This window comes from Pseudomonas sp. W5-36 (assembly GCF_046540455.1).
GTDB classification, from domain to species: domain Bacteria; phylum Pseudomonadota; class Gammaproteobacteria; order Pseudomonadales; family Pseudomonadaceae; genus Aquipseudomonas; species Aquipseudomonas graminis_B.
This window is the reverse complement of record NZ_JAXCIQ010000008.1, coordinates 57,672-173,014: the sequence shown is the minus strand read 5'-3', so window position 1 is coordinate 173,014 and position 115,343 is coordinate 57,672. Positions and strand designations below refer to the sequence as shown.

Here is a 115,343-nt window from a genome sequence, read left to right as displayed (position 1 = left end):
CGAGCAGGCCGAATACGCCGCGCTGGCCATGGAATCCACCGAACACCTCCTGCGCGTTATCAACGACATTCTGGATTTCTCCCGCTTCGAACGCGATGCGCTGGAGTTGGAAAGCATTCCATTCAACCTCGCCGACCTGATCAGCACCTCGGTTCAGGCGTTTGCCCACAACGCGCAGCAGCGCGGTCTGGCACTGGAACTGGAGTTACCGCCTTCGATGGAGGCGTTGCAGGTGACCGGCGACCCTACGCGCATCCGGCAGATCCTGGTCAACCTGATCGGCAATGCGCTGAAATTCACCGAATGTGGCAGCGTGCGCGTCGAGGCGGGTTTCACCCTCGCCGACCCCCACCACGTTCGGTTTACCTGCGCGGTACGCGACAGCGGCATCGGGATTTCTCCCGACCTGCTGGAATCGATGTTCGACGCGTTTCAGCAAGCGGACAACTCCATCTCCCGACGCTACGGCGGCACTGGCCTGGGCCTGCCCATTGCGCGCAATCTGGCCGAACGAATGGGCGGGTCGCTGCAGGCGCAGAGCAGCGAGGGACTGGGCTCGGTGTTCCAGCTGCAAATCCCGCTGCAGCGGGTTCAACAGCCGGTGATCGAACCCGCATCAGGCGCCGTGGCTGAATTGCCCCAGAGCCGCGATGCCTGCGTGTTGCTGGTCGAGGACAACCCGGTGAACCGCACGGTGGTCGAGGCAATGCTGCGCAGCCTAGGTTTGCAGGTGAGCGTAGCGGCGGATGGCCTTGAAGCGGTGAACATGGCCAGTCGGGAGCGCTTCGCGCTGATCCTGATGGATTGCCGGCTGCCGGTCATGGACGGCTACGAGGCGACGCGCCGAATCCGACTGCTGCCGGGGCTGACGACGCTGCCCATTATTGCCCTGACCGCCAACGCCCAGCACGGCGACCGGGACATTTGTCTGCAAGCCGGAATGAACGATTACCTGGCCAAGCCGTTCAAACGTACTGATTTACAGCAGGTTTTGCAGCGTTGGCTGACCATTAAGCCACCCGCGACTGGCGGTAAATGATAAATTGCGGCAGTCTTGTGTGCCGATTCGACCCACGCCAACGCGCGGACGAAAAATTTCAGTGCACAGGTGTACATTCATTTCACCCGTGCTGTGACTTTCACTACAACGCAATAGTCTATGAGTAGGCTGCCAGCAGAGGGATAACCCGCTGGCCAGATTGGGTACGTAACGCCACACCCTGCCGCACAGGATTATCGAGGAGCTCGCATGACCAAACAAAACGCCTTTACCCGGGAAGACCTGCTGCGCTGCAGTCGCGGCGAGCTGTTCGGCCCAGGTAACGCGCAATTGCCCGCCCCCAACATGCTGATGGTTGATCGCATCACCCACATCAGTGAAGAAGGCGGCAAGTTCGGCAAAGGTGAATTGGTCGCCGAACTCGATATCACCCCGGACCTGTGGTTCTTCGCCTGTCACTTCGAAGGTGACCCGGTGATGCCAGGTTGCCTGGGCCTCGATGCCATGTGGCAACTGGTCGGCTTCTTCCTGGGCTGGCAAGGCCTGCCGGGCCGCGGCCGCGCACTGGGCTCGGGCGAAGTGAAATTCTTCGGCCAGGTTCTTCCGACCGCCAAGAAGGTCACCTACAACATTCACATCAAGCGCGTCCTCAAAGGCAAGCTGAACCTGGCGATCGCCGACGGTTCGGTCAGCGTGGACGGCCGTGAAATCTATACCGCTGAAGGCCTGCGTGTCGGCGTCTTCACTTCCACTGAAAATTTCTAAGGGTATTCGCATGCGCCGCGTCGTTATCACTGGTCTGGGCATTGTTTCCTGCTTGGGCAATGACAAAGACACCGTCTCCGCCAACCTGCGTGCAACTCGCCCTGGCATCCGTTTCAATCCGGAATACGCCGAAATGGGTCTGCGCAGCCAGGTGTCGGGCTCCATCGACCTCAACCTTGAAGAGCTGATCGATCGCAAGATCTTCCGCTTTGTGGGCCACGCCGCTGCCTATGCCTACCTGGCGATGAAAGACGCTGTCACCGACTCCGGCCTGACCGAAGAGCAGGTGTCCAACCCGCGTACCGGTCTGATTGCCGGCTCGGGCGGCGCATCGACGCTGAACCAGATGGAAGCGCTGGATATCCTGCGCGAGAAAGGCGTCAAGCGCGTCGGCCCCTACCGCGTGACCCGCACCATGAGCAGCACGGTATCGGCGTGTCTGGCGACGCCATTCAAGATCAAGGGCCTGAACTACTCCATCGCGTCTGCCTGCGCCACCAGTGCTCACTGCATTGGCACCGCCATGGAACAGATTCAGATGGGCAAGCAGGACATCGTGTTTGCCGGCGGTGGCGAAGAGGAGCACTGGAGCCAGTCGTTCCTGTTCGACGCCATGGGCGCGCTGTCCAGCAAACGCAACGACACCCCGGAACAGGCTTCCCGTGCCTACGATGCTGACCGTGACGGTTTCGTCATCGCCGGCGGCGGCGGCATGGTCGTGGTCGAGGAGCTGGAACACGCTCTCGCCCGTGGCGCGAAGATCTACGCGGAGCTGGTTGGCTACGGCGCCACGTCCGACGGTTACGACATGGTCGCTCCGAGCGGCGAAGGCGCCATCCGCTGCATGCAGCAGGCGCTGTCCACGGTTGATGGCACCATCGACTACCTGAACACTCACGGCACTTCCACTCCGGTCGGCGACGTCAAGGAAATGGAAGGCGTGCGTGAAGTGTTCGGCGACAAGGCCCCGGCGATCAGCTCCACCAAGAGCCTGTCGGGTCACTCCCTGGGCGCCGCCGGCGTTCACGAAGCGATCTATTGCATGCTGATGATGGAAGGCAACTTCATGGCCGGTTCGGCCAACATCGACGAGCTGGACCCAGCCGTTGCCGACATGCCGATCCTGACCAAGACCCGCGAAAACACCGAGCTGAATCTGGTGATGAGCAACAGCTTCGGCTTTGGCGGCACCAACGCCACCCTGGTAATGAAGCGCTGGACTGGCAAGTAATCCAGTCAGTTGCAGACAAAAGGCGCCCCTCGGGGCGCCTTTTTTGTGGCCGGTTAAAATGCATTGGCTCGGACCTGATTTCGCAGGACCGGCTTTGGCCGGGAACACATCGGGCGTCACGCCGCAGGATTGCTAGTGCCCAGACCGGCCCCTTCCCGGCTGAAGCCGGTCCTACAACCGAACCGAAAGAGAGAAAGCCATCATGCTGACCATCATTCCCCGCGCTGAAGACGTAGAAGGCCAACCGATCCTGCGTCCCCTCCCCGCTGCGCGATGCCGGAGCGTGGGGCCTTTCGTTTTTTTCGATCACATGCTGGAGACCACCTACGCCCCCGGCACCGGCATGGACATCCGTCAGCACCCGCACATCGGCCTCTCGACACTGACCTACTTGTTCGAAGGCGAGATCCGACACAAGGACAGCCTCGGCAGTGATCAGCACGTCAGACCCGGCGAGGTCAGCTGGATGACCGCCGGCAGCGCCATCGCCCACATCGAGCGCACGCCCGAAGCGCTGCACGCCAGCGGCTCGCGACTGCATGGCCTGCAAGTCTGGCTGGCGTCGCCCAAGTCCCATGAGCAAGGGGCCGGACATTACAGCCATCACCCCGCCCACACACTGCCGGTCAGCGACGCCATGGGCATTCGTATCCGCCTGATTGCTGGCGAAGGCTTTTGCCTGAAGTCGCCTGTGCCGGTGCTGTCGCCCACCCTTTACGCCGAACTGAACCTGCAGACCGCGACAACGCTGCGAATCCCGGCCGAACACGAGGAGCGCGCCCTGTACGTGATCGAAGGTGAGCTGCTGCTGGACGCCGAGCCGGTGCAGCCGCGCAGCCTGGTGGTGCTGGATGCAGGGAGCGAGCCGACGCTGTGTGCGGAAAGCGAATGCCACGCGGTACTGATCGGCGGCGCGCCACTGGATGGGCCGAGGAGGATGAACTGGAATTTCGTCGCCAGCGATCCGGCGCTGATTGAACAGGCCACGGCGAAATGGGCGGCCGGGGACTGGCCGACCGTGCCGGAGGAAGTAGAGCGGATTGAATTGCCGGTGGGCAGCAGGCCGAAGCGCTGATTGGCCGCGGCCTGCCCGGACTCTGTGGGAGTGACCGGAGGGGCACTCTCACAACAGTTAAAACATCACATTAGCCCGCGAACACTTCGTCCAGCAGGTTGTGCATCGAGGTAAACGCACGCTTCGAGACGATAGGGTTGTACATCTGCACGCCCGGGTTGTTGGCGTGCGGGTCGGTGAAGGAATGGAACGCGCCGCCGTAGCTCAGCAGTTGCCAGTCGACATTGGCAGCGTTCATTTCAGCTTCAAACGCCGGCAGTTGCTCCTTCGGCACCAGAGGGTCGGACGCGCCGTGCATCACCAGCACCTTGCCCTTGATGTTGTTGGCGTCAGCCGGGTTCGGGGTGTCGAGGGTGCCATGGAAGGACACCGCTGCCTTCAACGGTGCACCGGTGCGCGCCAGTTCCAGCGCGCAGCAACCGCCGAAGCAGAAGCCAAACGCCGCCAGCCGGGACGTGTCGACGGTGGCGATGGTCTGTGTGGTCAGTTGATCCAGTGCAGCCTTCATGCGCGTGTTCAACAGCACGCGATCATTTTTCAACGGCATCATGGCAGCCGCCGCTTCATCGCCATTGGACGGGCGCACCTGCTGGCCATACAGGTCCGCCAGCAACACCACATAGCCCTTCGCCGCCACGTCTTTGGCAATCTGCTCGGCATCTGTGCTGACACCCATCCAGTTAGGCGCCATCACCAGACCCGGTAAGGCCTGACCGCCTTCGGCGAAGGCCAGACGACTCTCGTAGCTCACGCCATCGATCTCATACACGATGGACTGCACGGTCACATTGCTCATAGCGAACTCCTGCTGATAAGGATGGAGGGAGATTAAATGACAAAACCCGCCGAAGCGGGTTCTGCCGTGACGCTGATGTTAAACCGAGAGCTCAACCAACAACTTGTTCAGGCGGCGCACGTAGGCCGCCGGATCCTTCAAGCTGTCGCCGGCCGCCAGCGCAGCCTGGTCGAACAGGATGTGCGACAGATCACCGAAGCGGTCTTCATTCTGCTCGTTGTCCAGCTTGCCGATCAGCGGGTGCGACGGGTTGAATTCGAAGATCGGCTTGGAGTCCGGCACCTTCTGACCGCTGGCTTCCAGAATCTGACGCATCTGCAGACCCAGGTCCTGCTCGCCAATCGCCAGAATCGCCGGCGAATCGGTCAGACGGTGGGAAACCCGCACTTCGCTGACGGCTTCACCCAGCGCCGTTTTCAGGCGTTCGATCAGGCCTTCCTTGTCCTTGGCGACTTCTTCCTGGGCCTTCTTGTCCTCTTCGGAATCAAGCTTGCCCAGATCCAGGTCACCGCGTGCCACGTCGACAAAGCCCTTGCCGTCGAAGTCGCTCAGGTAGCTCATCAGCCACTCGTCGATACGGTCGGTCAGCAGCAGCACTTCAATGCCTTTCTTGCGGAAGACTTCGAGGTGCGGGCTGTTCTTGACCTGGGCGTAGCTTTCGCCGGTGAGGAAGTAGATCTTGTCCTGACCTTCCTTGGCGCGCGACAGGTAGTCGGTCAACGACACGCTTTGCTCGCCGCTGTCGTCGGAGGTCGACGCGAAGCGCAACAGGCCGGCGATTTTTTCTTTGTTGGCGAAGTCTTCGGCCGGCCCTTCTTTCAGCACCTGACCGAAGTTTTTCCAGAAGCCTTTGTATTCTTCCGGCTGGTTTTTCGCCAGCTTCTCCAGCATGTCCAGCACACGCTTGGTCAGCGCGGACTTCATCGAATCGATGATCGGGTCTTTCTGCAGGATTTCACGGGACACGTTCAGGGACAGGTCGTTGGAATCGACCACGCCTTTGATGAAGCGCAGGTACAGCGGCAGGAACGATTCCGCCTGGTCCATGACAAATACGCGCTGCACGTACAGCTTCAGGCCGCGCGGTGCTTCGCGCTGGTACAGATCGAACGGCGCGCGGGCCGGCACGTACAACAGCGAGCTGTATTCCAGCTTGCCTTCAACCTTGTTGTGGCTCCAGCTCAGCGGGTTCTCGAAATCGTGGGCGATGTGCTTGTAGAACTCCTGGTATTCCTCGTCCTTGACCTCAGTACGCGGACGGGTCCACAGGGCGCTGGCGCGGTTGACGGTTTCCCACTCTTCAACAGGCTCGGCGTCGCCTTCGACCGGCGCCTGTTCTTTCGGCAGCTGGATCGGCAGGGCGATGTGGTCGGAGTACTTTTTGATGATGTTACGCAGACGGAAGCCGTCAGCGAACTCGTCTTCGGCGCTCTTGAGATGCAGCACGATGCGCGTACCGCGATCGGCTTTCTCGATCGTGGCGACTTCGAACTCGCCCTCGCCTTTCGACGACCAGTGCACACCGTCGCTGGCGGACAGGCCGGCGCGACGGGTGAACACTTCGACTTGATCGGCAACGATGAACGCGGAGTAAAAGCCGACACCGAACTGGCCGATCAGGTGGGAATCTTTCTTCTGATCACCGGACAGGTTCTTCATGAAGTCGGCGGTGCCGGACTTCGCGATGGTGCCCAGATGCGTGATGACATCGTCGCGGCTCATGCCGATGCCGTTGTCTTCCAGGGTAACGGTCTTGGCATCCTTGTCGTAGCTGACTCGGATCTTCAGCTCGGCGCCGCCTTCCAGCAGCTCAGGCTTGGACAGTGCCTCGAAGCGCAGCTTGTCCACCGCGTCGGACGCGTTGGAAATCAGCTCGCGAAGGAAAATTTCCTTGTTCGAGTACAGCGAATGGATCATGAGGTGCAGCAGCTGCTTCACCTCGGTCTGGAAGCCCAGGGTTTCCTTTTGAGTTTCCACACTCATGGTCATCAAACTCCAATCAGTCCACACAAATAGGGGGAGCTGCTCGAAACGCCCAAGGCGGCTCGGAGCAGCGCGTTGTCATCTAGGTGGGGGCTGGGGAGACGATTTCAAGGGACAGGCGTGCGGTCAGTGCAGAATCTTCACCCTCTGAAAATTTTCGGGCCGCCGATCTCATGGCTGAGGACGGCGCACAAACGATCACCGTCTCTCTTCGGCTCAGTGATTACGTCGCCGGGACGCTTATGTATTTATCCCGACGGAACATGGAACTAACCTAATAACCGAGTGCTCGAAGGCACGTTGATGACCAATAAGGAGAAACACCCCATGCGTAAATCTTTAGCTATTGCCCTGATGCTTTCTGCCACTCTGGGCCTCGCCGCCTGTGACAAAAAATCCGAAGATAAACAGCAAGATGCAAACAAGGCTGCCGAGCAGTCGCAAGAATCGATGCAAAAAGCGCAAGACAAAGTGAACGACGCTGCCAAAGAAAGTCAGGAAGCCGCTCAAAAGAACGCTGAAGCCGCTCAAGAGCGCGCTAAAGAAGCGAACCAGGCAGCACCTGCAACTAAGCAGTAAGTTTCCAGAGTTTCAAAAAACAAAGCCCGCATTAAGCGGGCTTTGTTTTGTCTATCAAATGATCAGCTCTGCTTCAGAGTGATCGGCGCATCGCTTTCACGGCGCGCCAACCTCCCCCCCTCAGGCCAGTGCCTCGCTGCGCTTGCCGAGCATGCGGTCCACGACGAACGCGACGAACAGCGTGATCAGCGACGGGATCAGCCATGCCAGGCCTTGCTCGCTCAAGGGCAGATGAGCCAGCGCATCCGGCAGGTACACACCCAGCGCAGAGCCCTTCACCGCATCCACCGCACCGATCAGGAACGCCACCAGCATGACCGGCGCCACGATCCGCCCCTGCTCGTGCCAGAAATCCTTGCAGAAGCTCAACGCCACCAGTGCAATGCACGGCGGGTAGATCGCGGTCAGCACCGGAATCGAGAACTGGATCAGCTTGGTCAGGCCCAGGTTGGACACCAGCAGGGAAAACACTGCCAGCAGAATCACCAGCGTCTTGTAAGAGAGGGGCAGCACGCGGCTGAAGTATTCGGCGCAGGCGCAGGTCAGGCCGACGGCGGTCACCAGACACGCCAGTGAGATCAGCACGGCAAGGAAGCTGCTGCCCAACGTGCCGAAGGTGTGTTGGACGTAGGCATGCAACACAGCGGCGCCATTGGTTGCCCCGGCAGCGATGGCGTGGCTGTCGGAACCCAGACGGAACAGGCTGATGTACACCAGTGCCAGTCCCACACCGGCGATCAGGCCGGCGATGATGGCGTAGCGGGTGATCAGCCGAGGCGACTCGACACCGCGCGAGCGAATCGCGTTGACGATGACGATGCCGAAAACCAGCGCGCCCAAGGTGTCCATGGTCAGGTAGCCGTTGATGAAGCCTTGGGAGAACGGCGCTGCGACGTAGGCAGGTTCGGCAATACCGACGTCACCCGCCGGCAGGACAAACGCGGCGATGCCGAGGATGGCCAAAGCAATGATTTTCAGTGGCGCCAGGAAACGGCCGACGGTGTCGAGCAGACGACCCGGATAAAGCGAGATCCAGAACACCAGCACGAAATAAACCAGGCTGTAGAGAAACAGCGCGAGCGGACTTTCACCGGTTAAGGGCGCCAGGCCGACCTCAAACGACACCGTCGCCGTGCGCGGCGTGGCGAACAATGGACCCACGGACAGGTAGCAGACGGCGGCGAGGATGGTTCCGGCGACCTTGCCGATTGGACTGCTCAAGGCGTCCATGGCGCCGCCGACCTTGGCGAGCGCGATCACGGTGACCACCGGAAGGCCGACCGCCGTGACCAGAAAGCCCAACGCGGCCATCCATACATTGGGGCCGGCCTGGAGGCCTACGATCGGGGGGAAGATGATATTGCCAGCGCCCACGAACAGCGCAAACGTCATGAAACCCAGTGCCAGAATGTCCTGGCCTTTCAACACTTTCATTGAGGAAACCACACTGCTGAATCGGAATTAAGAAGAGGATTTCCCTGAGGGTGGGGGAAATGCTGCCCGCCCTTTTAAGACAGACCCTGAGCGCGCCGCCGCTCCTTGTGGGAGCCGACTGCACAAAACGGCGGCTAGCCTACCCTATTTGGCGCACCGATACAGGGCGGTGCGACCGCTGAACGCACGTTCGTGTCGCATATCAGAAATGTCTTACAGGATCAGGGCCTTCCCGCCGGCGCAAATCGAAACGCCAGAAACACAAAAGCCACCCGAAGGTGGCTTTTGTTGATCAGGCAGTGAGACGAGGGCGATTAAGCCTTCTTCACTTCCCAACCGGTCAGCTCAGCCAGGGCTTTGCCGATGTCTGCCAGCGAACGCACGGTTTTCACGCCTGCGTCTTGCAGCGCAGCGAATTTCTCGTCTGCAGTGCCTTTGCCGCCGGAGATGATCGCGCCCGCATGGCCCATGCGCTTGCCCGGAGGAGCAGTCACACCCGCGATGTAGGAAACGACTGGCTTGGTCACGTGTGCCTTGATGTAGGCAGCCGCTTCTTCTTCAGCCGAACCGCCGATCTCGCCGATCATGACGATCGCTTCGGTCTTCGGGTCTTCCTGGAACAGCTTCAGGATGTCGATGAAGTTCGAACCCGGGATCGGATCACCACCGATGCCGACGCACGTCGACTGACCGAAACCGGCGTCAGTGGTCTGCTTCACAGCTTCGTAAGTCAGGGTGCCGGAACGCGACACGATACCGACTTTGCCTGGCAAGTGAATGTGACCTGGCATGATGCCGATCTTGCACTCGCCCGGGGTGATGACGCCTGGGCAGTTAGGGCCGATCAGGACCACACCCAGTTCGTCGCACTTGACCTTGGCTTCGAGCATGTCGATGGTCGGGATGCCTTCGGTGATGCAGACGATCAGCTTGATGCCGCCGAACGCTGCTTCAAGGATGGAATCCTTGCAGAACGGAGCCGGAACGTAGATGACCGAAGCGGTTGCGCCGGTTTTTTCTACTGCTTCGGACACCGTGTTGAACACTGGCAGGTTCAGGTGCGTGGTGCCGCCCTTGCCTGGGGTCACGCCGCCAACCATTTTGGTGCCGTAGGCAATGGCTTGCTCGGAGTGGAAGGTACCCTGGGAGCCGGTGAAGCCCTGGCAGATAACCTTGGTGTCTTTATTGATCAGGACGCTCATTATTTGCCCTCCGCAGCTTTGACGACTTGTTGAGCAGCGTCGGTCAGGCTGGTAGCTGCGATGATGTTCAAGCCGCTTTCTGCCAGTACTTTAGCGCCCAGCTCAGCGTTGTTGCCTTCAAGGCGAACAACAACCGGGATTTTCACGCCGACTTCTTTCACCGCGCCAATGATGCCTTCGGCAATCATGTCGCAACGGACGATGCCGCCGAAGATGTTGACCAGTACTGCAGCGACGTTGGTGTCGGACAGGATGATCTTGAACGCTTCGGTAACGCGCTCTTTGGTTGCGCCGCCGCCTACGTCGAGGAAGTTGGCTGGCTTGCCGCCGTGCAGGTTGACGATGTCCATGGTACCCATGGCCAGACCGGCACCGTTGACCATGCAGCCGATGTTGCCTTCCAGTGCCACGTAGTTCAGTTCGAACTTGGCAGCGTGGGCTTCACGTGGGTCGTCTTGCGACGGGTCGTGGAAAGCCTTCAGCTTTGGCTGACGGTACATGGCGTTGGCGTCGATGTTGATCTTGGCGTCGAGGCAATGCAGATCGCCGTCAGCCTTGATCACCAGCGGGTTCACTTCCAGCAGGGCCAGGTCGTGGTCCTGGAACAGCTTGGCCAGACCGGTGAAGATCTTGGCGAACTGAGTGACCTGCTTGCCTTCCAGACCCAGCTGGAAGGCCAGATCGCGACCCTGGAATGGCTGAGCGCCAACCAGTGGATCGATGGTCGCTTTGAGAATCTTCTCAGGCGTGTCGTGAGCGATTTTCTCGATGTCCACGCCACCTTCGGTGGACGCCATGAACACGATACGGCGGCTCGAACGATCGACTACAGCGCCCAGGTACAGCTCTTTGGCGATGTCAGTGCACGATTCAACCAGGATCTTGGTGACCGGCTGACCGTTGGCATCAGTCTGGTAAGTGACCAGACGCTTGCCCAACCACTGTTGAGCGAACGCAGCGGCGTCTTCCTTGCTGCGAACCAGCTTGACGCCGCCCGCTTTACCGCGACCGCCTGCGTGAACCTGGGCTTTGACGACCCACTCGGTTCCGCCGATTTTGTCGCACGCTTCTGCTGCTGCTTCCGGGGTGTCTACTGCATAGCCCTTGGATACTGGCAGGCCGTATTCAGCAAACAGCTGCTTACCCTGATACTCGTGAAGATTCATGCTTATTACCGTCTTCGTTAGGTACTGCGCATTCGGTGCTGCTCGTCAAAGCGTGCCGCACCACCTGTGACCGCTTCTCCCGGAGAACGCAGATCAGGCGTGAAGCCTGCCTGCGCTGCCGGGAGTTCGAGTCCAACGATCCTTCCGCGGTAAGCCCTGCGAGCAGGGCCTGCGACGGGCGGATCGTCGTGGTTATTTTCAGCGTTTTTTCTTGTTCTGGATGTGGATGGCGCCGCCATTCACTGCCAGTGCCGCTTCGTGCAGCGCTTCGGACAGCGTCGGGTGGGAGAAGACCATCATGCCGATGTCTTCGGCACTGGTGCCGAACTCCATACCGATCGCGCCCTGCTGTACCAGCTCTGCAGCGCCAGGACCAATGACGTGCACACCCAGTACACGGTCGGTCTTGGCATCAGCGATGACCTTGACGAAACCGCCGGTGTCATTCGCTGCCATTGCACGGCCGCTCGCCGCGAACGGGAACTGACCGACGTTGACTTCCACGCCTTCGGCCTTGAGCGTCTGCTCGGTCTTGCCGACCCACGCGATTTCCGGGTGGGTATAGATAACCGACGGGATCAGGTCGTAGTTCATCTGGGTCTTGTGACCCTTGATGCGCTCGACGACCATGATGCCTTCTTCGGACGCTTTGTGCGCCAGCATCAGACCACGAACCACGTCACCGATGGCGTACACGCCAGGAACGCTGGTCTCGCACTGCTCGTTGACGAAGATGAAACCGCGCTCGTCGATGTCGACGCCGCTGTCGGCAGCCAGCAGCTCGGTGGTCACCGGGCGACGGCCAACGGCCACGATAACGCGGTCGAACGTGATGTTCTGCTCGCCGTCCTTGTCGGTGTAGGTCACGACCACTTCATCGCCATTGACCTTGGAACCGGTGACGCGAGCGCCCAGCTTGATGTCCAGACCCTGCTTGTTGAAGGTCTTCTGCGCTTCCTTGGCAACGGCTTCGTCAGCGGCAGGCAGGAATTTCTCCAGCGCTTCGAGAACCGTCACTTTGGCACCCAGGCGTGCCCAGACCGAACCCAGTTCCAGACCGATCACACCGGCGCCGATGACGCACAGGCGCTCAGGCACTGCCGGGAATTCCAGGGCGCCTGTCGAATCGACGATGGTGACCTGATTGACCGGAGCCGGCGGAATGTCGATCGGACGCGAACCGGACGCCAGAATGATGTTTTCGGCTTCGATGACTTCGGTGGTGCCGTCAGGCTTGGTCAGCTCGACTTTCTTGCCGGCCAGCAGTTTGCCGTGGCCCTGCAGGGAAGTGACGCCGTTGGCCTTGAACAGGCTGGCAACGCCGCCGGTCAGGCCTTTGACGATCTGTGCCTTGCGACCAATCATGGCAGCAATGTCCATCTTCAGGTCGCTGAGCGAGATACCGTGAACACCGAACTGATTCTTGGCTTCGTAGAATTTCCAGGAGCTGTCCAACAGCGCCTTGGAGGGGATGCAGCCCACGTTCAGACAGGTACCGCCGAGGGCCAGCTTGCCCTCTTTATCCTGGTACTTCTCGATGCAGGCAGTCGTGAGACCGAGTTGCGCGGCCTTGATAGCGGCCACATAGCCGCCAGGGCCAGCGCCAATCACTACCACGTCGAATTTCTGGGACATAGAAAAGAGTTCCTCTTTAGCTGCGAGCTTTAAGCCACAAGCTGCAAGCTGATCCGTGATGCTTTACAGACGAGTTGCAGCCTGTTCATTAGGATGTTGCGACGACCCAAGCGTCGGCGCCAGGCTGCTGTAACTTGCAGCTTGACGCTTGCGGCTTGCAGCTGTCCTTGAATCAGATGTCCAGCAACAGACGCGCCGGGTCTTCCAGCAGGTTCTTGATGGTCACCAGGAAGGTCACGGCTTCTTTACCGTCGATCAGGCGGTGATCGTAGGACAGCGCCAGATACATCATCGGACGGATGACGACCTGGCCGTTGATCGCCATAGGACGCTGCAGAATGTTGTGCATGCCCAGAATGGCCGCTTGCGGCGGATTGACGATAGGGGTCGACATCATCGAACCGAAAGTACCACCGTTGGTGATGGTGAAGGTACCGCCAGTCATCTCCTCGATGGACAGTTTGCCGTCACGGGCTTTCTTGCCGAAGGTGGCGATACCGCCTTCGATTTCAGCCAGGCTCATCTGCTCGGCGTTGCGCAGCACCGGAACCACCAGACCACGATCGCTCGACACGGCAACGCCGACGTCGGCATAACCGTGATAAACGATGTCAGTGCCGTCGATCGAGGCGTTGACGGCCGGGTAGCGTTTCAGCGCTTCGGTCGCGGCCTTGACGAAGAACGACATGAAGCCCAGGCGTACGCCGTTATGGGACTTCTCGAACAGGTCCTTGTACTTCGAACGCAGGGCCATGACTTCGGTCATGTCGACTTCGTTGAAGGTGGTCAGCATCGCCATGTTCGACTGAGCTTCAACCAGACGCTCTGCCACCTTGGCGCGCAGACGCGTCATCGGCACGCGCTTCTCGGTGCGGTCGCCCACGGCAGCCACAGGCGCGGCGGCAGCGGCAGCAGGCTTGGCGGCAGGTGCAGCGGCCGGAGCGGATTTCTTCGCTTCGATGGCAGCAACAACGTCTTCCTTGGTCACGCGGCCGTCTTTGCCTGTGCCTTTGACGCTGGACAGGTTGATGCCGTTTTCTTCGGCCAGCTTGCGGGCAGCGGGAGCGCCGATGGCGTCTTCGTCACCGGAAGCGGCGGCAGGTGCAGCGCCAGCCTGGGCAGGCGCAGCAGCCGGAGCCGATGCAGCAGCGGCTGGAGCGGCGGCAGCGGGGGCAGCGGCAGCACCGCCCTCTTCGATCGAGCCCAGTAGCTGGTTCGACAGGACAGTAGCGCCCTCTTCGGCAACGATTGCGCCCAGTACACCGTCAGCTTCGGCCAATACTTCCAGCACGACCTTGTCGGTTTCGATATCGACGATCAGGTCATCACGCTTGACGGCGTCGCCCGGTTTTTTGTGCCAGGTGGCAACGGTGCCGTCGGCAACGGATTCCGGGAAAGAGGGGGCTTTGATCTCAATAGCCATTATCTGTAATTCCTTTAATTCGGTTTCTAGTGCGCGAAGGCGTTAAACGGAGAACGCGTCTTTCAGCAGTTTTTCCTGCTGTTCGGCGTGCATCGAAGCGTATCCACAAGCAGGGGCAGCGGAGGCATCACGGCCGGCATACTCGAGAACGAGGTTGCGGTTGTGATTGCCGATGCTGCGGCGCAAGTGGTGCTGACTGCTGTACCAGGCGCCCTGGTTCATGGGTTCTTCCTGACACCAGACCACGTTGGTCAGGTTGGTATACGACGCGATAGCGTCCATCAGGTCGTCTTCCGGGAACGGATAGAGCTGCTCGAGACGCACGATGGCGATGTCTTCGCGGCCTTCGGCACGGCGCTTTTCCAGCAGGTCGTAGTAGACCTTGCCGCTGCACAGCACCAGACGCGTCACTTTCGCGGCATCGAGGGTGTCGATTTCCGGGATGACCGTCTGGAACGAGCCATGGGCCAGATCTTCCAGGGTCGACACGGCCAGCTTGTGGCGCAGCAACGACTTCGGCGTCAACACGATCAGCGGCTTGCGCAGCGGACGGATCACCTGACGGCGCAGCAGATGGTAGATCTGAGCCGGGGTGGTCGGTACGCAGACCTGGATGTTGTGCTCGGCGCACAATTGCAGGTAACGCTCAAGACGTGCCGATGAGTGCTCCGGGCCCTGCCCTTCGTAGCCATGGGGCAACAGCATGGTCAGGCCGCACAGACGGCCCCATTTGTGCTCGCCGCTGGTGATGAATTGGTCGATCACGACCTGTGCACCGTTGGCAAAGTCACCGAACTGGGCTTCCCAGATCACCAGCGCATTGGGCTGAGTGGTCGAGTAACCGTATTCGAACGCCAGCACAGCTTCTTCCGACAGGAAAGAGTCGTACAGGTCAAAGCGAGGCTGACCGGCGTACAGGTTCTGCAAAGGCACGTAGGTCGCACCGTCTTTCTGGTTGTGCAGCACGGCGTGGCGGTGCGAGAACGTACCGCGACCAACGTCCTGCCCGGTGATGCGAACCTGATGCCCTTCGAACGCCAGCGTGGCGTAGGCCATGGTTTCGGCGTAACCCCAGTTGATCGGAAGGCCACCGACTTGCATCTTCTGGCGGTCTTCGTAGATTTTCTGGACCTGACGCTGAACCACGAAACCTTCCGGCACTTCCATCAGCTTGGCCGACAGTTCCTGCAGGGTCTTGAGGTCGAAACTGGTGTCGTGACGTGCTGTCCACGCGTGACCCAGGTACGGACGCCAATCAACGAACAATTCCTTGTTCGGCTCTTTGACCAGGCTTTTGACAACGTGCATGCCGTTGTCCAGCGCGTTGCGGTACTCGTCGACCTTGGCCTGAGCGGCTTCGGCGTTGAGGATGCCGGCAGTGGCCAGTGCATCGGCATACAGCTCACGGGTGGTGCGCTGTTTGGCGATCTGCTGGTACATCAGCGGCTGGGTGCCACTCGGCTCATCGGCTTCGTTGTGACCGCGACGACGGTAGCAGACCAGATCGATGACCACGTCACGCTTGAACTGCATGCGGTAGTCGATCGCCAGCTGGGTCACGAACAACACGGCTTCCGGATCATCGCCATTCACATGGAGGATCGGCGCCTGAATCATCTTGGCAACGTCGGTCGCGTACTCGGTGGAACGCGAGTCTTCCTGCTTGCTGATGGTGAAGCCGACCTGGTTGTTGATCACGATGTGGATCGTGCCGCCGGTCTTGAAGCCGCGGGTCTGCGACATCTGGAAGGTTTCCAGCACCACACCCTGACCTGCGAACGCCGCGTCACCGTGGATCGAGATCGGCAGCACTTTCTCGCCAGTGGCGTCGTTGCGACGGTCCTGACGGGCACGCACCGAACCTTCAACCACAGGGGAAACGATTTCCAGGTGGGACGGGTTGAACGCCATCGCCAGGTGGACTTCGCCGCCGGTGGTCATCACGTTGGACGAGAAGCCCTGGTGATACTTGACGTCACCGGAGCCCAGCTCGACCTTCTTCTTGCCTTCGAACTCGTCGAACAGGTCGCGCGGGTTCTTGCCGAAGGTGTTGACCAGCACGTTGAGACGGCCACGGTGGGCCATGCCGATGACAACTTCCTTGGTGCCGTAGGAACCGGAGCGCTGAATCAGCTCGTCGAGCATGGGAATCAGGCTTTCGCCGCCTTCCAGACCGAAACGCTTGGTGCCCGGGTATTTGGTGCCCAGGTACTTCTCCAAACCCTCGCCCGCCGTCACACGCTCAAGCAGATGGCTCTTGATGTCGGCGGAATAGGCAGGACGGCCACGCACGCTTTCGAGGCGCTGCATGAACCAGTTGCGCTGGTTGGAATCGACGATGTGCGTGAACTCGGCGCCGATGGTGCGGCAATATGTCTGCTGCAACGCTTCGACGATTTCGCGTAGGCTCGCTTCTTCTTTGCCGATGAACAGGTCGCCGGCACGGAATGTGGTATCGAGGTCAGCGTTGGTCAAACCGTAATGGTTGATCGACAGGTCAGCTGGCGCAGTACGCTTCCACAGACCCAGAGGATCGAGTTGCGCACCCTGATGGCCGCGCATACGGAATGCCTGGATAAGTCGCAGCACTTCAACTTGCTTCTTTTCATGCTCGCTGCTCACGCTGCCGGCAGAGACCGGTTGGGCGCGGCGCTGGTTTTTCCCCAGCAACACAAAATGATCGCGAACCGTAGAGTGCGATACATCGGTGGCAGTGCTGCCGTCAGCCGGCAACGTCTGAAAATAGGTGCGCCACTCTTCTGGCACAGCGTTAGGGTCGTGCAGGTAGAGCTCGTAGAGCTCTTCCACATAGGCAGCGTTACCACCGGAAAGGTGGGCGCTGTTCCACATGCGCTGCATCACGCTTTCTTGCATGCTTGGTCACCCTCGATTAGGGGACACCATCGGCGTCGATGCCAGCGCAAACTTGAAAAGTCCATGTGCAGCGACTTCAAGTCACTAGGGATCACGCAGATAGTCCGGGTACCAGCCCGGATGCCCCTGCTGGTTTCATTTCTTCAAAATAAGAGCTGAAGCCCTGCGACAACTGCTCAGGTTAAAACTACGGCGCCGGTTGAAGCCTGCGCCGCAGCGTTTACGGGTGCTGCAGTAGCGGGTGCTGCGGTGTTACAGATGCGGCAAACTCAGACACCGCTTTTGAGCAGCATGTTGCGCACGTGACCGATAGCCTTGGTTGGGTTCAGGCCTTTCGGGCAAACGTTGACGCAGTTCATGATGCCGCGGCAGCGGAAAACACTGAACGGATCGTCCATCGACGCCAGACGCTCTTGGGTCCGGGTGTCGCGGCTGTCAGCCAGGAAACGATAGGCTTGCAGGATCGCGGCAGGACCGAGGAACTTGTCGGGGTTCCACCAGAAGGACGGGCAGGACGTCGAGCAGCAAGCGCACAGGATGCACTCGTACAGGCCGTCGAGTTTTTCCCGCTCCTCGGGGCTCTGCAGGCGCTCGATGGACGGAGCCGGCGTGTCGTTCTGCAGGAATGGCTTCACCTTCTCGTACTGCTTGTAGAAGATGCTCATGTCGACGGCGAGGTCGCGGATGACCGGCAGGCCAGGCAGTGGGCGAACCACCAGCTTGTTGCCCTTGACCACAGCCGACAGCGGCGTGATGCAGGCCAGGCCGTTCTTGCCGTTGATGTTCATGCCGTCGGAACCGCACACGCCTTCGCGGCACGAGCGACGGTACGAGAAGCCTTCGTCCTGCTCTTTGATCAGAGCCAGCACATCCAGGACCATCAGGTCTTTGCCACCGGTGTCGACCTGGAAATCCTGCATGAACGGCGCGGCGTCCTGATCAGGGTTGTAGCGATAAACACTGACTTGCAACATGGCGGTCACCCTTAATAAGTCCGAATCTTAGGCTCAAAAGTCGGAACAGTTTTTGGCGAGAAGTTCACGGCACGCTTGGCTACGCGCTTGTCACCCGGGAAGTACAGGGTGTGACACAGCCAGTTCTCGTCGTCGCGATCTTCGAAGTCTTCACGGGCGTGAGCACCACGGGACTCCTTGCGATGCTCTGCGGCGATCGCCGTTGCTTCAGCGACTTCCAGCAGGTTCTGCAGCTCCAGCGCTTCGATCCGGGCAGTGTTGAATGCCTGGCTCTTGTCGTTGATCTTGACGTTGGCGATGCGCGTGCGCAGGTCAGCCAGCTGGGCGATACCCTTCTGCATGTATTCGCCGGTACGGAACACACCGAAGTAGTTCTGCATGCAGCTTTGCAGCTCTTTGCGCAGCGTAGCGACGTCTTCGCCATCGGTGCGCGAGTTCAGGCCATTGAGGCGAGCCAGCGCAACGTCGATGTCGGTTTCGGAAGCGCGACGGTAGTCGACGCCTTCGTTGAGTGCCTGCTCCAGGTGCAGACCGGCAGCACGGCCGAACACCACCAGATCGAGCAGCGAGTTGCCGCCCAGACGGTTGGCACCGTGAACCGATACGCATGCCACTTCACCCACCGCGAACAGGCCCGGGATGATGGTGTCGACGCCAGCGGCGTCCTGGGTGATCGCCTGACCATGAATGTTGGTGGCAACGCCGCCCATCATGTAGTGGCAGGTCGGCACGACAGGGATTGGCGCAACGGCCGGATCGACGTGTGCGAAGGTCTTGGACAGTTCCATGATCCCTGGCAGACGGCTGTGCAGCACTTCCTCACCGAGGTGATCGAGTTTGAGCATCACGTGGTCACCGTCGGGACCGCAACCGTTGCCGGCGATGATCTCTTTAACCATCGAGCGAGCCACAACGTCACGACCGGCAAGGTCCTTGGCGTTTGGCGCGTAACGCTCCATGAAACGCTCGCCATGCTTGTTGATCAGGTAACCGCCTTCACCACGGCAGCCTTCGGTGACCAGTACACCTGCGCCAGCGATGCCGGTCGGGTGGAACTGCCACATTTCGATGTCCTGAACCGGTACACCGGCACGCAGCGCCATGCCCACGCCGTCGCCGGTGTTGATCAGGGCGTTGGTGGTGGAGGAGTAGATACGGCCAGCACCGCCAGTGGCCAGTACGGTCGCGTCAGCGCGAATGTAGGAGGTTTCACCGGTTTCGATGCAGATGGCAATGATGCCGACGAACGCGCCGTCCTGGTTCTTCACCAAATCAACGGCGTAGTACTCGTTGAGGAATACAGTGCCGGCCTTCAGGTTGGCCTGATACAGGGTGTGCAGCAGCGCGTGACCGGTACGGTCGGCAGCAGCACAGGTACGTGCAGCCTGACCCCCCTTGCCGAAGTCTTTCGACTGGCCGCCGAACGGACGCTGATAGATGCGGCCCTGCTCGGTACGGGAAAACGGCAGACCCATGTGCTCGAGCTCGAACACGGCTTCCGGGCCCACGGAACACATGTATTCGATAGCGTCCTGGTCACCGATGTAGTCGGAGCCCTTGACGGTATCGTACATGTGCCAGCGCCAGTCATCGTTCGGATCAGCCGAAGCGATGGCGCAGGTGATGCCACCCTGTGCGGAAACGGTGTGGGAGCGAGTCGGGAAAACCTTGGTGACTACAGCGGTCTTGTGGCCGCCCTGAGCCAGCTGCAATGCGGCACGCATGCCCGCACCGCCGCCGCCAATGATAATGGCGTCGAATGAAAGCGTATTAATGTTAGCCATGAATCAGATACCCCAAAGAATCTGCACACCCCAGACGAAGTAAGCGAACATCGCAATGCCGCACACCGCCTGAAAAAGGAAACGCACCACTGTCGCGGAGTTGCCCAGCGCCATCGGCGTCAGGTAATCGGTCGCGATGGTCCACATGCCAACCCAGGCGTGAGCCGCCAGGGCAACAAGGGCCAACAGGCTGAAGATGCGCATTGCGTTATGGGAGAACAGCGCGTGCCACGTGGCGAAATCAAGGCCAGGGTGCGCGATCAGGTACCCGATCAGGAAAATGAAATAAGCCGCGAGTACGACGGCGGAGACGCGTTGCGCCATCCAGTCATACAGGCCCGAACGAGAAAGGTTAGTGACGTTGGTTACCATATCCACACTCCTGCCAGAACGATCACCACCACAGACACGGCGATAACAATTTGAGAGCCCCGCTTGCCGCCTTCCAGCGTCTCGCCGATGCCCGTGTCCATGATCAGATGACGGACGCCCGCCACCAGGTGATAAAGCAGTGCGGACAGAAGAGCCCAGATCACGAACTTGGCCAGCGGACTGGTCAGTCCCGCTTTCACCGACGCGAAGCCTTCCTCGGAGTCGAGCGACAGGTCCAATGCATAAAGCATGATGGCAATGCCGACGAAGAGGATGACACCGGAAATACGGTGAAGGATGGACGTGTAAGCAGTGATAGGGAGTTTGATGGTCCTTAGGTCTAGGTTTACAGGTCGTTGGCTTTTCACGGCTTTTTTTCACACTGAAGAGCCCTAACACTCAGGGCAAGTTGTTGGGAAGTGTACTGGTCAGGTACCCACTACCCAGGAAGTGACCAACCCCGTTGAATCAGGCCTGAAAGCCCCTGGCGGTCGGACGCCGAGTATAGACAGTTAGCCCACTAATGACAACGCGCAGACCCTGTCCCAAGGGTGGATTGCTTTAGCCCGATAATTGGCGTAAATGGCCCGTAATTTCGACGAAAACCATGGCTTAAAGCCCTCTGCTACAAGACTTTTGGCAAATTGACTTTAGAATTTATCTCACTATAGTGATGCGGGCCCTGCGTGGGGGGTCTGTCTGATGATTTGAAGCATAATTAGGAGGCCACATGGCTGATAAAAAAGCGCAGTTGATCATCGAGGGCGCAGCCCCCGTCGAGCTGCCCATTCTGACCGGCACCGTTGGTCCCGATGTTATCGACGTACGCGGCCTGACTGCCACCGGACGCTTCACATTCGACCCAGGCTTCATGTCCACCGCCTCATGCGAATCGAAGATCACCTATATCGATGGTGACAACGGCATTCTGCTGCATCGCGGCTACCCGATCGAACAGCTGGCCGAGCAATCGGACTACCTGGAAACCTGCTACCTGTTGCTTAACGGCGAGCTGCCAACCGCCGAGCAAAAAGCCGAATTCGTCGTCACCGTGAAGAATCACACCATGGTGCACGAGCAACTGAAGACCTTCTTCAACGGTTTCCGCCGCGACGCCCACCCGATGGCCGTCATGTGCGGTGTGGTTGGCGCCCTGTCGGCGTTCTACCACGACTCCCTGGACATCAATAATCCGCAGCACCGGGAAATCTCCGCGATCCGCCTGGTCGCCAAGATGCCGACCCTGGCCGCGATGGTTTACAAGTACTCCATGGGTCAACCCATGATGTACCCGCGCAACGACCTCAGCTACGCGGAAAACTTCCTGCACATGATGTTCAACACGCCGTGCGAGATCAAACCGATCAGCCCGACGCTGGCCAAGGCCATGGACCGGATCTTCATCCTTCACGCCGACCACGAACAGAACGCCTCGACGTCCACCGTGCGCATGGCAGGCTCTTCGGGCGCCAACCCGTTTGCCTGTATCGCAGCCGGTATCGCCGCGCTCTGGGGCCCTGCCCACGGCGGCGCCAACGAAGCTGTGCTGACCATGCTCGATGAGATTGGCGATGTGTCCAACATCGACACCTACATCGCCAAGGCCAAGGACAAGAACGATCCGTTCAAGCTGATGGGCTTTGGCCACCGGGTTTACAAGAACCGCGACCCGCGCGCCACCGTGATGAAGCAGACCTGCGACGAAGTCCTGCGCGAGCTGGGCATCACCAACGACCCGCAGCTCGAACTGGCCATGCGTCTTGAAGAGATCGCCCTGACCGACCCGTACTTCATCGAACGCTCGCTGTACCCGAACGTAGACTTCTACTCGGGCATCATCCTCAAGGCGATCGGCATCCCGACCAGTATGTTCACCGTGATTTTCGCCCTGGCGCGAACCGTCGGCTGGATCTCCCACTGGAAGGAAATGCTGTCGAGCCCTTACAAGATCGGCCGTCCACGCCAGCTGTACACCGGCGAAGTGTCGCGGGACATCGTTCCGCTGGCCGAGCGTAAGTAACTCGGCAGCACCCGCCAAGACGCAAAAAAAGGCTGCCCTCGGGCAGCCTTTTTAGTGTGTTGCGTCAGCGTCGGACGCGAACTGGTCAGTTCTTCTCAGCACGCTCCTTGAGCGCCTTGAGCGTATTGAACGGCGCGTCCACCACGAACTTGTTCGCCAGCCAGGACGGCACGCTGCCGCCCGGCTCGGTGTGCACCTGATAGGTGACCTCGGTCAGATTCTCGCCTTTGGGCACGAACTTCCAGAACCCCTCGACCTGCGCCACCCGCACAAAGCCCTTCTCTTCCGGGATGTACTTGGGGTCGCCTTCCAGCTGACGGGTCATGCTGCCATCGGCGCCCTCCACTGTGGTGACCTTCAACACCGAATCCCGGGGTGTGACCGGCCAGGGCGTGTTGAACTGGGAATAGGTCCAGGTCTTGTCGCCCTCATGCTTGAGTATCTTCTGCAGCTTGCATTCGTGAATCCAGGCACAGGCGCTGACCACGTCTTCCTGCAACGCCCGGAGCTTGCCGATGCTCGCCTTGATGGTGGTCACGCCCTGATAGGCCTTGTACTGCGACCCGGGGAATTCGCTGAGTGAGACCTTGATCCCCTCCTCGTTCTTCGCGACTTTCCACTCCTCAGCCTGCGCCGAAGCCGCCACCCATACAGTCAGTCCCAATCCGAAAGCAATGCGGTACAGCGAACTCATATGTTGTTCCTTATTGTTGAAGTTCAGTCGTGCCTCGGCCGCAATTCACGCCACCGATGTCATCTTTTCCCACCAGCCAATCAGCCTGATCGCATCCTCGGGACCGCTGCCACACACTTCGGGCTCCGCTGCAAACTGGCCACATACCGCCGGCCTTCCCGGCTGCCCGAAGATTGCGCAGAGCATGTCCACCGACAGGTGCAGGCAGCGCATGCCGGCAGGTTTGCCGTTGGGCATTCCAGGGATCGGTGATGTGATGGACGGCGCGATGCAGCACGCGCCGCAGCCTGAACGGCATTCCATGGAGAGAACCTGTGTGGCAGTGAGGACGATGGCAGGATCTTACGCGCTAAAACACACGTTTGAAAATCAGGTCCTGCGACAGCGCCGTGCGCTCATCACTTTTTAAAGGTGAAATCCAAAGCAGCGCCTTCGACGTCCTTGCGTGCCTCATTACGCAACTGCAAATCCATTTCATTGCTCAGCAGACGGCCTTGCATCTGGAAGTCTGGGTCCGCATCCGCATCCGGGAACATTTTAGGCAGCAGCGGCTTGGCCCCAGTTGACTGGGCTTTGGACTTTGACGCCGAGGAGATCACATTCGCCGGAGGGGTCAGTTGCTTAACCATCTCGGGCGGCAGACTCAGGTCGAGGGGCACCTTGTTCAGGCGGGTCTCCTTGACCACTTGAGACGCCGATTTACTCTTGCTGGCCACCGGCGCACGCCGCGCGACTTCGGCATTATCCGCTTTGACCTTGGCAGATTTGGCGTTCGTGCCAGCGGACTTACCGTCCGCAGCCTTGACATCGGTGACCTCCCGCGGCGCTCCAGCCGACGCCTTACCCGACGCGACTACAGGCACGGCAGGAATGTTCGGCGCCAGCGCATGGACCGCTGGCGCATCCGCAGCAGGCTTGTCCGCCAGCGCAGGCGCGGACTCAGGCTCTGACGCTGGCTTCGCTGCTTTAGCAGCTTCGGCCGGCGCAGCGGCACCCGCAGCAGGCGCAGAAGCGGTAGCTTTCGCCGGCGGGGTGGGCGCTTTATCGGCATCACAGGCGCTCAGCAACACCAACAACATCACACTTAAACAACGCAGTGATTTCATAGTCTGAACGGCAGTAAGTAAGACAGGGGCCATATGCTGGCCCGTTGCACGGCGGCTGACAAGTTCCCTGTCAGCCTCCCTCGATAGTATGGAAAGCTGGCGGCCCTACGAGTTCACCAGGATTGCCCGGCGTCCTGGCATAACTGCTTGGCCAACATGCCCACCGTCATCAACGCCCTCTCCGCTTCACGGTTCCACGGCAGCCCGCAATTCAGGCGAATGCAGTGGTTGAACTGCTCGGTATTACTGAAGATCAGGCCCGGCGCGATGCTGATGCCCTGCTCCAGCGCGCGCACGTGCAACTCCTGAGTGTTCACCCGCCCCGGGAGGCTGATCCACAGGATGAACCCGCCCGCAGGCCGGCTGATCTGCGTGCCTTCGGGGAACATTTGCTGCACGGCGAGCTGGAAGGCGCTCAGATTCTTGCGGTGCTCCTGACGGATAAAGCGCAAGTGCCGGTCATACCCGCCGTTTTCGAGGTAGGACGCCACCGCCATCTGCGTCACGCTGCACGCAGAATGGGTGCTGAAGGTCTGCAGGCGCTGGATTTCCGCCTGGTATTTCCCGGCGATCATCCAGCCGATCCGCACGCCCGGCGACAAGGTCTTGGAGAAGCTGGAGCAGTAAATGACGTGGCCCAGCCGGTCGAACGCCTTCAACGCCTTGGTCTTGTTCTGCTCGTACATCAGTTCGCCGTAGATGTCGTCCTCGATGATTTGGATGTCGAAATCCGAGGCCAGGCGCAGCAGGTGTTTCTGCCGCTCTTCCGGCATGGTGCTGCCCAGCGGGTTGCTCAGCCGCGACGTCATCACCAGCGCCTTGATCGACCACTGATTGGCCGCCAGTTGCAGCGCTTCCAGGCTGATCCCGGTGTTGGGGTCGCTGGGGATTTCGATGACTTTCAAGCCAAGCAGATCGGCCAGTTGCAGCAGGCCATAATAGGTTGGGGATTCTGCAGCGATCAGGTCACCGGGGCTGGTCAGCACCCGCAGCGACATCTGCAGCGCATCGACGCAACCGTGGGTGATCACCACTTCCGAGGGGTCGATCACCACGCCGGCGTCGCGCATCCGGATCGCCACTTGCCGGCGCAGCGGCTCGAAGCCAGGGCTGAACATGTAGTTGAATGCGCGGGGGCTTTGAAACCGGGTGACCTTGGCCAATTGCTGATGCAATGCGCGCAACGGCAAGTAATCGATGTGCGGGACAGCAGCGCCAAACGCGAACACCCCTTCACGCCGCGCTTCGACCAGCACCTGCTGAATGATGCTGGCGCGGGTGACCAGGCCGGGACGCTCAACCCGCGCGATATCGGGGGTCGCCGCCGTGAGGGCCGGGGTTTGGTGCACGTAATAGCCGGACTGCGGCCGCGCGCGGATCAAACCCTGATCTTCAAGGTTGGCATAGGCCTGGAGGACGGTGGCATGACTGACGTTGAGCTGGGAGCTCATCTTGCGCACCGAGGGCACGCGCTCGCCTGGCTGATACACGCCCCGGCGAATGTCTTCGGCCAGCTGCTGGGCGATGCGTTGGTACAGCAACAGACTGGTCATTTCGCGTCCCTCGATCCCGTGCCTTGATCATGCGTGCGGTGACCAAAGGAGAAGGATCACCGGAACAGTTCAGAAGTGTACGGTGACAGTTCCTGTTCCGGCTAGAGGGCGCGGTGTTTGAATCACTCGGATTGTGACAGTCCGCTGCTCTTCAACGAGGCGCGCTCAGATGCCCCTTGTCGTCCGAGAAGACGATTTCGACACGGCGGTTCTGGGCGCGGCCGCTTTCAGAGGCGTTCGAGTCCACCGAGTACTGATCGCCGTAGCCTTCGACCTGAATGCGATCTTCCTCGATGCCCAGATCAGACAGCACGTCAGCGACGGCCTGTGCCCGGTCTTTCGAAAGCGCGAGGTTTACCTCACTATCGCCGGTGCTGTCGGTGTAGCCCTCGATGCGCACGACGCGCTTGGGATTGAATTGCAGGAACTGCACGACCTTCAGTACCGTGCGGTTGGCCGAGCTTTTCAGTTCGGCGCGGCCGGTATCGAAGAGCATGTCGCCGAGGGTCATCACCAGTCCGCGCTCGTTCTGCTGCGTCGACAGGCTGATCACCTGATCTTCGGCCCACTTGCCCTGTTGCTGGGCGCCGGCCAGCTTGGCCTCACGCAAAGCCAGTTGCAGGCGCTGACGTTCGAGCTCCAGTCGGGCGAGCTTTTCCTGATTCAGCAGCAGCTTGCTGTGCTCCCGGGCGATCGCGCTGTAACGGCTGCTCAGGTACGCGTAATGACTGACGTCGTCAGCGCTGCCGATGTAGCTCGACAGGCGCTCGGCCCGGCCCAGCAATTCACCGGCACGGATCACGTCCTTCGGCGCGCTGCGCAGGACGTTGGTGTCTTCCCTGACCTTCTGGTAATCGGCAACGGCGCCCTGCAACGCCTGTTCACTGCTCTGGTGGCCGGCACAGCCAGCAAGACCGGCACTGGCCAGCAGAAGGCCGAGACTGAGGCTTCGCGCAACGGCATTCATTGGCCAGCCCCCAGCTGCTTGCGCAGACGCTCGAGGCGGGTGTTGACCTGGGCCACCTGTGCTTCACTCTTCTGCGTCAGCACACGGGCCTCCGCCAGACGGGCGTCCAGCTCGGCCTGCTCAGCCTGCATGCGCGCGTCCTTGTAGGACTTGTCCGCCATGTCGGCGCGGGCCTGGGTCAGCTTGGTCTGCGCTGTTACCAGGTCCGGTTCTTCATCCGTAGCGCCAACCGCGGTGGCCTGGGCGACAGCCTGTTCGGTGAGTTTGAGTTGTTCGGTGGGCGCTGGGTCGTTGGCACAGCCGACGAGAGCGACGAGCACGACAGCGGCGAATACAGGCTGGATTTTCAAAAGAAAGCTCAAAACACATTCCTACTGATGGAGGGCGCTACCGGACTGCTGCAACTGGATTTTCCACAGGTCCAGGTTGCGCGTGACGGCTTCACTGGAGCGACCGGAAGCGGCCAATTCTGTCATTTTTTTCGCCAGCTGTCCGCGCAGCCATGGATCGTTGCAGGCGGAGTTGAACGACAGCGCCAGATAAAAGCCCGGACGATCGAGGGGCATGGGCTGGGTTTGCAGGTCTTTGGCGACGTCCAGCGCCTGAGTCACGGCCATCCCCGCATAGCGGCCGGCCAGGACGAATTCGACCTGCCCCGCAGCCAGTTTCTGAAAGGCCTGGGGAAGACTGGCCTGCCTCTCCAGCGTCAGGTGCGCCTTGATCGCCTCATCGAACCCCGGTGTCACGCGGGTTTTTTCAGACATGGCGCCGGGATGGCTCTGCAGATCGGCCAGCGAATTGAATGGCTGCTCATGGCCGGTGCGGGTCCAGACCATGATCTCGTTCTGGGCGATGGGCGGGTGGATGAAATCCAGGGATTCCAGCTCGGCGCTGTTGAGGGGCGTGTCCGCCAGCATGTCCATGCGCCCGGTGCGCACCTCTTCCAGGGCCTGGCTGCGCTTGCCGCCATACAGCAGCTCGACCTTGACGCCGATCTGTTGCGCGACTTCCTTGAGCAGGTCGGCATTGGCGCCCATCAGGTGCTTGGGGTCCTGCGGGTCGCGCCACAGGTACGGCGGCGCGTCCGGGCTGCCGGTGACAATCAGCCGGTCACACTTGCCCGCAGACCAGGCCAGCGACGGCAGCAACAGCAACCCGCCCAGCAGTGAAGCCAGCGTTTGCTTTGGCGACAACATGACAACGTCCTTTTTGAGCCCATAAAAAAAACCCGCCAGCTCCGACTGCCTGAGCGCTGGTTCATCGAGTGAACGATGACCGGCGCTCAGGCAGCCCGAACGAACGGGTTCTCTTTATAAGTCAGGGAAGTGGATTAAACCAGCTTCTCCAGCTCGGGGATCGCTTCGAACAGGTCCGCCACGAGGCCGTAATCGGCCACCTGGAAGATCGGTGCTTCTTCGTCCTTGTTGATCGCCACGATCACCTTGGAGTCTTTCATGCCGGCCAGATGCTGGATCGCGCCGGAGATGCCGACCGCAATGTACAGCTGCGGCGCGACGATCTTGCCGGTCTGGCCAACCTGCATGTCGTTGGGCACGAAGCCTGCGTCGACGGCCGCGCGGGAAGCGCCAACAGCCGCACCCAGCTTGTCAGCCAAGGTGTACAGGTGTTTGAAGTTGTCGCCGTTCTGCATGCCACGGCCGCCGGAAACGACAATCTTGGCAGCGGTCAGCTCCGGACGATCGGACTTGGCCAGCTCTTCGCTGACAAAGGACGATTTGCCCGCATCATGGGCCGCGCTGACGGCTTCAACCGAAGCAGAACCGCCTTCCGCTGCAACGGCGTCAAAGCCGGTGGCGCGAACGGTGATGACTTTCACGGCTGCCGACGACTGAACGGTCGCAATGGCGTTACCCGCGTAGATCGGGCGCTTGAAGGTGTCAGCGCTTTCGACCGAGATGATCTCGGAGATCTGGTCGACGTCCAGTTGGGCAGCAACACGCGGCAGGATGTTCTTGCCGTTGGAGGTTGCAGCGGCCAGCACGTGGCTGTAGGCCGAAGCCAGCTCGACGACCAGCGGGGCAACGTTTTCCGGCAACTGGTGTTCATACGCTGCGTGGTCAGCCACGAGGACCTTGGACACGCCTGCGATTTTTGCAACTGCTTCGCCGACGGCACCGACATCCAGACCGGCGACCAGAACGTGAATGTCACCACCGATCTTGGTGGCCGCGGCAACGGTATTGAGAGTGGCGGGAGCGATTGCGCCGTTTTCGTGCTCAGCGATAACCAGGGTCGTCATCAGATCACCTTCGCTTCGTTTTTCAGTTTATCAACCAGTTCAGCAACCGACTTGACCTTGATGCCTGCGCTGCGGGCAGCCGGCGCTTCAACCTTCAGGGTCTTGTTGGTGGACGCAATCGAAACGCCCAACGCATCAGGGGTCAGCACTTCGAGGGGCTTTTTCTTGGCTTTCATGATGTTCGGCAGCGACGCGTAGCGCGGCTCGTTCAGACGCAGGTCGGTGGTGACGATGGCCGGCAGCTTGAGGGAAACGGTCTGCGCGCCAGCGTCGATTTCACGGGTGACGTTGACGCTGTCGCCGGACACTTCGACTTTGGACGCGAAGGTGCCCTGGGCATAACCGCTCAGCGCAGCCAGCATCTGGCCAGTCTGGTTGTTGTCGCTGTCGATCGCCTGCTTGCCGAGAATGACCAGCTGCGGTTGTTCTTTGTCGACAACGGCCTTCAATAACTTGGCCACGGCCAGGGAGGTCAGTTCGTCAGCGGATTCCACGAGGATGGCGCGATCGGCACCCAGTGCCAACGCGGTACGCAGTTGCTCCTGAGCGGTGGTAGGGCCGATGGAAACGACGATGATCTCGGTCGCCACGCCTTTCTCTTTCAGGCGCACGGCTTCTTCTACCGCGATCTCGCAGAAGGGGTTCATCGACATTTTTACGTTGGCGAGATCGACGCCGGAGTTATCCGCTTTGACGCGAACCTTGACGTTGTAGTCGACCACTCGTTTGACAGCTACAAGAACCTTCATGGATTCCTCGTTTCTCTCCGGTGAAAAGAAAATCGCCAGGCCTTGCCCGGCGATGGGTACTCGTCAGTGTAAAGAACACCTGTGAAAACAACGTATTCGTGGTTGGTGAATGCTGATATCAGCAAAAGCGGCCACGCTACGGCGGCAATCCAAGCCAGACGTTGCCCGCCCGTGTAAACTGCAGCGCGCCGCAGGCCTGGGGCTGAGGGTTGCGCGGGGGCGATGCTCACGTTGCTTTTAGCGGTGTTCTGCTACCGACAGTTTGCACGCAGCCGACAAGGCCGGCGGCCAACTGTAGCGAGCGCAAAACCGCCCGTATCTTGACCGCAACGCCGGGTCGGGTCAATACGACATAAACGCCAGTCACAAGCCGTCTCACCATGATTTATCAGGGTTTCGGCCGATTCAAACAAACGTTTGTATTGGACCTGCGAGGTGGTGTAGATATAATGCGCGCCTTCAAGACGACACCCGGATAAATGAGCTTCCGGGGGTTGGTTTTAGCCATCTATAAAAAATACGCCTAAAAAATACGCCGTTGAGCCTTGAGTAGGAGATAGCCTGTGGAACGCGAATTTATGGAGTTCGACGTCGTCATCGTCGGAGCCGGGCCCGCCGGGCTTTCTGCCGCTTGCCGCCTGAAACAGAGAGCCGCTGACGCCGGTCAGGAAATCAGCGTCTGCGTGGTGGAAAAAGGCTCCGAGGTCGGTGCTCACATCCTTTCCGGCGCAGTGTTCGAACCCCGCGCCCTCAACGAGCTGTTCCCCGACTGGAAAGCCCTGGGCGCCCCGCTCAATACCCCGGTCAAAAGCGACGACATCTATGTGCTGACCGGTGCGGACGCCAGCCAGAAAGTCCCGGGCGTGTTCGTGCCCAAGACCATGCACAACGAAGGCAACTACATCATCTCCCTGGGCAACCTGTGCCGCTGGTTGGCACAGCAGGCCGAGAACCTCGGCGTCGAAATCTACCCGGGCTTCGCGGCTCAGGAAGCGCTGATCGATGAGACCGGCGTGGTGCGCGGGATTCTCACCGGTGATCTGGGCGTCGACCGTGAAGGCAATCCGAAAGAAGGCCTGTACACCCCCGGTATGGAACTGCGCGGCAAGTACACGCTGTTCGCCGAAGGCTGCCGTGGTCACATCGGCAAGCAACTGATCAATCGCTTCAAGCTGGACAGTGAGGCCGACGCCCAACACTACGGCATCGGCTTGAAGGAAATCTGGGAAGTCGATCCGGGCAAACATCAGCCGGGCCTGGTGGTCCACACCGCCGGCTGGCCGCTGGATATCATGGGCACCGAAAACACCGGCGGCTCGTTCCTTTACCACCTGGAAAACAATCAGGTCGTGGTCGGCCTGATCGTCGACCTCTCCTACGCCAACCCTTACCTGTCGCCGTTCGATGAATTCCAGCGCCTCAAGCACCACCCGGTCCTCAAGCAGTACCTGGAAGGCGGCAAGCGCATCAGCTACGGCGCACGGGCCATCTGCAAGGGCGGGCTGAACTCGCTGCCGAAGATGGTGTTCCCCGGCGGCGCGCTGATCGGTTGCGACCTGGGCACGCTGAACTTCGCCAAGATCAAGGGCAGCCACACGGCCATGAAGTCCGGCATGCTCGCCGCCGAAGCGGTGGCGGATGCGCTGTTTGCCGGCAACGAGGGTGGTGACACGCTGAACGGCTACGTCGAGGGCTTCAAGGCCAGCTGGCTGCACGAAGAACTGTTTGCCAGTCGTAACTTCGGCGCGGCGGTGCACAAGTTCGGCGCGATCTTCGGCGGCGCGTTCAACTTCGTCGACCAGAACCTGTTTGGCGGCAAGATCCCCTTCACCCTGCGTGACACCACGCCGGACTATGCGTGCATGAAGCTGGCGGCCGACTCGAAGAAAATCGACTACCCGAAACCCGACGGCAAGCTGAGCTTCGACAAGCTGAGTTCGGTGTTCATCTCCGGCACCAACCACGAAGAAGAGCAGCCGTGCCACTTGAAGCTGAAGGATCCGAGCATCCCGATCAGCGTCAACCTGCCCAAGTACGACGAGCCTGCCCAGCGTTACTGCCCGGCGGGGGTTTACGAGGTGGTGACCCAGGAAGACGGCGCGAAGCGCTTCCAGATCAACGCGCAGAACTGCGTCCACTGCAAAACCTGCGACATCAAGGATCCGTCGCAGAACATCACGTGGGTAGCACCGGAAGGCGCAGGCGGCCCGACCTATCCCAATATGTAAGAGAAGCGGCAAGCTTCAAGCTTTGAGCTGCAAGCTTCCCGGCTAAAGCCGGGAAGGCGTCAGCGGCCATCGCGCAAAATTGATGGTGCGCACACTGGCCTCTTCCCGGCTGAAGCCGGTCCCACAAAGACACCGCGCAACCTTCGTAGGACCGGCTTTAGCCGGGAAGCTCTTGAGGTTCAGCGTCCCCCCTCACGCTGATATCTTCAGCCGCTCGCCCTCTTCCCCCGGATTGCGTTCGAAGTAGCGTTTGTACTCGCGACTGAATTGCGACGTGCTCTGATACCCGACCTTGTGCGCCACCTGCGCCACGCCCATGCCCTCGCCGATGAGCATCTGCTGAGCCTTGAGCAGCCGCACGCGTTTCAAGTACTGGACGGGTGACAGCAGCGTGCTGCGCTTGAAATGCTCATGGAAGGTCGAGGCGCTCATATTGGCGCATCGGGCCAGATCCTCGACACTCAAGGCCTGATCATAGTGGTCGCGCAGATGCTGCAGCGACGCGGCAATGCGCGCGAAGTGGCCGGTCTGCTCGACCAATGCCCGCAGCACCCCGGCCTGGGGACCGCGCAACGCGGCGTACACCACCTCCCTGACCCGCGCCTGGCCCATCACTTGTGCGTCCAGCGGATCGTGCAGGCAGCGCAATAGCCGCTCGACACTCTCGCGCATCGGCGCATCCAGCTCGGCGGAGGTCATGGATTCCGGCGTCTGCGCCTTGACCTTGACGTTCGGCGCTTCGCCCATGGTATGCACCAGCTCGCCCAGCAGCGCGCGATCGATTGACACGGCGACGCCATACATCGGCGCCTCGGCCGTGGCGAAGGTTTCGCACATGAACGGCACCGACAACGCCTGCACCAGATAATGACCGGCGCCGTATTCCAGCGTTCGCGGGCCCAGGCGCGCGAGCTTGCTGCCCTGGGCAATGATCACCAGACTCGGTTCATAGATCTGCGGGCTGCTGGCGACGTAGTAATCCCAGGACATCGCCTGCACGCCCGGGACGCGGGTGTCGACGAAACCCGGGCGCGACGCCAGCGGTTTGATGAGGGCGACCAACTCGGCGTTGGCATCGGAATGGGAAAGAGGAGACATGGGCAGCCGTACGGAGGATTTGACACCGCCATCATCGCAGATCAGCGGCGTGACGCTCTACTCGACTCCTAAAATCCGGAGGATCAGGCATGACAGGCGGAGGAATGACCATGGCCGGCAATGCCCTGCCTGGGGACAATGCACCGCCTCAACCGTCATCGTTTCTGCGAGGTTCTTCATGTACACAGCCATCGGTTACGCCGCCCAGTCCGCCACCGCCCCCCTCGCCCCCATGACGTTCAGCCGCCGCAGCCCGCGGCCGGACGACGTGGCCATCGAGATTCTGTACTGCGGCGTCTGCCACTCCGATATTCACCAGGCGCGCAACGAGTGGGGCATCGCCGTGTACCCGCTGATGCCGGGCCACGAGATCGTCGGCAAAGTCACCGAAGTCGGCGCCAATGTCAGCAAGCACAAAGTCGGCGATCTGGTCGGCGTCGGTTGCATGGTCGACTCCTGCCGTCAGTGTGAAGCCTGCGCGCAGGACCTTGAGCAGTATTGCCTCGAAGGCCCGACCATGACCTACGCCACCCCCGACCGCGTCGACGGCAGCAACACCATGGGCGGCTACTCCAACAGCATCGTGGTCAGCGAGCACTTCGTCGTGCGTATCCCGGAGAAACTCGACCTGGCCGCCGCGGCGCCCATCCTGTGTGCCGGCATCACCACCTACTCGCCACTCAAGCATTACGGCGTCAAGGCCGGCGACAAAGTGGGCGTACTGGGCATGGGCGGTCTGGGCCACATGGGCATCAAGTTCGCCAAGGCCATGGGCGCGGAAGTGACGCTGTTCACCCGTTCGGCGAGCAAGGCCGAAGAAGGTCGTCGCCAGGGCGCCGATCACGTCATCGTCTCGACCGATGCCGATCAGATGAAAGCCGCTGCCGGTCACTTCGACTTCCTGCTGGACACCATTCCGGTGCAGCACGATTTGAACCCCTATCTGGAAACCCTGAGTTTTGACGGCGTGCACATTCTCGTCGGCCTGATCGAACCCGTCGACCCGGCGCTGCATGCGGCCAACCTGGTGATGAAGCGCCGCGTGCTGGCGGGCTCACTGATTGGCGGCATTGCCGAGACCCAGGAAGTACTGGATTTCTGCGCCGAGTACGGCATCACCTGTGACATCGAGATGCTCGACATCAAGAACATCAACGAAGCGTACAGCCGCATGATCGCGGGCGATGTGAAGTACCGTTTCGTGATTGATATGGCCACGTTGAAGGCCTGATCCACCGGTTCGCCCCGCGCAATGCGGGGCGAAACGCTAGCCGCCCAGTTCCGCCGACAACCGTGCCGCCGCGTCCTTGATCACCGGCACCAGGTCGGCCATCTTTTCCAGCGGCATGTACGGCACGGTGCTGGCGATGCTGATGCCGGCGACAATCTGCTTGCTGGCATCACGCACCGGCGCCGCCACACAGCGGATCGACGGTTCGTTGTCTTCCAGATCGAACGCATAGCCGCCCTGTACGTACTCGTGCATGCGCGCCTGCACCTGCTCCCAGGTCTGTTCTTCGTGGGCCGGCCACAACGGGTTCTTGCCGGCGGTCGGGACACTGATTTCGTACAGCCGTCGCCATTCGCTTACCGGGCTGTCCAGCAGCAATGCCTTGCCAATGCCGGTGCGCGCCAGCGGCATGCGATGACCCACCCGCGATCGCATCTCCGGGCCATTGCGCCCGGGATTTTTATGCAGGTACAAGACCTCGTCGCCATCGCGCATGGCCAGGTGCACGGTGTCCCCGGTGAGTGCCGACAGTTCGTCGAGAAAGGGTCTGGCCAGCACCAGCAGCGGCACTTCTTCCCGGGCCTGAAACCCCAGCTCGATCAATCTCGGCCCGAGCACATACCCCACCTGCGGCAACACCCGCAGGTAGCGCTCCTCCACCAGACAACTGGCGAGCCGGTGGGTGGTGCTGCGGGTGGTGCCGATCAACCGGGCGATTTCCTTGAGGTCGCGAGCGCCGCTGGCGACCGCCTGAATCACGCCCAGGCCGCGAATCAGCGTTTGCGTACCGGTGGGTGCAGGGTCTTTGCCAGTGACGGCGGTGTCGGATGCATCTTGCATGGCGCGCCTTATCGAATCAGAAAACCGGCGCCATTATCGTCGCCAGCCTTGAAGCCTGCCAGCGCTGTGCAGAATTTGCTCGGCGTCGGCGCAGGGTCATACCCACTCGATGCGTTCGACCTTGCCCACCAACAGGATGTAGGACAACGCGCCGTACGCACGCTCGAAGACCACCGCATTCTCCCCAAGATTCACCTTGGTAGCACGCGTCTGAGGGCAGATAATTAAGCCGTTTCGATGACCAAGGATTCCGCAGGCATGAGGCAAAAAGTTCTGAGACTTTCGCAAAATCACCATGGCCGTGACTTTGTCGTTGGTGACATTCACTTCAAAACCACCGACTTGTACAAAGGCCTGCGCAAACTCGGCTTTGACAGCCAGACTGACCGAGTCATCGGCGTCGGCGACCTCATTGATCGCGGCCCGGGCGTGCTCGACGGGCTCAAGCTTTTGGGCGAGCCGTGGTTTTTCACCGTAATGGGTAACCATGAACAGATGCTGATTCGGGCTTACCGTGAAAACCCGGACGCTCGTTATGTCTCTCATGGGGCTGGTTGGTGGGCAACCGTCGCCGATGAGTCGAAAGAGATGATCATCGTCAAGCTTGAGACCCTCCCTACCCTCATCGAGATCGAATCACCCCGTGGGGTCGTGGGCGTTGTACATGGGGATGTACCGAGAGGCTTGTCCTGGCAGGGGTTCGTCAACGATATCGACAACGCGCAAGTCGAAGAAATAGCCCTCTGGGGGCGAGAGCGGATCAAAAAGCATTACCGTCAAGGCGTCGCCGGCGTTTGGCGTGTTTGCACGGGTCACACGTGGATTCCAGAGCCGTTACGCCTCGGGAACGTGCTCGCGCTGGATTGCACCGGAGGCGGTGACGGGCCGTTGGGGATTTACTGCGTGCAGGACGACACCCTCTATGTCGACGGTCTTTCCGTGGCGCTTGACCAAGCTGAAGTTTTCACGGAGTTGCTTAACGATCTAGAGCGCACGCAGGCAGAACTCAACAGCATGTTGAGTGCGAGCACGCTCATCGAATCCCAACGCCTGAGTCGTAAGGCTGAAGATTTGGCGGCTCGGGCGAATACTGTCTGGCTTGCACTGCAGCCTGAGGTCGAAGCGTCTCAGAAGCTCTTGAATGAGCTCCACGGGCTCAGCCTGCTTGGCGGGGAGCGTAGGGTCCTGAAGCTCGAAGAGTTACGGTCTGGATACGAAGGAACCCCCATTGAAGGATTACTGAACAGGCTGTTCTGCTAGACGCGAGAGCTGCTGGCCCATAGATGACGGCCGGTTTAATCATTCAAGGCAGATGCTGCATGCTTACGTCTGACGGGATTGTTGATGTTCACTCGTGCAATCGCTCACTTCTATTCAGGAGCCATGACAGCAACAGCCCTGGAACCAGAAAGCCTAACGAGACCAAAACCCCGTGAAGTATGTGCGAGAGAGGTTCGTCGAGAGTCGCAACAAGCCTCATAGGCGAAGCGACTGGGGATAGCTGCAAGAACAAGACAACCAGCACTGCGCAAGGCCACATCAAGCTCACACCGCGTCGCGCGCTTTGTTGCCATGCATAGCCCGCCAGCACGGCAGAGAAAGCCCCTTCAAGAATCCAGGCAACAGTTCCCAGTCTTCCCCACAGACCATAACCGTAATGTTCAACCGAATGGGGATACAGTGCCAGATCGCTGTTATGCATAGGCCAATCAGCGATGAAGTGAGAGAAAGCTGCCGCTGCTGCCACGATTGCTACGGATCGATGCTTTACGAAAAGCAGCCCCCACACTACGGACCAGACTACAGCGGCAAGCAGCGAGTGATCCCAATCGATAAAGGTCAAATCAAAGAACAGGTAAGGCCCGCTTTTTAAATTGGGGGTGACAGTGTTAAAGCCGAGGATGATGAAGATGCCATCCAGCAGATCCAGGAAGCCAACGCCCATCAGGATGGGCATCGCAGGGATCTTGGGATAGCGGGCCTTGATTGCGAGGCCGATCGCGAAGTGACCTACGTACATTCTGTGTTCCTGATTCTGGTATGCCTGTCCTCTACAGGCTAGATGCTTCCGATACTATCCGAGCCTTCAAAACAAGATTGTCGGGTTTTAGCAATGTCGGAATTATCTGGCCAAGTCACATTTCCATCCTTCCACCTGCCACCGGAGGTGGACGCAATTTTGCTCAAGGCCTCGCGGGTCAGGACGTTGGTGAAATCTGAGGCAGTGTTCCCTCAGGGCTCTGAGCCATTGGGAATGTTTCGCGTGCTTCATGGCACGTTGGGCGTCCATAGCCAGGGCGCTAATGGACGCCAACTCTTTCTTACTCAATTGGTGTCTGGAGATTGGTTTGGCGAAGTACCACTTCTAGATGGCTTGCCGCGAGCGTATGACGTCCGCGCTGCCTCCCAGGCGACTATTGCCGTTCTTCCTGCAAGCGCGTTCTGGCAGATCATCCAGGCTCGACCAGATGTTCTACTGGCCATAACTCGCCTGGTCTGTGGCAGATTTCGAATGGCGCTCGATTGGGCCGGAAGCGCATTCCTCGATCCCCTGCCCGTGAGGTTGGCTAGTCGACTCGCTTCATTGATCAAACGTTCAGATGTCGACGGCGGCCACTGCCTGAAAGTAAGCCAGGAAAAAATTGCGCAACAGCTTGGTGTTTCTCGTCAGAGCATCAACCGCCAGCTGAAAATTTGGGAGGCGCAAGGCTTATTGATTGTTCGATACAGCGCTATCACAATTCTCGATCTACAAAAACTCAAAGAGACAGCAGGCGGCGAGTAAGTATCAGGATCCCAACCACAAGCGGGGGCAGGACTGATGACTTGGAACAGGTGATGGATCATCGATGGCTGACCTTGCACGCCACAACTCGTTAAACATTGTGGCGTGTCCTGTGATTGCTCTGTCAGCAAGACAATGGGGCGCTCCCCGATAATCCAGGGTGTATATGCCATTCGCTTGCGGTGTGTTCGCTGGTTGCATACGAAGTATCATTCGCCGTGACCAGCACTCCTTTAAATTGCGCGAACGTGATCATTGCGCCAGCGGAATCTTTGCCACTCTTGCACTTAAAGACCATTTCTGTAGATACAGAGGTGGCGCGGGGTAAGCCCGAAGTACCTTGAGCCACAAGTCTCCCTTGCGTCGTGGCTAAGTAGTGGCTCAGCTGAAGTTCCCGCCATCTATTACTTGAATACCTTTGTATTAATCATCCCGCGTAGACATGCGACTGCGGAGGTCGCCAAGCCCCTGCGCTGAACCTACTAAAGATGCGTTACTTTCTCTACAGTGAAACTAAAATGCCACCATCCCGGATTGCACCTTAGTTGTGCCCTCTCCGTCTAGATGCCTCATCACAGCGCCTTATCCCTTATTACCCGCGTGGTATCTTGCCAAAGGCTTTGTATCAAATCTGAAACAAATAAGTTGCCATCCCCTGCGCAGCGGACTATTTTCTTACGGCGCTCACTAGGGAGCTAACAAATAAAAAAGGTGTGCAGGGATGCGAAGGTTCAAGCCGTCCAATGCTGTCCGTTATTCCGTTAAACCCGCAACCACTACCGCACTTTGCGCGTTGTCTTTTACCTTTGGCTGCTCGGCTTATGCCGACTATGCAGAACAGGGGAAGTTAGGCGACGCGGCCAGTTGGCGCTCGGAAGAATTCAAGAGCGACTGGGGATTGGGCCGTATCCAGGCGGACCAGGCTTATGCCGCCGGTATCACCGGCGCCGGCGTAAAAATCGGCGCGATGGACTCAGGTTTCGACCCCTCTCATCCCGAAGCCAGCCCATCCCGCTACCATGCGGTAACCGCCAACGGCACCTATGTAGATGGTTCGCCCTTTAGCATCACGGGTGCCATCAACCCCAATAACGACACCCACGGCACGCACGTGACCGGGACCATGGGCGCGGCCCGTGATGGCGTCGGCATGCATGGCGTGGCGTACAACGCGCAAATCTATGTGGCCAACACCAACCAGAGCGACAGCTTCCTGTTTGGCCCGAGCCCGGATCCGCAGTACTTCAAGGCGGCCTATGGCGCGCTGGCCGATGCCGGTGTGCGGGCGATTAACAACAGTTGGGGTAGCCAGCCGCCGGATGTGACCTACGCGACGTTGAAAGGCGTACAGGCTGCCTATGCCCAGCATTACAACCGGGGCACCTGGCTGGATGAAGCGGCTAACGTCTCGCGCAAGGGCGTGATCAACGTCTTCAGTGCTGGCAATACTGGCTATGCCAACGCCAGTGTGCGGTCTGCGCTGCCGTATTTCGAGCCGGACCTGGAAGGCCACTGGCTGGCGGTGTCTGGCCTGGATAGCGCCAATGCCCAGCGCTACAACCAGTGCGGCATTGCCAAATATTGGTGCATCACCACGCCTGGGAGGCTGATCAACAGCACCGTGCCTGGCGGCGGCTATGCGCTCAAGTCCGGTACGTCCATGGCCGCGCCCCATGCCACGGGCGCATTGGCGCTGGTGATGGAGCGCTACCCTTACATGAACAACGAGCAGGCCTTGCAGGTGCTGCTCACCACCGCGACCCAGCTCGATGGTTCGGTCACCCAGGCGCCCAATGGCGCTGTGGGCTGGGGTGTAGCCAACCTGGAGCGGGCCATGCGCGGCCCGGGCCAGTTGCTGGGCACCTTCAATGCCACCCTGGGCGCCGGCCAAACCGATGTCTGGAGTAACAATATTTCTGATCAGGCGTTGATCCAGCGTCAGGCCGAGGACACTGCCGAACAGGCCGCCTGGCAGCAAACTCTGGTGAGCAGAGGTTGGCAGAACGGCGTGGCCAGCACCGCCAGCCAACAGGACCAGACCGATTACGCCGTGGGCACCGCCCGTGCTGCGGCAGCGGCTCAGCGCCAGTACCAAGGCAGCCTGATCAAGTCCGGCGCGGGCCGGTTGATTCTTGAAGGCAACAATACCTATCGCGGCGATACCCAGGTCAACGGGGGTGTGCTGTCGGTCAATGGCTCTCTGGCGTCCGCTGTGCAGGTCAATGCGGGGGGCACCTTGGGCGGCAATGGCCAGGTCGGTAACCTCACCGCGTTGAGCGGCGGGCAGGTTGCGCCCGGTAACTCCATCGGCACCTTGCAGGTGAACGGTGACGTAACCTTCGCACCAGGCTCAACCTACGCGGTAGAGCTTTCGCCCACGGCCAGTGACCGCCTTGTGGCCACCGGCAGTGCCACGGTGTCGGGGGCCAACATGACCCTGGCCCTGGACCCAACGCCGCTGGCCTTGAATGCCACGCCTGGCCAAACCCTGGTTGGCCGCCAGTACAACGTGTTGCAAGCCGCCAACGGTGTGAACGGGCAGTTCGCTGCGGTCACCTCCAATTACGCTTTCCTCGGCGGCCGGCTGGACTACGCCGCTAACGGGGTTGCCCTGAATATCGAGCGCACGGCGGCATTCGACAGCGTGGCGCAAACCCCTAACCAGGCAGCCGTGGCCTCGGCCGCCGAGCAATTGGGGGCGGGCAACGCGGTGTATGAAAACCTGCTGCTCGCGCCAAGTGCCGCCTCGGCCCGGGAGAGTTTCCAGCAGCTGTCGGGCGAGATCTACCCGGCAGTCGCTACCCAGTTGATCAACGACAGCCGCTATGTGCGTGATGCCGTTGGCGAGCGCCTGGGCGCCAGCGTGTTCGGTGCCGATGCCAATACGGCAGCGCAAGACAATGTGTGGTTCAAGGCCTTGGGTGCTTGGGGCAAAACGGATTCCCGTAGCGATACGGCTGGCTATACCTCATCGATTAGCGGCGTGCTGGCGGGTGTCGACGGCGACGTAGGTGACGACACGCGCCTTGGCCTGGTAGGCGGCTACAGCGACAGCTCGGTCAACATGGGCTCGGGCACCCATTCCCGTGCATCGGTAGACAGCTACCATCTGGGCGCCTACCTGGGTCATGAGATCGGCGCCTGGCGCCTGACCCTCGGCGGTGCCTACAGCTGGCACCGGATCGATGGCAAGCGCGATGTACAGGTCGGCGACGCCAGCGGGCGGGAGAAAACCAAGCACGATGCGCAAACCGCACAGGTGTTCACCGAAGCGGCGTACCGTATTCAGTTGCAGCCCGCAGTGCTTGAGCCCTTCGCCAACCTGGCCTATGTGCACCTTGGCACTGATCGCTTCAGCGAGAAGGGAGATGCCGCAGCGCTTACCTCCGGCAGCGACACCCGTGAAGCCGTGCTCGGTACGCTGGGCGTACGGGCGCTTAAAACCGTCGCAATCAATGATCATCAGAAGCTCGACCTCTCCGGCAGCCTGGGCTGGCAGCACAACCTGAGCGATACCGATTCAGAGCAGCACATGGCCTTTGCGGCAGGTGGCAGTCGCTTTGGTATCGAAAGCTCGCCCTTGGTGCGTGATGCGGCCCTGGTGAGTGCCCATGCCCGCATGGCGCTGAGTCGTGAGGCCAGCGTTAGCCTGGACTACAACGGCCAACTGGCCAGCCGTGAAAAAAGCCACGGCATTGGCTTGAGCCTTAACTGGCAGTTCTAAACGCAAAGCGGCAGGGCGAGCCAGGCCTTCGCCCGCCGCTTTCCTGAAGCTGAATGTTTCAACCTACCCATTGTTGGAAAAAGAACGACGCGGATACCAAGACGGCATTCGCGCGGGGTTTTGTGTGCGCTAACTAAGGACAGTTGTATTTATGAAAAAGCCATCCACCACTCGACAGCTTGCTGTCAGCTCCATTCGGCACGCTATTCGGCAAGCCAATCGCGTTTCTTGCGGCGCTCTGGCCTGCTACCTGGCCACCCTCGGTGCAGCCCAGGCTGCGCCTTACGTAGAAGCCGGCCAGGCCGGGAATGTCGCCAGTTGGCGCAGCCCGGAGTTCACGGCCCAATGGGGGCTGGGCGCGATCAACGCCGACCAGGCCTACGCCGCCGGCTACACCGGGAAGGGCGTGAAGCTGGGAATTTTCGATCAGCCGGTGTACGCACCGCACCCGGAATTCGCCAGCCCGGATAAAGTGATCAACCTGGTCACCAGTGGCATTCGCGAGTACACCGACCCCTATATCCCGGTAAAGGCCGGCGACGCCTTTCGTTACGATGGCACCCCTACCCCTGACTCCAACGGCCGGCTGGGTAACCATGGCACCCACGTGGGCGGCATCGCGGGCGGCAACCGAGACGGCGGGCCCATGCACGGCGTGGCGTTCAATGCCCAGATCATCAGCGCCGACAACGGCGACCCTGGCCCGGAAGACGGCATTGTGCTGGGCAACGACGGCGCGGTTTACCAGGCGGGCTGGAATGCATTGGTCAGCAGTGGCGCGCGCATCATCAATAACAGCTGGGGCATTGGCATTACCGACCGCTTTGACCAGGGCGGTCGCGATCCGGCCTTTGCGCACTTTACCGTGCAGGATGCGCAGCTGCAGTTCAATCAGATCCAACAGATCCTCGGTACCCGCCCAGGGGGCGCTTACCAGGGCGCCATCGATGCCGCACGCAGCGGCGTGGTGACCATTTTCGCCGCCGGCAACGACTACAACCTGAACAACCCGGACGCCATGGCCGGGCTCGGGTATTTCGTGCCAGAGATCGCCCCCAACTGGCTGACGGTTGCTGCCTTGCAGCAAAACCCGAACGCCGCGGCCGCCGGCACCACGCCTTACACCTTGAGCACCTTTTCCTCTCGCTGCGGCTACACGGCCAGCTTCTGCGTGTCAGCGCCAGGTACGCGGATCTACAGCTCCGTGCTTAATGGCACCAGCTTGCAAGACCTGACCGTGGGCTGGGCCAACAAAAACGGTACCTCCATGGCCGCGCCCCATGTGGCGGGCAGCATGGCGGTACTGATGGAGCGCTTCCCCTACATGACCGGCGCACAGGTGGCCGACGTGTTGAAAACCACCGCCACCGACCTCGGCGCGCCTGGCGTGGACGCGCTCTATGGCTGGGGCATGATCAATCTGGGCAAGGCCGTCAACGGCCCGAGCATGTTCGTCACCGAGGCGGATATTCCCGCTGAGTTTCGTATCAGCGGCGCCTATGGCGACAGCCAGTTCGTGGCCAACCTGCCGGGGGTAGGCGCGGTGGTCGATGCCGGCAAACCAACCCAGCGCGTCTGCAGCGGGCCGCAATGCGGGCGGGACACGTGGAGCAATGACATAGCCGGGCATGGCGGGTTGACCAAGACAGGTATCGGCACCTTGGTGCTGACCGGCGCCAACACCTACAGCGGCCCAACCCTGGTCAATGAGGGGCGCCTGGCGATCAATGGTTCGCTGGCCTCGGCCGTGACCGTCAACGACACCGGCATACTGGGCGGCAACGGCCGGATCGCGTCACTTGCCGCCAACCGCGGCGGTACGGTAGCGCCGGGCAATTCCGTGGGCACCTTACAGGTGGCGGGGAACCTTAATCTGGCGCCCGGCGCTGTGTATGCGGTGGAGTTGTCGCCCACTGGCAGCGACCGCATCATCGCCGGCGGGCAGGCGACGGTGAGCGGTGCGACCATGGCCCTCTCGCTGGAAAACGGCGCCGGCTTCAGCACAGGCGAGGTCAACAGCCTGATCGGCCGGCAGTTCAACGTGCTGCAAGCGGCTGGCGGCGTGCAGGGCCAGTTCGGGTCGGTGCTGGATAACTACGCCTTTCTGGATGGCAACCTGGCCTACAGCGGCACGGGCGTTGCCCTGGCCCTGGAGCGCAACGCGGACAGCTTCGCCAGCGCCGCGCACACCGCTAATCAGGCCAACGTAGCGGCTGCCGCCGAGCAATTAGGGGCCGGTAATGCGGTGTACGAAGAGCTGCTGTTGAGCCCCGATGCGGCTACCGCTCGGCGTGCCTACACCCAGTTGTCCGGCGAAGTGCATCCGGCCATCGCCACTCAGTTGATCAACGACAGCCGCCAGGTCCGCGATGCCGTCGGTGATCGCCTGCGCGTCGACGGGCTGTATGACCAGCCTGCGGCGGGTGTTGAAGACAACAACCTGTGGGTGAAAGGCCTGGGCGCCTGGGGCAAAAACGCCGGCAGCAGCGACAGCGCCAGCTCAACCTCATCCCTGGGCGGCCTGCTCGCCGGTGTGGACGGCCTGGTGGCTGAGCACACCCGGTTGGGCGCCATGGTCGGTTACAGCGACACCTCGTTAGGCATGGGTGACGACACCCATTCCCGCGCCTCGGCCAATAGCTACCACCTCGGTGCCTACATGGGCCACGAGGAAGGGCCGTTGCGCCTGACCGCGGGTGCATCCCATAGCTGGCACCGCATCGACGTCAAGCGAGACCTGCAACTGGGCACCTCGACCGACCGCCTGAAGGTCAAGCGCGACGCGCAATCGACTCAGGTGTTCACCGAAGCGGCCTATCGCCTGAACCTGCAGCCTCTGGCGCTGGAGCCCTTCGCCAACCTGGCCTATGTGCATTTCGACAGCGACAGCTTTACGGAGAAGGGAGGCGCTACCGCGCTCAAGGGTAATGACGACACCCGCGACACCGTGCTATCCACCCTGGGCATGCGTGCCGGTAGCCGGTTCAACCTCACCGATACTCAGAAGCTGGACGTCTCAGGTACCTTGGGCTGGCAGCATAACCTGAGCGATACCTCGGCCGAGCAGCACCTGGCCTTTGCCAGCGGGGTGAATACCTTTGCCGTGCAAAGCGTGTCCATGGACCGGGACGCGGCCGTCGTAGGCGCCCGCGCCAGCCTTGCCTTGAACCGGGATGCGCGGATCAACCTGGATTACAACGGCCTGCTGGACGCCCGGGATAAAACCCACGGTGTAGGGCTGTCACTGAATTGGGCGTTCTAACCTCAAGCGCTGCCTGAAAGCCCGCGCCAGCTTGGGTGCTCCCGCCCGATACTAAAAACCGTTTGGAGGGTCGATTTTGTCCCTCCAAACGGTTCAGCAGCTATCCAATGGGGCGCCTGAGCACCGGCTCGAAAGGTCGCTCTCGTTGATGCAGACAACCTCTCAAGCCCGGTCATGCCAAGGCATAGCCGGCTTCCACGCCTCTCTCAAGGAAACGTTGGTCACGGCGCAAGTGATTGACGTCCCTCATTCCGTATCGACACGGCCATCACAACTCGATGCGTTCCACCTTGCCCACCAACAGGATGTAGGACAACGCCCCGAGCAACGCGAGAACGGCGATGTAGGTGATCGCCGGCGCAAAGGAATCACCCGACGCCAGGAAACCGATCACGATCGGGGTGGCGATTGCCGCCAGGTTGCCGATCAGGTTGAACGTGCCGCCGGTCAGCCCCAACAGTCGCGCCGGGGCGAGGGTCGAGACCAGCGACCAGGTGATCGACGCCAGGCCGTTGCCGAAAAACGCCAGTGCGAGGAAGGCGATCACCAGCGGGGTCGAGTCGACGTAGTTGGCGCCGATGACCGAGGTGGAGATCAGCAGGCCGGCGATGATCGGCGTTTTGCGCGCGAAGCCCACGGTGTGACCGCGACGGATCAGCCAGTCGGAGAAGAATCCCGAGCAGAGCACGCCGACGAACGCTGCGAGAAACGGCAGCGACGCCAGCAGGCCGGACTTGATGAAGTCCATGCCGCGGTATTTGACCAGGTAGGTCGGGAACCAGGTGAGGAAGAACCACAGCGTCGAGTTCAGGCAGAACTGGCCCAGGTAGATGCCCCACAGCTTGCGCTTGGTCAGCACGATGCCGAGGTCCTGCCAGCTAAAACCGCTTTTGCGTTTCGAGGCATCGGTCTGCATGTCGACCAGACCGCCGCCGTCCTTGATCAGGTCGATCTCACCCTGGTTGATGCCTTTGAAGTCACGCGGTTCGCGATAGACCATGTACCAGATGGCCGCCCAGAGCACGCCGACGCCACCGGTGGCCACGAACACCATGTGCCAGCCGTAGCGGGTCTGCAGCCACGCGAGCACAGGGGTGAGGAATGCCAGGCCGACGAATTGGCCGGAGGTGTAAAAGCCTACGGCGGTGGCGCGTTCTTTCTCCGGGAACCAGGCAGTGACAACCCGGCTGTTGATCGGATAGGCCGGGGCCTCCAGCGCGCCGACGGCCATGCGCAGGACGAACAAGCCGATGAAGCTGCCGACAAAGCCGAGGAAGATGGTCGCGATGGACCACAGCGCCAGCGCGACGGTGTAAAGGATGCGCGGCGGGACGCGATCCACCAGCCAGCCGCCGGGCAGTTGCATGGCGGCGTAGGTCCAGCCGAACGCGGAAAAGATCAGCCCGACGTGCACCGGATCGATGCCCAGCTCGCTGGTCAGTGCGGGCGCGGCGATGGACAGGTTGCTGCGGTCGAGGTAGTTGATCACCACGGTGATGAACAGCAGCACCATGATGAAAAAGCGTTTGCGGGTCGGCGTGGCGGCGGTCGCCCGCGCCTGGGTTGCGGTCTGTGTGCGCAAGGGAAGTGCCTCTTTTTATGGTTATCTGAGGTCTGGAGTTATGTGTTTCGTGTGTGGACGAGTAGCGAAAAGCTTCGCGAGCAAGGTGGAGCGCCACCCCGGTCACTCCCACAGGATGGTCAGCGCCCTCGATATCAGGGACATGCGCAGTTCCTGTGGGCGCGAGCTTAGTCGCGAATGGGTTTGACGCCGAATCGACGTCAAACTCGCAGGTCAATCACCACTCGGCAAAGCTGCCGTCCGCATGGCGCCAGATCGGGTTGCGCCAGCGGTGGCCGATGGCGGCGCGTTCCTTGACGTACTCTTCGTTGATCTCAATGCCCAGGCCCGGCCCGTTCGGGATCTTCACCATGCCCTTGTCGTAGTCGAAGACTTCGGGGTTCTTGATGTAGTCGAGCAGGTCGTTGCTTTCGTTGTAGTGAATCCCCAGGCTCTGCTCCTGAATGAACGCGTTGTAGCAAACGGCGTCCAGTTGCAGGCACGCCGCCAGCGCGATCGGGCCCAGCGGGCAATGCAGCGCCAGCGCCACGTCATAGGCTTCGGCCATGTTGGCGATCTTGCGGGTTTCGGTGATGCCGCCCGCGTGGGAAGCATCCGGCTGGATGATGTCGACATAGCCTTCGCTTAACACGCGCTTGAAATCCCAGCGGGAGAACAAACGCTCGCCCAGGGCAATCGGCGTGCTGGTCAACGGCGCCAGTTCCTTCAGCGCTTCGTAGTTCTCGCTGAGCACCGGCTCTTCGATGAACATCAGCTTGTACGGGTCCAGCTCTTTCATCAGCACCTTGGCCATCGGCTTGTGCACACGACCGTGGAAGTCGACGCCGATGCCGACGTTGGGGCCCACGGCATCGCGCACGGCGGCGACGTTGGCCAGGGCCAGATCAACCTTGTCGAAGGTGTCGAGGAACTGCAGCTCCTCGGTGCCGTTCATTTTCACCGCAGTGAAGCCACGCTCCACCGCTTCTTTTGCCGCGCGTGCGGTGTCCGCCGGACGGTCGCCGCCGATCCACGAATACACCCGAATCTTGTCGCGCACCTGGCCGCCAAGCAGGTCGCTGACCGACACGCCCAGGGCCTTGCCCTTGATGTCCCACAGCGCCTGATCGATGCCCGCCAGCGCGCTCATGTGGATGGCGCCGCCCCGGTAGAAGCCGCCGCGATACAGCACGGTCCAGATGTCTTCGATGTTGCGGGGGTCTCTGCCGATCAAATAGTCGGACAGTTCCTCAACCGCTGCAGCCACGGTGTGGGCGCGGCCCTCGACCACAGGCTCCCCCCAACCGGTGACGCCCTGGTCGGTTTCGACTTTCAGGAAGCACCAGCGCGGCGGAACGATGTACGTCGTGAGTTTGGTGATTTTCATGTCTTGTCTCTCTTATTCAAAAACACATGCTCGATGGCTCAACGAGCGGGTGGGTCACTGGTTGTTTGCTGGCTTGTGCTGGTTCCAGGCGTCCACGTAGGCCTTGGCGCTCTTGGCAACGTCCTCGGCGCTCATGCCCGGCTTGAACAGCCCCGAACCCAGGCCGAAACCGGAAACACCGGCATCGAGGAACACTTTCATGTTGTCCGGGGTGATGCCACCGACCGGAATCAGCGCCGTGCCGGCCGGCAACACCGCCAGCCAGGCCTTGACCACCGCCGGGCCCATTTGCTCGGCAGGGAACATCTTCAGCACGTCGGCGCCTTCGGCCAGCGCGGCGAAGGCTTCGGTCGGCGTCGCCACGCCCGGAGACAGGAACAGGCCTTCGGCTTTTGCCGCGCGCAGCACCTTCGGATCGCTGTGGGGCATGACGATGACCTGGCCGCCGGCTTCCTTGACCTGGCGCACTTGCTCCGGCGTCAGCACCGTGCCCGCCCCGATCAGGCAATCGGCGGGCAGGCTCTGACGCAGCAAGCGGATGCTGTCGTACGGCTGCGGGGAATTGAGCGGCACTTCGATGACGCGGAAACCGGCGGTGTACAGGACATCACCGATGGCCGGCGCTTCTTCGGGGCGCAGGCCGCGCAGAATTGCGACCAGACCGTTTTGCACGAGGGCTTGCTTGAGCATGTCAGTTCTCTACATGAAGGGGCCGGGCAGCGGCCGAAGAGGAGGATTGAATCAGACCGGCCTGCACCGCCACCTGCCAAAGGCCACGCTCGGTGGCCTGCTCGGCCAGGGTCACTTGGGGGAAACCGTTGGCATCGAGGGCGCGCTGATAGCGTGCGATCAGGGCGTCGCTGCCGATCAGGATCACGGCGGGCAAGTGCGCGTCGGTCTGGCGCAGCAGCTGCGCCAGCGCGACGATTTCATGGCCGATCAACAGGCCAGAGAGGTAATCGGATTGAGCGGTGCCGGACAGCACGCCGGTCAAGCCGAGGGTGCGGCAACTGAAGATGGTCGACAGCGGACCTGCCGCACCGTTGGCCGACCGCGACACCGCCACGCCTCGGTCAAACGCTTCGGCGTCGAAGGTGTCGCTGCGCTGCATCGTGCGGCCAAGAATGGTGTGGCTGGACAGCGCGGCGTAGACCTCGCCGGTCATGAAGGTATCGAAATGCTCAATCCGGCCGTCCACCGCCCTCACCCACTTCGAGTGGCTGCCGGGCAGGCCGATCAACAGGGGCTTTGCGGTTTCGCTGGCGGGCAGCGAGTCAAGAATGCCCAGGACCTGGGTCTCTTCGCCGCGCATCACATTGGGCAGCTCGGAGCGCTGCAGGATGCCGGGAATGATGTGAACGTCGACGCCGCGCACGCTGCGCACCGTGACCAACGCAGAGCTAAGCGCTGCGACGCTGGCGGGCGTCTGCTGATAGACCGCCTCGCGCCAGCCCTGAGCACTGCCGACCATCCCGCAGGCGATCACCGGCAGCGTCGGTTCGGCGTCGAGCCAGTCGCCGCAGGCTTCGTCGAAAGCGAGTTCGAATCCGTCGGAAACCTGCTGCCCGCCAATAAAGCGAGGCGTCGATGGCAGCTGCATGATGCCCGCGCTGAGCGAACGTTGTTCCAGTACCCGGCCGTGTTCGCCGAGTCGATACGCGCGAAGGGAGGTCGTCCCCCAATCGAGCGCGATCAATTGCGCCTGCATGGCTTCACCTGATTGTTATTAATGAGTGAATGCGGGGCGGACTATAAACCGGTTGCGCCGCAAATCTCAATATATAACGATCGATCCCACATATAGGGATTCGCCCTGCTTGAGTGGTCAGATCTTGATGAATGCCTGTTCCGAATGAGGTTGCGGTTCGGGCATACTGCTGCCCGCTGGCAAAACTTTCACGAAACCAGTGTTAGCTTCCGCCTCCAGCCTGCAGTGCGCCACCTTCTGTTTTTCACACTGCTTGCGCCACTCATCAGCCCCAGCGCCGAAGGTGGTAACTTTCCTGCTCGCCCAGCCTTACGTTCTCTGCCCTGCACGCCTGCCGGCGCCTGTTCGCGTGCCCGCGCGCTTAACTCATCTGAAACAAGGACCCTCAAGATGAAGCGATTCCTCGTGCTCGACAGCCTGCGCGGTCTCTGCGCCCTGACGCTGATTGTTCATCACTCGCACATCGAGCGAAGCATCACGGAGTTGTCGTTTTTCCGTAACGCCAGTCAGTTCGCCGGCCTGTTCTTCGCCCTGAGCGGGTTTCTGATTTACCGGCGCTACGTCGGCACGCTGAACACCCCGCGGCAGTTGGGCGACTTCATGATTGCCCGCGCCGGGCGGGTCATGCCGCTGCATATCGCGGTGCTGGTGTTCTTTACCGGTTTCGAGTGTTTGAAACTGGTGCTGGAGCGCTATGGGCTGCTGTTGAATTTCCCGGCGTTCAGCGGTGACCGCGCGCCAGGGGAAATTCTTCCAAACCTTTTGCTGATTCAAGCCTGGTGGCCGGGCTTCAATGCGCTGTCGTTCAACTACCCGTCGTGGTGGGTCAGCGTCGCGTTTTACCTGTGGCTGATCTTCGGGTTGGTCTGCTACGCGCTGCCGGGGATGGCGCGGACGATTTTCACGCTGCTGGGGGGGTTGGCGTTTGTCGGGTTGTTCACGGATTCCGACCTGCTGACGCGCTATGTGTTGTGGGGCGCGGCCTGTTTCTTTGCGGGCACGGTGACGTATCGGCTGTACGCGAGGCTGCGGAATTTCGCGCCGGGGGTGGTGCTGGGCAGCGTGCTTGAGGTGGGGGTTTTGGCGACTATCGGCTGGCTGATGGTGGACGGCCAAGCCCCGATGACGATTGAGCTGGCGCTGCTGTTTTGCCTGGCGATTCTGGTGTTCGCCTGGGAGGCTGGTGCGGTGTCGCGGCTGTTGCAGGTGCGGGTGTTTCCGGCGCTGGGCCGGTTGTGGCTGTCGATTTACCTGACCCATGCGGCGGTGATTTTCGTCGCCGCGACGGGATTGACGGTGGCGGCGAAGTTCGGCGGTTATCCGCTGTTGGTGGACAAACCGGGGGAGATTCCGGGGTCGCTGGTGCGGTATCTGAGTACGGGCAGTGCGCTGAACGACAACCTGTTGATGTTGCTGGTGGTGGTGGCGGTTGTGGTGGTTTCGATGTTGGCTCATCGCTTCATCGAGGTGCCGGGTATGCGGTTTGCTACAGTCTTGAGATCAGGATCAAGATCAAGGGCGTCGGCCTAACGGCCTCGGGTTTCGCCTTCGGCGAGTTACTTGGAAAGGCACCCCAAGTAACCAAGGGTGCTTGCTCTCGGTTGGGCCCGACTTCGTGCGGTTCCCTCACTCCGACGACGCTCCGTGGGACCGGAGTGAGGGGATTCCGACGAAGGAGGAACCAAACCAGGAGCAAGCACCCTTGGTTACTTGGGGATGGTGCGACTTTCGACTTTTCCAAGTAACTCGCCGAAGGCGAAACGTCTGCCCTTAGGCAGACGCGCTTGATCCTGGCGTACTAACTCACGCCGCAGATCCGGGGACAGATTAATTTACGGTGAAGCTATGTAAATAAATCAGTCCCCTACGAACAGTGATTACCGTTCCAGCAGAATCCGCAACATCCGACGCAACGGCTCCGCCGCGCCCCACAACAACTGGTCGCCCACGGTGAACGCGCCCAGATACTGCGAACCCATATTCAACTTACGCAAACGCCCCACCGGAATATTCAACGTCCCGGTCACCGACGTCGGGCTCAGCTCCTGAATGCTCGCTTCGCGATTATTCGGCACCAGCTTCACCCAGGGATTGTGCTGACTGATCATCCCCTCGATGTCAGCGATTGGCACATCCTTGTTCAGCTTGATGGTCAGCGCCTGACTGTGGCAACGCATCGCACCGATGCGCACGCAAATACCATCGACCGGAATCGGGCTCTTGAAACGACCCAGAATCTTGTTCGTCTCCGCCTGCCCTTTCCACTCCTCGCGGCTCTGACCGTTCGGCAGCTCCTTGTCGATCCACGGGATCAGACTGCCCGCCAGCGGCACCCCGAAATTCTCGGTCGGGAAACCCTCGCCGCGCATCGCGTCAGCCACTTTGCGATCGATGTCCAGAATCGCGCTGGCAGGGTTCGCCAGCTCATCGACCACCGACGCATTGATCGCACCCATCTGCTTGATCAACTCACGCATGTTCTGCGCACCGGCGCCGGAAGCGGCCTGATACGTCATGACGTTCATCCACTCCACCAGACCGGCCTCGAACAGCCCGCCCAGGCCCATCAGCATCAGGCTGACGGTGCAATTGCCACCGATATAATTCTTGGTGCCGGCATCCAGCTGCTGGTCGATGACTTTGCGGTTGACCGGATCAAGGATGATCACCGCATCGTCCTGCATGCGCAGGGACGACGCCGCGTCGATCCAGTAACCCTGCCAGCCCGCTTCGCGCAGCTTGGGAAAGACTTCGTTGGTGTAGTCGCCGCCCTGGCAGGTCAGCACCACGTCCAGGGTCTTGAGCTCGTCGATGCTGTAGGCATCTTTCAGCGGCGCGACGTCCTTGCCCACCGACGGGCCTTGGCCGCCGACGTTGGAGGTGGTGAAAAAAACCGGCTCAATGAGATCGAAATCCTGCTCTTCCAGCATGCGCTGCATGAGCACGGAACCGACCATCCCGCGCCAACCGACCAGACCTACACGTTTCATCGCAACTACACCTTAATTAAAAGTGGGGCCCCGACCGCAGAGAGCCACTGGGCTCAACCTGACAGTCGTGGGCCCGAGATATTACAGATTGCGCAGCGCGGCGACTACGGCGTCGCCCATTTCCTGCGTACCGATCCGGGCATTGCCTTCGGACCAGATATCGCCGGTGCGCAGGCCCTGATCCAGCACCAGGCTCACGGCTTTCTCGATGGCGTCGGCAGCGGTGTGCTCGTTGAAGCTGTAACGCAGCATCATCGACACCGACAGAATTGTCGCCAGCGGGTTGGCCACGCCTTTGCCGGCGATGTCCGGGGCCGAACCGTGGCAAGGCTCGTACATGCCCTTGTTGTTCGAATCCAGCGACGCCGACGGCAGCATGCCGATGGAACCGGTGAGCATCGACGCTTCGTCGGAGAGGATGTCGCCGAACATGTTGTCGGTGACGATCACGTCGAACTGCTTCGGTGCGCGGACCAGCTGCATGGCAGCGTTGTCGACGTACATGTGGCTGAGTTCGACGTCCGGGTAATCTTTGGCCACCTGTTCGACGATTTCACGCCACAACTGGCTGGACGCAAGCACATTGGCCTTGTCCACCGAGCAGAGCTTCTTGCCGCGCACACGGGCCATGTCGAAGCCGACGCGGGCGATGCGGCGGATCTCGCTTTCGCTGTAGGGCAACGTATCGTAGGACTGACGCTCGCCGTTTTCCAGCTCGCGGGTGCCACGCGGGGCGCCGAAGTAGATACCGCCGGTCAACTCACGGACGATGAGGATGTCCAGGCCGGCGACGATTTCAGGCTTCAGACTGGACGCATCGGCCAGTTGCGGATACAGAATCGCCGGACGCAGGTTGGCGAACAGGCCCAGTTGCGAGCGGATCTTCAGCAGGCCGCGCTCCGGACGGATGTCGCGGTCGATGGCGTCCCATTTCGGGCCGCCCACGGCGCCGAGCAGCACGGCATCAACGGCGCGAGCGCGCTCGAGGGTTTCATCTGCCAGTGGTACGCCGTGTTTGTCGATGGCCGCGCCGCCGATAACGTCGTGGCTCAGTTCGAAACCCAGCTGATATTTCTCGCTGGCCAGTTCCAGCACCTTGACCGCCTCGGCCATGATTTCCGGGCCGATGCCATCACCTGGGAGAATCAGAATCTGCTTGCTCATAAAACCCTCGTTTCAGAATACGTGTCGAGCCGGTGATCGATGCCGACTCGGGAGCGGCAAGCTCCAAGCGGTGAGCTGCAAGAATCAGCATTCACACCGCGGTCAGCTTGAAGCTTGAAGCTAATAACTGCCCCTCAGCGAAACAACCACGGCTGCGAAGCGCGATGCTTGCTCTCGAACGCGGCAATCGCCTCGCCGTCCATCAGGGTCAGGCCGATATCGTCCAGGCCGTTGAGCAGGCAGTGCTTGCGGAAGGCGTCGATTTCAAAGTGGTAGACCTTGCCATCTTCACGGGTCACGGTCTGGGCTTGCAGGTCCACGTTCAACTGGTAGCCCGGCGTCGCCTCGACCACTTTGAACAGCTCATCGACTTCGCTTTCGCTCAAGATGATCGGCAGCAGGCCGTTCTTGAAGCTGTTGTTGAAGAAGATGTCCGCGTAGCTCGGCGCGATGATGCTACGAAAACCGTACTCTTCCAGCGCCCATGGGGCGTGTTCACGGCTCGAGCCGCAGCCAAAGTTTTCCCGGGCCAGCAAGACGCTCGCGCCCTGGTAACGCTCGGCGTTGAGCACGAAATCCGGGTTGAGCGGACGCTTGCTGTTGTCCTGATACGGCTGACCCACGTCAAGGTAGCGCCACTCGTCAAACAGGTTCGGGCCAAAGCCGGTCCGGCGGATCGACTTCAGGAACTGCTTGGGGATGATCTGATCGGTGTCGACGTTGGCGCGATCCAGCGGAGCGACCAGACCGGTGTGTTGGGTAAAAGGCTTCATACGGGGCTCCTTATGCCTGGCTCATGGTGCGAACGTCGACGAAACGGCCGCTGACCGCAGCCGCTGCTGCCATCGCCGGACTGACCAGGTGAGTACGCCCACCGGCGCCCTGACGGCCTTCGAAGTTACGGTTGGAGGTCGACGCGCAGTGCTCGCCGCTCTCCAGGCGGTCCGGGTTCATCGCCAGGCACATCGAGCAGCCCGGCTCACGCCATTCGAAACCGGCTTCGATGAAGACCTTGTCCAGCCCTTCCCGCTCGGCCTGTTCTTTCACCAGACCCGAGCCTGGCACGACGATCGCCTGCTTGATGGTCGACGCCACTTTGCGGCCTTTGGCGATGTCCGCTGCGGCGCGCAGGTCCTCGATCCGCGAGTTGGTGCACGAACCGATGAACACGCGATCCAGCTGAATGTCGGTGATCGCCTGATTGGCTTTCAGGCCCATGTACTTCAAGGCGCGCTCGATCGAGCCACGCTTGACCAGATCGGCTTCCTGCGCCGGATCGGGCACATGCTGATCCACGGCCACGACCATTTCCGGCGACGTACCCCAGCTGACTTGCGGCTTGATTTGGGTCGCGTCGAGCTCAACCACGGTGTCGAACACCGCGTCGTCGTCGGACACCAGGTCTTTCCAGGCCTCGACGGCTGCGTCCCACTGCTCGGCAGTCGGTGCGAAAGGACGACCCTTCACGTAGGCAATGGTCTTGTCATCGGTCGCCACCAGCCCGACACGGGCGCCGGCTTCGATGGACATGTTGCAGATGGTCATGCGGCCTTCGACGGACAGGTCGCGAATGGCGCTGCCGGCGAATTCGATGGCATGGCCGTTGCCGCCGGCGGTGCCGATCTTGCCGATGATGGCCAGGACGATGTCCTTGGCCGTGACGCCGAACGGCAGCTTGCCTTCGACCTTCACTTGCATGTTCTTCATTTTCTTCGCGACCAAACACTGAGTCGCGAGGACGTGCTCGACCTCGGAAGTGCCGATGCCGTGGGCCAGCGCGCCGAATGCGCCGTGGGTGGACGTGTGCGAGTCGCCGCAGACCACGGTCATGCCCGGCAAGGTCGCGCCCTGCTCCGGACCGATCACGTGAACGATGCCCTGACGGATGTCGTTCATCTTGAATTCGGTGATGCCGTACTCGTCGCAGTTGTCATCCAGGGTCTTGACCTGCAAGCGCGACACTTGATCGACGATGGCGTCGACGCCGTCCTTGCGGTCGGGGGTGGTCGGCACGTTATGGTCGACGGTGGCGACGTTGGCGTCGATGCGCCATGGTGAGCGTCCGGCCAGGCGCAAGCCTTCGAAAGCCTGAGGCGACGTCACTTCGTGAATGATGTGACGGTCGATGTAGAGCAGCGCAGAGCCATCGTCGCGCTGCTTGACCAAATGCGAATCCCAGAGCTTGTCGTAGAGCGTTTTGCCGGCCATCAGACGGTTCCTCATCAGCGTATTTCTATGCCCCGGCCGCCGATGTCGAGATGACACCGTAAAGACCCTTGGCTTGTGGGGGTGATGCTATGGAATATGCTTAAATAACTCAAATTCATATTTTTCATGCTTTGCATAACCAACAGGAATCCGAGATGGATCTGGCTAATCTCAATGCCTTCATTGCCATCGCCGAGATGGGCAGCTTCTCGGCCGCTGGCGAGCGCCTGCACCTGACTCAGCCGGCGGTCAGCAAGCGCATCGCCGGTCTGGAGCAGCAACTGGACGTGCGGCTTTTTGATCGGCTGGGCCGTGAGGTCAGCCTGACCGAAGCCGGACGCGCCCTGCTCCCCCGCGCTTATCAGATCCTCAATGTGCTGGACGACACCCGTCGCGCGCTGACCAACCTGACCGGCGAGGTCACCGGGCGTCTGACCCTGGCGACCAGTCACCACATCGGTTTGCACCGGTTGCCTACGCTATTAAGGGCGTTTACCAAGACCTACCCGGACGTCGCGCTGGACATTCAGTTTCTCGATTCGGAAGTGGCCTACGAAGAAATCCTCCACGGCCGTGCGGAGCTGGCGGTGATCACCTTGGCACCCGAGCCCCACGCGCTGGTGAAAGCCGTCAAGGTCTGGGACGACCCGCTGGATTTCGTCGCCGCGCCCGAGCACCCGCTGGCGACCCGGAAAAACGTCAGCCTGGCCGACCTCGCCCGCTACCCGGCGGTGTTTCCGGGCGAGAACACCTTCACCCACCACATCGTCAGCGAGCTCTGTGAGTCGCAGGGGCTGAAGCCGAATATCGCCATGAGCACCAACTATATGGAGACGATCAAGATGATGGTGTCCATCGGACTGGCCTGGAGCGTGCTGCCACGGACCATGCTCGACGAGCAAGTCACCCCCATCCCGTTGCCGGGTGTCCAGTTACGGCGGCAGTTGGGGTATATCGTCCACACCGAACGCACGCTGTCTAACGCGGCGCGGGCGTTCATGGCGCTGCTGGATGCGCAAGCTGCAGGGCTGGAGCAATCGCCCGCGCGCTGAGCGCGCACAAAAAAGGCGCCCCGCAGGGCGCCTTCTCACGCTGACTCTGGATCAGTGAGTCAGGGTTTTCCGGGCATTGATCTGGATGCGTTTTGGCTTGGCCTCTTCAGGCACCAGACGCAGCAGGTCAATGTTCAACAGGCCATTGGCCAAAGCAGCGTTCTTGACCTCAATGTGGTCAGCCAGGCGGAACGACAGCTTGAAGGCACGCTGGGCAATGCCCTGGTGCAGGAAGGTCACGCCTTCCGCCGTATTCTCGCGCTTGTTGCCGGTGACGGTCAGTACGCCCTTCTCGACTTGCAGCTCCAGGTCTTCCTCCTGGAAACCCGCTGCCGCGATGACAATGCGGTATTGGTCATCAGCGTGTTTCTCGACGTTGTAGGGAGGGTAGCTGCTGGCCGACTCGTTGCGCGCCGCCGACTCGAACAGGTCATTGAAGCGGTCAAAGCCAACGGAGTGACGGAACAGTGGAGCCAGGGAAAATGCAGTAGTCATCTGAAAATCTCCTGATAAATCAGCAAGTGGTTATCGCCGCGACCCGACTTCGGCATCGCGTAATCCCAAAATAGGGACGGTCATTTGCGTTTCAAGAGTCGTGCAAAAAAATTTTCAGGCGGCTTCCGGCACGCTCACACCGAGCATCTGGCTGATCCGCTCGCAGTCGGTTTCGCGGCGCAGGGCATCGAACAGGACGGTCGCTTCGGGGTAGCTTTTGGTGAGCAGGACCACCCACTGCTTGAGGCGGCCCGGCGCTTGAACGCGGGTCATCTTGGCCATGGCCTGCAACCAGAAATCCCGCAGCAGGGGCTGCAATTCGGCCCAAGTCATGGGGATGACCTCACGCCCGGCTTGCGCCGCGGCGATCTGCCGGCCCAGGTCCGGACGCGCCACCAGACCGCGACCGATCATGATGTCGCGGGCGCCACAGATCTCCCGGCAGCGGCGCCAGTCGTCGACGGTCCAGATCTCGCCGTTGGCGATGATCGGAATCTTCACCACGTCCTGAATCTTGCTAATCCACTCCCAGTGCGCCGGCGGCTTGTAGCCGTCGACCTTGGTGCGGGCGTGGACGACGATGTGCTCCGCGCCGCCCGCTTCCAGGGCCCGGGCGCAATCCAGCGCCGGTTCGGTGCTGTCGTAGCCCAGGCGCATCTTGGCGGTGACCGGAATGTGCGCAGGCACGGCGCGGCGTACGTGACTGAGGATGGTGTGCAGCAGCTCCGGCTCCTTGAGCAACACCGCCCCGCCTCGGGATTTGTTGACGGTCTTGGCGGGGCAGCCAAAATTCAGGTCGATAACCGGCGCCCCCAGTTCGGCCGCGAAGGCTGCGTTCTCGGCCAGACATACCGGGTCCGACCCCAGTAGCTGCACACGCAAGGGCACGCCGGCGCGGGTCTTCGAGCCCTGCAACAGCTCGGACGCGAGCTTGTGGAAGTAATGCTCCGGCAACACGCGCTCGGTCACCCGGATGAATTCGGTCACGCACCAGTCGATGCCGCCGACTTGCGTCAGCACGTCACGCAGGATGTCGTCGACCAGGCCTTCCATGGGTGCCAGGGCAATTTGCATGGGGTCACACTCGAAAAAAAGTCCGGCAGTTTACGCAGAGGCCGGCGGATTGGATACGGTTTACGCGCGTCGAGCGTCAGGAGACCGCGCTGTGGAGGCCGGCGGCATAACCGTCGATGAACTCGCTCGGCATGCGCTTGGGTTTACCCGACGACAGTTCGATGCAGACGAAGGTGGTCTGCGCGCGCAGCAAGGTCACGCCATCACTGGGCCGCTTGAGCTGGAAGCGCCGGGTCATTTTCAGGCGTTGATCCCAGTCGACGATCCAGGTCGCCAGTTGCAGTTCGTCATCCTGATAGGCGCTGGCCAGGTAGTCGATCTCATGCCGCACCACGGCCATGGCCCGGTCGAGTCGACGGTACTCGCTCAGGTCCAGGCCCAGTTGCTGGGAATGCCGCCATGCGCAGCGTTCGAGCCAGGTGACATACACCGCGTTGTTGGCGTGACCCAGGCCGTCGATATCCTCCTCGCCCACCTGCAGATCGATGACGAACGGCGTTGCCAGATCCCAGACCATTTCTTGATGCCCTATCAAATTCATCACCCGGGCAGTGTAACTAAAAGCATCGGACAAGAAATGGTCCAGCCGGGGACAGATTAATTTACGGTGAAGCGTTGTAAATAAATCAGTCCCCTCAGCCCAAAATTGAGGGTGCCCACGCTGGCCTCTTCCCGGCTGAAGCCAGTCCTACAATGGCATCACAGCACCGCGGACTTCGCCGCCCGGAGCACGCGATCTGACAGTTCACCGGGCCCCAGGGCTCGGGCGAGGGCCAGGCCGCCGACCATCAATGCGATATCGGCCAGGGTCTTGTCGGACTCTTCAGGGCTGGCAGCGAGCTGCGCCACCATCAGTTCGACGTGTTCCGCCAGGGCGTTGCGAAAATCCTCGGACAGACGCGCCATCTCCCCGATCGCTGTCGGCAACGGGCACGCGTGCTCTTCGGCGTCGCGGTGCCTGCGCGACAGGTAGAACGCGGCCAGCAGCGCGCGACGCTCCTCACCCGGCAATTGACCGTCGATGCTGGCGACCATCTCACGGCGCTCGGCCAGCAACTGGCTGAACGCTTCAAGCATCAGCGCTTCCTTGCTGTCGAAATGCGCGTAGAAGCCGCCTACCGTCAGCCCGGCTGCGCCCATGATCTCGTTGACGCTGGGCTCGATCGGGCCCCGCGCGATCAACGCGGTGCTGGCAGCAGTGAGAATGCGTTCGCGGGTCTGTGCTTTTTTATCGTTCATGACCGCCTCCGGGATGATGGCGATAATATTATCCTCATCATGTGCGTTGGCAAGGACGACACCGGTGCTTGGGATGAACGATGGGCAGATGAACGACGAGAGAGGCAAAGAAAGATAGGGTCAGGAACCAAACCCCGGAAAAACAAAAGGGCCATTCAATAATCGAATGACCCTTGGTCTCGCAGAGCGAGAAATCGTGGCGTCCCCTAGGGGACTCGAACCCCTGTTACCGCCGTGAAAGGGCGGTGTCCTAGGCCACTAGACGAAGGGGACGCAAAACCTTCGAGCAGATTCGCCGATGACAACTGACGAACCCTGGCAGAAATTGGTGGAGCTAAGCGGGATCGAACCGCTGACCTCCTGCATGCCATGCAGGCGCTCTCCCAGCTGAGCTATAGCCCCGGATTTACGCCTCTCGGCGGAGATCAGCTCTAAAGCCTCACTCGGTAAAACTGGCGTCCCCTAGGGGACTCGAACCCCTGTTACCGCCGTGAAAGGGCGGTGTCCTAGGCCACTAGACGAAGGGGACGTAACCCTTGCGTACCGCCTCGGTGCTGGTTCCGGAGCGGGACAAACTTCAAGGCAGTAACGCAAACCTTGAAGCTTCTAATTTGGTGGAGCTTAGCGGGATCGAACCGCTGACCTCCTGCATGCCATGCAGGCGCTCTCCCAGCTGAGCTAAAGCCCCACAATACACTTACGTAGAACGCCGCGTTACCGCGTATTTCTGCGTTGCCGTGTGGACGGGGCGCATATTAAGTGCGACCCACAAAGCTGTCAAACTCTTTTTCAAACAATTCCAAAAGAATTTTCCGGGATAACAATCACTTACCGCCTCCCGGAAAACCGGCCCACGCCGGCCAACGGGCCATCGCTCAATGGCCCTGGCTAGTTCAGGTGGTCACTCAGCCGATGGCGCCGAGCAGCTTCTCCCATTCTTTGTTCTCTTTCTTCGACACCCCGCCCAGCATGTCCAGCGCCTGGCGCAGACGGAAACGGGTCAGGTCCGGGCCCAGAATCTCCATGGCGTCGGTGACCGATACCGAATTCGCCTGACCGGTGATGGCGGCGAACATGAGTGGCATGGCGTCCCGCAGCTTCAGTTCCAGGTGCTCGACCACTGCCTGAATGCAACCGGTGATCTTGTCCTTCTCCCACTGACGCAGGGACTCCAGCTTCCACAGGATCAGCTGAATGACCTGACGCACCTGTTCCGGCGACAGCTTCTTGTGTTCGAACAGCTTCGCGTCCGGCGTCACGCCACCGGCGAAGAAGAAACCGCCCAGCGGTGCGATCTGGCTGAACGTCTCGACGCGGCCCTGAACGTGGGGGGCGATCTTCATCATGTAGTCGCTGTTGAACGCCCACTTCTGCACGCGGGTGGCGAACTCTTCCACCGGCAGTTCACGCAGCCATTGGCCGTTGAGCCACGACAGCTTCTCGATGTCGAAAATCGGCCCGCCCAGGGACACGCGGGTCAGATCGAAGTGTTCGACCATTTCGTCCAGCGAGAACTTTTCGCGCTCGTCGGGCATCGACCAGCCCATGCGACCGAGGTAGTTGAGCATCGCTTCCGGCATGAAGCCCATGCGCTCGTAGAACGTCACCGAGGTCGGATTCTTGCGCTTGGAGAGTTTGCTCTTGTCCGGGTTACGCAGCAGCGGCATGTAGCACAGCGCCGGCTTTTCCCAGCCGAAGTACTCGTAGAGCAGGATCAGCTTCGGTGCCGACGGCAGCCACTCTTCGCCGCGCAGCACATGGGTGATGCCCATCAGGTGGTCGTCGACGACGTTGGCGAGGAAGTAGGTCGGCAGGCCGTCGGTCTTCATCAGGACCTGCATGTCCATGCGGTCCCACGGGATTTCGACTTCGCCACGCAGGAGGTCCGGCACTACGCAGACGCCTTCGCTCGGCACCTTCATGCGGATCACATGGGGTTCGCCGGCGGCCAGGCGGCGCTCGACTTCTTCTTTCGACAGCAGCAGCGCGCGGCCGTCGTAGCGCGGGGTTTCGCCCCGGGCGGTCTGCTCGGCGCGCATCTGGTCCAGCTCTTCAGCGGTGCAGAAGCACGGGAAGGCATGACCGGCGTCGACCAGTTCCTGCACGTACTTCTTGTAGATGTCGCCGCGCTCGCTCTGGCGATACGGGCCATGGGGACCGCCGACGTCGGGGCCTTCGCTCCACTCGATGCCGAGCCAGCGCAGGGCGTCGAAAATCTGTTGTTCGGACTCGCGGGTCGAGCGCAGTTGATCGGTGTCTTCAATGCGCAGGATGAATTCGCCGCCATGCTGTTTGGCGAAGCAATAGTTGAACAGCGCGATGTAGGCCGTGCCAACGTGGGGGTCGCCGGTGGGCGATGGCGCGATGCGGGTGCGAACGGTGGTCATGGAAAATCCCGAATAGGTCGAACAAGCCGCGAATGTTAACAGGCGCGGCCTGCGCGGCTCCAGCGCGGACGCTTGATGGAGCGCAGAATCGTGGTAATGGCAGGACAGGCGGCCCCGCCCTCGCCGCACGGCACGCGTCGCCACGGGTGTTGCAACGAATGCCGCGCCATCAGTGGCGGTCATGATCGCGACGATGGCTAGGTGCCAGACCGCCAACCCTGATAAATTTGCGTACATTCCAATAATCCAGAACGCCCATGCCCGCCCAACTCAAGCGCCGCCTGTTCATCTTCTTCGTGGTGGTCCTGCTGATCGCCCTCGCCTTCTTCGCCCAGTGGTACCTGAAAGGACGCTTTCACGAGTCCACCGACAACGCCTATGTACAGGGTGAAATCACCCGGGTGTCCAGCCAGCTCGGCGCGCGGATCAACGAGCTGTTGGTGCAGGACAACCAGCGCGTGGAAAAAGGCCAGTTGCTGGTGCGGCTTGAGCCGGATGATTTCCGCCTGGCCATCGACCGGGCCCAGGCGACCCTGGCAACCCGCGAAGCGGAGCGCCTGCAAGCGCAGAGCCGTTTGACCCAGCAGTCGAGCCTGATCGCCGCCAGTGATGCGCAGGTGCAAGCGAATCAGGCGACCCTGGGGCGCACGCAACTGGACCTGGCGCGACTGCAAAAGCTGCGCACCCCGGGCTTCGTCTCGGAAGCCCAGGTGACCACCATGACCGCCGACAGCAACGTCGCCCGCTCCCAGGTCACCAAGGCCCAGGCCGATGCCCAGAGTCAGCGCCAGCAGGTCAACGCGCTGAACGCCGAGATCAAGCGCCTCGACGCGCAGATCGCCACCGCCCGTGCCGACCTGGCCCAGGCGCAGATCAATGTGCAGCGCACCGAGATCCACTCGCCCCTCAGCGGGCTGGTCGGCCAGCGGGCGGCGCGCAATGGCCAGTTCGTTCAGGCCGGCGCTTATCTGCTGTCGATCGTGCCGGACCAGGACATCTGGGTGCAGGCCAATTTCAAGGAAACCCAGATCGAGCACATGGAGATCGGTCAGGTCGCCCAGCTGACCTTCGACAGCTTTCCCGGCACGCCCATTGAGGGCCGCGTCGACAGCCTGTTTGCCGCCTCCGGTGCGCAGTTCAGCCTGCTGCCGCCGGACAACGCCACCGGCAACTTCACCAAGGTCGTGCAGCGCATCCCGGTCAAGCTGACTTTCGCGCCGGACAACCCGCTGCACGGCAAGATCCGCCCGGGCATGTCGGTGACCGTTTCAGTCGATATCCGGCCGCCGAACGACGCCCGACATGGCCAGTGATGAACTGATCCGCCCGGTCGGCGAACCGACCCGGCGCGACTGGATTGCCGTGATGAGCGTCATGCTTGGCGCGTTCATGGCGGTCCTTGATATCCAGATCACCAACTCGTCGCTCAAGGACATTCAGGGCGCGCTGTCGGCGACACTGGAAGAAGGCTCATGGATTTCCACCTCGTATCTGGTGGCGGAAATCATCATGATCCCGCTGACGGCCTGGTTGGTGCAGTTGCTCTCGGCGCGGCGCCTGGCGGTCTGGGTGTCGGTGGGGTTTCTGCTGTCGTCCCTGCTCTGCTCGATGGCCTGGAGCCTGGAAAGCATGATCGTCTTCCGTGCCCTGCAGGGCTTCACCGGCGGCGCGCTAATCCCGCTGGCGTTCACCCTGACCTTGATCAAACTGCCGGAGCATCACCGGGCCAAAGGTATGGCGCTGTTCGCCATGACCGCCACCTTCGCCCCTTCCATCGGCCCGACCCTGGGCGGCTGGCTGACGGAGAACTTCGGCTGGGAGTACATCTTTTACATCAACATCCCGCCAGGGCTAGTGATGATCGGCGGCCTGCTCTACGGGCTGGAGAAAAAGGCGCCCCACTGGGAATTGCTCAAGAGCACCGACTACGCCGGCATTGTCACCCTGGGGGTCGGGCTGGGCTGCTTGCAGGTGTTTCTTGAAGAGGGGCATCGCAAGGACTGGCTGGAATCGAACCTGATCGTCGGCTTGGGCAGCATTGCACTGGTGAGCCTGATCAGCTTCGTGATCATTCAGTTTTCCAAGGACAAACCGCTGATCAACCTGGGCATTCTCGGCAACCGCAATTTTGGGCTGTCGAGTATTTCCAGCGTGGGCATGGGCGTCGGACTGTATGGCTCGATCTATCTGCTGCCGCTGTACCTGGCGCAGATTCAGGGCTACAACGCCCAGCAGATCGGTGAGGTGATCATGTGGATGGGCGTGCCCCAGCTGTTTCTGATTCCGCTGGTGCCGCAACTGATGAAGGTGATCTCGCCGAAGCTGCTGTGTACGCTGGGGTTTGGCTTGTTCGGGCTGGCGAGCTTTTCGTCCGGCGTGCTCAATCCGGATTTCGCCGGGCCGCAGTTCAATCAGATTCAGCTCGTGCGGGCGCTGGGTCAGCCGCTGATCATGGTGACTATTTCGCTGATCGCCACAGCGTTCATTCAGCCCCAGGACGCGGGGTCGGCGTCGAGCCTGTTCAACATTCTGCGCAACCTGGGCGGCGCCATCGGCATTGCGTTGCTGGCGACGTTGCTGGACGCGCGGACCAAGACCTACTTCGACTATTTGCGCGAGTCGATCTCCCCCGCCAACCCGCAAGTCGCCGAACGCATGGCGATGCTCACCGACCGGTTGGGCAGTGAAACGGCGGCGTTGGGCAAGCTCAGCGAGATCGCCCATCAACAGGCGGCGATCATGGCCTACAACGACGCGTTTCATTTTGTCGGGATTGCGCTGGGGGTGAGCATGCTGGCGGTGCTGTTGACGCGGAAGTTGCCGTCGGGGGTCAAGAGTGGCGCGGCGCATTAAGCCGCCCTGAAACGCCGAGAACGCCTTCGTGAGCAACCTCACTCCCACACGTTCAGCTGCCTGGCCGATATACCAAGTCGAACACAACCCCTGTGGGAACGAGCTTGCTCGCGAAAGCGTCGGCACATCCGCCGCATCTTCATCTGCAATGACAATGCCTTCGTGAGCAAGCTCACTCCCACAAGGTCCAGCGGCGGGGCCGGGATTCCAAGTCAACCCGGATCGTGTGGGAGCGCCACCCCGGTCACTCCCGCGAGCCCTCAAACTGCCAGCAGGCGCTCGCGCAGTTTGCCGATCTCGTCGCGCATCTGCGCTGCCGCCTCGAACTCCAGGTCGCGGGCCAGTTGGTACATCTTCTCTTCCAGCTGACGAATGCGTTTGGTGATTTCGCTCGGCGAGCGCAGTTCGGCCTCGTACTTGGCGTTCTCTTCGGCGGCTTTGGCCATGCCTTTGCGCTTCTTGCTGCGCGAGCCGGGCACGGTGGCGCCTTCCATGATGTCGGCGACGTCCTTGATCACGCTTTTCGGCGTGATGCCGTTGGCCAGGTTGAACGCGATCTGCTTTTCGCGACGGCGATCGGTTTCTTCGATCGCACGCTCCATGGACCCCGTAATGCGATCGGCGTACAGGATCGCGCGGCCGTTGAGGTTACGCGCGGCCCGGCCGATGGTCTGGATCAGCGAGCGCTCGGAACGCAGAAAGCCTTCCTTGTCGGCATCCAGAATCGCCACCAGCGACACCTCCGGCATGTCCAGGCCTTCGCGCAGCAAGTTGATCCCCACCAGCACATCGAAGGTGCCCAGGCGCAGGTCGCGGATGATCTCGACGCGCTCGACGGTGTCGATGTCCGAGTGCAGGTAACGCACGCGCACGCCGTGGTCGGCCAGGTAATCGGTGAGGTCTTCGGACATGCGCTTGGTCAGCGTGGTCACCAGCACCCGCTCCTCGATCGCCACGCGCTTGTGGATCTCCGAGAGCAGGTCGTCGACCTGAGTCAGCGCCGGACGGATCTCGATCTGCGGGTCGACCAGACCGGTCGGCCGCACCACTTGCTCGACGATGCGGCCCGCGTGCTCGGCTTCGTAGTTACCCGGCGTCGCTGAGACGAAAATGGTCTGCGGGCTGACGTTTTCCCACTCATCGAAACGCATCGGCCGGTTGTCCAGCGCCGATGGCAGGCGGAAACCGTATTCCACCAGCGTCTCTTTGCGCGAACGGTCGCCCTTATACATGGCCCCGACCTGGGGCACGCTGACGTGGGATTCGTCGATCACCAGCAGCGCGTCAGCGGGCAGGTAGTCGTAGAGCGTCGGCGGCGGCGCGCCAGACGGACGCCCGGACAGGTAGCGCGAGTAGTTTTCGATGCCGTTGCAGTAACCCAGCTCGAGGATCATCTCCAGGTCGAAACGGGTGCGCTGCTCCAGACGCTGGGCTTCCACCAGCTTGTTGGCGCCGCGCAGGTATTCCAGACGCTCGTTCAGCTCGACCTTGATGCCTTCCATCGCCTCCAGCAGCGTTTCCCGCGGGGTCACGTAGTGGCTCTTCGGGTAGAAGGTGAAGCGCGGCAGTTTGCGAATCACCTCCCCGGTCAGCGGATCGAAGGCAGAAAGGCTCTCGACCTCGTCATCGAACAGCTCGATGCGGATGGCTTCCAGGTCCGATTCCGCCGGGAACACGTCGATCACGTCGCCGCGCACCCGGAAGGTCGCCCGAGCGAAATCCATGTCGTTGCGGGTGTATTGCAGGTCGGCCAGGCGACGCAGCAAAGCGCGCTGGTCGAGCTTGTCGCCGCGATCCACATGCAGAACCATGCGCAGGTAGGTTTCCGGACTGCCCAGACCATAAATGCACGACACCGTGGTGACGATGATCGAGTCTTTGCGCTCCAGCAGCGCTTTGGTCGCGGACAGGCGCATCTGCTCGATGTGGTCGTTGATCGACGCATCCTTCTCGATGAAGGTGTCCGACGACGGCACGTAGGCTTCGGGCTGGTAGTAGTCGTAGTAGGAAACGAAGTACTCGACCGAGTTGTTCGGGAAAAACGCCTTGAACTCGCCGTACAGCTGGGCGGCCAGGGTCTTGTTCGGCGCCAGCACCAGGGTCGGGCGCTGCACTTGCTGAATGACGTTGGCGATGCTGAAGGTCTTGCCCGAACCGGTTACACCGAGCAGGGTCTGGTGCGACAGGCCGGCGTCGATGCCTTCAACCAACTGACGAATCGCCTCCGGTTGATCGCCGGCCGGCTCAAAACGGGTAACGAGCTGAAACTCGGACATAACGTACCTCTGGAGGGGCCACTGCCGGATGAATCCCGCAGCAACGCAATTGAGCACGGACGGCTGATCCCGTCAGGGAAAAGACGTACATAAAAGAAGTGATGGGACTACAAGTGGAGTCGACGGCGCCACCTTTCAAGCCACCCTCCGCAGATTAGTCCGCGGCACGGGACTAACGGTCGAAAAATTTCGCGAAAAACCCTGAAAAACCTGCGCGGGACTGTCGCCCGCACTGGCGCAGGCCTTTATACTTGCTCCCCGTTTGTGCACCGCTCTAGTGCAATCGGCTGGAGCGACGCGACCCATTCACTCCCCATTCAGAGCCCCCGCACAATGAGCCTGTTCTCCGCTGTCGAAATGGCACCACGCGATCCAATCCTGGGCCTCAACGAAGCATTCAACGCCGATACCCGCACGACCAAGGTCAATCTGGGTGTCGGCGTTTACAGCAACGAAGAAGGGAAAATTCCGCTGCTGCGCGCCGTTGTCGAAGCGGAAGAAAACCGGGTGGCCCAACACCTGCCCCGCGGCTACCTGCCCATCGACGGCATCGCTGCCTACGACAAGGCCGTGCAAACCCTGCTGTTCGGCGCTGAGTCGCCGCTGCTGGCTTCGGGCCAAGTGATGACGGTCCAGGCGGTCGGCGGTACGGGCGCTCTGAAAATCGGCGCGGACTTCCTCAAGCAGCTCTCCCCTGACGCCGTTGTGGCGATCAGCGACCCAAGCTGGGAAAACCACCGCGCGCTGTTCGAAACCGCCGGTTTCCCGGTGCAGAACTACCGTTACTACGACGCCGCCACCCATGACGTGAACCGCACGGGCATGCTGGAGGATCTGCAGAACCTGCCGTCCGGCTCGATCGTCGTGCTGCACGCCTGCTGCCATAACCCCACTGGCGTTGACCTGACCCTGGAAGACTGGAAGAAGGTGCTTGAGGTGCTGAAGGCCAAGGGTCATGTGCCGTTTCTGGACATGGCGTATCAGGGCTTCGGTGACGGGATTGACGAGGACGCAGCGGCGGTGCGTTTGTTCGCTGACAGCGGCATGACGTTCTTTGCTTCCAGTTCGTTTTCGAAGTCGTTTTCGCTGTATGGCGAGCGGGTCGGTGCGTTGTCGATCGTGACGGATTCGAAGGAAGAGACGGCGCGGGTGTTGTCTCAGGTGAAGCGTGTGATCCGTACGAACTATTCGAACCCGCCGACCCATGGCGCGTCGATTGTGGCGACGGTGTTGAACAGCCCTGAGTTGCGTGCCAAGTGGGAGGAGGAGCTGGGCGAGATGCGCCTGCGGATTCGCGGGATGCGTGAGGAGATGACGCAGCGTCTGGCGAATAATGCGGCGGGGCAGGATTTCAGTTTTGTCGCGCGGCAGCGGGGGATGTTTTCGTATTCGGGTCTGACGACGGCGCAGGTTCATCGGTTGCGCAATGAGTTCGGGATTTATGCGTTGGATACCGGGCGGATTTGTGTGGCGGCGTTGAATCAGGGGAATATCGGGGCTGTTACCGAGGCGATCCTGGCGGTTATCTAAACCGCCACGATTTTAAGGTCAAGATCAGGAGCGTCTGCCTGGGGGCAGACTGTTTCGCCTTCGGCGAGTTACTTGGAAAAGCACCCCAAGTAACCAAGGGTGCTTGCTCCTGGCTAGGTTCCTCCTTCGTCGGAATACCCTCACTTCGACGACGCTCCGTGGGCCCGCGCCGAACGGACATCCATGTCCTGACGGCGCTCTCGCCGCATCCATGCGGCTCGGCCCACTCCGCGTCGCCTGCGTTCAGCCTGCACCCAAGTCGCGATGGGTGTCGTCTGGACTTTTTGTGTAGGAAGATCAAAAGCAAATCAAAAGCTTCCCGGCTGAAGCCGGTCCTACTGAGTGCACGCGTCGCTTTTTTGTGGGACCGGCTTTAGCCGGGAAGGCGTCAGTGGGCACGCCGGGAACGATCGGGTAAATGAAGCCGCGACATTGCCGGTCAGCACATGGATCGAACCCTTGCGCGCCGTTGCCCTCGATATCTGTAAGTCCTGTGAACGGGATATGACAGAAGAGGTGCATATGGCTACCCAGAACAATGATCAAACCGTCAACCGCAACGACCCGGCGATTAGCCCGGCCGCGCAACCGGAAGCCCTGGACAGCAGCGTGGCGCAGAAGGACACGGTCAAGCCGCAGGGCGAGTCGAAAGACGGCGCGCAGGGTCATGAGAACGCCGGGGTCGATGCGGGGGATAACAGCTTTACCCCGGATTTCGAGCCGGAAGAGCATGAATCGCCGGACACCACCAAAGAGGAGCTGCAGACGGGTGAGCTGGACAAGGACATTGATACCGCCGGGGGTTGAGGGCGGCCTTCGGTCCGGGGCACTTGTGGGAGTGAGCTTGCTCGCGAAGAGGTCGGTAAAGCCGCTGGATCTTCAGGGGGTTGGCTTAAGTCTTCGCGAGCAAGCTCGCTCCCACGGGATTCTCACCGCCGCCTCTGACCTGGTTCGGATCTAACAGCTCCGCCACCCGCTCGGTCTGGCGGATATTTCATTGCATGGCACCCTAACAAAACGGCACCATCACGCCTTGGTCTGCGCCCGCAGACTTGCCTGAAGTTCATCCCCGGAGCGTTGTCGATAATGGTCCAGCCCGCCACTCAGGATGCCCCGCGCGTCGGTAATAAACTCACACCCCGCGAGTTTCGCGGCATGGCGGCGATTCTGATGTCCATCGCCCTCGCCACCCTCGACACCGCCATCGCCAACACTGCCCTCCCCGCCATCGCGGCTGATTTGAACGCCTCACCGGCGGCGTCGGTGTGGATCATCAACGCCTACCAGCTCGCCGCCGTCGCCACGCTGTTGCCGTTCGCGGCGCTGGGCGGCGTGCTTGGCCACCGCAAGGTGTATCTGGGCGGGCTGATTCTGTTCGTGGTGTCGTCGGCGTTGTGTGCGCTGTCCTGGTCACTGCCGACGCTGACCGTCGCCCGCGTGCTGCAGGGCATCGGCGCCAGCGCGATCATGAGTGTCAACGCCGCGCTGATCGGTTCGATCTTCCCCCACGAACGGCTGGGCCGCGGGCTGGGCATGAACGCGCTGGTGGTCGGCACCTCGTTCTCCATCGGCCCGACCGTGGCGTCGCTGGTGTTGTCGGTGGCGAGTTGGCCGTGGCTGTTCGCGATCAACCTGCCCATCGGCCTGTTTGCCCTGATGTTCGCCTGGAATTCGCTGCCCGCGACCCGTCTCGGCACACTGACCTTCGACCGCGTCACCGCCGTGCTCAACGTCATCACCTTCGGCGCGCTGATCTTCGCCCTGAGTCAGGCGGCGCAACTGGGTTCCATGGCCAGCGTGCTGATCGCCCTGGCGGTTTTTCTGGTGGGCGGCGCGCTGATGCTAAAGCGCGAGGTCGGGCACCCTGCGCCGATGTTCCCCCTGGATTTGCTCAAACGGCCGCTGTTTGCGTTGTCGGCGCTGACGGCGTTCTGTTCGTTCGCCACCCAAGGGCTGGCGTTTGTCTCACTGCCGTTCTTTTTTGAAAGCACCCTGGGCCGCGACCCGATCCAGACCGGGTTTCTCATGACCCCATGGTCGGTGGTGGTGGCCATGATCGCGCCGTTCGCCGGGCGCCTGTCAGACCGTTATGCGCCGGGGCTGCTGGGCGGGATCGGGCTGGCGATGCTCTGTATGGGGATGATTTCCCTGGCGACGATGCCGGCCGACGCCAGCGTCATGTCGATCATCGCGCGGATGATGCTGTGCGGAATCGGCTTCGGTTTCTTCCAGGCGCCGAACCAGAAAGCGCTGATGACCAGCGCCCCGAAGGAGCGCTCCAGCGGCGCCAGCGGCACGATTGCGACGGCACGCCTGATCGGTCAGGCCACGGGCGCGGCGTTGGTGGCTTTGAGTTTCGGCATTTCCAGCACCCACGGCCCGGTGTTGGCGTTGAGCATTGGCGCCGGCTTTGCGGCGGTGGGCAGTCTGGCGAGCGGCTTGCGGTTAGTGACGAAGAACACGGCCAATCCGCGGCCTTAAGCGTCGTCAATCCAGCCAGCGCAGAATCAGGCAATCATCGCGCAGGACTGGGTCATCGGTTTGGCGCGCAGGGTTCCTACCATGGGGGACTTCGAGCATCGACCATCGATCAACGGCTTCGGCCCCGAGAGGAAACCCACAATGAGCACATCAAAAACCCTGTTCATCACCGGTGTCAGCAGCGGCTTCGGTCAAGCGCTGGCGCAACAGGCGCTGGCGGCGGGTCATACGGTGATCGGCACCCTGCGCAATGAAGACGCCGTTCAGGCATTCGAAGCCCAGGCACCCGGTCGCGCCCACGGCGTGCTGCTGGACGTCACCGACTTCGACGACATCGACCGCGTGGTCGCCGAGGCCGACACCGCATTCGGGCCCATCGACGTGCTGGTCAACAACGCCGGCTATGGTCACGAAGGCATTCTGGAAGAGTCGCCGCTGGAGGATTTGCGTCGGCAGTTCGACGTCAACGTGTTCGGCGCAGTGGCGATCATCAAGGCCTTCGTGCCACTGTTCCGCCAGCGCCGCAGCGGGCACATCCTCAACGTCACCTCCATGGGCGGCTTCATCACGATGCCGGGGATTTCCTACTACCACGGCAGCAAGTTTGCGCTGGAAGGCATTTCCGAATCCCTGAGCAAGGAGTTGAAGCCCTTCAATGTGTTTGTCACGGCCGTAGCGCCGGGTTCCTTCCGCACGGACTGGGCCGGGCGTTCGATGCAGCGTACTGCGCGGCAGATTGCCGACTACGACGCCAGCTTCGACCCGATCCGCAAGGCCCGCGAAGAACGCAGCGGCAAGCAGCCGGGGGATCCGGTCAAGGCGGCGGACGCGATGCTCAAGCTGATTGATAGCCCCACCCCGCCCGCCCACTTGTTGCTGGGCAGCGATGCGTTGAAGCTGGTGCGGGAAAAGCTCGCGCAGCTGGAAGCCGAGTTTGCGGAATGGGAAGAGGTGTCGCGCTCGACGGATGGGTGAAGTTCGATGAAAGGGCGTCGGCCTAACGGCCACTCCGGTCCCGCTCCGTGGGCCCTGCGTTCAGCCTGCACCCAAGTCGCGTTTGGCGGTGACTGGGCTTTTTGCGTATGAAGGTCAAAAGCAGATCAACATCAACGTCAAAAGCTTCCCGGCTGAAGCCGGTCCTACAGACCTGCTGCGTACCCACCGTAGGACTGGCTTTAGCCGGGAAGAGGCCGGCATGACCACCATCATTTTTTCTGGGAAACGCCCTCCTTGTAGGAGCCGTCAACCGGGAACTCGTGGCGTAACTTAACCTACACCCCGCCCCGGCTGAAGATGCGGATCACTTCATCCAGATGCCCCGCCATCGCCTGCCTCGCAGCTTCTGCATCCCGGTTTTGCAGGGCGTCGAGGATCAGGCGGTGTTCGTGCTCGGAGCGGAACGGCATGTCGTCGGAGGTGTAGTGGGCCTGCAAACGCTGGAACATGCTGCCGTACTGATGCCCGAGCAGGTGCTTGATCATCAGCCCATAGGCCGGATTGCCCGAGGCCTGGGCGATGCGGATGTGGAACAGGCGATCGCCGGGGTGGGTGTGGGAATGCTCGCGGTTGTCCCGGGCGTTGCGTTCGAAGGCCTCGCGGATCGCGTCGAGTTCTTCATCGCTGGCGTTTTGCGCGGCAAGCGCCGCCGCTTCCGGTTCGATCAGCCGACGCGCCTGAAGCAGGGCAAACGGCGGAATCTCCGCGCTGAAATCCACCTCGATGCCCAGCTCCGGGTCGACGTCCTTCCACTGATCGCGGGTGACCTGGGTCATCACCGGTTCATCGGACAGCTTCTGCCCCGGCGGTTCGCAGACCAGCACGCCATTGCCCACCCGCACATCCACCAGCCCGATTACCTCAAGGGCAATCATCGCCTCACGCACCGACGCCCTGCTCACCCCCAGCATCTTCGCCAATTCACGTTCGGCCGGCAGGCGGCTGCCCGGTGGAAACTCGCCGCTGTCGATCAGCGCACGCAGCTGATCGGCGATCTGGCGATAAAGTCTCTGGTTATCAATTACTTGGATTGGCATGGGGAATCGGCTCGGAAATTTTCAGCGCACTGGATCGACAAATGGCCTTGTTGCGGCCCATGACAAGTGCTAAAAACAGGACCAATGGCCTGACCATTGGAGCACTGCAGTGAGCGGAGCATAGCAAAACCCGATGGGGTTAGCGTGCGTCGTCTTCGCTTGAATGCGGCCTCCGTGGCCCGGTCAGCAGACCTGAACCGCTTGATAGCCAGGCAGGTCGTCTCAACAATAAAAACAAGGGATCAACATGGACCTCACCGGTAAGCGAGTGCTCATCACGGCCGCCGCCCAGGGCATCGGTCAAGCCAGCGTCGAGGCCTACCTGAAGGCCGGCGCAGAAGTCTTCGCCATCGACATCAACGGTGCAGCGCTGGACCACCTCCAAGGCGTGCACAAGCGCGTGCTCGACGTCACCGACCACGCCGCCATCGAACGGCTGGCCGCCGAAGTGGGCGCGCTGGACGTACTGTTCAACTGCGCAGGCGTGGTGCACAGCGGCAACATCCTCGAATGCTCCGAAGACGACTGGCGCTTCGCCTTCGACCTCAACGTCACCGCGATGTACAAGATGATCCGCGCGTTTCTGCCGGCAATGCTGGCCAACGGTGGCGGCTCGATCATCAATATGTCGTCGGTCGCCTCGGCCATCAAGGGCGTGCCCAACCGCTTCGCCTACTGTGCGAGCAAGGCCGCCGTGATCGGCATCACCCGTTCGGTCGCTGCTGATTTCGTCGGCCAGAACATCCGCTGCAACTGCATTTGCCCCGGCACCGTGGAATCCCCTTCCCTGCGTCAGCGGGTGGCCGATCAGGCGGCGCGGGAGCATCGTGACGAGTCCGAGGTGTACGCCGCGTTCGAAGCCCGCCAACCCATGGGACGCCTGGGTACGCCCGAAGAAATTGCCCAACTGGCGCTGTACCTCGGGTCGTCCGCCAGCGGCTTTACCACCGGCACTGCGCAAATCATCGACGGCGGCTGGAGCAATTGAGCCCGCCGCCAATCCCGCGTATTCGTTAAACCGATTTCTGATCAATCACCATTTAGAGGACTCCCCATGAAATTGCTGCGTTACGGCGAACCCGGTCAAGAACGCCCTGGCCTGCTGGACAGCAACGGCCGCATTCGCGATCTGACCGATCTCATCGGCGACCTGTCGGGCACCGCCCTGAGCCCGGAAAGCATCGCGCACTTGCAGTCCCAGGACATCAACAGCCTGCCGCTGGTCGAGGGCACTCCGCGCCTCGGTCCGTGCGTGGGCAAGATCGGCAAGTTCATCTGCATCGGCCTCAACTACGCCGACCACGCCGCTGAAACCGGCGCCGACATTCCGAAAGAGCCGATTATTTTCAACAAGTGGACCAGCGCCATCGTCGGCCCCAACGACAACGTGGAAATCCCGCGCAACTCGAAGAAGACCGACTGGGAGGTCGAGCTGGGCGTGGTCATCGGCAAGGGTGGTCGCTACATCGACGAGGCCGATGCGCTGGAACACGTGGCGGGTTATTGCGTGATCAACGACGTGTCCGAGCGTGAATACCAGCTCGAGCGCGGCGGCACCTGGGACAAGGGCAAGGGTTGCGACACCTTCGGCCCGATCGGCCCATGGCTGGTGACCCGCGATGAAATCGCCGACCCCCATCAGCTCAACCTGTGGCTGGAAGTCGACGGCAAGCGCTACCAGAACGGCAATACGCGCACGATGATTTTCCAGATTCCCAAGCTGGTGAGCTACCTGAGCCAGTTCATGAGCCTGCAACCGGGCGACGTGATTTCAACCGGCACACCGCCGGGCGTGGGCCTGGGCATCAAGCCGGAACCGGTGTTCCTGCGCGCCGGCCAGACCATGCGTCTGGGGATTGAAGGGTTGGGTGAGCAGCAGCAGCTGACGGTCGACGCCTGAGGCAGCAAACACCATTCCTGTGGGAGCGAGCTTGCTCGCGAAGAGGCCAGTGCATTCCCTGCCTATTCATCAGGAGTAAAGGCTTCGCGAGCAAGCTCGCTCCCACAGGTTCTGCATGCACTTGAGATCAGTGGTTTCCTCAGTTTTCCCAATACGCCGCGCTGCCCATAACAATGCCAAAGGGACCCGCCATGGCCACCATCACCGCCTTGCGCGTTGAAGACATCCGTTTCCCCACGTCGCAATTGCTCGACGGCTCCGACGCGATGAACCCGGACCCCGATTACTCGGCGGCCTACGTCATTCTCGAAACCGATCACCCCACCCTGCAGGGCCACGGCCTGACCTTCACCATCGGCCGTGGCAACGAGATTTGCTGCACAGCGATCAACGCACTGGCCGGCGTGATGGTCGGCTTGACGCTGGAATGGATCACCGAAGACATGGGCCGTTTCTGGCGCCACGTCACCAGCGACAGCCAGTTGCGCTGGATCGGCCCGGACAAGGGCGCGATTCACCTGGCGACGGGCGCCGTGGTCAACGCCACCTGGGACCTGTGGGCCAAATCCGAGGGCAAGCCGGTGTGGCAACTGGTGGCGGAAATGACCCCGGCGCAACTGGTGCGCTGCATCGATTTTCGCTACATCACCGACTGCCTCACCCCGGACGAAGCCCTGACCCTGCTGACCGAGCGCGCCGAGGGCAAGGCGCAACGGCTGCGAACGCTGCTGGCCGACGGTTACCCCTGCTACACCACGTCGGCGGGCTGGCTGGGCTACCCCGACGACAAGCTGCGCCGGCTGTGTCAGGAAGCGGTCGATGGCGGCTTTTCTCACATCAAGCTGAAAGTGGGCCGCGACCTGCAGGACGACATTCGTCGGGTGCGCATCGCCCGGGAAGTGCTGGGGCCGGATCGCCATCTGATGATCGACGCCAATCAGGTCTGGGAGGTCAAAGAGGCCATCGACTGGGTCCGCGAGCTGGCGTTCGCCAAGCCCTGGTTCATCGAAGAACCGACCAGCCCCGACGACGTCGAGGGCCATCGCACGATTCGTCTTGGCGTCCACCCGGTGAAGGTGGCGACCGGCGAGATGTGCCAGAACCGCATCGTCTTCAAGCAACTGATCATGCGCGGCGCCATCGACGTGGTGCAGATCGACGCCTGCCGGCTCGGCGGGGTCAACGAGGTGCTGGCGGTGATGTTGATGGCCGCCAAATACCAGCTGCCGGTCTGCCCCCATGCCGGTGGCGTCGGGCTGTGCGAGTACGTGCAGCACCTGTCGATGATCGATTTCCTGTGCATCGCCGGGACCCATGAAGGTCGGGTGGTGGAGTATGTCGATCACCTGCATGAGCACTTTGAAGACCCCTGCGTGATTCGTGACGCCGCGTATCTGCCGCCGGCCGCACCGGGGTTTTCGATTCAGATGAAAACCGCTTCGCGGGAGCAGTACGCGTACAAAGGCTGAGGACCCCGCCAGAGCTTTGCCCAGGCATGAAACGGACGGAGTACAACAACAATGTCGTCCCGACACTCAAGCATTCCGGCAGCGCCCTTGCGGGTGGATGCCCATCAGCATTTCTGGACCTACGACGCCCGGGATTACCCCTGGATCGACCAGCGCCATGCTGCGTTGCAACGGGATTTCCTGCCGGGGGATTTGAAACCTCTGCTCGATGAGCACGGTATCGACGGCTGCATCGCGGTGCAGGCGCGGCACAGCGTCAGCGAGACCGACGCGCTGCTCAGCCACGCCGCCACTTACCCGTGGATCTTTGGCGTGGTCGGCTGGGCGGATCTGCGGGCGGATGACCTAGAGGCGCAACTCTCACGCTGGGGCGACTCTCATAAAGGCGCGCAAAAACTGGTCGGCCTCCGTCATCTGATCCAGGACGAACCGGCGCCGTCGCTGTTCCTCCAGGACCCTGCGTTCGCCCGTGGCATTCAGCTGTTGCAACGCCACGGGCTGGCGTACGACGTGCTGATAAAAGACAAAGACCTGCACGCCGCTACCGACTTCTGCCAACGCCACGACCGGCATCACCTGATCCTCGATCACCTCGGCAAACCGGACCTGTCCCGGGAAGACCCCATCGACTGGGCCGACCGCCTCGCCCCGCTGGCCGCCCTGCCCCACGTCGCCTGCAAGCTCTCCGGGCTGATTACCGAGGCCGACTGGCAGCACTGGCGACCGGGGGAGCTGCTGCCTTACTTCTATCTGGCGCTGGAGCTGTTCGGGCCGCAACGGTTGATGTTCGGTTCAGACTGGCCGGTCTGCCAGCTCGCCGGCCGTTACAGCGATGTCCACCAGTTGTTCGAAACCGCCATCAGTAGGCTTTCTGTCGATGAGCAACATGCGCTGCGCGGCGGCACCGCCATTCGCCTTTATGGCCTGCAAGGAAACTGCCCATGAATCTGCACCTGCACGACAAAATCATCATCGTCACCGGCGGCGGCTCGGGGATTGGCGCAGCCATCTCGCTGGGGCTGGCCGAAGAAGGCGCGATCCCGCTGATCTTCGCCAATCAACCGCTGCCCGCCGAACTCGCGGCAGAACTGGACAGACGCCAGCCGCAAACCCTGTTCGTCCAGGTCGAGCTGCGCGATGAGGCCGAATGTGCGGCGGCGGTGAGCCAGGTGCTGGAACGCTTTGGTCACATCGACGGGCTGGTCAACAACGCCGGTGTCAATGACAACGTCGGGCTGGAGGCCGGTCGCAGCGCGTTCATCGAGTCGCTGGAGAAGAACCTCATTCACTACTACGTCATGGCGCATTTGTGCGTTGACGCGCTGAAGGCCAGCAAGGGCGCCATCGTCAACATCGGCTCGAAAACCGCCCTCACCGGCCAGGGCGGCACCAGCGGTTATACCGCCTCGAAAGGCGCGCAACTGTCCCTGACACGGGAATGGGCGGCGTCGTTGCTGAGCGATGGCGTGAGGGTGAACGCGGTGATCCCGGCCGAAGTGATGACGCCGCTGTACGAGCGCTGGATTGCCAGCTTTGACGACCCTGACGGGAAGCTGGCGAAGATCGTCGAGAAAATCCCCTTGGGCCAGCGCATGACCACGCCGACCGAGATCGCCGACAGCGTGCTGTTTCTGCTGTCCCCGCGAGCGTCACACACCACCGGGCAATGGCTGGTGGTGGACGGCGGCTATACGCACCTTGACCGGGCACTGACATGAGCGCGCTGACATGAATACTGGGCTGGTTGCGCAGCGTTTTTGTCTGGCCCTGGACCTTGCCGATGACGAGGCGTTGATTGCCGAGTATGAGCAGTTGCATCGGCGCATCTGGCCGGAAATCGCCGAGCATCTTCGCGGCCAGGGTGTGCTGGACATGCAGATCTGGCGACTGGGCACGCGGCTGTTCATGATCATGGACACAGCGCCGGGCTTCAGTACCGACGCGATGGAGCAGGCGTCGGCGGCCCATCCCAAAGTGCAGGAATGGGAAGCGCTGATGTGGCGGTTTCAGACGCCGACGCCGTGGACCGAGCCGGGGAATAAATGGCAGCCCATGGCGCAGATTTTCAGTCTGGATGAGCAATTGAAAAGACTTCATGAGCCCTGACACCCCTCTGCGCCGGCTGCTGAATGGGTCTCTGGTGGGAGCGAGCTTGCTCGCGAAAGCTGAGTTTCAAACGCTGGAAAACTCGTGGATGTACCGGCCTCTTCGTGAGCAACCTCACTTCCACAGGCACGCTTGAACAACAACAAAAAAGGAGAGCGTTATGTTGACCAAACACAGCAAAGTACAGACTGGGGTGTATCGGCACGCTGAGCCGTCGGTGCGGATGGCGTTGATGCTGGTGACCAGCCTGTTTTTTCTCTGGGGCCTGTCGTATGGCCTGCTTGATGTGCTGAACAAGCATTTTCAGGAAACCCTGCACGTCAGCAAGGCCCAGTCCGGACTGTTACAGGCCGCGTACTTCGGCGCGTATTTCATCATCGCCCTGCCCGCCGGCTTTTTGATGGACCGCTTCGGCTACAAGGCCGGGATCCTGCTGGGTCTGTGCCTGTACGCTGCGGGCGCGTTGCTGTTCATGCCGGCGGCCAATGCGGCGAGCTTCCCGTTCTTCCTGTTCGCGCTGTTCGTCATCGCCCTGGGCCTGGGTTGTCTGGAGACGGCGGCCAATCCCTATGCGACGGTGCTGGGCGATGCGAAAGGTGCTGAACGTCGGCTCAATCTGGCGCAATCGTTCAACGGCCTTGGCCAGTTCGTCGGGCCGCTGCTGGGTGGCGCGCTGTTCTTCGGCGGCAGCAACGCCGGCAGTGACAACAGTTCGCTGCAAACCACCTACGTGGTCATCGCGGTCATCGTCCTGCTGGTGGCGGCGCTGTTCGCCCGCACGCCGATGCCCGATCTGCGCGAACAGGAATCGAGCATCCAGCGTCAGGACAGCAAAACCCTCTGGCAGCACCGCGAATTCGTCGGTGGCGTGGTCACGCAGTTCTTCTACGTGGCGGCGCAAGTCGGCGTCGGCGCGTTCTTCATCAACTACGTCACCGAGCACTGGGCGAGCATGACCAGCCAGAGTGCCGCATACCTGCTGTCGGTGGCGATGATCTGCTTCATGTGCGGACGTTTCTTCAGCACCTGGCTGATGGGGCGTATCCCGGCGCAAAGGCTGCTGATGGTCTACGCGTGGATCAACGTCGCGCTGTGCGCGGTGGTGGTCAGCGGCGTGGAAAGCGTGTCCGTGGTGGCGCTGGTGGCGGTGTTCTTCTTCATGTCGATCATGTTCCCGACCATCTTCGCCATGGGCGTGAAAAACCTCGGCCCCCACACCAAACGCGGCAGCTCCTTCCTGATCATGGCCATCGTGGGCGGCGCGCTGATGCCGTATTTCATGGGGCTGGTGGCGGACCACTTCTCCACGGCGCTGGCGTACCTGCTGCCGCTGGGGTGTTTTGTGGTGGTGGCGTTTTATGGGCGTAGCGGGTTACGCGGGCGGGAGGCGTGATCTCGGTTTTGTGGTGTGAGGACTGACGCCTTCCCGGCTGAAGCCGGTCCTACACATCCGCGTTCCAGCCAGTGATGATCGTGCCCACGCTCTGCGTGGGTATGCATCCCGCGACGCTCCGCGTCGCTTCGCGCAAAAAGCCGGAATGTGCGTTGTTTCATCGACGCAGAGCGTCGGGCTCTGCATTACCACGCGGAGCGTAGGAACGATCAGAAATCGCGGTTTCACCCAGTGCCATTGGCTGCACGCGATGCCTTTGTGGGACCGGCTTTAGCCGGGAAGAGGCCAGTGGTATCACCCTCATGCTTACAGTGTGACGCCTGGTGCTTTCCCGGCTGAAGCCGGTCCTACTGTCAGGTTTCAGCCAGCCCCAATCGGTGTGCGCGGTCAGTCAGGACAGCGGGCAGTTGCTGCAGTAATCGAGGCCTTTAACTCGATAGCGAATGCAGCACACACGGCGTTGTCGGTTGGGTTCGTCGTGGCCGTCGGCCTTGAGATAACGCACCGGCTGGCAAAGCGGGTTGCGGCGTCCGTCTGGCAGGTAGTGGGCGTTGAGCAACTGGTGACCATGGCTGAGATCGGCATGGGGCATTGCGTTTGCCAGCACGCCCAACAGCCACTCGAAATAGTTGCCGGCGTTGCTCCACAGGACCTTGGGGGACAGGCGGACGTGGCCGGCCAAGGCTTGAATGAACGGCCTGAGGTTATGGTCGAGCAACTCATCGAAACGCTCGAAAGCATCGGCCGGACCGGGCGTCCAGCGCTGTCCCGCGTCAGGCAGCTTGAAGGCGACAGGCAGGCAATCATCGTCGAGAATCAGCTGCAGATGATCGAGGTGCAGCGGCAGGCGCTGGTCGAGAATCAGCGAAGCCGCCACCACCGGCGGAATCAGCTTCACGAAGTAGAACTTGCTCCAGATCGACGCCAGCCCGCGCGGGTCGCTCTCGGGATAGGCAGTACCGAATCGCGTCAGGACATCGTTCAGGTAATCGCCGCCGAGAAAGGTGCGTAAAGGCACGCCGACGCGGGGGTCGTCCGGCAGCACGAGGACGTCGCGATAGTGCTCGAAGTCAGCGATAAACAGCGGCGTCAGCGCAGGAATCATGGGGCGATTCGCTGTGCTGGCCGCCTGTTCATCGTGAAGCGGTCAATGGGACTGCTGCCGCGCCAACACCCACAACCCCTGCTCCAGCGCGGGAAACAGGCTGTTGTTGAAGTTGTTCCAGCGCAGTTCGAGGATGGTGTCGTCGGGCGCGATCGGCGTGTCGAGCACGTCGAACACCACTTCACCGGAATCGATACCGGTGTCGACGTAATGGAACGACGCGCCGGTCATGTTCACCACCGGCGTGTCGACCATCTCCCGCGTGGTCCAGTCGACCACTTTCTTGCCCCGGGCGCCGTACAGCGCGTCGAGGGTGGCATAGGCTCCGCGCCGTTCGTACGGTGACTCCAGCCGCGTGATGCCCGGGTGCACGTTGAAGATGCGGCGATGGAAATCAGCGCCTTCGCGCACCAGTTCGTCGAGGATCACCAGCAACCCGTCGAGGACCACGACGTCGGCGCCCAGCGCGTGCAGTCGCTCGCCGAGACGTCGCTCGAAATCCGACTTGCCGGCCGGCCGCGCGCTGTCGTCGAGGGGCAAGGCGCGATAGCTCGACGGCACGTTTTCCAGCAGGTCATCGACCTTGCGCCCCTGCACCGTCAGGCCCGCCGGGTAGAACCAGTGGGCGCCCTGCCCCGGCTTGAACCCGTAGTCCTTGATGCTCTCGCGGTCCCGCGCGGACTCAGGATTCTCGTCGTAGATGATCGCTTCCAGCGAGTAGTGATCGCCGAGGGCGGTGTCGTTGAGCGCCTTGACCAGGTACTCCAGTGGCGAGGTCATGTAACGCTGCTCGCCGTGGTAATCGACGTATTGACCGGCCTTGTCCGCCGCGGCGTTACGCAACGACCAGACGTAAACAAGCTTGGTTTTCTGCATGAATATCGGACTCAGGAAAGGGTGTGCAGGGTGTTGCCGCTGACGCCTTCGGCCATGGCGACCACGACTTTGCGTTCGCCGCTGAACGGCTTGCGCGAGTGCGCCGTGAGCATGTTGTCGAGCATCAGCACGTCGCCGGTCTGCCAGGGGAAGACCACTTCGCATTCGCTCAGCACGCCACGAATTTCCGCCAGGGCGTCGGCCTCCAGCGGGCTGCCGTCGCCGTAGTAGACGTTGCGCGGCAGGCCTTCTTCGCCGACGGTGTCGAGGAGGATCTCCTGCATCTCTTCGTCGAGGTTCGACAGGTGGAACAGGTGCGCCTGGTTGAACCAGACCCAGTCTTTGGTGCGCGGATGCTGGGCGACGCCTTGCACCAACTGCCGGGTGCGCAGGTCGCCGTCCTCGTTCCAGTCGCACTGGATGCCCCGGGGGCGGCAGTAGTCTTCGACGTCGCTGTGGCGCTCGGTGTTGAAGACCTGTTGCCAGGTTAGGTCGAGACCGTTGCCGTAGTTGCGCACGTACATCAGGCGCTTTTCTTCAAAGCGTTTGCGCAGCGCCGGACTGATGCGCTGGAACACCCGGCGGCTGTCGGCAATCGGCGTCTCGCCTCCGCTGACCGCGGCTTTGGCGCAGTAGAAGAAGATGCGCATGGGCCATTCGGTGGTGTAGGCCTGTTCGTTGTGCAGGGGGATCGAGCGGTGGGCCGGGTATTCGGTGGAGGTGTAGACGCCTTTGCCATCGACCTGGCTGCGCGGGGTGGAACCGAATTCGTAGTTGAGCAGCGGGTGGCCGAAGGAGGCGGCGAACTGCTGGAAGCCTTCGACGCCTTCGGGGGTGAAGCCGCTGAAGAGGATGGCGCCGTCGCGCTCAAGCGAGTGGTCAACGACGCTGCGCAGGGCGTCGATTTCGGCGGCCAGGGAGACGCCGGTCTGGCCGGGCTGGACGCGCAGGGGGAAGCCGGCTTCAAGGCGCAGGCGTTCGGGGGTGAGCATGCGCATGTTCATGGGCGGGACGCTCCTGATGTGGCTGAAGGGGGTGGGTTCAGGCCATGGCCTGGCGCAGGCTGAGGGGGCGCATGTCGGTCCAGACGTTTTCGATGTGGTTGAGGCAGGTCTGTTTGTCGCCTTCGACGCCGACGCTTTTCCAGCCGTCCGGGATGGCTTTGTAGTCGGGCCAGATGGAGTACTGTTCTTCGTGGTTGATGACGACCCGGAACTGTGTGTTTTCGCTGTCGAAGCTCATGTGTTATCCCTCGTGGTGTTGGAACGGCGCAGGTAAGCGCGCCTTACCTGAAAGACGAACGAGGGGGCGGGATGGTTAGTGGTTTTTTGCGAAAAACTTGAAAGCAGATCAAGGGCGTCTGCCTGGGGGAAGACTGGTTCGCCTTCGGCGAGTTACTTGGAAAAGCACCCCAAGTAACCAAGGGTGCTTGCTCCTGGTTGGGCCCCTCGTACCTCGGGGTTCCTTCACTCCGACGACGCTCCGTGGGCCCGCGCCGAACGGACATCCATGTCCTGACGGCGCTCTCGCCGCATCCATGCGGCTCGACCCACTGCGCGTCGTCTGCGTTCAGCCTGCACCCAAGTCGCGTTTGGCGGTGACTGGGCTACCGCGTAGAAGATCAACAGCGAGAGCAAAAGCAAAAGCAGATCAAGGGCTTCCCGGCTGAAGCCGGTCCTACTAACAGACCGCGCGCACCCGTAAAGGCTGTGTGAAAACTCCGGGCCTGAATGCACTGCTCAAAAAACGTACTGAAAAATGCGTTCCTACGCGAAATCTGGGTCTGCATACCACGCGGACATTTGCAAAATTCGCGTGAGAGCGCGCAGTTCATTTTTGGCGGAGGGTTTTCACACAGCCTGCGTAGGACCGGCTTTAGCCGGGAAGCCGTTGCCGTTGCCGTCGTGATCGTTCCCACGCTCCGCGTGGTAATGCCGCCTAGGACGCTCCGCGTCCCTTCTTAGGTGGGGTGACGCGGAGCGTCACAGGATGCATACCCACGCGGAGCGTGGGCACGATCGATAAAGGGAGGGGGTGCTATCAGCAAAATTGTTGGGGACTGGGCTGGCCTCTTCCCGGCTGAAGCCGGTCCTACAAAGGGATCGCAGGCGTCCAGTGGAATTGGCGGTGCCTCGACTGTAGGACCGGCTTTAGCCGGGAAGCCGTTGCCGTTGCCGTTGCTTTTGATCTTCATACACATGAAGCTCAGACGACACCCATCGCGACTTGGGTGCAGGCTGAACGGAGGTCTCGCGCAGTGGGCCGAGCCGCATGGATGCGGCGAGAGCTGCCCCCCGCCATGGATGGCGGATGGCAGCGGGCCCACGGAGCGGGACCGGAGTGAAGGAACCCCGAGGAACGAGGGGCCTAGCCAGGAGCAAGCACCCTTGGTTACTTGGGGTGCTTTTCCAAGTAACTCGCCGAAGGCGAAACGTCTGCCCCTAGGCAGACGCTTTTGATCCTGGCGCAATAAGCCGCACCGCGCACCTCGGGGACAGATTAATTTACGATGAAGCACTGTAAATAAATCGGTCCCCTAACGGCGGTCCCCTAACGGATTACCAGCGGAACGCCACAGTCCCCAGGACCGTACGCTCTTCGCCCCAATAACACCGACCCGCGTTATTGCAGCCGCTCACATACTCCTTGTCGAACAGATTCTTCGCATTCACATCCACCGACCAATGCTTATCGATGTCATACCCCACCAACGCATCCACCAGCGTCACATCGCCCGTCTTCAACTTCCCGTACAACGTCGGCCTGGTATACGCGAACGTATTGTCGAAATAACGCACCCCGCCACCCACACGGAAACCGCTCATCGGACCATCCAGGAAGCGATACGTCGCCCACGTACTCGCCTGATTACGCGGTATGCCGGTCAACTGATGATCCTCGTACAACGACCCCGGACTGTCCTTCGTCACCCGCGCATCGGTGTAGGTGTACGACGCCGTCAGGCTCAGGTTCTTGGTCACATCACTGTTGACCTCCAGCTCCACGCCCTTCGACTCGCTCTTGCCGATCTGACGGCTGTATCCGTTCGAACCGGAAATCACATCGTGGGTCTTGGTCAGGTCAAACACCGCCGCGCTGAACGTCGTGTTCCAGCCAGCCGGCTCGTACTTCAGGCCCACCTCGTACTGCTCGCTGAGGATCGGGTCCAGCAACTCGCCGTTCGGTTGCGACGACTGCTGCACCGGCGTGAAGGCCGTCGAGTAACTCACGTACGGCGAAATCCCGTTCTCGAACTGGTACATCAAGCCGGTCTGCCAGCTGAAACGATGGTCCCAGCCGTCCAGGTCTGCGGCGCCACTGGCGGTTCCGGCACGGTTGCGGTACTGGCTGTTGACGAAGTCCTGGCGACCGCCCAACAGATAGATCCAGTTGTTGTACTTGCTCTGCAGCTGGCCGTAAACGCCGTACATCTGCTGGTCCAGCTGCGAGTTCTGCGCTGTAACGAGCATCCGTGGAGTGCCCGACGGAAACACCGGACTAAAGGCGTTGTAGGTACCGCCGTTACCGATCGCCCAGTCTTGGTTGTAAGAGGTGCGGTCGTAGCTCGCGCCCAGCAGCACGGTGTTTTCCAGTGCGCCGGAGGTGAAGTGGCCTTCGAACTGGTTGTCCAGCGAGTAGGTGATCGACTTGTTGTCGCGATCGTAGGCTTGGCTGCTCAGCGTGCTACCGAAGCCAGAATTACTAAGATCACCTGGCCAGGTCTCATGACGGTCCAGACGCGATTCCATGAAGCGCGAGTTCTGGCGGAACTGCCAGGTGTCGTTGAGCTGGTGCTTGAACTCGTAACCCAGGGTCCAGGTTTCGCGCTCGAAGTCGTCCCAGTTCGGGTTGCCGTTGAACTGGTCCTTGCCGATCTTGCCGTTGACGTTGTTCAGCAAGGTGCCCGCTGCGGGGTAGCCGAGCAGCAGCTTGGTGCGGTCGCGCTGGTAGGACGAGAGCAGGGTCAGCGCGGTGTCTTCGTCGAAGTTGAAGGTCATCGACGGCGCGATGTAGATGCGGTCGTCCGGTACCGAATCCACCTGGGTGTCGGCGTTGCGGCCGAGCATGACCACGCGGCCGAGGATGCGGTTGTCGTCGGTCAGCGGACCGGACACGTCGAGGGACAGCTGGCGGCGGTTGTTGCTGCCGTAGGTGAATTTGGCTTCGCCCTGGGGCGTTTCGGTCGGGCGTTTGCTGACCAGGTTGACCAGCCCGCCCGGCGCGTTTTCACCGTAGAGGATCGAGCTCGGGCCGCGGAACACTTCAGTGCGTTCCAGGCCATAGGGTTCGGTGGTGGTGTCGTAACGGTTGCCTTGCAGACGCAGGCCGTCCTTGAGCAGGCCGTAACCGTAGTCGGTGGCGTTGTAGCCGCGAATGGAGAACAGGTCGCCCGCAAGGCCGTCGCCGACGGCGAATGGCGGGGCGAAGATGCCGGGGACGTAACCGAGGATGTCGGTCAGGGATTGCGAGCCCTGATCCTGAATGCGCTGGCGTGTGACCACCGACACCGAGCGCGGGGTTTCCGACAGCGGTGTGCTGGTCTTGGTGCCGGCCGTGCTGTTTTTCACCTGATAGCCTACGGTTTGCTCCCCTTCGGGTGCTTCACCGGTGACCACCGAATTCTGCAGCTCGATGGTGGCGCCCTGCTCGGCCTTGGCCGGGGCATCCGCCGCCCAGGCCGCGCCGTGGCAGCCGACCGTTGCGACCAGTGCGGCCAAGGCATTGACCTTGAATTGACCCTTGTTATTGCTCGCCATCCGAACTCCCCCTCCCTTTGATATCACACGGGGCAAGGCCCCAAAATTGACCACATATGTCAAAAAAGCGTGAAAATGTAACAAAGAACGTTTCTCATTACCATTCTTATCGTAAAAAAAGGGCGAAGGGCCACTGCTGGTCCTACGCCCTGGTTCAACGCTGTTACAACAAGGGTTTAACGCTGTTTGACGGCCGCTGAAACGGCGGCGGCGAAGATGTCGGCGATCTGGTCGATCTGCGCGGCGGTGACGATCAGCGGCGGCAAGAAGCGGATGACCGACGAGTGCCGCCCGCCCACTTCGATGATCAGGCCGCGTTGCAAGCACTCACGCTGAACATTCGAGGCCAGCGCGCCGCTGTGGGGGAAGTGACCGAGGGCGTCGGGGCGGCCGTCGAGATCGACCATTTCCACCCCGAGCATCAAGCCCATGCCGCGTACATCGCCCATCTGCGGGAAGTCCTTCTGCAACGAGCGCAGTTGGCCGGTCAGGCGCTCGCCCATGGCGGCGGCGTGCAGGTCCAGTTGCTGTTCGCGGACGATGCGCAGGGTGGTGGAGCCGGCCACCATCGCCAGTTGATTGCCACGGAAGGTGCCGGCGTGGGAGCCCGGTTTCCACACGTCCAGGGACTTGTTGTAGACGACCACCGCCATCGGCTGGCTGCCGCCGATGGCTTTCGACAGCACCAGCACGTCCGGCACGATACCCGCGTGTTCGAAGGCAAACGGCTTGCCGGTGCGGCCGACGCCACACTGGATTTCGTCGAGAATCAGCGGCACGCCAGCGTCGCGGGTGATGCGGCGGATTTCCCGCAGCCAGTTGGCCGAGGTCGGCACCACGCCGCCCTCCCCCTGCAGGGTTTCCAGAATCATCCCGGCCGGCGGCAGGACGCCGCTTTCCGGGTCGGTCAGCTGGTTCTCGATGTAGTGCAGGCCGATGCGCTCGCCGGCCTCGCCACCGACGCCGAACGGGCAGCGGTAGTCGTAGGGAAACGGCAGGAACTGCGCGCCGCCGGACATGCCGTCCAGATAAGTCTTCGGCCCTAGATTGCCCATCAGCGCAAGCGCGCCCTGGGTCATGCCGTGATAGGCGCCGTGGTAAGCCATGAGATTGCTGCGCCCGGTGGCGGTGCGCACCAGTTTCAGCGCCGCTTCCACCGCATCGGTGCCGGCCGGCCCGCAAAACTGAATGCGCGCGTCCTTGGCGAACTCCGCCGGCAGCAGGGCGAACAGCTCGTTGATGAAGTCGTCCTTGGCTTCGGTCATCAGGTCCAGGGTGTGCAGCGGACGCTGGCCGTCGAGGGTGGCGCGCATCGCCTGGATCACCTCGGGGTGGTTATGCCCCAGCGCCAGGGTGCCGGCGCCGGCCAGGCAATCAATGAACCAGCGCCCTTCGCTGTCCTGCACGTGAATGCCCTGGGCGCGCTTGAGTTCCAGGGGGATGCGCCGCGGGTAGCTGCGCGCATTGGATTCCACGGCGGCCTGCCGCTCCAGTCGCGGGGTTGGCGCAAAGCGGTAGTCGGCGTTGGCCACGGCGGCGTCCGGGCTGCTCGGCAGCGCCTCGCTGTGGCGGGCGGCAATCGGCGTCACGTTGTGTTGGCTATGCATGTTCGTGCTCCTGGGAATCGTAGGAATGAGGGCGTTCGTTGACCTGCGCGAGGGCCTCGGCAAGCTGAGTGATGAACGGCTGATCACGGACGATCGAAAGGTGGTCGGCGTCGATCCAGGCCGAAACCTGCAAGCGAACACCCATGCCCTGCTCCAGAAGAGCCGGTGCGTTATCGTTATTTTCCGGCGAGCGCTCGGCCCACCAGGCGTAGACCGGCACGCTGAGGGCGTGGATCTGGCGGCATTGATTGGCCAACTGGCGCATGTGCCGCTCGACGCCGAGCAACTGTTGCCAGTGCGCGTCAGCTTCAAGGCCCTCGTCATCAGCGTCGAGAACCGGGGTTTCCGGCACGGCAGGACGCGGCTGGCCGGCGCCCGGTACGTAGCCGTCGATCAGGCCGACGAACTCGACGCGCTTGCCGAGTCGGGTCAGCAGTCGCGCCATTTCCAGGACCATGGTCCCGCCCATGGACCAGCCGATCAGCCGGTACATGCCGGACGGCTGCTGTTCGAGCAGCGCCTTGACGTAGTCCCGGGCCATTTGCTCGATAGAACTGTCGCGCCACTGACCGTCCAGCACCTGACGGTTCTGAATGCCCCACACGTCCCACTGCGCAGACAAGCGCCGGGCCAGTGCGTAGTAACCCACCACCGTGCCGCTGACCGGGTGCACGCAGAACACCGGCGGCTTGTCACTGGCGCCGCTGCTCAGGCGGATCAGCGGATTCGGCGCGCCGTCGCGGCTGACCGACAGGCTTTGCGGTGCAGTCGATTGCGGCGCGGCCGGTTGCGCCGACGGCAGGCTTTCCAGCAACGCCACCAGCCCGTCGCGATAGGCGGTTTGCAGGCGTTCGATGGTCTGGCGCTGATAGCGCTGAGCGCTGAAACGGAAAGTCAGCCCCAGTTGCCCGGCGAACACCTGACCGTTGATTTCTAGCTCGCGGTTCAGCGGCGTGGACGGGTCCACCAGCGCGCCAGCCGACACCTTCGACGGCGAGAAGCGGCCATCGCCCAGGTCCTGATCGAACTGACCGAGGTAGTTGAACACCACCTTGGGTTCCGCCAGCGCGGCCAATGACTGACGCGCCGAATCGTTGCCCAGATAGCGCAGCAGGCCGAAGCCGACGCCCTTGTCCGGCAGGCCACGCAGGCTTTCGCGCACGCTGGCGAGGGTCTGGCGGATGTCGTTCGCAGCACGCACCCGCAGCGGGAACAGACTGGTGAACCAGCCCACTGTGCGGCCCACATCCAGGCCGTCGGCGAGGGCTTCGCGGCCATGGCCTTCCAGCGCGATGAGGGTGTCGGGCTGGCCACTCCAGTCCTTGAGCGCTTCGGCGAGCACGGCCAGCAGGATTTCATCGGTGCGCGCCGCCAGTGCCGCCGGGGCTTCGCGCAGCAGACGACGGGTCAGCCCGGCGTCCAGCAGCAGTTCGCACTGTTCGAGGTCCTGTTGCGTCGCGCGGCCTTCCGGGTGGTCCACCGGCCACACCGGCTCGGTGCTGCCGACCTGCTCCCGCCACTGGCCCACTTCGGTTTGACGCTCAGGCGCTTGTGCCGCATCGACCAGATGCCGCGCCCAGCGTTGGAAGCTGCTGGATTTCGGCCCCAGATCGACCGAGCTGCCCGAAGCGACCTGGGCGTAAGCCCGCGCCAGATCCTCCAGCAGCACCCGCCACGACACACCGTCGACCACCAGGTGATGAGCGACCAGCAGCAGTTTTTGCCCTTCAGGCATCTGCGCCAGCACCACGCGCAACAGCGGACCGTCATGCAGGTCAAGGCTGCGCTGGGCCCGTTCGCACAGCGCAGTCATGGCGCGCTCGTCGGCCACGTCACCCAGCCAGAGGCTGTCGGCGGCAGGTGTGGCGCGATACTGCTGCTGCCAGCGACCGTCGGCGTGCTGATGGAAACTCAGGTTCAGCCCGTCGTGATGACTCAGCAGCGCGGCCAACGCCTTGCGCAGCAACGGCGCCTCCAGCGGGCGCTGCACGTCCAGCAACAGCGCCTGATTGAAGTGCGCGCGGTTGCTCATCGGTTGCTCGAAGAAATGCGCCTGAATCGGCGTCAACGGCAGCTCGCCGGTGGGCACGTTTTCAATCAACGGCGCTGCGCCGGCCTCGATGACCGTGAGGCGCAGGGCCAGATCCTTAAGCCGCGGATGGCTGAACACGTCTTTGGGCAGCAGCTTGAAACCGACCTGACGCAGACGGGTGATGACCGCCAACGACTGGATCGAATCGCCGCCCAGCTCGAAGAAGCTGTCCTGACGGCTGATGGTTTCGACGCCCAGCAATTGTTGCCAGACCCTTGCCAGCTCGACTTCGCGCTCACCTTCCGGCGCTTCGACGGCCTGACTGCCGAGCTGCGGATCAGGCAGCGCGTTGCGATCGAGCTTGCCGTTGGGCAACTGCGGCAGACGTTCCATGACCACAATGTGCGCCGGCACCATGTATTCCGGCAGGGTGGTTTTCAGCTGGTCCTTGAGGCTGTCTTCAGACAGTTCATTGCCGCCGACATAGCCGAGCAACTGCTTGCCGTTGCCTTTGTCGCGCACGATCACCAGCGCTTCACGCACGCCCTCGCAGGCCTTGAGCGCCGCTTCGATTTCACCGGCCTCGATGCGGAAGCCACGGATCTTGATCTGGTGGTCGATACGGCCGAGGTATTCCAGCAGCCCTTTGCTGTTGAGGCGCACGCGGTCGCCACTGCGGTAGATGCGTTCGCCAGCCCTGAACGGGTGCGGCAGGAAGCGTTCAGCCGTTGCGCCCGGACGGTCCAGATAACCCCGCGCCACCGCGCCCCCCAGGTACAACTCCCCAGCGATCCCTTGAGGAAGCGGGTTCAAATCCGCGTCCATCACGTAGCCCTGACGATCCCCCACCAGATCACCAATCGGCGCGTAGGCCGTGGTGAAATCAGCGGTCTCGGCAGACGCCAGCCACAAGGTCGGTGTGACCACGGTTTCCGTCGGGCCGTAGCCGTTGATGATCCACAGCGGTTGCAGATTGCGAATGACGTCGTGGAGCATTTCGCGGCTGAAGGCTTCACCGGCGAAGCAGTAGGTCTTCACCCCAGGGCCCTTGCCCTGCACGCCGGCCCAGTCGGACAGCTGACGCAGGTAGCTCGGCGGGAACGAAGCCACGGTGATGCCTTCGCGGATCAGGGTGTCGTAGGTCTGCTCGACGCTCCACAGCTCTTGATCGCGCAGTACAACGCGAGCGCCGTAACACAGCGGCATCATCCAGCCTTCGTGGGCGCCGTCGAAGCTGATCGACAGGAAGTGGAATTTGCGATCTTCCGGGGTAAAGCGGTAGCGCTCGCCGATGGTCTGAATGTGCATCGAGATGTCGGCGTGGGCGATGGCCGCGCCCTTTGGCTTGCCGGTCGAACCCGAGGTGTAGATCAGGTAGGCCAGTTGCTGCGGATGAATCACCACATCCGGCGCCGTCACCGGTTCGGACGAGCAATCCAGCTCATCGATATTTAACAGCGGCACATCACCGACCGGTACACGACCCAGCGCAGCGTCGTGGCTGATCAGCAGCTTCACGCCGCCGTCTTCCAGCATGTAACGCAGGCGCTCTGTCGGGTAATCCGGGTCGAGCGGGATGTACGCGCCCCCGGACTTGAGCACCGCATAAAACGCCAGCCACAAATCAATCCCCCGCTCCATGGCAATCGCCACGCGCACTTCGGTGCCGATGCCCCGGGCGCGCAGCGCATGAGCCAGTTGATTCGCGCGACGGTCAAACTCGGCGAAGGTCAGGCGCTGCTCGCCATGGACCAGCGCGATGGCGTCGGGCCGAATGCGCGCGTGGTCGGCGATCAGCGCGTGAATCGGCCGATCCACGTAAGGCGAAAACGGCGGCGTGTTCCACTGATCCAGCGCGGCCAGGTCCGTCTCGCCGAGCAACGGCAGGTCGCCGATGGCGGCGTCGGGCTGGGCGCAAATCGCCCGCAGCAGCGTGACCAGTTGCTCGAACAAACGCGCCACGGTCGACGCATCGAACAGGTCGGTGGCGTAATCGAGGTAGCCACTGATCGTGCCGTCGCGGTGCTCGAAGGTGCCCAGCACCAGATCGAACTGCGCGCCCTTGATGTCCCACGGGCGGGCTTCGCAGCTCAGGCCGTCGAATTGCAGCAGCGACATATCCGGCTGTTGCTGATGGTTGTAACTGACCTGGAACAGCGGGTTGACGCTCAGGCTGCGCGCCGGTTGCAGCGCTTCCACCAGTTGCTCGAACGGCAGGTCCTGATGGGCATGGGCGCCGAGCAGGTTGTCCTTGACCTGGGCGAGCAGCGCGGTGAAGGGCTGGTCGCCGCTGAGCTGGGCACGCAGCACCAGGGTGTTGACGAAGAAGCCGATCAGGCCCTGGGTCTGCACCTCGGCGCGTCCGGCCACCGGCACGCCGATGCGCAGGTCGCGCTGGCCGCTGAGGCGATACAGCAGCGTGTCGAACGAGGCCAGGAACAGCATGAACAGCGTGGCGTCGTGGGTTTTTGCGGTCTGGCGCAGCGTGTCGGCCAGGTCTTGCGGCAGCACGAAGGCATGGCGCCCGCCTTTGCCGTCGCGTTCGGCCGGACGCGAACGGTCCGCCGGCAGTTCCAGAACCGGCTGCTCGTCACCCAAGGCTTCACGCCACCAGTTCAACTGGCGCTCGCGCTCAGCGCCCCTCAGGTGTTCGCGCTGCCAAGCGGCGTAGTCAGCGTATTGCACGCTGAGCTCTGTAAGCTGCAGCTCAGCCAGTTGCACGTCGCTGCCCTGGGCAAACCGACGATAGAGCGCGGCGAAGTCGTCGAGCATGACCTGCACCGACCAGCCGTCGGAGATGATGTGGTGCATGCACAGCAGCAGGCGCCACTGATCGTCCGCCACCCGCGCCAGGGCCACCCGCCACGGCGCACGCTCGGCGTCGAGGTCGAACGGCTGGTTCATGAACGCCTCGGCCAGCGCGTCGAAGGCGGCTTCCGGCGCCGCGTTGTCGCGCAGATCGTGACGGGCGATGTGCACGCTGCTGACTGGCAGAATCCGTTGCTGCGGCACCGCCTCCCGGTGTTGAGCCGGGGATGGACGGAAGCAAGTGCGCAGGGTTTCGTGACGGGCCGCCAGGGCATCGAAGGTCTGCTGCAGGGCATCAAGTTTCAGCGCGCCGCTGAGGTTGAGCACGCACGGCAGGTTGTACGCGACGCTTTCGGGCTCCAGTTGCGCGAGGAACCACAGGCGCTGCTGGGCAAAGGACTGCGGCGCGAACTCGCGGTCGGCACGGGGCTGCAGAACCGGCATCGCCGTCGCAACGGCCTGTGTGTTCAGGTAGTGAGCGAGGTCAGCCAGCACCGGCGACTCGAACAGCGCACGCAGGGGCAGCTCAAGTTTCAGGTCGCGGCGGATCTGGGCCACCAGTTGAATGCCGAGCAGCGAATGCCCGCCGAGGGCGAAGAAGTTGTCCTGACGACCGATCTGCGCGACGCCGAGCAGGTTCTGCCACAGCTCGGCCAGCTGGGTTTCGACCCCGGCCAGTGGCGGTTCGAAGGCCCGTTGCTGGATGTGTGGGTCGGGCAATGCCTTGCGGTCTAGCTTGCCGTTGGCCGACAGCGGCAGGCTGTCCAGCGTGACGAAGTGGGCCGGGACCATGTAGTCCGGCAGGCGTTGTTTCAGTTGAGTGCGCAGGTGTTCTTCGTCGAAATCGTCGGCGACCAGATAGCCCACCAGCTGCATCCCAGTGCTGAGTTCACGGGCGATAACCACCGCTTCGTTGACGGCGGGGTGATCCAGCAGCGCCGCTTCGATCTCGCCGATTTCCACGCGCAAGCCGCGCAGTTTGATCTGGTGATCGAGACGCCCGAGGTATTCCACCACGCCGTCGGCACGCCAGCGGGCCAGGTCACCGGTGCGATACAGCCGCTCGCCGCTGCCGAACGGGCTGGCAACGAAGCGCTCGGCAGTGAGGGCCGGACGCAGGTGATAACCACGCGCCAGGCCGGCGCCGCCGATGTACAGCTCACCGGGTACGCCGACGGGTTGCGGGTTGAGGCGGCTGTCGAGGATGTGGATCTGCAGATTGGCGATGGGGGCGCCGATGGGCACGGAAACGCCCGGCTCATCAGCGCAAGTCCAGTGAGTCACGTCGATGGCCGCTTCGGTCGGGCCATACAGATTGAACAAGCCAGCATTTGGCAGGCGCTCAAGGGTTTCCCGCGCCAGATCGGCAGGCAAGGCTTCGCCACTGCAGACGATGCGTTTCAGCGAAGCACAGCCGGTGAGATCGTCCTGAGCCATGAAGGCCCCAAGCATCGACGGGACGAAGTGCAGCGTGGTGATGCGCTGTTGTTCGATCAGCGATTTCAACAGCAGCGGATCGCGATGATCCCCCGGTTGAGCGACCACCAGACGGGCACCCACCATCAACGGCCAGAAGAACTCCCAGACCGACACATCGAAACTGAACGGCGTTTTTTGCAGTACCGCGTCCGAGGCGTCGAGAACATAGGCCTCTTGCATCCAGGCCAAACGGTTGAACAGCGCGGCGTGAGTGTTGCCCGCGCCCTTGGGTTTGCCGGTCGAACCGGAGGTGTAAATCATGTAGGCCAGTTGTTCGGGGTGCAGCTCTACAACTGGCGCTGTGACCGGATAATCCGCCAGTGCCAGGTGATCGAGGTTCACCACTCGCAGGCCTTCCACAACCGGGAGGTCATTGATCACGGCATCGTGGCTCAGCAGCAACCCGATCCCGGCGTCTTCGAGCATGTAGCGCAGACGGTCCGCCGGGTACTCCGGATCGAGCGGCACATACGCCCCGCCCGCCTTAAGCACGGCATACAGCGCAACCACCATCTCCACCGAACGCAACGCCGCCACGCCCACCAGCGATTCCCGGTCGACGCCCTGCTCGCGAAGGTAATGGGCCAACTGATTGGCCCGCTGATCCAGCTCGCGATAACTCAGCGTCTCATCGCCGAAGCGCACCGCTTCCCGGTCGGGATGTACCTGCGCCAGCCGCTCAAAATGCCGATGCACAAACGGCTCGGTATCAGACCACTCCCGCGCCGTGTCATTGACCACCGCCAACCGCGCACGGTCTTCAGCATCCAGCCACTCGAACTCGCCAATCGCCGCGTCCGGCTGCTCGATCAACTCGGCAAACAGCTGTTCAAAGCGCCCATGCAAACGCTCGATGCTGCCGTGATCAAACAGATCGGTCGCGTAGTTCCACGACCCACCCAGCCCGCCATCGGCGTCTTCGTGGGTGTTCAGCGCTAGGTCGAACTGGCTGCTGCCATCGTCCAGCGGCAGCACGTCGGCGCGCAGGCCCGGCAGCCCGGCGAGTGATTCGAAGTTCTGCTGCTGATGGTCGTAGGCCACCTGGAACAGCGGGTTGTGGCTCAGGCTGCGCGCAGGTTGCAGCGCTTCGACCAATTGCTCGAACGGCAGGTCCTGATGGGCCTGGGCGCCGAGGGTTCGTGTCTTGGCCTGCTCAAGCACCTGACGATAGCTCAGCTCGGCAGACACCTCGGCGCGCAGCACCTGGGTGCTGACGAAAAAGCCGATCAGCCCTTCGACTTCCAGCCGCGAACGACCGGCAATCGGCACGCCGATGCGCAGGTCGTTCTGCCCGCTCAGGCGGTGCAGCAACACTTGGTACGCCGACAGGATCGCCATGAACGGCGTGACGCCCTGCTGTTTCGCGAACCCGCGCACGCGCTGACTGAACGCGGTATCGAAGGCGAACAGCACCCGGTCACCGCGATAACTCTGCTGGGGCGGGCGGGGCCGGTCGGTCGGCAGTTCCAGCACCGGGTGCTCGTCACCCAGTTGCTCGCGCCAGTGGTTCAGTTGCCGCTCGCCCTCGCCCGCCGCCAGCCATTCGCGCTGCCAGGCGGCAAAGTCGGCGTATTGCACCGGCAATGGCGCGAGTTGCGGCGCGCGGTTTTCCACGGCCGCGCGGTACAGCTCGCAGAATTCCTGCAGCAGCACGCGCACTGACCAGCCGTCCGAGATCATGTGGTGCAGGCACAGCAGCAGACGCTGCTCATCAGGCGCGACACGCACCAGCGCCAGCCGCCAGACCGGGCTGCGCGACAGGTCAAACGGGCGCTTGACGAAGGCCTGGGCCAGGGCGTTGAAAGCGGTGTCGAGATTCGGCTCGGCAGTGATGTCTATCCGCTCAATCTGCACAGACTGGGCAGGCTCGATCTGTTGCATCGGCACGCCATCCACCGCCAGGAACCGTGTGCGCAGTACTTCATGGCGTGCGGTCAGGCCGTCGAAGGCCGCCTGCAACGCGGCCTCGTTCAGTTCGCCGCACAAGCGCACGGCGCCCGGCAGGTTGTAGGCATGGCCGCCGGGTTGCAGCTGATCGAGGAACCACAGGCGCTGCTGGGAAAAGGACTGCACGGCAAGGGCCTGCCGGCGTGGGGTCAGCTCGAGCTGAGGCGAGTCGGAGCCTGTCAGCCCGGTGATGCGCTGGGCGAAATCACTGAGGCGCGGCGCGTCGAACAGCGCCCGCAACGGCACGCTCAGTTGATGCTCATGGCGCAGCCGGGAGATCAGCTGCATCGCCAGCAGCGAGTGGCCGCCAAGCTCGAAGAAGTGATCGTTGCGGCCGACGGCGTCGATGCCCAGCAGTGGCTGCCACAGCGCCGCCAATTGCTGTTCAAGGAGCGTTTGCGGCGCCTGATAATCGCTGGAAATCACCTGCGGGTCAGGCAGCGCGTTGCGGTCCAGTTTGCCATTGGGCAACTGCGGCAGGCGCTCCATGACCACGATGTGCGCCGGCACCATGTATTCCGGCAGGGTGTTTTTCAGCTGCTGCTTGAGGCTGTCCTCCGCCAGACCGTTGCCGCCGACATAACCCAGCAGGACCTTTCCGTTCGCGCTGTCACGGACAACGACCAGGGCCTCACGCACGCCGTCACAGGCTTTCAGCGCCGCTTCGATCTCGCCGGCCTCGATGCGGAAGCCACGGATTTTGATCTGATGGTCGATACGGCCGAGGTATTCCAGCAGCCCCTTGCTGTTCAGGCGCACGCGGTCGCCACTGCGATAGAGGCGCTCACCGGCCTTGAAAGGATGCGGCAAGAAGCGCTCGGCGGTGGCGCCGGGACGGTCCAGATAACCCCGCGCCACGGCGCCACCCAGATAAAGCTCACCGGCGATGCCCTGGGGCAGCGGGTTCAAATCTGCGTCCATCACATAGCCCTGACGATCCCCCACCAGATCACCAATCGGCGCGTAGGCCGTGGTGAAATCAGCGGTCTCGGCAGACGCCAGCCACAGCGTCGGCGTAACCACGGTCTCCGTTGGGCCATAGCCGTTGATGATCCACAGCGGTTGCAGATTGCGGATCACGTCGTGGAGCATTTCGCGGCTGAAAGCTTCGCCGGCGAAGCAGTAAGTCTTCACGCCAGGGCCTTTGCCCTGCACGCCGGCCCAGTCGGACAGCTGACGCAGGTAGCTCGGCGGGAACGAGGCCACGGTAATGCCTTCGCGGATCAGCGTGTCGTAGGTCTGCTCGACGCTCCACAATTCCTGATCGCGCAAGACCACGCGAGCGCCGTAACACAGCGGCATCATCCAGCCTTCATGGGCGCCGTCGAAGCTGATCGAGAGGAAGTGAAACTTGCGATCCTCCGGCGTGAAGCGGTACCGCTCGCCGATGGTCTGGATGTGCATCGAGATGTCGGCGTGGGCAATGGCCGCGCCTTTCGGCTTGCCGGTCGAGCCCGAGGTGTAGATCAGGTACGCCAGTTGCTGCGGATGAATCGCCACATCGGGTGCCGTCACCGGTTCGGACGAGCAATCCAGTTCGTCGAGATTGAGCAACGGCACATCGCCCACCGGCACGCGATCCAGCGCGGCATCGTGGCTGATCAACAGCTTCACGCCACCGTCCTCCAGCATGTAACGCAGGCGCTCGGTCGGGTAATCCGGGTCGAGCGGAATGTACGCCCCTCCGGATTTCAAAACGGCATAAAACGCCAGCCACAGATCAATCCCCCGCTCCATGGCAATCGCCACGCGCACTTCGGTGCCGATGCCCCGGGCGCGCAAGGCGTGAGCCAGTTGGTTGGCGCGGCGGTCGAACTCGGCGAAGGTCAGGCGCTGTTCGCCATGGACCAGCGCGATGGCGTCAGGGCGAATACGCGCGTGGTCGGCAATCAGCTCGTGAATCGGCCGATCCACATACGGCGAAAACGGCGGCGTGTTCCACGCGTGCATCTGCTGGATGTCGCCTTCGGTGAGCATCGACAGCTCGCCGATGCGCGCCTCGGGGAAGCGGCAGAGGCCGTCCAATAGCGCCTGGAAATGCCCGCACAGACGCGTGATCTGTTCGGCGCTGAACACGTTGCTGTGGTAGTTGACGTGAACATGGGCGTGCTCGCCTGCCACCACCGCCAGGCTCAATGGGTAGTGGGTCTTGTCGCTGAGTTCGACGGAACCCAGGTTGACGCCGTTGGCCTGCTTGTCCCGCAGCACCGCGTCCACCGGGTAGTTTTCGAACACCAGCAGGCTGTCGAACAGGTCACGACCGGCATGGCCCGCGTAGCGCTGGGCCTCGAACAGCGGGGTGTGCTCGTGCTCGCGCAGCTCCAAGTTGTGGGCTTGCAGGTCATTGAGCCAGTCGCCGACCTTCTGCTGCGCTTGCGGCGCCTGCACCAGCGGCAGGGTGTTGATGAACAGCCCGAGCATGCGTTCGATGCCCGGCACTTGCGCGGAACGACCGGACACGGTGGCGCCGAACGCCACCCGTTGCTGGCCGGTGTAGCGCTGCAACAGCAACACCCACACCGCCTGAATCAGCGTGTTGACGGTCACGCGCTGGCGGCGGGCGGCGCTGTTCAGCAGTTCGCTGTTCAGATCCATGGACGTGACCCGCACCTGGTTCGGCAACGGCTCGCCCGTGCTGGAGGTCGGTGCGGTCAGCGCTGCTGCCATCATCGTGGGCTGATCGAAACCGGCCAGATGGCTCTGCCAGAAGGCCTTGCTGCGCTCGGCATCCCGGCTCAGCAGCCATTCGACGTAGTCGCCGTAATGCCCGGCGGGCTGCGGGGTGGCGTCGGACATCGCCGCCTGAATCACTTCGCCAAGCACCGCGGCGCTGCTCCAGCCGTCCAGCAAAATGTGGTGGAAGGTCCAGACCAGTTTCCACAGCGTCTCGCTTTGGCGAACCAGCAGCACGCGCATCAGCGGCGCGGCGTGCAGGTCGAACGGGGTTTCGCGCTCGTTCGCCAGTACGTCGGCCAGTGCCTGATCGCTGCCGCCCGGTTCCAGCTTATGCAGATCCAGTTCGCGAACCACTAACGCCGCATCGCGACGAATCAGTTGCACCGGCTGTTCGCTGCCGGAGACGCGCAGGAAGGCCGCACGCAGGATCGGATGACGCTGCACCGCCGCCGCCCACGCCGATTTAAAACGGGCCACCGGCAAGTTTTCGATGTCCAGAGCCACCTGGTTGATGTACAGATCGCGGGCGCTGTCGGGATCGACGACCTCGCTGCCGCTCAGCTCGGTGTGGAACAGCAGGCCTTGCTGCATCGGCGTCAGCGGGTACAGCTGTTCGATGTCCCATGCGGCGACCGGCAGTGCGTCGAGTTGTGCCTGAGTCAGAGCGAGTGCCGGGAAGTCCGACGGGGTGACCGCAGCGTGGCGGCGGCAGTGTTCGATCACCTCGTTCAGCGCTTCGCCGTAGGCGTCTAGCAAGCGTTGGATCGACGCCGATTCATGGCGCTCGCTGCTGAAACTGCAGGTCAGGCTGAACTGGCCGTCACGGATTTGCGCATCGATAGACAGCTCGCCATTGAGCGGCGCATCGGCGGCGCGCTGGGCACCGCTGCCCTCCACGGCCAGGCTGAAAAGCCCGCTGCTGTTTTGCAGCCGCCCCATGTAATTGAACAGCACGCAGCCGTCCAGCGCCGGCAAGGCTTCGCCGCGCAAATGGCGCAGCAGGCCATAACCCAGGCCGCCGTTGGGCACGGCGCGCAGGGTTTCCTTGGTGTGTTTGAGTGCCGCATCGAGGTCGTCGTCGGCGTGCAGGCTGACCGGGTACAGGCTGGTGAACCAGCCGACGGTGCGCGCCGGGTCAACGCCGTCGAACAGGTCTTCGCGGCCGTGGCCTTCCAGGGCGATCATCGCCTGGGACTCGCCGCTCCAGCGCTTCATCGCGCGGACCAGCGCGGTCAGCAGCAGGTCGTTGATCTGCGTGCGATAGGCCGCCGGCGCCTCGCTGATCAGCTTTTCGGTGCGAGCAGCGTCCAGTTGCAAATGCAGCTGGCGCACGTTGTTTTGTCGCGCCTCTCCCTTCGGATTGGCGCAGGGCAACGCAGGTGCTGACGGCAGATTGCGCCAGTATTCGGCTTCGGCCAGCACGGCGTCGCTGTAGGCAAGATCGAGCAGGCGGTTGGCCCAGCGCTGGAACGACGCGGTCTTGTCGCCGAGGTCGATGGTGAGGCCGGCTTGCGCCTGGGTGTAGGCGTTTTGCAGATCCTCCAGGAGGATGCGCCACGACACGCCATCCACCACCAAATGATGCACCACCAGCAACAGACGCTCGCCGCCTTCGGCCAAGGTGAAATGCACGGCGCGCAGCAACGGGCCGTCCCTCAGATCGAGGCTGGCCTGGGCTTCGGCGCAGGTTGTGGTCAGCTCGTTCAGGCTGGTTGTACGCTGCCAGATCAGGCCATCGGCGGTATTTTCGTCCGCGGAGTGCTCTGCCCGATAGCGTTGCTGCCACTGGCCGTTGTCTTGCTGCACAAAGCGCATGCGCAGGGCGTCGTGATGGTTGAGCACGGCGTGAAGGGCTTGGGTCAGCGCCGGGAGGTCCAGCGCTTCGCTCGGGTTCAACAACAGCGACTGGTTCCAGTGGCTGCGGTTGCGCATTGGCTGCTGGAAAAACCAGTGCTGGATCGGCGTCAGCGGGATGTCGCGGTTCAGCTCGATGCGCTCGACCGCAGGCGCATCCTGACTGACCACCTGGGCGACCTGGGCCAGTTCGGCGATGGTCTGGCGTTCGAACATCTGCCGGGGCGACAGCACGATGCCGGCCTTGCGGGCGCGGGAGATGATTTGCAGGCTGAGGATCGAGTCGCCACCGAGGGCAAAGAAGTTGTCCTGGCGACCGATTTGCGCGACGCCGAGCAGGTATTGCCACAACGCCGCCAGCTGGGTTTCGACCCCGGCCAGTGGCGCTTCGAAGGCCCGTTGCTGGATGTGTGGGTCGGGCAGCGCCTTGCGGTCGAGCTTGCCGTTGGCCGACAGCGGCAGGCTGTCCAGCGTGACGAAGTGGGCCGGGACCATGTAATCCGGCAGGCGTTGCTTCAGCTGGCTGCGCAGGTGTTCTTCGTCGAAGTCCTCGGCCACCAGATAGGCCACCAGTTGCATCCCAGTGCTGAGTTCACGGGCGATAACCACCGCTTCGTTGACGGCGGGGTGATCCAGCAGCGCCGCTTCGATCTCGCCGATTTCCACGCGCAAGCCGCGCAGTTTGATCTGGTGATCGAGACGCCCGAGGTATTCCACCACGCCGTCGGCACGCCAGCGGGCCAGGTCACCGGTGCGATACAGCCGCTCGCCGCTGCCGAACGGGCTGGCAACGAAGCGCTCGGCAGTGAGGGCCGGACGCAGGTGATAACCACGCGCCAGGCCGGCGCCGCCGATGTACAGCTCGCCGGGCACGCCGACGGGTTGCGGGTTGAGGCGGCTGTCGAGGATGTGGATCTGCAGGTTGGCGATGGGGGCGCCGATGGGCACGGAAACGCCCGGCTCATCAGCGCAAGTCCAGTGAGTCACGTCGATGGCCGCTTCGGTCGGGCCGTAAAGATTGAAAAGGCCAGCGTTTGGCAGGCGCTGCAGGGTTTCCCGCGCCAGATCGGCAGGCAAGGCTTCGCCGCTGCAGACGATGCGTTTCAGGGACGCACAGCCGGTGAGATCGTCCTGGGCCATGAAGGCGCCGAGCATCGACGGGACGAAGTGCAGCGTGGTGATGTGCTGCTGTTGGATCAACGCTTTCAACAGCAGCGGATCGCGATGATCACCCGGCTGAGCGACCACCAGACGCGCACCCACCATCAACGGCCAGAAGAACTCCCAGACCGACACGTCGAAACTGAACGGCGTTTTTTGCAATACCGCGTCTGATGCGTCGAGTGCGTAAGCCTCTTGCATCCAGGCCAGACGGTTGAACAGTGCGGCATGGGTATTGCCGGCGCCCTTGGGTTTCCCCGTCGAACCGGAGGTGTAAATCATGTAGGCCAGCTGCTCGGGGTGCAGCTCTACAACTGGCGCTGTGACGGGATAATCCGCCAATCCCAGATGATCCAGATTCAGCACCCGCAGGCCTTCCACGACCGGCAAATCAGCGATCACCCCATCGTGGCTCAGCAGCAACCCGATCCCGGCGTCTTCCAGCATGTAGCGCAGACGATCTGCCGGGTACTCAGGGTCCAGTGGCACATACGCAGCACCCGCTTTGAGCACCGCATACAGCGCAACCACCATCTCAACCGATCGCAACGCCGCCACGCCCACCAGCGACTCCCGGCGGACGCCCTGCTCCCGAAGGTAATGGGCCAGTTGATTCGCCCGCTCATTCAGCGCCTGATAACTCAACACTTCATCGCCAAAGCGCAAGGCTTCGCGCTCAGGGTGCAACTGCGCCAGACGCTCAAAATGCCGATGCACAAACGGCTCGGAATCCCAATCCCGCGCCGTGTTATTGACCACCGTAAACTGCGCGCGGTCCTCGGCATCCAGCAATTCAAAATCGCCAATCGCAATGTCCGGCCGCTCCAGCAACTCGGCAAACAGCTGCTCAAAACGCCCATGCAGCCGCTCGATGCTGCCGTGATCAAACAGATCCGTGGCGTAATTCCAGTTCCCCGACAGTTCCCCCGCCGCGTTTTCCCAGGTGTGCAGGGCCAGGTCGAACTGCGCGCTGCCGTTGTCGAGCGGCATCAGCGTGGCGTTGAGGCCGGGCATCAGTTGCAGCGCTTCGTCCTGGCGCTGCTGGTGGTTGTACAGCACCTGAAACAGCGGGTTGTGGCTGAGGCTGCGTTCAGGGGCCAGGGCGTCCACCAGTTGCTCGAACGGCAGGTCCTGATGGGCTTGTGCGCCCTGGGAGGCCAGACGAACGCTGTCGATAACCTGGTTGAAACTGGCGTCGGCCTGGACCTCGCCGCGCAGGATCTGAGTGTTGACGAAGAAGCCGATCAGTCCCTCGGTTTCGGCGCGCTGACGGCCGGCAATGGGCACGCCGATGCGCAAATCGGTCTGCCCGCTGAGGCGCTGCAACAGCACTTGGTAGCCCGCGAGCAGCACGGTGAACAAGGTCACGCCGCACTGGCGGGCCAGTTCACGCATGCGGCCGGACAGCGCCGCGTCGAAGCTGAACGGCAGGCGCGCGCCGCGGAAACTCTGGCGCGCCGGACGTGGACGGTCCGCCGGCAGTTCCAGCACCGGCGGCTCGTCGCCCAGTTGTTGCTGCCAGTAGGCGAGTTGCCGATCACCCTCGCCCGCGTCCAGGCAGGCACGCTGCCACAGGGCGACGTCGGCGTAGCTCAGAGGCAGTGGTGGCAGTGAGGCAGTATCGTTTTGAAGGGCAGCGCGATAGGCCTCAACGAAATCCAGCAGCAGCACTTGAATCGACCAACCGTCGGCGATGATGTGGTGCAGACAGACCAGCAGCACGTGATCGTCTGCGGCACGCTCGATCAACGCCACGCGCCACAGCGGGCCCTGGGCCAGGTCGAACGGGCGTCGGGCGAAGGCGTCAGCCAGTGCCTGCATTTCGGCTTCGTCAGCTGCGTGCAGACGTTCGAATGGCAGCCCTTGAGCACCGCAAATTACCTGCTCCGGCGTACCGTCCTCAGCCGTAGCGAACACCGTGCGCAGGCTGGCATGACGCTCGGCCACGCGTTCGAACGCCGTTCCCACAGCCCCGACATTCAGCTCGCCCTTCAGGCGCAAGGCACCCGGCAGGTGATACGTGCTGTTGCCCGGTTCCAGTTGCTCCAGAAACCACAAACGCTGCTGGGAAAACGACGCCGGACTGCGCTCGCCCGCCACACCCGGTGGCACCGGCAGCGACGACGCATCCAGGCCCTGCTCGCGCAGCTTGTTCAAAAACACCCGACGCTGAGCGCTGCCAAGGCTGAGGAAACGCGTGGCCAGGGCCAGCAGCTTGCTCTGTGAAGTCATGCTCGGTTGCGACATCAGTTGCTTTCCTCCAGCTCATTCATTAACTCGTCCAGGGCATCGAGCCGGTCGAGTGTCAGGGTCTGCCCCTGCAAGGTGTCGATCAGCGCCGCCTGGGCGGCGACGGTGGTGGCTTCGAAGGCCTGGGCCAGCGGGATGCTCACCCCGAGGCGCTCGCGAATGCGCGACAGCAGCCGCGTCGCCAGCAACGAATGGCCGCCGAGTTCAAAGAAGTTGTCATGACGACCGACCTGCTCAACCTTCAGCAGGCTCTGCCAGAGTTCGGCGAGGACCTCCTCACGCTCGCCCTGTGGCCCTTCGAACACGCGCTCTTCCAGGCTCGGCGCCGGCAGTGCCTTGCGGTCGAGCTTGCCGTTGGCGTTGCGCGGCATCTGTGCCAGCACGACGACGTGGGCCGGCACCATGAACGCCGGCAAGGTCTGCGCCAGCGCGCTTTTCAGCACGTCGCTGGACAATGCCTGCTGCGCCTCGGCGACCACATAGGCCACCAGTTGCGGGCCGTGGGGCGTCGGTTGCGCGCTGACCACGGCGTCGTGCACCGAGGGTTGCGCCAACAGCAGGTTTTCGATTTCGCCCAGCTCGATGCGCTGGCCGCGGATCTTCACCTGGAAGTCCGCACGGCCGACGTATTCCAGCGCGCCGTCGGCGTTCCAGCGGGCCAGGTCGCCGCTGCGATACAGCCGCGCACCGGCTTCGCCGAACGGATCGGGCAGGAAGCGCTCGGCGGTCAGCCCTGGCCGCGCGGCATAGCCACGGCCGACGCCAACGCCGCCGATGTACAGCTCGCCCACCACACCGGGCGCCGCCAGTTGCAGGTTGGAATCCAGCACGTACAGGCAGTTGTTGTCGGTGGGCCGGCCAATCGGCATGTTGGCGTTGAGGGCCGGCGCGGCGGTCACGGTGTGCAAAGCGACATCGTCGGCGCACTCGGCCGGGCCGTAGGCGTTGACCAGCGGCACCTCGGGGTAGCGGGCAAACCAGCGCGCGGCGAGGTCGGTGGTCAGCGCTTCGCCGGTCGGCAGCAGCCAGCGCAAGGCATCGAGTCGCTGGGGCGCGACCGCGAGCATGGCGTCGATCACCGCCGGCACGCATTCCAGCACGCTGACCTGATTGGCCGCGACTTCTTCCAGCAGCCGTTGCGGGTCCTGCACCACGGCGTCCGGCAGAATCTCCACGCGTCCGCCGAACAGCGGCGCCGTGAGGAATTGCCACACGGAAATGTCGAAGCCGGTGGCGGCGGTCTGGGCAATGACATCGCCCTCGCCCAGTCGCAGATACGGCAGCTTGGACATCTGGTTGTTGAGCATGCCGCGCTGATTGATCATCACCCCTTTCGGCTCGCCGGTGGAACCGGAGGTGTAGATGACGTAGGCGAGTTGCTCGGCCGTTGCGTAGCGGCCCGGGTTCTCGTCGGCGGACTGATCGGCGCCCGCCAGCACGTCCTCAAGCACCCGCACACGGGGCTTGCGTTCAGCCAGCGCGACAATCGCCTCGACCTGAGGCAGACACTCCCGCGGCGTCAGCAATACCAGCGCGGCGCTGCTGACCAGCATGCGCGCGCTGCGCCCGGCCGGGTGACGATCATCCAGCGCCAGATAGGCCGCACCGGCCTTGAACGCGCCGACGATCATGCTCAACAACGGCAGACCGCGGGGTGCGAACAGCGCCACCACGTCGTCGCCCTGTACGCCCGCTGCGATGAGGCCGTGACCGATGCGGTTGGCCTGACGATTGAGTTCGCGGTAGCTCAGGCGTTGACCCTGACAACGGGCCACTTCCTGGGCCGGATGGGCCAGCACCCGCGCCTCGAAACGCTCCAGGTAGCTGATGTCGTACCAGTGTTTTTGCACCGGGCCGAGCCCTTGGGCCAGCAGCTGCTCGCGCTCCGTTTGCTCAAGGATCTGCAACTGGCTCAGGGTCTGCTGCGGGTTGTCGATCAACTGGGTCAGCAAGCGGCGGAAATGGCTGACCAGCGTGCCCATCTCGGCGTCGTTGAAGTGCCGGCTGTCGTAGGTCAACTGCAGTTGCAGGGATTCACCCGGCAGCAGCACCACGGTCAACGGGTAGTTGGTGTGAGTACGGTTGGCCAGCGGGTTGATGCGGTATTCGTTCACGGCCTGCTGCACCTCGGCGCCCAACGGAACGTTCTCGAAAACAAACAGGCTGTCGAACAGCGGCTGGCCGCGGGGGGTGTCGGCGAGCAGCTGAATGTCGGCCAGGGACAGGTGTTCGTGCTGGCGCATATCGGCGTTCTGCCCCTGCAAGGCGTTGAGCAGGTCCAGCGCCGAGGCGCCCATGCCCGGCCGGCGGATGCGCAGCGGCAAGGTGTTGATGAACAGCCCCAGCGCGCCTTCGATGCCTTCCAGCTCGGTCGGACGACCGGCCACGGTGACGCCGAACAGCACTTCGTCGCGGTCGGCATGGCGCATCAACAGCAAGGCCCACGCGGCCTGCACGAAGGTGTTCGCCGTCAGGCGATGCTGACGGGCTTGTTCGGCCAGTTTCGTCGTCTGCTCGACACCCAGGGCCAAGGTCACGTCGCGCATTTGCGAATCACCCTGAGGACTGTGGCGGTACGGCAGTGGCGTGACGTCGGTGAAGCCCGCCAATGCGTTGCGCCAGTAATCACGGCTGACGGCTTCGTCCTGCTCGGCGAGCCACGCGAGGAAGTCGCGGTACGGCCGCGCCGGCGGCAGGCTGACCTGACGGCCTTCGAGAAACGCGCGGTAATGGGCGAAGAATTCAGTGAGCATCAGGCCCCGGCACCAGGCGTCGATCAGCGCGTGGTGGTGGCTCTGGACGATGCGGAAATCCGCCTCGCCGAACTTGATCAGGCGCAGGCGCAGCAACGGCGCCCGGGCGAAATCGAAGCCCTGCTCGCGCTCGCTTTTCAGCAGCTCATCCAGCTCGGCCTCGGCGGCGTCGCGGGACAGATGGCTGAGGTCGATCAGTTGCACCGGCGACGGCACGCGGCGCATCACAATCTGACGCTGCACGCCGCTTTCCAGCCCATGAAACGCCGTGCGCAACGCCGGGTGGCGCTGCACCACTTGCTGCCAGGCGAATTTGAACGCGTTGAAATCCACATGGGCGCCGACGTCGTACTGATCCTGCATCAGGTAGATGCCGTTGCCCTGCTCCAGCAGGCTGTGCAGCAAAATGCCCTGCTGCATGGGCGCCAGCGGCAGGATGTCTTCGATCTCCCGCGCGGGGATGCCCAGCCCGTCGAGTTGCGTTTGATTCAACGCCGCCAGGGGGAAGTCCGAAGGCGTCAGGCCGGCATTGGTTTCATCGCTGCAATGTTCGATCAGCTGCAGCAGCTGCGCTTCATACAGCGCCACCAGTTGCCCGATGCTGTCGCGGCTGAAGCGTTCGCGGCTGAAGGTCCAATCGAGCTGCAACTGGCCGTCGCGCACCTGACCGTCCACCGCCAACGCATTGGCCAGCGGCCCTTGGGGGTCGCGGAGGTTGCCCGGCGTGCGGCTCGACAATGCGAACAGTGCGCCCTCGCTGTCATCGAAGCGGCCGAGGTAGTTGAAGGTCACGCCCTGGCCGATCAGCTCCGGCAAATCTGCCCTGGCGATGTACTTCAGTATTCCGTAGCCGAGGCCTTTTTCCGGTACCGCGCGCACGGCTTCCTTGACCGCCTTGAGGGTGGCGACCGCGTCATCCGCAGCGTCCAGCGCCAGTGGGTACAGGCTGGTGAACCAGCCGACGCTGCGGCTCAGGTCCAGGGTGCCGGTGGCGTCTTCGCGGCCATGGCCTTCGAGGCTGATGACCTGGCGACGACGGCCGCTCCACTGCCACAGCGCCTGGGACAATGCCGCCAGCAGCAGGTCGTCGATGCGGGTGCGGTACGCCGCCGGGGCTTCGCTGAGCAGGCGACGGGTGTTGGCCACGTCGATTTTCAGCTGCAGGGTTTCGCTGTCGCCGAGAAGGCTCTCTACCGAAGCATCGCCGGGCAGAGTGGCATCGGCGGCGTTCAGCCCTTGCCAGTGCGGCAGTTGTTGTTGCAGCTCAGCGCTGCCCGCCAGGGTGTTCACCGACTGCGACCAGGCCTGGAAGCTGGCGGTTTTGTCGGCCAGGGCCACATTTTTGCCGGCGGCCAGTTGGCTGTACGCCAGTTGCAGATCTTCCAGCAGCACCCGCCACGACACGCCGTCCACGGCCAGGTGATGGATGGCCAGCAGCAACCGCGCTTCACCCGACGGCAGGCGCGCATGCACTACCCGCAGCAGCGGACCGGTGTCGATGTTCAGGCTGCGCTGGGCTTCGTCGTTGAGCGAATCGAGGTCGTCTTCGCGGCTCAGTTCGCAGGTCCACAGCACGCGCTCGGCACTTTCGCTGTCGCGGTAACGCTGCTGCCACTGGCCTGCATCGTTCTGATGGAAGCTCAGGCGCAGGCTGTCGTGGTGGGCCAGCACAGCGGCGAGGGCCTGCTGCAACAGCGCGGTGTCCAGCGCCTGGGGCACGTCGAGCAACAGCGACTGGTTCCAGTGCTGACGCTGGGCGATGGGCAGGCTGAAGAAGCGCGCCTGAATCGGCGTCAGGGCAAACTCGCGGGGCGCAACGGCCGCCGTGACGGGCGCAGCGGCAGGCTTGGCTTCGGCCACCGTGGCGACCTGGGCGAGTTCGGCGATGGTCTGTTTTTCGAACAGCTGCTTGGGCGTCAGGCGAATGTCCTGACGCCGCGCACGGGCAATGATCTGCAGGCTGAGAATCGAGTCGCCGCCGAGGGTGAAGAAGTTGTCGTGACGGCCCACCGCTTCGACGTTCAACGCCGCTTGCCAGAGCGCGGCGAGTGCGGCTTCGACCCCTTCGTGAGGCGCTTCGAAATCTTCCGATGTTGTGGTCGGCGACGGCAGCGCGCTGGCGTCGAGCTTGCCGTTGGCGGTCAGCGGGAAGGCGTCGAGGGTCAGGATATGGCTCGGCACCATGTAGTCCGGCAGGCTGTGGGCCAGCTGTGTGCGCAGCGCCTCGCCGTCCACCGTTGCACCACTCGCCACCAGCGCATAAGCGATCAATTGACCGCGATCATCGACGCGCACATGGGCGTCACGCAGGCCGTCCAGCTGGCGCAGGCGCTGGGCGATTTCGCCCAGGGCCACGCGGTAACCACGCACTTTGATCTGATCGTCGGCACGGCCGAGGAACTGAATCTGCCCGTTGACCAGCAAGCGCGCGCGGTCGCCACTGCGGTAGAGCCGCGCGCCGCTGCCCCTCGGGTCCGGAATAAACGCCGCAGCGGTCATCGCCGGGCGCTGGTGATACCCGCGCGCCAGGCCCGGCCCGCCGATGTACAGCTCGCCGACGTCGCCCTGCACCACCGGTTGCAGATGGTCGTTGAGAATCAGCGCCACGGCATTGGGCAGCGGACGGCCGACGGGCACGCTGTCGCCCAATGCTGCTCCAAGAGCCTCATTGCTCAGCACGCCCACGGTGGTTTCGGTCGGCCCATAGTGATTGATGACCCGGCAGCCGGGCTTCAAGCGGTTGACCTGGGCCGCCAGCTCCCACGGCAGCGTATCGCCACCAAGAATCAGCGCGTGTTCCGGCAGCACATCGGCGGCATTCGTCGCCTGCAACAGGCCGTTCAAATGGGTCGGCACGATCTTCAGCACGCCCACCCTGTGCTCGGCCATGTAGGCGGCGAAGCGGTCGGCGTCGTTGGTGCGGTCGGGGCTGATCAGGTGCAGCGAGCGCGCCGAGCACAGCGCGCCGAACAGCACGGTGTGGCCCAGGTCGGCGCCGACGGTGGAGACCATCGCCATGCTCGCCTCGGGCGTCAGATCAAGCCGGGCGAGCAAGCCCTGGACGTAATCGGCCAGTGCGCCGTGGCTGATCACCACCCCTTTCGGCGTGCCGCTGGTGCCGGAGGTGTAGATCAGGTACGCGGCCTGATCGGCGTGGGGTTGCAGGTTCAGCGCTTGCGCCGGCTGCGCTCGCCACGCAGCGTCGGCCGCCACGCTGATGACGTCGCCATGGAAGTCGCCCGGCGCCGCCACGTCACTGATCAACGCGCTTGCGCCACTGTCGTCCAGCACAAACGCCTGACGCTCGGCGGGCCATTTCGGGTCCATCGGCAAAAATGCGGCGCCACTCTTCATCACCGCCAGCAGGCCGACGACGAACTCCACCGAGCGTTCCAGCAGAATACCCACGCGGCTTTCCGCGCCCACCCCGGCCTGGCGCAAATGCTGCGCCAGTTGATTGGCCTGGGCGTCGACCTCGGCAAAACCGGCGCTGCGCTGTTCGTCTTGCAGGGCCAGACGATTCGGTTGTGCGCGCACGCTGGCGTCCCACAGGCTCAGGACATCGGTGGCCGGGAACGTCACGGATTCGGCAGCGATGCAGGAAGGTTCGGCACCGATCTGCAAATCAGCCAGACGCACCTGCGGTTGCGCCACCACTTGCGCGCAGATCCGCAGCAGGTCACCGGCGAGACCGGCGATACGCGGTTCGTTGAACAGGTCGCACGCATAGGTGAACACCGCCTGAATGCCGTCGGCGTCATCGGTGATGTCCAGGCCTAAATCGAAGTGCGCCGAGTAGTCGTCGAGCTGGCTGACGTCCATGCGCACGCCGGCCATTTCAACGTTCTGCGGCAGCGGGAACTGCTGGGTGAATTTCACCTGGCACAGTGGGTTGTGGCTGAGGTTGCGCGACACGCCGAGGGCTTCGACCAGTTGCTCGAATGGCAGATCCTGATGGTGTTGCGCACCCAGCGCGGTGTGGCGCACGGCGTCGATCAGCGTGCTGAACGACTGCTGCGGCGACACCTCGCTGCGCAGCACCAGCGTGTTGACGAACAGCCCGATCAGGCCTTCGGATTCGGTGCAAGTCCGCCCCGCCACCGGCACGCCGACGCGCAGGTCGGTCTGGCTGCTGTAGCGCTGCAACAGGGTTTTGTAGGCGGCGAGCATGACCATGAACAGCGTCGCGCCGTGACGGCTGGCGAGGTCGCGCAGGCCCTGGCTCAAGTCGCGGTCGAGGGCGAGGGCGTAACGGGCGCCGCGATGACTTTGTTGCACCGGACGCGGACGGTTGGCCGGCAGATTCAAGACGGTCTGGGCGTCACCCAGCTGCTCACGCCAGTAGGCCAGTTGGCGCTGCCCTTCCCCACCCGCCAGGCGTGCGCGCTGCCACGCGGCGAAGTCGGCGTATTGAACCGGCAGAGGCGGCAACGCCGGTTGTGCCCCCTTTGCATGGGCGCTGTACAGCGCAGCGAATTCCTTGAGCATGACCTGCACCGACCAGCCGTCGGCGATGATGTGGTGCAACACCAGCACCAATTGCTGCCGGTCTGGCGCCAACCGCACATTGAGCACCCGCCACAGCGGACCTTTTTGCAAGTCCATTGGCTGCTCGACGGCCGCTCTGGCCAGTTCGCTCAAGGCGGCTGCCGGGTCGGTGTCCTCGCTCAGGTAATGGCGTTCGATCAGCACCGGGCCTGGCGCGTGGATGCGCTGCACCAGCTTTTCGTTGGCGTCGATGGCGAAGGTGGTGCGCAGGCTTTCGTGGCGGGCGGCCAGGTCGTCAAGGCTGCGTTGCAGCGCGGCATCATCCAGCGCGCCGTTGAGACTCAGCTGACCGCACAGGTGATAGGCGCTGCTGTCCGGCTCCAGTTGCGCGAGGAACCACAGGCGCTGCTGGGCAAAAGACTGCTCGGGATCGGTGTCACGGGAAATGCGCGGCACGCCCGCAGAGGCTTCGGCACTGCGGCCATGGGTGGAGAGGTGCGCGGCGACGTGGGCGTTGAAGGCGCCAAGGGTCGGATGTTCGAACAGGTGGGCGGGCTCAAGTTTCAGGCCCAACTCGCTGTTCAGACGGGACAGCACTTGCACCACGCCCACCGAATCACCGCCACGGGCAAAGAAGTGATCGGCAGCGATCAGGTCGCTTTTGCCGAGGACTTCCTGCCACGCGGCCCGCACTTCCGACAGCAAAGGCGAAGCCTCAACCGAGACGTCCGCGCTGTCAGCATCGAGCAAACGCCCGTCCTGCCAGATCGCGAAGCTGTCGAGGCTGCCGTTCTGCCAACCACTGCGGCAGGCGGAACGCTGCAGCTTGCCACTGGTGGTGCGCGGCAGTGCGCCCGGCTCCAGCAGCACGATGACCTTTGGCGCCACCAGAAACAGCTCGGACACGGCGTCGCGCACGGCATCGCAGATCATCGGCGGCTTCATCAGGCGGCGCACGTTGCGGCTGATCTCCAGGGCCAGGCCGACGCCTTCGACGCCCTGCTCGTCCGTGACCGGAAACGCCGCGATGCGCCCGCGACGCAGCAGCTCGACGCTCTTCTCCAGCGCCTGCTCGATGTCCTGGGGGTAGAGGTTCTGGCCGTTGAGGATGATCAAATCCTTCAAGCGACCGGTGATGAACAGCTCGTTGTCGCGGGCGATACCCAGATCGCCGCTGCGCAACCAGCGCTGGCCGTCTTCCTCGACGAAGGTCTGCGCGGTGGCTTCGGCGTTCTGCCAGTAGCCCTGGGCGACACTCGGCCCGGTAATCCAGATTTCGCCGACGTGACCCGGCGCGAGGCGCTGCAGCGTGGCCGGATCAACAATACGCAGGTCATGATCGGGCCGGCACCAACCGCATCCCGGCAGACGACTTTTCGCGTTCTGGTTGGCGAACACCGCCTCTGCGGCCTCCCCGGCGGCCAGTTGGCTGCCGTCGAAATGCTTGATGCCAAACGGCCTGTCGCGCTCGGCGGCGCTCACATACAGGGTCGCTTCGGCCAGCCCGTAGCTCGGCGTCAGGGCGCGGCGGTTGAAACCGGCAGGCTCAAAATGTTCGCTGAAGGCATCCAGGGTGGCGATGCGGATCGGCTCGGAGCCGGAAAACGCCAGGCTCCAGCGATCCAGCACCAGGCCTTTCACGGCGGCGGGCTTGATGCGCTCGACGCACAGGCGATAGGCGAAATCCGGGCCACCGGAGAAGGTCCCGCCGTACTGACTCATTGCTTCCAGCCAGCGCGCCGGCCGGCCGAGGAAGTAGTTAGGCGACATCATTGTCAGGGTGCCGCCGTAGTACAGCGGCAACAGCAGGCCGCACATCAGCCCCATGTCGTGGTAAAGCGGCAGCCAGCTGACCCAGCTTTCCGATGCGGGGTCCGAAATGAAGTGCCGGGCCATGGCGATTTCGTTGGCCATGAGATTGTCGTGGGAGACCATCACGCCTTTCGGTGCGCTGGTGGAGCCCGAGGTGTATTGCAGGAAGGCCAGCGAGGCGGTGTCGATCAGCGGCGCCTGAAACCCTGCGTGGCCGTCGGCGATTTCTTCCACTGCAGCGAAACGCCCGCCAGCGGGCATAAAGGGTTGCAACAGGTGTTGGAACTTGTCCAGGTCTTCCCGGCGCCCGAGGACCATCTGCGGTGCGGCGTCGTGAAGGATGCCGGTGAGACGGTCGAGGTGGGTCTGGCGGTTGTACTCCGGAGCGAAGGCCGGCACCGCGATGACCCGAGCGTACAAACAGCCGAGAAATGCCGCCGCGTAATCGGCGCCGGTCGGCAGGATCAGCACGCATCGCTCGCCGCCCTGCACGCCGAGGTGCTGCTGAAGGCAGGCGGCAATCGAACGCGCCCTGGCATCCAGCTGGGCGTAGGTAGTCAGCAGCGGCGCCTGGTCCTCGTGGACGATGTGTCGAAGGGCAATCCGGTCCGGCTGGGTCTGCGCATAAAAGCCCACCAGTTCGGGAAAATGCGCGGCCTGATCTCGTATGGATTTCATTCTTTCACCTGTTTGTATCGGCAAGGCTCAACCCGCAGGCCGCGCAACGGCGGCCCACAACGTTGTGAGAAAAGAGTGGGTGGCCGCTGACGACCACCGTTGTGACGGGCTTTGTTTGAAGGCCCGGGCTCAGCGCGCGAGTTTCAGGGCCACGCGGGGCTCGGCCTGGGCCTGCAACGACCCATGGGCAGAGCGCGCCGAACACGGTTGCTGCTGATCGCCGAAGATCGATTCGACGACCTCCTGGGAACGGATCGCCAGCACCGACAACAGCGTGTCGCTCAAGCCGTGGCTGTCTTCGCAGCAACCCTGCAGGAAGATGCCCGCTTCGCTGCCGGGGGTCAGGGGCAAACGGTAGTGCCGGTCGACGTTGGCGCCCTCGATGTATTGCTGAATGCCCGAGAGCAGCTCCAGGTGATAGTCGCGGCGGTAGCCGGTGGCGAGCACGACAACGTCGAAGGACTCGCTGTGCATCTGGTCATGGGGCGCATCGCGCAGGAACAGCTCAATGCCGTCGGCGGCCACTTCGGCGTGGACCACTTCACGGTTGGTGAGCATGCGGTGACGCTCTTCGCCGCGCACCTTTTGCTGGTACATGCGCTGGAAAATCGTCTCGATCAGGTCGGTATCGACCACCGAATAGTTGGTGTTGCGGAATTCGTCGAACAGCGCGACGCGACGCTCCTGGCTGTGGTTGAAAATGGTGTCGGTGAATGACGGGTTGAAGATCTGATTGACGAAGGGGCTGTCATCGGAGGGCTTCAGCGCGCTGCCGCGAATCACCAGGGTGGCCTCGACATTGTCGAAACGCGAGGCCAGGTCTTCGAAGATTTCCGCCGCGCTCTGACCGCCGCCGACCACCGCCACGCGCACCGGGCCGGGGCGATTGGCGAGGAGTTTTTCGATGCCGCCGCGGTAGCCGGCAGAGTGCAGCACGCGGGCAT

74 protein-coding genes, 4 tRNA genes and 2 pseudogenes (2 of these 80 cut by a window edge) are annotated in these 115,343 nt (G+C 62.3%); 28 read left to right on the top strand and 52 right to left on the bottom strand.

Going from position 1 to position 115,343, the window contains the following annotated elements; genetic code table 11:
* From SLW74_RS15820 to SLW74_RS15800, 5 genes and pseudogenes are all read left to right on the top strand, one after another.
* Positions 1 to 590 (top strand): annotated as a pseudogene (locus SLW74_RS15820) (ATP-binding protein); its annotated part reaches 899 nt to the left of the window's first position; the annotation flags it as partial.
* 68 nt (positions 591 to 658) lie between these two features.
* Positions 659 to 1,039: pseudogene (locus SLW74_RS15815) on the top strand (response regulator); the annotation flags it as partial.
* A gap of 210 nt (positions 1,040 to 1,249) precedes the next feature.
* Positions 1,250 to 1,765, top strand: coding sequence for a 3-hydroxyacyl-[acyl-carrier-protein] dehydratase FabA (fabA, locus tag SLW74_RS15810; RefSeq protein WP_065986303.1), 516 nt, complete (start codon positions 1,250 to 1,252; stop codon positions 1,763 to 1,765).
* A gap of 10 nt (positions 1,766 to 1,775) precedes the next feature.
* Positions 1,776 to 2,996 carry a beta-ketoacyl-ACP synthase I gene (gene fabB / locus SLW74_RS15805; protein ID WP_065986302.1) on the top strand — a complete coding sequence of 407 codons (1,221 nt, stop codon included), beginning with the start codon at positions 1,776 to 1,778 and terminating at the stop codon, positions 2,994 to 2,996.
* Between the two features lie 202 nt (positions 2,997 to 3,198).
* Positions 3,199 to 4,071, top strand: a complete 873-nt coding sequence (locus SLW74_RS15800) for a pirin family protein (RefSeq protein ID WP_410929444.1) — start codon at positions 3,199 to 3,201, stop codon at positions 4,069 to 4,071.
* 70 nt (positions 4,072 to 4,141) lie between these two features.
* On the opposite strand, the gene SLW74_RS15795 is transcribed toward SLW74_RS15800, so the two are convergent.
* Positions 4,142 to 4,867, bottom strand: coding sequence for a dienelactone hydrolase family protein (locus SLW74_RS15795; RefSeq protein WP_410929443.1), 726 nt, complete (start codon positions 4,865 to 4,867; stop codon positions 4,142 to 4,144).
* A gap of 78 nt (positions 4,868 to 4,945) precedes the next feature.
* Positions 4,946 to 6,850 carry a molecular chaperone HtpG gene (gene htpG, locus SLW74_RS15790; RefSeq protein ID WP_410929442.1) on the bottom strand — a complete coding sequence of 635 codons (1,905 nt, stop codon included), beginning with the start codon at positions 6,848 to 6,850 and terminating at the stop codon, positions 4,946 to 4,948.
* A gap of 327 nt (positions 6,851 to 7,177) precedes the next feature.
* On the opposite strand from htpG, the gene SLW74_RS15785 reads away from it, so the two are divergent.
* Positions 7,178 to 7,429, top strand: coding sequence for a hypothetical protein (locus SLW74_RS15785; RefSeq protein WP_065986299.1), 252 nt, complete (start codon positions 7,178 to 7,180; stop codon positions 7,427 to 7,429).
* Positions 7,430 to 7,549: 120 nt separating this feature from the next.
* On the opposite strand, the gene brnQ is transcribed toward SLW74_RS15785, so the two are convergent.
* The 10 genes from brnQ to sdhC all read right to left on the bottom strand — a co-directional run bounded on the left by brnQ (position 7,550) and on the right by sdhC (position 20,661).
* Positions 7,550 to 8,863, bottom strand: a complete 1,314-nt coding sequence (gene brnQ, locus SLW74_RS15780) for a branched-chain amino acid transport system II carrier protein (protein ID WP_065986298.1) — start codon at positions 8,861 to 8,863, stop codon at positions 7,550 to 7,552.
* A gap of 314 nt (positions 8,864 to 9,177) precedes the next feature.
* A complete protein-coding gene (sucD, locus tag SLW74_RS15775) occupies positions 9,178 to 10,065 on the bottom strand; it encodes a succinate--CoA ligase subunit alpha (protein ID WP_037009399.1) in 888 nt (295 codons plus the stop codon).
* Positions 10,065 to 11,231: an ADP-forming succinate--CoA ligase subunit beta gene (gene sucC, locus SLW74_RS15770; RefSeq protein ID WP_004882574.1), complete on the bottom strand. Its 1,167-nt coding sequence runs from the start codon at positions 11,229 to 11,231 to the stop codon at positions 10,065 to 10,067. The genes sucD and sucC overlap by 1 nt, the downstream gene beginning before the upstream one ends.
* Before the next feature lie 198 nt (positions 11,232 to 11,429).
* Positions 11,430 to 12,866: a dihydrolipoyl dehydrogenase gene (gene lpdA / locus SLW74_RS15765; protein ID WP_065986297.1), complete on the bottom strand. Its 1,437-nt coding sequence runs from the start codon at positions 12,864 to 12,866 to the stop codon at positions 11,430 to 11,432.
* Between the two features lie 172 nt (positions 12,867 to 13,038).
* A complete protein-coding gene (gene odhB, locus SLW74_RS15760) occupies positions 13,039 to 14,289 on the bottom strand; it encodes a 2-oxoglutarate dehydrogenase complex dihydrolipoyllysine-residue succinyltransferase (protein WP_410929441.1) in 1,251 nt (416 codons plus the stop codon).
* A 42-nt stretch (positions 14,290 to 14,331) separates the two neighbouring features.
* Complete coding sequence (locus SLW74_RS15755; protein ID WP_065986295.1) at positions 14,332 to 17,163, bottom strand: 2-oxoglutarate dehydrogenase E1 component; 2,832 nt, start codon at positions 17,161 to 17,163, stop codon at positions 14,332 to 14,334.
* 269 nt (positions 17,164 to 17,432) lie between these two features.
* Positions 17,433 to 18,137 (bottom strand): succinate dehydrogenase iron-sulfur subunit, encoded by a 705-nt coding sequence (locus SLW74_RS15750; protein ID WP_065986294.1) that lies wholly within the window; start codon positions 18,135 to 18,137, stop codon positions 17,433 to 17,435.
* An 11-nt stretch (positions 18,138 to 18,148) separates the two neighbouring features.
* Complete coding sequence (gene sdhA / locus SLW74_RS15745; protein ID WP_065986293.1) at positions 18,149 to 19,921, bottom strand: succinate dehydrogenase flavoprotein subunit; 1,773 nt, start codon at positions 19,919 to 19,921, stop codon at positions 18,149 to 18,151.
* A gap of 3 nt (positions 19,922 to 19,924) precedes the next feature.
* A complete protein-coding gene (sdhD, locus tag SLW74_RS15740; protein WP_065986292.1) occupies positions 19,925 to 20,293 on the bottom strand; it encodes a succinate dehydrogenase, hydrophobic membrane anchor protein in 369 nt (122 codons plus the stop codon).
* The gene (gene sdhC / locus SLW74_RS15735; RefSeq protein ID WP_065986291.1) at positions 20,287 to 20,661 is read right to left on the bottom strand and encodes a succinate dehydrogenase, cytochrome b556 subunit; all 375 of its coding nucleotides are present in this window, start codon (positions 20,659 to 20,661) and stop codon (positions 20,287 to 20,289) included. The genes sdhD and sdhC overlap by 7 nt, the downstream gene beginning before the upstream one ends.
* Before the next feature lie 362 nt (positions 20,662 to 21,023).
* On the opposite strand from sdhC, the gene gltA reads away from it, so the two are divergent.
* Entirely contained in the window at positions 21,024 to 22,313 is a 1,290-nt protein-coding gene (gene gltA, locus SLW74_RS15730; RefSeq protein ID WP_037009384.1) for a citrate synthase, read from the top strand.
* Between the two features lie 85 nt (positions 22,314 to 22,398).
* Here gltA and SLW74_RS15725 read toward each other — a convergent pair whose 3' ends face one another.
* The 9 genes from SLW74_RS15725 to SLW74_RS15685 form a co-directional block, all read right to left on the bottom strand.
* The gene (locus SLW74_RS15725) at positions 22,399 to 23,007 is read right to left on the bottom strand and encodes an START domain-containing protein (RefSeq protein ID WP_296306307.1); all 609 of its coding nucleotides are present in this window, start codon (positions 23,005 to 23,007) and stop codon (positions 22,399 to 22,401) included.
* 45 nt (positions 23,008 to 23,052) lie between these two features.
* Positions 23,053 to 23,310 (bottom strand): YkgJ family cysteine cluster protein, encoded by a 258-nt coding sequence (locus SLW74_RS15720; RefSeq protein ID WP_065986289.1) that lies wholly within the window; start codon positions 23,308 to 23,310, stop codon positions 23,053 to 23,055.
* A gap of 95 nt (positions 23,311 to 23,405) precedes the next feature.
* Positions 23,406 to 24,113 carry a translation initiation factor 2 gene (locus SLW74_RS15715; protein WP_410929440.1) on the bottom strand — a complete coding sequence of 236 codons (708 nt, stop codon included), beginning with the start codon at positions 24,111 to 24,113 and terminating at the stop codon, positions 23,406 to 23,408.
* 113 nt (positions 24,114 to 24,226) lie between these two features.
* Positions 24,227 to 25,666: a PLP-dependent aminotransferase family protein gene (locus SLW74_RS15710; protein ID WP_122538388.1), complete on the bottom strand. Its 1,440-nt coding sequence runs from the start codon at positions 25,664 to 25,666 to the stop codon at positions 24,227 to 24,229.
* A gap of 151 nt (positions 25,667 to 25,817) precedes the next feature.
* Complete coding sequence (locus SLW74_RS15705) at positions 25,818 to 26,633, bottom strand: OmpA family protein (RefSeq protein WP_410929439.1); 816 nt, start codon at positions 26,631 to 26,633, stop codon at positions 25,818 to 25,820.
* Positions 26,630 to 26,983 carry a DUF4398 domain-containing protein gene (locus SLW74_RS15700; protein ID WP_369320144.1) on the bottom strand — a complete coding sequence of 118 codons (354 nt, stop codon included), beginning with the start codon at positions 26,981 to 26,983 and terminating at the stop codon, positions 26,630 to 26,632. Before SLW74_RS15700 ends, SLW74_RS15705 begins: the two co-directional genes overlap by 4 nt.
* 21 nt (positions 26,984 to 27,004) lie before the next feature.
* On the bottom strand, positions 27,005 to 27,826 hold the full coding sequence (locus SLW74_RS15695) for a substrate-binding periplasmic protein (RefSeq protein ID WP_410929456.1): 822 nt from the start codon (positions 27,824 to 27,826) through the stop codon (positions 27,005 to 27,007).
* 137 nt (positions 27,827 to 27,963) lie between these two features.
* Positions 27,964 to 28,893, bottom strand: a complete 930-nt coding sequence (locus tag SLW74_RS15690) for an electron transfer flavoprotein subunit alpha/FixB family protein (RefSeq protein WP_410929438.1) — start codon at positions 28,891 to 28,893, stop codon at positions 27,964 to 27,966.
* A complete protein-coding gene (locus SLW74_RS15685; protein WP_410929437.1) occupies positions 28,893 to 29,642 on the bottom strand; it encodes an electron transfer flavoprotein subunit beta/FixA family protein in 750 nt (249 codons plus the stop codon). Before SLW74_RS15685 ends, SLW74_RS15690 begins: the two co-directional genes overlap by 1 nt.
* Before the next feature lie 563 nt (positions 29,643 to 30,205).
* Here SLW74_RS15685 and SLW74_RS15680 point away from each other — a divergent pair.
* Positions 30,206 to 31,870, top strand: coding sequence for an electron transfer flavoprotein-ubiquinone oxidoreductase (locus SLW74_RS15680; protein WP_410929436.1), 1,665 nt, complete (start codon positions 30,206 to 30,208; stop codon positions 31,868 to 31,870).
* Between the two features lie 192 nt (positions 31,871 to 32,062).
* Here SLW74_RS15680 and SLW74_RS15675 read toward each other — a convergent pair whose 3' ends face one another.
* Complete coding sequence (locus SLW74_RS15675; RefSeq protein WP_410929435.1) at positions 32,063 to 32,968, bottom strand: AraC family transcriptional regulator N-terminal domain-containing protein; 906 nt, start codon at positions 32,966 to 32,968, stop codon at positions 32,063 to 32,065.
* A gap of 178 nt (positions 32,969 to 33,146) precedes the next feature.
* On the opposite strand from SLW74_RS15675, the gene SLW74_RS15670 reads away from it, so the two are divergent.
* A complete protein-coding gene (locus tag SLW74_RS15670) occupies positions 33,147 to 34,199 on the top strand; it encodes an NAD(P)-dependent alcohol dehydrogenase (protein WP_410929434.1) in 1,053 nt (350 codons plus the stop codon).
* Positions 34,200 to 34,235: 36 nt separating this feature from the next.
* On the opposite strand, the gene SLW74_RS15665 is transcribed toward SLW74_RS15670, so the two are convergent.
* The gene (locus SLW74_RS15665) at positions 34,236 to 35,039 is read right to left on the bottom strand and encodes an IclR family transcriptional regulator (protein WP_410929433.1); all 804 of its coding nucleotides are present in this window, start codon (positions 35,037 to 35,039) and stop codon (positions 34,236 to 34,238) included.
* 258 nt (positions 35,040 to 35,297) lie between these two features.
* On the opposite strand from SLW74_RS15665, the gene SLW74_RS15660 reads away from it, so the two are divergent.
* The gene (locus SLW74_RS15660; protein ID WP_410929432.1) at positions 35,298 to 36,299 is read left to right on the top strand and encodes a metallophosphoesterase; all 1,002 of its coding nucleotides are present in this window, start codon (positions 35,298 to 35,300) and stop codon (positions 36,297 to 36,299) included.
* An 88-nt stretch (positions 36,300 to 36,387) separates the two neighbouring features.
* Here SLW74_RS15660 and SLW74_RS15655 read toward each other — a convergent pair whose 3' ends face one another.
* On the bottom strand, positions 36,388 to 37,059 hold the full coding sequence (locus SLW74_RS15655) for a hypothetical protein (protein WP_065986277.1): 672 nt from the start codon (positions 37,057 to 37,059) through the stop codon (positions 36,388 to 36,390).
* Between the two features lie 93 nt (positions 37,060 to 37,152).
* Between SLW74_RS15655 and SLW74_RS15650 the strand changes: the two genes are divergently transcribed.
* The 3 genes from SLW74_RS15650 to SLW74_RS15640 all read left to right on the top strand — a co-directional run bounded on the left by SLW74_RS15650 (position 37,153) and on the right by SLW74_RS15640 (position 44,810).
* Positions 37,153 to 37,824 carry a Crp/Fnr family transcriptional regulator gene (locus SLW74_RS15650; RefSeq protein ID WP_410929431.1) on the top strand — a complete coding sequence of 224 codons (672 nt, stop codon included), beginning with the start codon at positions 37,153 to 37,155 and terminating at the stop codon, positions 37,822 to 37,824.
* 721 nt (positions 37,825 to 38,545) lie between these two features.
* Positions 38,546 to 41,548: an autotransporter domain-containing protein gene (locus SLW74_RS15645; protein WP_410929430.1), complete on the top strand. Its 3,003-nt coding sequence runs from the start codon at positions 38,546 to 38,548 to the stop codon at positions 41,546 to 41,548.
* Between the two features lie 151 nt (positions 41,549 to 41,699).
* Positions 41,700 to 44,810 carry an autotransporter domain-containing protein gene (locus SLW74_RS15640; protein WP_410929429.1) on the top strand — a complete coding sequence of 1,037 codons (3,111 nt, stop codon included), beginning with the start codon at positions 41,700 to 41,702 and terminating at the stop codon, positions 44,808 to 44,810.
* A 268-nt stretch (positions 44,811 to 45,078) separates the two neighbouring features.
* On the opposite strand, the gene SLW74_RS15635 is transcribed toward SLW74_RS15640, so the two are convergent.
* The 4 genes from SLW74_RS15635 to SLW74_RS15620 all read right to left on the bottom strand — a co-directional run bounded on the left by SLW74_RS15635 (position 45,079) and on the right by SLW74_RS15620 (position 49,466).
* Positions 45,079 to 46,392 carry an MFS transporter gene (locus SLW74_RS15635; RefSeq protein ID WP_410929428.1) on the bottom strand — a complete coding sequence of 438 codons (1,314 nt, stop codon included), beginning with the start codon at positions 46,390 to 46,392 and terminating at the stop codon, positions 45,079 to 45,081.
* Between the two features lie 217 nt (positions 46,393 to 46,609).
* The gene (gene dgoD, locus SLW74_RS15630; RefSeq protein ID WP_410929427.1) at positions 46,610 to 47,758 is read right to left on the bottom strand and encodes a galactonate dehydratase; all 1,149 of its coding nucleotides are present in this window, start codon (positions 47,756 to 47,758) and stop codon (positions 46,610 to 46,612) included.
* A 54-nt stretch (positions 47,759 to 47,812) separates the two neighbouring features.
* A complete protein-coding gene (locus tag SLW74_RS15625; protein ID WP_065986271.1) occupies positions 47,813 to 48,448 on the bottom strand; it encodes a 2-dehydro-3-deoxy-6-phosphogalactonate aldolase in 636 nt (211 codons plus the stop codon).
* 1 nt (position 48,449) lies between these two features.
* Positions 48,450 to 49,466, bottom strand: coding sequence for a 2-dehydro-3-deoxygalactonokinase (locus SLW74_RS15620; RefSeq protein ID WP_410929426.1), 1,017 nt, complete (start codon positions 49,464 to 49,466; stop codon positions 48,450 to 48,452).
* A 390-nt stretch (positions 49,467 to 49,856) separates the two neighbouring features.
* On the opposite strand from SLW74_RS15620, the gene SLW74_RS15615 reads away from it, so the two are divergent.
* Positions 49,857 to 50,996, top strand: coding sequence for an acyltransferase family protein (locus tag SLW74_RS15615; RefSeq protein ID WP_410929425.1), 1,140 nt, complete (start codon positions 49,857 to 49,859; stop codon positions 50,994 to 50,996).
* Between the two features lie 347 nt (positions 50,997 to 51,343).
* Here the strand turns inward: SLW74_RS15615 and asd are convergent, their stop codons facing one another.
* The 4 genes from asd to leuC form a co-directional block, all read right to left on the bottom strand.
* A complete protein-coding gene (asd, locus tag SLW74_RS15610) occupies positions 51,344 to 52,456 on the bottom strand; it encodes an aspartate-semialdehyde dehydrogenase (protein ID WP_410929424.1) in 1,113 nt (370 codons plus the stop codon).
* A gap of 81 nt (positions 52,457 to 52,537) precedes the next feature.
* Positions 52,538 to 53,620: a 3-isopropylmalate dehydrogenase gene (gene leuB, locus SLW74_RS15605; RefSeq protein WP_296308737.1), complete on the bottom strand. Its 1,083-nt coding sequence runs from the start codon at positions 53,618 to 53,620 to the stop codon at positions 52,538 to 52,540.
* A gap of 134 nt (positions 53,621 to 53,754) precedes the next feature.
* Entirely contained in the window at positions 53,755 to 54,393 is a 639-nt protein-coding gene (leuD, locus tag SLW74_RS15600; RefSeq protein ID WP_065986057.1) for a 3-isopropylmalate dehydratase small subunit, read from the bottom strand.
* 10 nt (positions 54,394 to 54,403) lie between these two features.
* A complete protein-coding gene (gene leuC, locus SLW74_RS15595) occupies positions 54,404 to 55,828 on the bottom strand; it encodes a 3-isopropylmalate dehydratase large subunit (RefSeq protein WP_410929423.1) in 1,425 nt (474 codons plus the stop codon).
* A 155-nt stretch (positions 55,829 to 55,983) separates the two neighbouring features.
* On the opposite strand from leuC, the gene SLW74_RS15590 reads away from it, so the two are divergent.
* Positions 55,984 to 56,880, top strand: coding sequence for a LysR family transcriptional regulator (locus SLW74_RS15590; protein WP_192134175.1), 897 nt, complete (start codon positions 55,984 to 55,986; stop codon positions 56,878 to 56,880).
* Positions 56,881 to 56,931: 51 nt separating this feature from the next.
* Here the strand turns inward: SLW74_RS15590 and SLW74_RS15585 are convergent, their stop codons facing one another.
* The 9 genes from SLW74_RS15585 to gltX form a co-directional block, all read right to left on the bottom strand.
* A complete protein-coding gene (locus tag SLW74_RS15585) occupies positions 56,932 to 57,375 on the bottom strand; it encodes an Hsp20 family protein (protein WP_410929422.1) in 444 nt (147 codons plus the stop codon).
* Between the two features lie 114 nt (positions 57,376 to 57,489).
* Entirely contained in the window at positions 57,490 to 58,449 is a 960-nt protein-coding gene (locus tag SLW74_RS15580) for a tRNA dihydrouridine synthase (protein ID WP_410929421.1), read from the bottom strand.
* Between the two features lie 76 nt (positions 58,450 to 58,525).
* Positions 58,526 to 58,966 carry an acyl-CoA thioesterase gene (locus tag SLW74_RS15575; protein WP_410929455.1) on the bottom strand — a complete coding sequence of 147 codons (441 nt, stop codon included), beginning with the start codon at positions 58,964 to 58,966 and terminating at the stop codon, positions 58,526 to 58,528.
* A 182-nt stretch (positions 58,967 to 59,148) separates the two neighbouring features.
* On the bottom strand, positions 59,149 to 59,688 hold the full coding sequence (locus SLW74_RS15570; RefSeq protein WP_410929420.1) for a TetR/AcrR family transcriptional regulator: 540 nt from the start codon (positions 59,686 to 59,688) through the stop codon (positions 59,149 to 59,151).
* Positions 59,689 to 59,885: 197 nt separating this feature from the next.
* Positions 59,886 to 59,961, bottom strand: a tRNA-Glu gene (locus tag SLW74_RS15565).
* A gap of 53 nt (positions 59,962 to 60,014) precedes the next feature.
* Positions 60,015 to 60,090 (bottom strand) — tRNA-Ala (locus SLW74_RS15560).
* A 51-nt stretch (positions 60,091 to 60,141) separates the two neighbouring features.
* Positions 60,142 to 60,217, bottom strand: a tRNA-Glu gene (locus SLW74_RS15555).
* Between the two features lie 83 nt (positions 60,218 to 60,300).
* Positions 60,301 to 60,376 (bottom strand) — tRNA-Ala (locus SLW74_RS15550).
* Between the two features lie 217 nt (positions 60,377 to 60,593).
* The gene (gltX, locus tag SLW74_RS15545; protein WP_410929419.1) at positions 60,594 to 62,075 is read right to left on the bottom strand and encodes a glutamate--tRNA ligase; all 1,482 of its coding nucleotides are present in this window, start codon (positions 62,073 to 62,075) and stop codon (positions 60,594 to 60,596) included.
* Between the two features lie 257 nt (positions 62,076 to 62,332).
* Between gltX and SLW74_RS15540 the strand changes: the two genes are divergently transcribed.
* Positions 62,333 to 63,388 (top strand): HlyD family secretion protein, encoded by a 1,056-nt coding sequence (locus SLW74_RS15540; protein ID WP_410929418.1) that lies wholly within the window; start codon positions 62,333 to 62,335, stop codon positions 63,386 to 63,388.
* Between the two features lie 49 nt (positions 63,389 to 63,437).
* Positions 63,438 to 64,928: an MDR family MFS transporter gene (locus SLW74_RS15535; protein ID WP_410929454.1), complete on the top strand. Its 1,491-nt coding sequence runs from the start codon at positions 63,438 to 63,440 to the stop codon at positions 64,926 to 64,928.
* Positions 64,929 to 65,188: 260 nt separating this feature from the next.
* Here the strand turns inward: SLW74_RS15535 and uvrB are convergent, their stop codons facing one another.
* On the bottom strand, positions 65,189 to 67,204 hold the full coding sequence (uvrB, locus tag SLW74_RS15530) for an excinuclease ABC subunit UvrB (RefSeq protein ID WP_065986047.1): 2,016 nt from the start codon (positions 67,202 to 67,204) through the stop codon (positions 65,189 to 65,191).
* A gap of 333 nt (positions 67,205 to 67,537) precedes the next feature.
* Here uvrB and SLW74_RS15525 point away from each other — a divergent pair, with 333 nt between their 5' ends.
* The 4 genes from SLW74_RS15525 (at position 67,538) to SLW74_RS15510 (ending at position 72,190) form a co-directional block, all read left to right on the top strand.
* On the top strand, positions 67,538 to 68,734 hold the full coding sequence (locus SLW74_RS15525; RefSeq protein WP_369319394.1) for an amino acid aminotransferase: 1,197 nt from the start codon (positions 67,538 to 67,540) through the stop codon (positions 68,732 to 68,734).
* A gap of 522 nt (positions 68,735 to 69,256) precedes the next feature.
* Complete coding sequence (locus SLW74_RS15520; RefSeq protein ID WP_296315320.1) at positions 69,257 to 69,541, top strand: hypothetical protein; 285 nt, start codon at positions 69,257 to 69,259, stop codon at positions 69,539 to 69,541.
* 348 nt (positions 69,542 to 69,889) lie between these two features.
* Entirely contained in the window at positions 69,890 to 71,215 is a 1,326-nt protein-coding gene (locus SLW74_RS15515) for an MFS transporter (RefSeq protein ID WP_410929453.1), read from the top strand.
* A gap of 141 nt (positions 71,216 to 71,356) precedes the next feature.
* Complete coding sequence (locus SLW74_RS15510; protein WP_192134188.1) at positions 71,357 to 72,190, top strand: oxidoreductase; 834 nt, start codon at positions 71,357 to 71,359, stop codon at positions 72,188 to 72,190.
* Positions 72,191 to 72,486: 296 nt separating this feature from the next.
* Here the strand turns inward: SLW74_RS15510 and SLW74_RS15505 are convergent, their stop codons facing one another.
* Entirely contained in the window at positions 72,487 to 73,248 is a 762-nt protein-coding gene (locus SLW74_RS15505; RefSeq protein WP_065986100.1) for a FadR/GntR family transcriptional regulator, read from the bottom strand.
* Between the two features lie 247 nt (positions 73,249 to 73,495).
* Between SLW74_RS15505 and SLW74_RS15500 the strand changes: the two genes are divergently transcribed.
* From SLW74_RS15500 to SLW74_RS15470, 7 genes are all read left to right on the top strand, one after another.
* Positions 73,496 to 74,236, top strand: a complete 741-nt coding sequence (locus SLW74_RS15500) for an SDR family oxidoreductase (protein WP_065986099.1) — start codon at positions 73,496 to 73,498, stop codon at positions 74,234 to 74,236.
* Positions 74,237 to 74,302: 66 nt separating this feature from the next.
* Complete coding sequence (locus tag SLW74_RS15495) at positions 74,303 to 75,148, top strand: fumarylacetoacetate hydrolase family protein (protein WP_410929417.1); 846 nt, start codon at positions 74,303 to 74,305, stop codon at positions 75,146 to 75,148.
* Between the two features lie 191 nt (positions 75,149 to 75,339).
* A complete protein-coding gene (locus SLW74_RS15490; RefSeq protein ID WP_410929416.1) occupies positions 75,340 to 76,617 on the top strand; it encodes an L-fuconate dehydratase in 1,278 nt (425 codons plus the stop codon).
* A 51-nt stretch (positions 76,618 to 76,668) separates the two neighbouring features.
* A complete protein-coding gene (locus tag SLW74_RS15485; RefSeq protein ID WP_410929415.1) occupies positions 76,669 to 77,562 on the top strand; it encodes an amidohydrolase family protein in 894 nt (297 codons plus the stop codon).
* The gene (locus tag SLW74_RS15480) at positions 77,559 to 78,335 is read left to right on the top strand and encodes an SDR family oxidoreductase (RefSeq protein WP_410929414.1); all 777 of its coding nucleotides are present in this window, start codon (positions 77,559 to 77,561) and stop codon (positions 78,333 to 78,335) included. The genes SLW74_RS15485 and SLW74_RS15480 overlap by 4 nt, the downstream gene beginning before the upstream one ends.
* Positions 78,336 to 78,345: 10 nt before the next feature.
* The gene (locus SLW74_RS15475; protein ID WP_410929413.1) at positions 78,346 to 78,723 is read left to right on the top strand and encodes an L-rhamnose mutarotase; all 378 of its coding nucleotides are present in this window, start codon (positions 78,346 to 78,348) and stop codon (positions 78,721 to 78,723) included.
* Positions 78,724 to 78,883: 160 nt separating this feature from the next.
* Positions 78,884 to 80,116: a sugar MFS transporter gene (locus SLW74_RS15470; protein ID WP_192134203.1), complete on the top strand. Its 1,233-nt coding sequence runs from the start codon at positions 78,884 to 78,886 to the stop codon at positions 80,114 to 80,116.
* Positions 80,117 to 80,507: 391 nt separating this feature from the next.
* Here SLW74_RS15470 and fhuF read toward each other — a convergent pair whose 3' ends face one another.
* The 9 genes from fhuF to SLW74_RS15425 form a co-directional block, all read right to left on the bottom strand.
* On the bottom strand, positions 80,508 to 81,221 hold the full coding sequence (gene fhuF / locus SLW74_RS15465) for a siderophore-iron reductase FhuF (RefSeq protein ID WP_410929412.1): 714 nt from the start codon (positions 81,219 to 81,221) through the stop codon (positions 80,508 to 80,510).
* Positions 81,222 to 81,263: 42 nt separating this feature from the next.
* The gene (locus SLW74_RS15460) at positions 81,264 to 82,097 is read right to left on the bottom strand and encodes a N(5)-hydroxyornithine transformylase PvdF (protein WP_410929411.1); all 834 of its coding nucleotides are present in this window, start codon (positions 82,095 to 82,097) and stop codon (positions 81,264 to 81,266) included.
* Positions 82,098 to 82,108: 11 nt separating this feature from the next.
* Positions 82,109 to 83,101 carry a TauD/TfdA family dioxygenase gene (locus SLW74_RS15455; RefSeq protein WP_410929410.1) on the bottom strand — a complete coding sequence of 331 codons (993 nt, stop codon included), beginning with the start codon at positions 83,099 to 83,101 and terminating at the stop codon, positions 82,109 to 82,111.
* Between the two features lie 37 nt (positions 83,102 to 83,138).
* Positions 83,139 to 83,339: an MbtH family protein gene (locus SLW74_RS15450; RefSeq protein WP_410929409.1), complete on the bottom strand. Its 201-nt coding sequence runs from the start codon at positions 83,337 to 83,339 to the stop codon at positions 83,139 to 83,141.
* Between the two features lie 1,316 nt (positions 83,340 to 84,655).
* Positions 84,656 to 86,854 (bottom strand): TonB-dependent siderophore receptor, encoded by a 2,199-nt coding sequence (locus tag SLW74_RS15445; protein WP_410929408.1) that lies wholly within the window; start codon positions 86,852 to 86,854, stop codon positions 84,656 to 84,658.
* Positions 86,855 to 87,030: 176 nt separating this feature from the next.
* Entirely contained in the window at positions 87,031 to 88,461 is a 1,431-nt protein-coding gene (locus SLW74_RS15440; RefSeq protein ID WP_410929407.1) for an aspartate aminotransferase family protein, read from the bottom strand.
* A complete protein-coding gene (locus tag SLW74_RS15435) occupies positions 88,454 to 104,665 on the bottom strand; it encodes a non-ribosomal peptide synthase/polyketide synthase (RefSeq protein ID WP_410929406.1) in 16,212 nt (5,403 codons plus the stop codon). The genes SLW74_RS15440 and SLW74_RS15435 overlap by 8 nt, the downstream gene beginning before the upstream one ends.
* Entirely contained in the window at positions 104,665 to 114,399 is a 9,735-nt protein-coding gene (locus tag SLW74_RS15430) for an amino acid adenylation domain-containing protein (RefSeq protein WP_410929405.1), read from the bottom strand. Before SLW74_RS15430 ends, SLW74_RS15435 begins: the two co-directional genes overlap by 1 nt.
* Positions 114,400 to 114,528: 129 nt before the next feature.
* Positions 114,529 to 115,343 carry the 3' portion of a lysine N(6)-hydroxylase/L-ornithine N(5)-oxygenase family protein gene (locus tag SLW74_RS15425; RefSeq protein ID WP_192134214.1) on the bottom strand. Its footprint extends 532 nt past the window's final position, so 815 of the gene's 1,347 nt are visible here — the last part of the coding sequence; its start codon lies off the right edge, out of view; its stop codon occupies positions 114,529 to 114,531.

Bases quoted from the DNA above. Each gene is read 5' to 3' on its own strand.
- fabA (WP_065986303.1), top strand. From the start codon at position 1,250: ATGACCAAACAAAACGCCTTTACCCGGGAAGACCTGCTGCGCTGCAGT.
- fabB (WP_065986302.1), top strand. From the start codon at position 1,776: ATGCGCCGCGTCGTTATCACTGGTCTGGGCATTGTTTCCTGCTTGGGC.
- SLW74_RS15800 (WP_410929444.1), top strand. From the start codon at position 3,199: ATGCTGACCATCATTCCCCGCGCTGAAGACGTAGAAGGCCAACCGATC.
- SLW74_RS15795 (WP_410929443.1), bottom strand. From the start codon at position 4,867: ATGAGCAATGTGACCGTGCAGTCCATCGTGTATGAGATCGATGGCGTG.
- htpG (WP_410929442.1), bottom strand. From the start codon at position 6,850: ATGAGTGTGGAAACTCAAAAGGAAACCCTGGGCTTCCAGACCGAGGTG.
- SLW74_RS15785 (WP_065986299.1), top strand. From the start codon at position 7,178: ATGCGTAAATCTTTAGCTATTGCCCTGATGCTTTCTGCCACTCTGGGC.
- brnQ (WP_065986298.1), bottom strand. From the start codon at position 8,863: ATGAAAGTGTTGAAAGGCCAGGACATTCTGGCACTGGGTTTCATGACG.
- sucD (WP_037009399.1), bottom strand. From the start codon at position 10,065: ATGAGCGTCCTGATCAATAAAGACACCAAGGTTATCTGCCAGGGCTTC.
- sucC (WP_004882574.1), bottom strand. From the start codon at position 11,231: ATGAATCTTCACGAGTATCAGGGTAAGCAGCTGTTTGCTGAATACGGC.
- lpdA (WP_065986297.1), bottom strand. From the start codon at position 12,866: ATGTCCCAGAAATTCGACGTGGTAGTGATTGGCGCTGGCCCTGGCGGC.
- odhB (WP_410929441.1), bottom strand. From the start codon at position 14,289: ATGGCTATTGAGATCAAAGCCCCCTCTTTCCCGGAATCCGTTGCCGAC.
- SLW74_RS15755 (WP_065986295.1), bottom strand. From the start codon at position 17,163: ATGCAAGAAAGCGTGATGCAGCGCATGTGGAACAGCGCCCACCTTTCC.
- SLW74_RS15750 (WP_065986294.1), bottom strand. From the start codon at position 18,137: ATGTTGCAAGTCAGTGTTTATCGCTACAACCCTGATCAGGACGCCGCG.
- sdhA (WP_065986293.1), bottom strand. From the start codon at position 19,921: ATGGCTAACATTAATACGCTTTCATTCGACGCCATTATCATTGGCGGC.
- sdhD (WP_065986292.1), bottom strand. From the start codon at position 20,293: ATGGTAACCAACGTCACTAACCTTTCTCGTTCGGGCCTGTATGACTGG.
- gltA (WP_037009384.1), top strand. From the start codon at position 21,024: ATGGCTGATAAAAAAGCGCAGTTGATCATCGAGGGCGCAGCCCCCGTC.
- SLW74_RS15725 (WP_296306307.1), bottom strand. From the start codon at position 23,007: ATGAGTTCGCTGTACCGCATTGCTTTCGGATTGGGACTGACTGTATGG.
- SLW74_RS15720 (WP_065986289.1), bottom strand. From the start codon at position 23,310: ATGGAATGCCGTTCAGGCTGCGGCGCGTGCTGCATCGCGCCGTCCATC.
- SLW74_RS15715 (WP_410929440.1), bottom strand. From the start codon at position 24,113: ATGAAATCACTGCGTTGTTTAAGTGTGATGTTGTTGGTGTTGCTGAGC.
- SLW74_RS15710 (WP_122538388.1), bottom strand. From the start codon at position 25,666: ATGACCAGTCTGTTGCTGTACCAACGCATCGCCCAGCAGCTGGCCGAA.
- SLW74_RS15705 (WP_410929439.1), bottom strand. From the start codon at position 26,633: ATGAATGCCGTTGCGCGAAGCCTCAGTCTCGGCCTTCTGCTGGCCAGT.
- SLW74_RS15690 (WP_410929438.1), bottom strand. From the start codon at position 28,893: ATGACGACCCTGGTTATCGCTGAGCACGAAAACGGCGCAATCGCTCCC.
- SLW74_RS15685 (WP_410929437.1), bottom strand. From the start codon at position 29,642: ATGAAGGTTCTTGTAGCTGTCAAACGAGTGGTCGACTACAACGTCAAG.
- SLW74_RS15675 (WP_410929435.1), bottom strand. From the start codon at position 32,968: ATGTCTCCTCTTTCCCATTCCGATGCCAACGCCGAGTTGGTCGCCCTC.
- SLW74_RS15670 (WP_410929434.1), top strand. From the start codon at position 33,147: ATGTACACAGCCATCGGTTACGCCGCCCAGTCCGCCACCGCCCCCCTC.
- SLW74_RS15665 (WP_410929433.1), bottom strand. From the start codon at position 35,039: ATGCAAGATGCATCCGACACCGCCGTCACTGGCAAAGACCCTGCACCC.
- SLW74_RS15660 (WP_410929432.1), top strand. From the start codon at position 35,298: ATGAGGCAAAAAGTTCTGAGACTTTCGCAAAATCACCATGGCCGTGAC.
- SLW74_RS15655 (WP_065986277.1), bottom strand. From the start codon at position 37,059: ATGTACGTAGGTCACTTCGCGATCGGCCTCGCAATCAAGGCCCGCTAT.
- SLW74_RS15650 (WP_410929431.1), top strand. From the start codon at position 37,153: ATGTCGGAATTATCTGGCCAAGTCACATTTCCATCCTTCCACCTGCCA.
- SLW74_RS15645 (WP_410929430.1), top strand. From the start codon at position 38,546: ATGCGAAGGTTCAAGCCGTCCAATGCTGTCCGTTATTCCGTTAAACCC.
- SLW74_RS15640 (WP_410929429.1), top strand. From the start codon at position 41,700: ATGAAAAAGCCATCCACCACTCGACAGCTTGCTGTCAGCTCCATTCGG.
- dgoD (WP_410929427.1), bottom strand. From the start codon at position 47,758: ATGAAAATCACCAAACTCACGACGTACATCGTTCCGCCGCGCTGGTGC.
- SLW74_RS15625 (WP_065986271.1), bottom strand. From the start codon at position 48,448: ATGCTCAAGCAAGCCCTCGTGCAAAACGGTCTGGTCGCAATTCTGCGC.
- SLW74_RS15620 (WP_410929426.1), bottom strand. From the start codon at position 49,466: ATGCAGGCGCAATTGATCGCGCTCGATTGGGGGACGACCTCCCTTCGC.
- SLW74_RS15615 (WP_410929425.1), top strand. From the start codon at position 49,857: ATGAAGCGATTCCTCGTGCTCGACAGCCTGCGCGGTCTCTGCGCCCTG.
- asd (WP_410929424.1), bottom strand. From the start codon at position 52,456: ATGAAACGTGTAGGTCTGGTCGGTTGGCGCGGGATGGTCGGTTCCGTG.
- leuB (WP_296308737.1), bottom strand. From the start codon at position 53,620: ATGAGCAAGCAGATTCTGATTCTCCCAGGTGATGGCATCGGCCCGGAA.
- leuD (WP_065986057.1), bottom strand. From the start codon at position 54,393: ATGAAGCCTTTTACCCAACACACCGGTCTGGTCGCTCCGCTGGATCGC.
- leuC (WP_410929423.1), bottom strand. From the start codon at position 55,828: ATGGCCGGCAAAACGCTCTACGACAAGCTCTGGGATTCGCATTTGGTC.
- SLW74_RS15590 (WP_192134175.1), top strand. From the start codon at position 55,984: ATGGATCTGGCTAATCTCAATGCCTTCATTGCCATCGCCGAGATGGGC.
- SLW74_RS15585 (WP_410929422.1), bottom strand. From the start codon at position 57,375: ATGACTACTGCATTTTCCCTGGCTCCACTGTTCCGTCACTCCGTTGGC.
- SLW74_RS15580 (WP_410929421.1), bottom strand. From the start codon at position 58,449: ATGCAAATTGCCCTGGCACCCATGGAAGGCCTGGTCGACGACATCCTG.
- SLW74_RS15575 (WP_410929455.1), bottom strand. From the start codon at position 58,966: ATGGTCTGGGATCTGGCAACGCCGTTCGTCATCGATCTGCAGGTGGGC.
- SLW74_RS15570 (WP_410929420.1), bottom strand. From the start codon at position 59,688: ATGAACGATAAAAAAGCACAGACCCGCGAACGCATTCTCACTGCTGCC.
- gltX (WP_410929419.1), bottom strand. From the start codon at position 62,075: ATGACCACCGTTCGCACCCGCATCGCGCCATCGCCCACCGGCGACCCC.
- SLW74_RS15540 (WP_410929418.1), top strand. From the start codon at position 62,333: ATGCCCGCCCAACTCAAGCGCCGCCTGTTCATCTTCTTCGTGGTGGTC.
- uvrB (WP_065986047.1), bottom strand. From the start codon at position 67,204: ATGTCCGAGTTTCAGCTCGTTACCCGTTTTGAGCCGGCCGGCGATCAA.
- SLW74_RS15525 (WP_369319394.1), top strand. From the start codon at position 67,538: ATGAGCCTGTTCTCCGCTGTCGAAATGGCACCACGCGATCCAATCCTG.
- SLW74_RS15520 (WP_296315320.1), top strand. From the start codon at position 69,257: ATGGCTACCCAGAACAATGATCAAACCGTCAACCGCAACGACCCGGCG.
- SLW74_RS15515 (WP_410929453.1), top strand. From the start codon at position 69,890: ATGGCGGCGATTCTGATGTCCATCGCCCTCGCCACCCTCGACACCGCC.
- SLW74_RS15510 (WP_192134188.1), top strand. From the start codon at position 71,357: ATGAGCACATCAAAAACCCTGTTCATCACCGGTGTCAGCAGCGGCTTC.
- SLW74_RS15505 (WP_065986100.1), bottom strand. From the start codon at position 73,248: ATGCCAATCCAAGTAATTGATAACCAGAGACTTTATCGCCAGATCGCC.
- SLW74_RS15500 (WP_065986099.1), top strand. From the start codon at position 73,496: ATGGACCTCACCGGTAAGCGAGTGCTCATCACGGCCGCCGCCCAGGGC.
- SLW74_RS15495 (WP_410929417.1), top strand. From the start codon at position 74,303: ATGAAATTGCTGCGTTACGGCGAACCCGGTCAAGAACGCCCTGGCCTG.
- SLW74_RS15490 (WP_410929416.1), top strand. From the start codon at position 75,340: ATGGCCACCATCACCGCCTTGCGCGTTGAAGACATCCGTTTCCCCACG.
- SLW74_RS15485 (WP_410929415.1), top strand. From the start codon at position 76,669: ATGTCGTCCCGACACTCAAGCATTCCGGCAGCGCCCTTGCGGGTGGAT.
- SLW74_RS15480 (WP_410929414.1), top strand. From the start codon at position 77,559: ATGAATCTGCACCTGCACGACAAAATCATCATCGTCACCGGCGGCGGC.
- SLW74_RS15475 (WP_410929413.1), top strand. From the start codon at position 78,346: ATGAATACTGGGCTGGTTGCGCAGCGTTTTTGTCTGGCCCTGGACCTT.
- SLW74_RS15470 (WP_192134203.1), top strand. From the start codon at position 78,884: ATGTTGACCAAACACAGCAAAGTACAGACTGGGGTGTATCGGCACGCT.
- fhuF (WP_410929412.1), bottom strand. From the start codon at position 81,221: ATGATTCCTGCGCTGACGCCGCTGTTTATCGCTGACTTCGAGCACTAT.
- SLW74_RS15460 (WP_410929411.1), bottom strand. From the start codon at position 82,097: ATGCAGAAAACCAAGCTTGTTTACGTCTGGTCGTTGCGTAACGCCGCG.
- SLW74_RS15455 (WP_410929410.1), bottom strand. From the start codon at position 83,101: ATGAACATGCGCATGCTCACCCCCGAACGCCTGCGCCTTGAAGCCGGC.
- SLW74_RS15450 (WP_410929409.1), bottom strand. From the start codon at position 83,339: ATGAGCTTCGACAGCGAAAACACACAGTTCCGGGTCGTCATCAACCAC.
- SLW74_RS15445 (WP_410929408.1), bottom strand. From the start codon at position 86,854: ATGGCGAGCAATAACAAGGGTCAATTCAAGGTCAATGCCTTGGCCGCA.
- SLW74_RS15440 (WP_410929407.1), bottom strand. From the start codon at position 88,461: ATGCATAGCCAACACAACGTGACGCCGATTGCCGCCCGCCACAGCGAG.
- SLW74_RS15435 (WP_410929406.1), bottom strand. From the start codon at position 104,665: ATGTCGCAACCGAGCATGACTTCACAGAGCAAGCTGCTGGCCCTGGCC.
- SLW74_RS15430 (WP_410929405.1), bottom strand. From the start codon at position 114,399: ATGAAATCCATACGAGATCAGGCCGCGCATTTTCCCGAACTGGTGGGC.